Origin of the sequence: Arthrobacter sp. 2762 (assembly GCF_040548745.1) — a bacterium.
Lineage (GTDB): Bacteria > Actinomycetota > Actinomycetes > Actinomycetales > Micrococcaceae > Arthrobacter.
This window is the reverse complement of record NZ_JBEPSI010000001.1, coordinates 620,716-734,575: the sequence shown is the minus strand read 5'-3', so window position 1 is coordinate 734,575 and position 113,860 is coordinate 620,716. Positions and strand designations below refer to the sequence as shown.

General features: G+C 61.9%; 107 protein-coding genes and 1 pseudogene (2 of these 108 running past the window's edge). 60 read left to right on the top strand and 48 right to left on the bottom strand.

Translation table 11 applies throughout. From position 1 onward, the window contains the following. The 6 genes from ABIE18_RS03605 to ABIE18_RS03580 form a co-directional block, all read left to right on the top strand. Positions 1–1,281: the 3' portion of an MFS transporter gene (locus ABIE18_RS03605; protein ID WP_499721233.1), read on the top strand. Its footprint begins 135 nt before the window's first position; only the last 1,281 of its 1,416 coding nucleotides appear in the window; the start codon falls outside the window, past its left edge; its stop codon occupies positions 1,279–1,281. Next, a complete protein-coding gene (locus ABIE18_RS03600; protein ID WP_499721232.1) occupies positions 1,278–2,489 on the top strand; it encodes an amidohydrolase in 1,212 nt (403 codons plus the stop codon). The genes ABIE18_RS03605 and ABIE18_RS03600 overlap by 4 nt, the downstream gene beginning before the upstream one ends. Positions 2,490–2,579: 90 nt before the next feature. Beyond that, on the top strand, positions 2,580–3,959 hold the full coding sequence (locus ABIE18_RS03595; protein ID WP_499721231.1) for an acyltransferase family protein: 1,380 nt from the start codon (positions 2,580–2,582) through the stop codon (positions 3,957–3,959). After that, a complete protein-coding gene (locus ABIE18_RS03590) occupies positions 3,956–4,312 on the top strand; it encodes a GNAT family N-acetyltransferase (protein WP_431117533.1) in 357 nt (118 codons plus the stop codon). Before ABIE18_RS03595 ends, ABIE18_RS03590 begins: the two co-directional genes overlap by 4 nt. Before the next feature lie 171 nt (positions 4,313–4,483). Further along, positions 4,484–6,052 carry an RNA polymerase sigma factor gene (locus tag ABIE18_RS03585; RefSeq protein WP_499721230.1) on the top strand — a complete coding sequence of 523 codons (1,569 nt, stop codon included), beginning with the start codon at positions 4,484–4,486 and terminating at the stop codon, positions 6,050–6,052. A 224-nt stretch (positions 6,053–6,276) separates the two neighbouring features. Then, positions 6,277–9,003: a CLIPPER-2 domain-containing protein gene (locus ABIE18_RS03580; protein WP_499721228.1), complete on the top strand. Its 2,727-nt coding sequence runs from the start codon at positions 6,277–6,279 to the stop codon at positions 9,001–9,003. 8 nt (positions 9,004–9,011) lie between these two features. Here ABIE18_RS03580 and ABIE18_RS03575 read toward each other — a convergent pair whose 3' ends face one another. Further along, positions 9,012–9,368, bottom strand: a complete 357-nt coding sequence (locus ABIE18_RS03575) for a hypothetical protein (protein ID WP_499721227.1) — start codon at positions 9,366–9,368, stop codon at positions 9,012–9,014. Between the two features lie 231 nt (positions 9,369–9,599). Between ABIE18_RS03575 and ABIE18_RS03570 the strand changes: the two genes are divergently transcribed. Genes ABIE18_RS03570 through ABIE18_RS03555 form a run of 4 tightly spaced genes read left to right on the top strand, consistent with a single transcriptional unit; the run spans position 9,600 to position 14,924 of the window. After that, on the top strand, positions 9,600–11,162 hold the full coding sequence (locus ABIE18_RS03570; RefSeq protein ID WP_499721226.1) for a pyridoxal phosphate-dependent decarboxylase family protein: 1,563 nt from the start codon (positions 9,600–9,602) through the stop codon (positions 11,160–11,162). After that, positions 11,159–12,502, top strand: a complete 1,344-nt coding sequence (locus tag ABIE18_RS03565; RefSeq protein WP_499721225.1) for a lysine N(6)-hydroxylase/L-ornithine N(5)-oxygenase family protein — start codon at positions 11,159–11,161, stop codon at positions 12,500–12,502. Before ABIE18_RS03570 ends, ABIE18_RS03565 begins: the two co-directional genes overlap by 4 nt. Further along, the gene (locus tag ABIE18_RS03560; RefSeq protein WP_499721224.1) at positions 12,499–13,089 is read left to right on the top strand and encodes a GNAT family N-acetyltransferase; all 591 of its coding nucleotides are present in this window, start codon (positions 12,499–12,501) and stop codon (positions 13,087–13,089) included. Before ABIE18_RS03565 ends, ABIE18_RS03560 begins: the two co-directional genes overlap by 4 nt. Further along, entirely contained in the window at positions 13,086–14,924 is a 1,839-nt protein-coding gene (locus tag ABIE18_RS03555; protein WP_499721223.1) for an IucA/IucC family protein, read from the top strand. The genes ABIE18_RS03560 and ABIE18_RS03555 overlap by 4 nt, the downstream gene beginning before the upstream one ends. Before the next feature lie 181 nt (positions 14,925–15,105). Here ABIE18_RS03555 and ABIE18_RS03550 read toward each other — a convergent pair whose 3' ends face one another. Then, the gene (locus ABIE18_RS03550; RefSeq protein WP_499721222.1) at positions 15,106–15,858 is read right to left on the bottom strand and encodes a hypothetical protein; all 753 of its coding nucleotides are present in this window, start codon (positions 15,856–15,858) and stop codon (positions 15,106–15,108) included. Between the two features lie 253 nt (positions 15,859–16,111). Here ABIE18_RS03550 and ABIE18_RS03545 point away from each other — a divergent pair, with 253 nt between their 5' ends. The 4 genes from ABIE18_RS03545 to ABIE18_RS03530 all read left to right on the top strand — a co-directional run bounded on the left by ABIE18_RS03545 (position 16,112) and on the right by ABIE18_RS03530 (position 22,296). Continuing rightward, positions 16,112–18,730, top strand: coding sequence for a CLIPPER-2 domain-containing protein (locus ABIE18_RS03545; RefSeq protein WP_499721221.1), 2,619 nt, complete (start codon positions 16,112–16,114; stop codon positions 18,728–18,730). Positions 18,731–18,877: 147 nt separating this feature from the next. Then, positions 18,878–20,359: a SpaH/EbpB family LPXTG-anchored major pilin gene (locus ABIE18_RS03540; RefSeq protein ID WP_499721220.1), complete on the top strand. Its 1,482-nt coding sequence runs from the start codon at positions 18,878–18,880 to the stop codon at positions 20,357–20,359. 200 nt (positions 20,360–20,559) lie between these two features. After that, positions 20,560–21,471 carry a class C sortase gene (locus ABIE18_RS03535; protein ID WP_499721218.1) on the top strand — a complete coding sequence of 304 codons (912 nt, stop codon included), beginning with the start codon at positions 20,560–20,562 and terminating at the stop codon, positions 21,469–21,471. Between the two features lie 45 nt (positions 21,472–21,516). After that, positions 21,517–22,296 carry an SDR family NAD(P)-dependent oxidoreductase gene (locus ABIE18_RS03530; protein WP_499721217.1) on the top strand — a complete coding sequence of 260 codons (780 nt, stop codon included), beginning with the start codon at positions 21,517–21,519 and terminating at the stop codon, positions 22,294–22,296. On the opposite strand, the gene ABIE18_RS03525 is transcribed toward ABIE18_RS03530, so the two are convergent. After that, the gene (locus ABIE18_RS03525; protein WP_499721216.1) at positions 22,259–23,356 is read right to left on the bottom strand and encodes an FUSC family protein; all 1,098 of its coding nucleotides are present in this window, start codon (positions 23,354–23,356) and stop codon (positions 22,259–22,261) included. The two genes, ABIE18_RS03530 and ABIE18_RS03525, sit on opposite strands and share 38 nt — an antisense overlap. Before the next feature lie 153 nt (positions 23,357–23,509). Between ABIE18_RS03525 and ABIE18_RS03520 the strand changes: the two are divergent. From ABIE18_RS03520 to ABIE18_RS03510, 3 genes and pseudogenes are all read left to right on the top strand, one after another. Beyond that, positions 23,510–23,673: pseudogene (locus ABIE18_RS03520) on the top strand (aldo/keto reductase); the annotation flags it as partial. Positions 23,674–23,719: 46 nt separating this feature from the next. Next, positions 23,720–24,187, top strand: a complete 468-nt coding sequence (locus ABIE18_RS03515) for an SRPBCC family protein (protein ID WP_477515773.1) — start codon at positions 23,720–23,722, stop codon at positions 24,185–24,187. Then, positions 24,184–24,699 (top strand): GNAT family N-acetyltransferase, encoded by a 516-nt coding sequence (locus ABIE18_RS03510; protein WP_499721214.1) that lies wholly within the window; start codon positions 24,184–24,186, stop codon positions 24,697–24,699. Before ABIE18_RS03515 ends, ABIE18_RS03510 begins: the two co-directional genes overlap by 4 nt. Before the next feature lie 3 nt (positions 24,700–24,702). On the opposite strand, the gene ABIE18_RS03505 is transcribed toward ABIE18_RS03510, so the two are convergent. Further along, the gene (locus tag ABIE18_RS03505) at positions 24,703–25,104 is read right to left on the bottom strand and encodes a VOC family protein (protein WP_431117549.1); all 402 of its coding nucleotides are present in this window, start codon (positions 25,102–25,104) and stop codon (positions 24,703–24,705) included. 17 nt (positions 25,105–25,121) lie between these two features. Further along, on the bottom strand, positions 25,122–26,075 hold the full coding sequence (locus ABIE18_RS03500) for a DMT family transporter (RefSeq protein WP_499721212.1): 954 nt from the start codon (positions 26,073–26,075) through the stop codon (positions 25,122–25,124). Between ABIE18_RS03500 and ABIE18_RS03495 the strand changes: the two genes are divergently transcribed. Beyond that, positions 26,074–27,489: an aminotransferase-like domain-containing protein gene (locus ABIE18_RS03495; protein WP_499721211.1), complete on the top strand. Its 1,416-nt coding sequence runs from the start codon at positions 26,074–26,076 to the stop codon at positions 27,487–27,489. The two genes, ABIE18_RS03500 and ABIE18_RS03495, sit on opposite strands and share 2 nt — an antisense overlap. A 137-nt stretch (positions 27,490–27,626) precedes the next feature. On the opposite strand, the gene ABIE18_RS03490 is transcribed toward ABIE18_RS03495, so the two are convergent. Further along, entirely contained in the window at positions 27,627–29,246 is a 1,620-nt protein-coding gene (locus ABIE18_RS03490; protein ID WP_499721210.1) for an MFS transporter, read from the bottom strand. A 271-nt stretch (positions 29,247–29,517) separates the two neighbouring features. Then, the gene (locus ABIE18_RS03485) at positions 29,518–30,315 is read right to left on the bottom strand and encodes a putative protein N(5)-glutamine methyltransferase (protein WP_499721371.1); all 798 of its coding nucleotides are present in this window, start codon (positions 30,313–30,315) and stop codon (positions 29,518–29,520) included. 241 nt (positions 30,316–30,556) lie between these two features. On the opposite strand from ABIE18_RS03485, the gene ABIE18_RS03480 reads away from it, so the two are divergent. Beyond that, positions 30,557–30,805: a hypothetical protein gene (locus ABIE18_RS03480; RefSeq protein WP_499721208.1), complete on the top strand. Its 249-nt coding sequence runs from the start codon at positions 30,557–30,559 to the stop codon at positions 30,803–30,805. Between the two features lie 87 nt (positions 30,806–30,892). Further along, a complete protein-coding gene (locus tag ABIE18_RS03475; RefSeq protein WP_499721207.1) occupies positions 30,893–31,153 on the top strand; it encodes a hypothetical protein in 261 nt (86 codons plus the stop codon). An 80-nt stretch (positions 31,154–31,233) separates the two neighbouring features. Here ABIE18_RS03475 and ABIE18_RS03470 read toward each other — a convergent pair whose 3' ends face one another. Beyond that, positions 31,234–33,804: an ATP-dependent DNA ligase gene (locus tag ABIE18_RS03470; protein ID WP_499721205.1), complete on the bottom strand. Its 2,571-nt coding sequence runs from the start codon at positions 33,802–33,804 to the stop codon at positions 31,234–31,236. 38 nt (positions 33,805–33,842) lie between these two features. On the opposite strand from ABIE18_RS03470, the gene ku reads away from it, so the two are divergent. Next, positions 33,843–34,709: a non-homologous end joining protein Ku gene (ku, locus tag ABIE18_RS03465; RefSeq protein ID WP_499721203.1), complete on the top strand. Its 867-nt coding sequence runs from the start codon at positions 33,843–33,845 to the stop codon at positions 34,707–34,709. Between the two features lie 49 nt (positions 34,710–34,758). Here ku and ABIE18_RS03460 read toward each other — a convergent pair whose 3' ends face one another. From ABIE18_RS03460 to ABIE18_RS03445, 4 genes are all read right to left on the bottom strand, one after another. After that, positions 34,759–35,595: a carbohydrate ABC transporter permease gene (locus ABIE18_RS03460; RefSeq protein ID WP_499721201.1), complete on the bottom strand. Its 837-nt coding sequence runs from the start codon at positions 35,593–35,595 to the stop codon at positions 34,759–34,761. Next, on the bottom strand, positions 35,592–36,551 hold the full coding sequence (locus ABIE18_RS03455) for a carbohydrate ABC transporter permease (RefSeq protein WP_499721200.1): 960 nt from the start codon (positions 36,549–36,551) through the stop codon (positions 35,592–35,594). The genes ABIE18_RS03460 and ABIE18_RS03455 overlap by 4 nt, the downstream gene beginning before the upstream one ends. 6 nt (positions 36,552–36,557) lie before the next feature. Then, positions 36,558–37,853: an ABC transporter substrate-binding protein gene (locus ABIE18_RS03450; protein WP_499721199.1), complete on the bottom strand. Its 1,296-nt coding sequence runs from the start codon at positions 37,851–37,853 to the stop codon at positions 36,558–36,560. A 92-nt stretch (positions 37,854–37,945) separates the two neighbouring features. Beyond that, positions 37,946–39,100 carry an aminotransferase class V-fold PLP-dependent enzyme gene (locus tag ABIE18_RS03445; RefSeq protein WP_499721198.1) on the bottom strand — a complete coding sequence of 385 codons (1,155 nt, stop codon included), beginning with the start codon at positions 39,098–39,100 and terminating at the stop codon, positions 37,946–37,948. Between the two features lie 307 nt (positions 39,101–39,407). On the opposite strand from ABIE18_RS03445, the gene ABIE18_RS03440 reads away from it, so the two are divergent. Continuing rightward, positions 39,408–40,100: a FadR/GntR family transcriptional regulator gene (locus ABIE18_RS03440; protein ID WP_499721197.1), complete on the top strand. Its 693-nt coding sequence runs from the start codon at positions 39,408–39,410 to the stop codon at positions 40,098–40,100. Between the two features lie 11 nt (positions 40,101–40,111). On the opposite strand, the gene ABIE18_RS03435 is transcribed toward ABIE18_RS03440, so the two are convergent. Further along, the gene (locus ABIE18_RS03435) at positions 40,112–40,378 is read right to left on the bottom strand and encodes a DUF7218 family protein (protein ID WP_224094779.1); all 267 of its coding nucleotides are present in this window, start codon (positions 40,376–40,378) and stop codon (positions 40,112–40,114) included. A 40-nt stretch (positions 40,379–40,418) separates the two neighbouring features. After that, positions 40,419–40,937: a DUF6328 family protein gene (locus ABIE18_RS03430; RefSeq protein ID WP_499721196.1), complete on the bottom strand. Its 519-nt coding sequence runs from the start codon at positions 40,935–40,937 to the stop codon at positions 40,419–40,421. Between the two features lie 115 nt (positions 40,938–41,052). On the opposite strand from ABIE18_RS03430, the gene ABIE18_RS03425 reads away from it, so the two are divergent. After that, positions 41,053–41,319: a hypothetical protein gene (locus tag ABIE18_RS03425; protein WP_431117559.1), complete on the top strand. Its 267-nt coding sequence runs from the start codon at positions 41,053–41,055 to the stop codon at positions 41,317–41,319. A 187-nt stretch (positions 41,320–41,506) separates the two neighbouring features. Here ABIE18_RS03425 and ABIE18_RS03420 read toward each other — a convergent pair whose 3' ends face one another. Further along, positions 41,507–41,677, bottom strand: coding sequence for a hypothetical protein (locus ABIE18_RS03420; RefSeq protein ID WP_223935420.1), 171 nt, complete (start codon positions 41,675–41,677; stop codon positions 41,507–41,509). Positions 41,678–41,990: 313 nt separating this feature from the next. Between ABIE18_RS03420 and ABIE18_RS03415 the strand changes: the two genes are divergently transcribed. Next, on the top strand, positions 41,991–42,470 hold the full coding sequence (locus ABIE18_RS03415; protein WP_499721194.1) for a Dps family protein: 480 nt from the start codon (positions 41,991–41,993) through the stop codon (positions 42,468–42,470). 34 nt (positions 42,471–42,504) lie between these two features. Further along, a complete protein-coding gene (locus tag ABIE18_RS03410) occupies positions 42,505–43,461 on the top strand; it encodes a DNA topoisomerase IB (RefSeq protein ID WP_499721193.1) in 957 nt (318 codons plus the stop codon). Here the strand turns inward: ABIE18_RS03410 and ABIE18_RS03405 are convergent. After that, complete coding sequence (locus ABIE18_RS03405; RefSeq protein ID WP_477515785.1) at positions 43,458–44,228, bottom strand: FadR/GntR family transcriptional regulator; 771 nt, start codon at positions 44,226–44,228, stop codon at positions 43,458–43,460. The genes ABIE18_RS03410 and ABIE18_RS03405 overlap by 4 nt on opposite strands. Positions 44,229–44,410: 182 nt before the next feature. On the opposite strand from ABIE18_RS03405, the gene ABIE18_RS03400 reads away from it, so the two are divergent. From ABIE18_RS03400 to ABIE18_RS03365, 8 genes are all read left to right on the top strand, one after another. Further along, the gene (locus tag ABIE18_RS03400; RefSeq protein ID WP_499721191.1) at positions 44,411–45,373 is read left to right on the top strand and encodes a polysaccharide deacetylase family protein; all 963 of its coding nucleotides are present in this window, start codon (positions 44,411–44,413) and stop codon (positions 45,371–45,373) included. Further along, the gene (locus tag ABIE18_RS03395) at positions 45,370–46,824 is read left to right on the top strand and encodes an aldehyde dehydrogenase family protein (RefSeq protein ID WP_499721190.1); all 1,455 of its coding nucleotides are present in this window, start codon (positions 45,370–45,372) and stop codon (positions 46,822–46,824) included. Before ABIE18_RS03400 ends, ABIE18_RS03395 begins: the two co-directional genes overlap by 4 nt. Continuing rightward, complete coding sequence (locus ABIE18_RS03390) at positions 46,824–48,248, top strand: dihydroorotase (protein ID WP_499721189.1); 1,425 nt, start codon at positions 46,824–46,826, stop codon at positions 48,246–48,248. Before ABIE18_RS03395 ends, ABIE18_RS03390 begins: the two co-directional genes overlap by 1 nt. Beyond that, positions 48,245–49,330, top strand: coding sequence for an NAD/NADP octopine/nopaline dehydrogenase family protein (locus ABIE18_RS03385; RefSeq protein ID WP_499721188.1), 1,086 nt, complete (start codon positions 48,245–48,247; stop codon positions 49,328–49,330). The genes ABIE18_RS03390 and ABIE18_RS03385 overlap by 4 nt, the downstream gene beginning before the upstream one ends. Beyond that, positions 49,327–50,067 (top strand): SDR family NAD(P)-dependent oxidoreductase, encoded by a 741-nt coding sequence (locus tag ABIE18_RS03380; RefSeq protein WP_499721187.1) that lies wholly within the window; start codon positions 49,327–49,329, stop codon positions 50,065–50,067. The genes ABIE18_RS03385 and ABIE18_RS03380 overlap by 4 nt, the downstream gene beginning before the upstream one ends. Before the next feature lie 189 nt (positions 50,068–50,256). After that, a complete protein-coding gene (locus tag ABIE18_RS03375) occupies positions 50,257–51,699 on the top strand; it encodes an MFS transporter (protein WP_477515791.1) in 1,443 nt (480 codons plus the stop codon). Then, complete coding sequence (locus tag ABIE18_RS03370) at positions 51,692–52,654, top strand: ABC transporter substrate-binding protein (RefSeq protein WP_499721186.1); 963 nt, start codon at positions 51,692–51,694, stop codon at positions 52,652–52,654. The genes ABIE18_RS03375 and ABIE18_RS03370 overlap by 8 nt, the downstream gene beginning before the upstream one ends. Further along, positions 52,635–53,738, top strand: coding sequence for a membrane dipeptidase (locus tag ABIE18_RS03365; protein ID WP_499721185.1), 1,104 nt, complete (start codon positions 52,635–52,637; stop codon positions 53,736–53,738). The genes ABIE18_RS03370 and ABIE18_RS03365 overlap by 20 nt, the downstream gene beginning before the upstream one ends. A gap of 110 nt (positions 53,739–53,848) precedes the next feature. Here the strand turns inward: ABIE18_RS03365 and ABIE18_RS03360 are convergent, their stop codons facing one another. From ABIE18_RS03360 to ABIE18_RS03335, 6 genes are all read right to left on the bottom strand, one after another. Further along, positions 53,849–54,127: an HPr family phosphocarrier protein gene (locus ABIE18_RS03360; protein ID WP_223935423.1), complete on the bottom strand. Its 279-nt coding sequence runs from the start codon at positions 54,125–54,127 to the stop codon at positions 53,849–53,851. A gap of 35 nt (positions 54,128–54,162) precedes the next feature. Next, the gene (gene ptsP, locus ABIE18_RS03355; protein ID WP_499721184.1) at positions 54,163–55,875 is read right to left on the bottom strand and encodes a phosphoenolpyruvate--protein phosphotransferase; all 1,713 of its coding nucleotides are present in this window, start codon (positions 55,873–55,875) and stop codon (positions 54,163–54,165) included. A gap of 57 nt (positions 55,876–55,932) precedes the next feature. Beyond that, positions 55,933–57,987 carry a PTS fructose transporter subunit IIABC gene (locus ABIE18_RS03350; RefSeq protein ID WP_499721182.1) on the bottom strand — a complete coding sequence of 685 codons (2,055 nt, stop codon included), beginning with the start codon at positions 57,985–57,987 and terminating at the stop codon, positions 55,933–55,935. A 2-nt stretch (positions 57,988–57,989) separates the two neighbouring features. Further along, positions 57,990–58,976, bottom strand: a complete 987-nt coding sequence (locus ABIE18_RS03345) for a 1-phosphofructokinase family hexose kinase (protein ID WP_499721180.1) — start codon at positions 58,974–58,976, stop codon at positions 57,990–57,992. Further along, positions 58,973–59,764 carry a DeoR/GlpR family DNA-binding transcription regulator gene (locus ABIE18_RS03340; RefSeq protein ID WP_499721178.1) on the bottom strand — a complete coding sequence of 264 codons (792 nt, stop codon included), beginning with the start codon at positions 59,762–59,764 and terminating at the stop codon, positions 58,973–58,975. The genes ABIE18_RS03345 and ABIE18_RS03340 overlap by 4 nt, the downstream gene beginning before the upstream one ends. 744 nt (positions 59,765–60,508) lie before the next feature. Then, a complete protein-coding gene (locus tag ABIE18_RS03335) occupies positions 60,509–60,841 on the bottom strand; it encodes a hypothetical protein (protein ID WP_499721176.1) in 333 nt (110 codons plus the stop codon). A gap of 270 nt (positions 60,842–61,111) precedes the next feature. Here ABIE18_RS03335 and ABIE18_RS03330 point away from each other — a divergent pair, with 270 nt between their 5' ends. From ABIE18_RS03330 to ABIE18_RS03320, 3 genes are all read left to right on the top strand, one after another. After that, positions 61,112–61,906: a GAF and ANTAR domain-containing protein gene (locus ABIE18_RS03330; RefSeq protein ID WP_499721175.1), complete on the top strand. Its 795-nt coding sequence runs from the start codon at positions 61,112–61,114 to the stop codon at positions 61,904–61,906. A 281-nt stretch (positions 61,907–62,187) separates the two neighbouring features. Continuing rightward, positions 62,188–62,646, top strand: a complete 459-nt coding sequence (locus ABIE18_RS03325) for a hypothetical protein (RefSeq protein ID WP_499721173.1) — start codon at positions 62,188–62,190, stop codon at positions 62,644–62,646. A 39-nt stretch (positions 62,647–62,685) separates the two neighbouring features. After that, positions 62,686–63,831, top strand: a complete 1,146-nt coding sequence (locus ABIE18_RS03320) for a glutamate--cysteine ligase 2 (RefSeq protein ID WP_499721172.1) — start codon at positions 62,686–62,688, stop codon at positions 63,829–63,831. 92 nt (positions 63,832–63,923) lie between these two features. On the opposite strand, the gene ABIE18_RS03315 is transcribed toward ABIE18_RS03320, so the two are convergent. Then, positions 63,924–64,325: a VOC family protein gene (locus tag ABIE18_RS03315; RefSeq protein ID WP_499721171.1), complete on the bottom strand. Its 402-nt coding sequence runs from the start codon at positions 64,323–64,325 to the stop codon at positions 63,924–63,926. 10 nt (positions 64,326–64,335) lie between these two features. Further along, complete coding sequence (locus ABIE18_RS03310) at positions 64,336–64,785, bottom strand: helix-turn-helix transcriptional regulator (protein WP_499721169.1); 450 nt, start codon at positions 64,783–64,785, stop codon at positions 64,336–64,338. 25 nt (positions 64,786–64,810) lie between these two features. On the opposite strand from ABIE18_RS03310, the gene ABIE18_RS03305 reads away from it, so the two are divergent. From ABIE18_RS03305 to ABIE18_RS03290, 4 genes are all read left to right on the top strand, one after another. Further along, complete coding sequence (locus ABIE18_RS03305; RefSeq protein WP_499721168.1) at positions 64,811–65,434, top strand: alpha/beta hydrolase; 624 nt, start codon at positions 64,811–64,813, stop codon at positions 65,432–65,434. Positions 65,435–65,676: 242 nt separating this feature from the next. Beyond that, entirely contained in the window at positions 65,677–66,678 is a 1,002-nt protein-coding gene (locus tag ABIE18_RS03300; protein ID WP_499721167.1) for a LacI family DNA-binding transcriptional regulator, read from the top strand. Between the two features lie 9 nt (positions 66,679–66,687). Next, positions 66,688–67,419 carry an HAD family hydrolase gene (locus ABIE18_RS03295; RefSeq protein WP_442016348.1) on the top strand — a complete coding sequence of 244 codons (732 nt, stop codon included), beginning with the start codon at positions 66,688–66,690 and terminating at the stop codon, positions 67,417–67,419. Positions 67,420–67,448: 29 nt separating this feature from the next. Beyond that, positions 67,449–69,809 (top strand): glycoside hydrolase family 65 protein, encoded by a 2,361-nt coding sequence (locus tag ABIE18_RS03290; RefSeq protein WP_499721165.1) that lies wholly within the window; start codon positions 67,449–67,451, stop codon positions 69,807–69,809. A 73-nt stretch (positions 69,810–69,882) separates the two neighbouring features. On the opposite strand, the gene ABIE18_RS03285 is transcribed toward ABIE18_RS03290, so the two are convergent. Both ABIE18_RS03285 and ABIE18_RS03280 read right to left on the bottom strand, forming a co-directional pair. Beyond that, positions 69,883–70,083, bottom strand: a complete 201-nt coding sequence (locus tag ABIE18_RS03285) for a YegP family protein (RefSeq protein ID WP_442016350.1) — start codon at positions 70,081–70,083, stop codon at positions 69,883–69,885. Beyond that, positions 70,083–70,469 (bottom strand): hypothetical protein, encoded by a 387-nt coding sequence (locus tag ABIE18_RS03280; RefSeq protein ID WP_499721163.1) that lies wholly within the window; start codon positions 70,467–70,469, stop codon positions 70,083–70,085. The genes ABIE18_RS03285 and ABIE18_RS03280 overlap by 1 nt, the downstream gene beginning before the upstream one ends. 110 nt (positions 70,470–70,579) lie before the next feature. Here ABIE18_RS03280 and ABIE18_RS03275 point away from each other — a divergent pair, with 110 nt between their 5' ends. The 4 genes from ABIE18_RS03275 to ABIE18_RS03260 all read left to right on the top strand — a co-directional run bounded on the left by ABIE18_RS03275 (position 70,580) and on the right by ABIE18_RS03260 (position 73,890). Next, positions 70,580–71,335 carry a class I SAM-dependent DNA methyltransferase gene (locus ABIE18_RS03275; protein ID WP_499721162.1) on the top strand — a complete coding sequence of 252 codons (756 nt, stop codon included), beginning with the start codon at positions 70,580–70,582 and terminating at the stop codon, positions 71,333–71,335. A 55-nt stretch (positions 71,336–71,390) separates the two neighbouring features. Further along, positions 71,391–72,440, top strand: a complete 1,050-nt coding sequence (locus ABIE18_RS03270; protein WP_499721161.1) for a LysM peptidoglycan-binding domain-containing protein — start codon at positions 71,391–71,393, stop codon at positions 72,438–72,440. A 37-nt stretch (positions 72,441–72,477) separates the two neighbouring features. Then, the gene (locus ABIE18_RS03265; RefSeq protein WP_477515802.1) at positions 72,478–72,813 is read left to right on the top strand and encodes a hypothetical protein; all 336 of its coding nucleotides are present in this window, start codon (positions 72,478–72,480) and stop codon (positions 72,811–72,813) included. Positions 72,814–73,353: 540 nt separating this feature from the next. Further along, positions 73,354–73,890 (top strand): MarR family winged helix-turn-helix transcriptional regulator, encoded by a 537-nt coding sequence (locus tag ABIE18_RS03260; protein ID WP_499721159.1) that lies wholly within the window; start codon positions 73,354–73,356, stop codon positions 73,888–73,890. Positions 73,891–73,959: 69 nt separating this feature from the next. On the opposite strand, the gene idi is transcribed toward ABIE18_RS03260, so the two are convergent. The 3 genes from idi to ABIE18_RS03245 all read right to left on the bottom strand — a co-directional run bounded on the left by idi (position 73,960) and on the right by ABIE18_RS03245 (position 76,878). Beyond that, a complete protein-coding gene (idi, locus tag ABIE18_RS03255; RefSeq protein ID WP_499721158.1) occupies positions 73,960–74,508 on the bottom strand; it encodes an isopentenyl-diphosphate Delta-isomerase in 549 nt (182 codons plus the stop codon). A gap of 170 nt (positions 74,509–74,678) precedes the next feature. Then, positions 74,679–75,929 (bottom strand): Nramp family divalent metal transporter, encoded by a 1,251-nt coding sequence (locus ABIE18_RS03250; protein ID WP_442016356.1) that lies wholly within the window; start codon positions 75,927–75,929, stop codon positions 74,679–74,681. A 133-nt stretch (positions 75,930–76,062) separates the two neighbouring features. After that, entirely contained in the window at positions 76,063–76,878 is an 816-nt protein-coding gene (locus ABIE18_RS03245) for a CPBP family intramembrane glutamic endopeptidase (protein WP_499721156.1), read from the bottom strand. A gap of 170 nt (positions 76,879–77,048) precedes the next feature. Between ABIE18_RS03245 and ABIE18_RS03240 the strand changes: the two genes are divergently transcribed. Further along, positions 77,049–78,155 carry an EAL domain-containing protein gene (locus ABIE18_RS03240; protein WP_499721155.1) on the top strand — a complete coding sequence of 369 codons (1,107 nt, stop codon included), beginning with the start codon at positions 77,049–77,051 and terminating at the stop codon, positions 78,153–78,155. Here the strand turns inward: ABIE18_RS03240 and ABIE18_RS03235 are convergent. From ABIE18_RS03235 to ABIE18_RS03225, 3 genes are all read right to left on the bottom strand, one after another. Then, the gene (locus ABIE18_RS03235) at positions 78,152–79,045 is read right to left on the bottom strand and encodes an SGNH/GDSL hydrolase family protein (protein ID WP_499721153.1); all 894 of its coding nucleotides are present in this window, start codon (positions 79,043–79,045) and stop codon (positions 78,152–78,154) included. The two genes, ABIE18_RS03240 and ABIE18_RS03235, sit on opposite strands and share 4 nt — an antisense overlap. A 142-nt stretch (positions 79,046–79,187) precedes the next feature. After that, the gene (locus tag ABIE18_RS03230; RefSeq protein WP_499721152.1) at positions 79,188–79,649 is read right to left on the bottom strand and encodes a hypothetical protein; all 462 of its coding nucleotides are present in this window, start codon (positions 79,647–79,649) and stop codon (positions 79,188–79,190) included. A 136-nt stretch (positions 79,650–79,785) separates the two neighbouring features. Continuing rightward, a complete protein-coding gene (locus ABIE18_RS03225) occupies positions 79,786–80,496 on the bottom strand; it encodes a FadR/GntR family transcriptional regulator (RefSeq protein WP_499721151.1) in 711 nt (236 codons plus the stop codon). A 113-nt stretch (positions 80,497–80,609) separates the two neighbouring features. On the opposite strand from ABIE18_RS03225, the gene ABIE18_RS03220 reads away from it, so the two are divergent. Next, positions 80,610–81,563 carry a cation diffusion facilitator family transporter gene (locus tag ABIE18_RS03220; protein WP_499721150.1) on the top strand — a complete coding sequence of 318 codons (954 nt, stop codon included), beginning with the start codon at positions 80,610–80,612 and terminating at the stop codon, positions 81,561–81,563. 18 nt (positions 81,564–81,581) lie between these two features. On the opposite strand, the gene ABIE18_RS03215 is transcribed toward ABIE18_RS03220, so the two are convergent. Beyond that, complete coding sequence (locus ABIE18_RS03215) at positions 81,582–82,415, bottom strand: helix-turn-helix transcriptional regulator (protein WP_499721148.1); 834 nt, start codon at positions 82,413–82,415, stop codon at positions 81,582–81,584. A gap of 86 nt (positions 82,416–82,501) precedes the next feature. On the opposite strand from ABIE18_RS03215, the gene ilvD reads away from it, so the two are divergent. Then, a complete protein-coding gene (gene ilvD / locus ABIE18_RS03210; protein ID WP_499721146.1) occupies positions 82,502–84,364 on the top strand; it encodes a dihydroxy-acid dehydratase in 1,863 nt (620 codons plus the stop codon). Positions 84,365–84,371: 7 nt separating this feature from the next. Here ilvD and ABIE18_RS03205 read toward each other — a convergent pair whose 3' ends face one another. Together ABIE18_RS03205 and ABIE18_RS03200 are read right to left on the bottom strand one after the other, a co-directional pair. Next, positions 84,372–84,608 (bottom strand): hypothetical protein, encoded by a 237-nt coding sequence (locus tag ABIE18_RS03205; protein WP_499721144.1) that lies wholly within the window; start codon positions 84,606–84,608, stop codon positions 84,372–84,374. A 16-nt stretch (positions 84,609–84,624) separates the two neighbouring features. Next, on the bottom strand, positions 84,625–86,424 hold the full coding sequence (locus ABIE18_RS03200) for a thiamine pyrophosphate-requiring protein (RefSeq protein ID WP_499721143.1): 1,800 nt from the start codon (positions 86,422–86,424) through the stop codon (positions 84,625–84,627). 116 nt (positions 86,425–86,540) lie between these two features. Between ABIE18_RS03200 and ABIE18_RS03195 the strand changes: the two genes are divergently transcribed. Further along, complete coding sequence (locus ABIE18_RS03195; protein ID WP_499721142.1) at positions 86,541–86,786, top strand: hypothetical protein; 246 nt, start codon at positions 86,541–86,543, stop codon at positions 86,784–86,786. Between the two features lie 4 nt (positions 86,787–86,790). Here ABIE18_RS03195 and ABIE18_RS03190 read toward each other — a convergent pair whose 3' ends face one another. Both ABIE18_RS03190 and ABIE18_RS03185 read right to left on the bottom strand, forming a co-directional pair. Then, positions 86,791–88,947 (bottom strand): amylo-alpha-1,6-glucosidase, encoded by a 2,157-nt coding sequence (locus ABIE18_RS03190; RefSeq protein ID WP_499721141.1) that lies wholly within the window; start codon positions 88,945–88,947, stop codon positions 86,791–86,793. 150 nt (positions 88,948–89,097) lie between these two features. Next, positions 89,098–89,355, bottom strand: coding sequence for a hypothetical protein (locus ABIE18_RS03185; RefSeq protein ID WP_499721140.1), 258 nt, complete (start codon positions 89,353–89,355; stop codon positions 89,098–89,100). Positions 89,356–89,522: 167 nt separating this feature from the next. Between ABIE18_RS03185 and ABIE18_RS03180 the strand changes: the two genes are divergently transcribed. Then, positions 89,523–89,879: a cupin domain-containing protein gene (locus ABIE18_RS03180; RefSeq protein ID WP_499721139.1), complete on the top strand. Its 357-nt coding sequence runs from the start codon at positions 89,523–89,525 to the stop codon at positions 89,877–89,879. Positions 89,880–89,938: 59 nt separating this feature from the next. On the opposite strand, the gene ABIE18_RS03175 is transcribed toward ABIE18_RS03180, so the two are convergent. From ABIE18_RS03175 to ABIE18_RS03145, 7 genes are all read right to left on the bottom strand, one after another. After that, positions 89,939–90,631 carry a GntR family transcriptional regulator gene (locus tag ABIE18_RS03175; protein WP_499721137.1) on the bottom strand — a complete coding sequence of 231 codons (693 nt, stop codon included), beginning with the start codon at positions 90,629–90,631 and terminating at the stop codon, positions 89,939–89,941. 39 nt (positions 90,632–90,670) lie between these two features. Beyond that, positions 90,671–92,125, bottom strand: coding sequence for an NAD-dependent succinate-semialdehyde dehydrogenase (locus ABIE18_RS03170; protein ID WP_499721136.1), 1,455 nt, complete (start codon positions 92,123–92,125; stop codon positions 90,671–90,673). Between the two features lie 42 nt (positions 92,126–92,167). Further along, positions 92,168–93,421 carry an aspartate aminotransferase family protein gene (locus ABIE18_RS03165; RefSeq protein WP_223947640.1) on the bottom strand — a complete coding sequence of 418 codons (1,254 nt, stop codon included), beginning with the start codon at positions 93,419–93,421 and terminating at the stop codon, positions 92,168–92,170. Positions 93,422–93,503: 82 nt separating this feature from the next. Next, complete coding sequence (locus ABIE18_RS03160) at positions 93,504–94,634, bottom strand: FAD-dependent oxidoreductase (RefSeq protein ID WP_499721135.1); 1,131 nt, start codon at positions 94,632–94,634, stop codon at positions 93,504–93,506. Between the two features lie 3 nt (positions 94,635–94,637). Continuing rightward, on the bottom strand, positions 94,638–95,405 hold the full coding sequence (locus ABIE18_RS03155; protein WP_224094850.1) for an amino acid ABC transporter ATP-binding protein: 768 nt from the start codon (positions 95,403–95,405) through the stop codon (positions 94,638–94,640). Continuing rightward, on the bottom strand, positions 95,402–96,298 hold the full coding sequence (locus ABIE18_RS03150) for an amino acid ABC transporter permease (protein ID WP_499721134.1): 897 nt from the start codon (positions 96,296–96,298) through the stop codon (positions 95,402–95,404). Before ABIE18_RS03150 ends, ABIE18_RS03155 begins: the two co-directional genes overlap by 4 nt. A 49-nt stretch (positions 96,299–96,347) precedes the next feature. Next, positions 96,348–97,274, bottom strand: a complete 927-nt coding sequence (locus ABIE18_RS03145; RefSeq protein ID WP_499721132.1) for an ABC transporter substrate-binding protein — start codon at positions 97,272–97,274, stop codon at positions 96,348–96,350. A gap of 337 nt (positions 97,275–97,611) precedes the next feature. Between ABIE18_RS03145 and ABIE18_RS03140 the strand changes: the two genes are divergently transcribed. The 11 genes from ABIE18_RS03140 (at position 97,612) to ABIE18_RS03090 (ending at position 111,041) form a co-directional block, all read left to right on the top strand. Further along, positions 97,612–98,286, top strand: a complete 675-nt coding sequence (locus ABIE18_RS03140; protein ID WP_499721130.1) for a haloacid dehalogenase type II — start codon at positions 97,612–97,614, stop codon at positions 98,284–98,286. Between the two features lie 27 nt (positions 98,287–98,313). Continuing rightward, entirely contained in the window at positions 98,314–99,591 is a 1,278-nt protein-coding gene (locus ABIE18_RS03135) for an NAD(P)/FAD-dependent oxidoreductase (protein ID WP_224094854.1), read from the top strand. A 33-nt stretch (positions 99,592–99,624) separates the two neighbouring features. After that, positions 99,625–101,175, top strand: a complete 1,551-nt coding sequence (locus ABIE18_RS03130; RefSeq protein ID WP_499721129.1) for an aldehyde dehydrogenase family protein — start codon at positions 99,625–99,627, stop codon at positions 101,173–101,175. Continuing rightward, positions 101,172–102,290 (top strand): tartrate dehydrogenase, encoded by a 1,119-nt coding sequence (locus ABIE18_RS03125; protein ID WP_499721128.1) that lies wholly within the window; start codon positions 101,172–101,174, stop codon positions 102,288–102,290. The genes ABIE18_RS03130 and ABIE18_RS03125 overlap by 4 nt, the downstream gene beginning before the upstream one ends. Then, on the top strand, positions 102,287–103,270 hold the full coding sequence (locus ABIE18_RS03120; RefSeq protein WP_499721127.1) for a D-2-hydroxyacid dehydrogenase: 984 nt from the start codon (positions 102,287–102,289) through the stop codon (positions 103,268–103,270). The genes ABIE18_RS03125 and ABIE18_RS03120 overlap by 4 nt, the downstream gene beginning before the upstream one ends. A 45-nt stretch (positions 103,271–103,315) precedes the next feature. After that, positions 103,316–104,830 carry a CoA-acylating methylmalonate-semialdehyde dehydrogenase gene (locus ABIE18_RS03115; protein ID WP_499721125.1) on the top strand — a complete coding sequence of 505 codons (1,515 nt, stop codon included), beginning with the start codon at positions 103,316–103,318 and terminating at the stop codon, positions 104,828–104,830. A 76-nt stretch (positions 104,831–104,906) separates the two neighbouring features. Further along, a complete protein-coding gene (locus ABIE18_RS03110) occupies positions 104,907–105,947 on the top strand; it encodes an NAD(P)-dependent alcohol dehydrogenase (protein WP_499721124.1) in 1,041 nt (346 codons plus the stop codon). 132 nt (positions 105,948–106,079) lie between these two features. Next, complete coding sequence (locus ABIE18_RS03105; RefSeq protein ID WP_499721123.1) at positions 106,080–107,627, top strand: ABC transporter substrate-binding protein; 1,548 nt, start codon at positions 106,080–106,082, stop codon at positions 107,625–107,627. Between the two features lie 31 nt (positions 107,628–107,658). Beyond that, positions 107,659–108,600 (top strand): ABC transporter permease, encoded by a 942-nt coding sequence (locus tag ABIE18_RS03100; protein WP_499721121.1) that lies wholly within the window; start codon positions 107,659–107,661, stop codon positions 108,598–108,600. Beyond that, positions 108,584–109,429 (top strand): ABC transporter permease, encoded by an 846-nt coding sequence (locus tag ABIE18_RS03095; RefSeq protein WP_499721119.1) that lies wholly within the window; start codon positions 108,584–108,586, stop codon positions 109,427–109,429. Before ABIE18_RS03100 ends, ABIE18_RS03095 begins: the two co-directional genes overlap by 17 nt. Continuing rightward, the gene (locus ABIE18_RS03090; protein ID WP_499721118.1) at positions 109,422–111,041 is read left to right on the top strand and encodes an ATP-binding cassette domain-containing protein; all 1,620 of its coding nucleotides are present in this window, start codon (positions 109,422–109,424) and stop codon (positions 111,039–111,041) included. The genes ABIE18_RS03095 and ABIE18_RS03090 overlap by 8 nt, the downstream gene beginning before the upstream one ends. Before the next feature lie 11 nt (positions 111,042–111,052). Here ABIE18_RS03090 and ABIE18_RS03085 read toward each other — a convergent pair whose 3' ends face one another. The 4 genes from ABIE18_RS03085 to ABIE18_RS03070 all read right to left on the bottom strand — a co-directional run. Beyond that, positions 111,053–112,033 (bottom strand): cyclase family protein, encoded by a 981-nt coding sequence (locus ABIE18_RS03085; protein WP_499721370.1) that lies wholly within the window; start codon positions 112,031–112,033, stop codon positions 111,053–111,055. A 2-nt stretch (positions 112,034–112,035) separates the two neighbouring features. Further along, on the bottom strand, positions 112,036–112,281 hold the full coding sequence (locus ABIE18_RS03080) for a hypothetical protein (RefSeq protein ID WP_499721116.1): 246 nt from the start codon (positions 112,279–112,281) through the stop codon (positions 112,036–112,038). Positions 112,282–112,293: 12 nt separating this feature from the next. Beyond that, positions 112,294–113,631, bottom strand: a complete 1,338-nt coding sequence (locus tag ABIE18_RS03075; RefSeq protein WP_499721115.1) for a TRAP transporter large permease subunit — start codon at positions 113,629–113,631, stop codon at positions 112,294–112,296. Positions 113,632–113,706: 75 nt separating this feature from the next. Beyond that, on the bottom strand, positions 113,707–113,860 hold the 3' portion of the coding sequence (locus ABIE18_RS03070; RefSeq protein ID WP_499721114.1) for an NAD(P)-dependent oxidoreductase. Its footprint extends 638 nt past the window's final position; the window shows 154 of its 792 coding nt (coding positions 639–792); its start codon lies off the right edge, out of view; its stop codon occupies positions 113,707–113,709.

The window sequence follows — 113,860 nt, the reverse complement described above, 5'->3', positions numbered from 1 at the left end:
GGACCCGTCTTCGACATCGACGATCCAACCATCAACGGCATCTTCCTGATCTCCAACGTGAGCTTTGCGGTTCTCACTCCGATCATTTCAAGGCTCGGCGACAGCTACGGATACAGGCTGGTGCTGCGCTGGTCCACAGGGGTAGTGACGCTCGGAGTGCTTCAGATGGCGTTGTGGCCCTCGCTGTGGACAGTAACGATCGGCGTGGTCATGCTTACCTGCGTGGTGGGCTTCATCCCCCTCATGATGGGCATCCTGCGTGTTAGCAGCCCTGGGCATACGCGCACTGGCGTGAGCGTCATGATCGGGATGCTCATGATCATGGTGGGAGCCGGCGGACTCTTTGCCGGAATCGTTGGGGTCACCAGTCCGACACTCGGTTTCTGGGTGGCGGTTCCTTTCGCGGTGGTCGCCTTCATCTCATCCTTCTTACTGCCCGACGCCGGTGTGCCGACTCGTGAGGGCATCGCGCTTGGGCCGTTGCTGGCTTGCTCGCTCGGTCTCATTGGTTTTGTTGTGGCGCTCTCGATGGCGCCCGAATGGGGTTGGCTGGATGCCCGCACTTTGGTCGCTGGCCTGCTGGGCGTATCCCTTCTGGCCTACTGGGCCAAGAGTGATTTCAGTGCAACCCAGGGTAAACGTTTCATGGACCTGCGGATGCTGGCCATTCCGCGGATCCGCTCCATTTCACTCGCCACGTTCTTCTTTGGCTTCGCGTCCATCAGCTACTTCGGCACCAACGGGATATTCCTGCACTCCAATCCCGACAAGACGGGTTACGGATTTGCCCTGAGCCCCTTGATGATCGCCATTGTCCTGGCCTTGGCCTCCGTTCTCTCGCTTGTGTCCTCGCTGCTCACGGCCCGGGTTTTGCGAAAATTCGGTGAGCGGGCCACACTCGTCTTTGCCGGCCTCCTCCTGGCATGCGGTTTCCTGGTCATGATCCTGGCGCACGGGACTTTGTCCGGTTACTGCTTGGGCTTCGCCATGTTCAACCTAAGCCTGGGGATGTACCAGGCCGGGACCCGCTCATTGTCTGTGGAAGGCGTCCCATTGGCGGAAACTTCAACTGCGGCCGGACTCAATGAGCTCGCGTTGTCTGTAGGGATCGCCGTGGGTGCGGCCGTGGTGAAGCTGATCTCATCTGCATCCGTCGAATCCGGCCGCATCACTGAGGCCGGGCTTCTGTCCATCTGGGGAGCCTTGGCAGTGGCCGCACTGATCGCGGCGGCGGCAAGCGCCCGCTACCCGAAGCGCGAGAACGCCGAGGTGTCCGCATGATCGCCGCTGGTCTTAACAGCAAGAGCCGCGAGGCCGCCGTCGTACGCGTATCCCAAGGCGAGATCGAGGCCGCGCTGAAGGCCGCCATCGAGCGGTGGAAACCGGACCTGCTGGACCTCAGCCACGCCATCCACGCCGATCCGGAGCTCGGCGGTCAGGAGTTCCGTGCCGTCAAGCGCATCAGGCGGCTTCTCCGTACTGCTGGCTTCCGCCTCGATGATTGCCAGCCACTGCAGGCCACCGCGTTGAGCGCGAGCTACGGAAGCGGTGAACTGGTGGTGGCCCTCTGCGCTGAGTATGACGCCCTGCCGGACATTGGCCACGCCTGCGGGCACAACGTCAATGCTGCCAGTGCTGTGGGGGCGGCGCTGGCCCTGGCGGCGGTGGCCGACGAGCTCGGCATCACTGTCAAAGTGCTCGGAACGCCGGCGGAGGAGACCACCGGCGGCAAAGTGGACCTGATCGCGGAAGGCTTCTTCGAGGACGTCTCGCTGGCGATGATGGTTCACGCCGGTGCGGCTGACGTAGTAGGAGGTTCGTCGTTGGCGATGTCCATGTGGGACGTGTTGTTCGAGGGCAGGCCGGCCCACGCCGCTGCTGCCCCGATGGAAGGGGTCAACGCCCTGGACGCACTTGTCGTCGCGCAGACGGCCATTGCGCTGGCGAGGCAACAGCTCCCGATCGGGTCGATCATTTCGCTGATCGTCACTGAAGGTGGAAGCGCCGTCAACGTCATCCCCGAGCGTGCACGGGCGAGCGTTGAGATGCGGGCTCCGAGCATCGAGAAGCTGCGAATCATCCAGGACAAGGTCCGGCGCTGCCTCGAAGCAGGCGCCCACGCCAGCGGTTGCACCCTGGAAGTCACGCCAACCGGCAATGACTACGCCGAACTCCGACAAGACCCGTTCCTATCGCATGCCTACCGCGCAGCCATGACGGCCATCGGACGGGACGTTGTCTTCAATGCCGATCCCGTGGCCTCAACGGACATGGGGAATGTCTCCCAACTGGTGCCAACCATCCACCCGATGGTTGGCTACGACGTTCGTGGCGCAGCCCATCACACAGCCGAATTCGCCGCCTTTGGCGCTTCGGTTGGCGCCGACAAGGCAGTACTTGACGGATCGTTCGGTCTGGCCGCGGCCGCATGCGCTGGCGCCTTGGACCCGGAGGAACGGAGGCGGTTACTGACCAGGCCGGGCCACTAGCACCTGCCAACGCCAGCACCGCTGGTCCGCACGGCACCCGGGGCGGACAATGGAGTCAACACGCAGGGGCGTGGAGTCGTAGGGAGGGCCATGCAGCGGGCAAAACCGGTTCATCCTCCCGCCAGCCGGAGCACGGCTGTGCCGGGAGCTTCGGCTGCGCGGCGTGATCCAGCAATCGACCTTGTCCGCCTCATCTGCCTGCTCCTGGTGGTCGCGGCCCACTGCATGATGGTCAGCCCCGTTCTGCACAGGGACGGGAAAGTCACCACGGAAAACACTCTCATGGACCAAAGCTGGTTCACGCCCGTGGTTTGGGTGCTCATGATCGTCCCGCTGTTCTTCGTCCTGGGCGGCGTCACCGGGTTGCAGTCGTGGCGACGCCTGAAAGCACGCGGCGGCACGGGCTTCGACTTCGCGCAGCTGCGACTCCTTCGCTTGGTCCGCCCCGCCATGGCCCTGCTCGCCGTGATGTGGGCGGGGCTTTGGGCGGCACTGCTCCTCGGTGTTGATCCACAGGTGATCCAGTTGATGACCACCGGTGCCGCGATGCCCCTCTGGTTCCTGGCCGCCTACCTCACAGCACAGGTCAGCATCCCGCTCATGGCCCGGCTTCATCAACGTGCTCCGCTGCCGACGTTGGGCGTCCTCGTGGCGCTGATCATTACCGTCGATTCCCTCCGCGGCGCTGTCCCGGTTCTTGCCTTCGTCAACATGGTGTTTGTCTGGTGCGCAGTCCAGCAGCTCGGCTTCTTCGTGGCCGACGGCTTTCTTGAGCATCGCAGCAGAACCTGGCTGGTTGGGGCGATCATAGTCAGCAACGTGTTGCTCGGGCTGGTGACCGGCGTGGGCGTATATCCGGGCAACATGGTGGTGAACATCAACCCACCCAACCTTTGCCTGCTTCTGCTGGCTATTTCACAGACTGCCACCCTCCAACTTCTGGGAAAAGGCATACGCTGGATCGCCTCTGTCCGCTGGGTCCAGACGACTATTGCGGTGGCGGGCCGCCGGTCCATGACCGTTTACCTCTGGCATCTTCCTCTCCTGGTGGGCATGTCCGGGCTCCTCTTACTCACAGACTTTCCCAAACCGGCCGACGGCACAGCGGAATGGTGGTGGGGACGCATTCCCGTCTTCTTCGCCGTCGTAGCCCTGCTGCTGCCGGTCGTGCTGCTCCTTGGTCGCCTGGAGAACCGTCCGACGGCGGCCAGCCACGCGCGGGGTCCCTCGCGCACCGCTGTGGTGACCGCCGCCGTCGTGGTTCTGGTCCCGGTTGCAGATGCCGCATTCAATGGCCTGACGCTGGCGCTCCTGGGCGGGGGAGCCGCGTGCTTCGCGCTCGCAGTCCTGCTGCTTGGCAGGGTCCCGACGCCGGTGCTGCCGCCGTCGGGACCGGACGAGACGCCAACGCCCGGGGGAAAGCAGTCCACATTGCCAGCGCAGGGTTTACGTGCCAATCTCGAATCATGACCGAGCACACTGAATCATTGGCAGACTCGTTCCGCGCTGGCGTCACCACAGTTCGAAACGACAAATTCCATCGCTATGAACTCCGCGTAGACGGGGAGTTGGCGGTGATATCCCAATTCATCGATAGGCCCGGTCACATCGATTTCACCCATACCGAGACAAAGTCACAGTTCAAAGGCCAGGGGCTGGCCAAGGTGTTGGCACATTTTGCCTTGGATGATGTGGTGGCATCCGGCAAGCGCATCATTCCGCATTGCCCGTACATCGCGGCATACCTGCAGAAGCATGAGGGCTACGAGCAGGACGTCGACTGGCCCGCCGAGAAACCTGTAGGCGAACCGGACAACGAGTAGGGCTCCCGGGTCCAAACTGACGCCTGATGGGCGGCCGATACACGACTCCTCCCAACTGATTAGTGCACCTTCCTGCCGGATCGTGTCGCAGAAATTCCAAGTAATTTGACCCTTTAGTCCTCAGTACCCTGCGATTCAAGTCATCCCGGAATTTGCTGTCACACTGGGCCTATGGGGAGCGATTTTGATACTGGTTCCAGCGGCGGAACCGTCACCGCTGGACCAGTCAGCGATCAGGAAATCATTGCGGCGGTCCGAGGAGGCGACACCGATGCCTTTGACTCGTTGTACCGCCGGCATCTGGCTGCTGCGCAATACGTTGCGCGGGCGAACTCTGATAACCCGAGTGACGCCGACGACATCGTCGCCGAGGCATTCGCATCGGTGTTTCAGGCTCTTAGCAGCGGCAAAGGACCACGGGAGTTCTTTCGCGCCTACCTGCTGACAGTCGTGCAGCGGACAGCGCATGCGCGGAACCGGAAAGCCAGGCTCACCCAGTCTGCCCCTGACGACGCCATGCTGGATACCGCCGTCGTCGACGCCGACCCCATCTTGAGGGAATTCGAATCCTCGGCCGTGGCGACGGCGTTCAAGTCCCTTCCTGAACGCTGGCAAGCGGTGCTCTGGCATGTGGATATTGAGGGCATGAAGCCGGCCGCAGCTGCGCCGTTCATAGGTGTCAGCCCCAATGGAGTGTCATCTTTGCTCATCCGGGCAAGAGAGGGACTCCGTCAGGCGTATTTGCAAAGCCACGTGGTGCTTGCTCCTGACGATGAGTGCGCGGAGTATTCCGGCCAGTTGGGCAAATATGCACGGAACGCGCTGAAACGGACCTCAAGCGAAAAGGTCAGCGCGCATCTGGAGACCTGCTCAAAGTGCACAGCACTGCTGTTTGAACTCAACCACATCCAAGGTGCCATGCGGGCAGCTCTCTTCCCCCTGGTGACGGGCATCGCACTGACTCCTGGCGCGGTTGCGGGGTTGCTCTCGGTATCGAGCCCTTCGGGCCTCACAGGGGAAGGACACGCAACCGTTCGATCCCTCGGCCACGTGTGGAAGGTTGCTGTTGCTGCGGCTGTTGCTGCAGGCGTGGCGATTTTTGGTCTGGTCGCGTGGTTCGGGCAGTCCGGTGCCGAGGTCAATAACGCCGGCGATGCTCCAAGCACCTCTGCCTCACCCTCGGCGTCCAGCCCCACAAAGGACGTGCCCAACGTGCCGTCCCCAGCTCAGTCAACGGTGCAGTTGCCGCAACCTTTTGCACCAGTAGAGATTGGCCCCCGTCCTGTATCCGAGGAAATTGCCAGGCCGCGGGCAGCAGTTGTCACGAACTCCGGGACGGTATCCTCAACCACAGAGGCCGTACCTCCAACGGCTGCCCCGTCACAGACGGTCGACGCTGTTTTTGGCGTGGAAGCCGGCGGCGGGCTACTCGAGCGCGATATCAGTGTGGGCTTTTCACTGCTTGGAGACTCGGTACAAAGCTCCGGTGAAACAACCTTCAGCCTGCCGGAGAATGCCACGTTCATCCCGGGGAAATTCTCGGCACCGTCCGGATGGTCGTGCTCGGATCCCGCTGTGGACAATCGGTTGATCCGGTGCACCACGGCGTCCATTGATCCTGCCAGCCTGGCATTCGAACTGGGCGTTTCAATCCCGAACCCCGATCAAGGCGGCACACTGAACTACCAACTCGGCGGAGAGCACATCGTTACCAAGTCCTTCGCCAACGGTTTTCATTAGGCGCTGGCCGCTGATTTCCGAGCGCTGAACTCCAGGGCCGAACCTGGCCGAAAGAATGCCCAAAAAATTCTTCACTTTTCTCCGTCACGATTCGGAGTCAGCCAACACTAAGAGGCTGACAATATCTGTGCGCATCGGCTTCCTTGGAAGCGGAAGTGCCAAGCGCCATTGCCTGGGACTTGAAACCGGGGCGCTTGGGGACGACGGAAAGACAAGCAACAGCCGTGAAGAATTCCCTCCTGGCCAGAACTTTGGTGATACTTCTCTCCGCCCTTAGTGCTACTTCGGCGCTGGCCGGCCTTCAACTTGCTCCTGCGCAGGCGATAGCGCCATCAATGCCATCTACGCCTTCGACATCCTCGACGCCCGATGCCACGCAGCCGGGCACTGTGGTGTTCTCGGAGAATTTCGAGCACGGTAGCCCCAACTCCGCCCTCGGCGCGCAGTCTTACTCCGCTCCCGGGTCAAAGCACTACGTTGGCAAGGGCGGCCAGGCGTACACAGGTTCCCCAGCTTGGATCGACGCCGCCAGGTGCAACGGCGTCATCCTGAGCTATCGGAATTCAACCACGCCCACATGGGCGCAGTCCGGAACGGCGGCCGAAGGCAAAAACAACAGGTGTGCCGAGCTCGGGGATGTCCGCAGCTATCAGTACATGCGTATGTTGGCCTTGGCCATGGGTCAACAGTTCACCCCAGCTTCTCCCACCACCAATCACGTCAACAGCTCTTACACTGAATGCCCGTCCACCAGCTCCAGCGGATCAGTGTGCGACGCCATCCCGTCAGGGCCCGCTGATGGGGTGATGTTCAGGACCACCCGCCCTATCCCGGTGACCGCGGGCCACTATTACACTTTCGGCCTCAACACGGCGTACATGAATTGCGGCCTGGCTGAGGGCGATCCGTCCTATCAGTTCGCCACGGTTGACAGTGCTGGGGCAGTCACACCCATCGGGAATCCACTCAACGGGTGCCAAACCTCGGACGATCCCAACGTTGACTCCTTCCAGCAACGAGTCACCAGCGACGTCGGCGGAACCCCCGGAACCGTCACCAGGACCGTCAACATCAACTCGATGACGTCAAACACCGCGGTCCAGGCCACCGGAAACTCCCTGGGGCTTGAAATGTGGAACAACAACGGCACCACCAACGGGAACGATGGCGCCTTTGACGATGTGCGCCTGATGGACGTCACTCCGCAATTGAAGCAATCCTTCACGCCCTCGGTGGTGGGCCCCGGCGGGATTTCCACCCTCACCCTCACCGTCACCAATACCAGCGAGCTCAACGCGAAGCACGACTGGTCCCTCAATCAGGTGCTTCCTTCCGGACTGACGATCGCCGGGCGTCCAAACATGGGGGGAACGTGCGCTCAGGTTCCCGGAACCCATCCATTCCTTCGTTCGGCAGATGCTGGCAGCGGAACTCTTTCGATTTCCGGGGGCGACCTCCATCGGGGTCAGGCCTCGTGCACCGTCGTGGTGGATGTGACCGTTGCAGCCGAGGGCACGTATTCCAGCGCATCCGCGGATATTAAAACCAACTTGAACCCTCCTGCAGTGGCTTCTTCCCTTGTGGTCCGGGCTCCCCGGATCATGCTGGGCAAAGCGCTGACCACCGCCCGCGCTGCCGTCTCCGACCAATTCACCATGGAGATCCGTGCGGGGTCTCCTATCGGTCCCGTGGTGAATGCCATTGATCACTCCACCACCGTAGGATCTGCGGCGTTCATCGCCGCTGGTACTGGTGTCACGGGGCACACGGCGGCCGAGGCGGGCACTACCTACTACCTCACGGAAGCGGGCGGAATCCCGTCCAATTACCACCGGAACATCACCTGTACCGACGCCGCTGGCCTGCAGCCGAATTTACCTGCAGGAGCGGCGGTTGACCGGCCGTTTGCACTAACGCCCGTCCCCGGGGCAGACATTACGTGCATTCTGGCTGGCACCGCTGCGCCACTTCCAGGCCTCGGGTTTACTCACGGCGCTGATGCCTCCGCTGTCCACTCGCCAGCGCAGGTGGGGGATGTGATTCGCTACAGCTTTGGGGCAACGAACCGTGGAAACGTGCCACTGACGGATGTGGTCATCAACAACACCCTTGCAGGGCTTCCGGAGTTGGCATACTCGTGGCCCGGAATTCCAGGCCAGCTGCTGCCTGGTCAAACACTGACCGCCGTTGCTGACTTCAGGATCACCCAGACAGACCTCGACGCCGGTAAGGTCGCCAACTCGGCTACGCTCGCCGGCGTTCCAGGCGTCGGCGGCCTCACGGCCTCGTTGCCGGTGACTACAGATACGCCGTTGTCACCGGATGCAAGCCTTGAATTCTCGACCACTGCAGATGCCTCTGCGGTGGGTGATCCCGCTCAGGTGGGCCAGGTCATCACGTATAACTTCACCGCGAAGAACGCCGGAAACGCCGCCCTCAAGGACGTCTCCATTGAGGATCACGTGCGGGGACTCGGGCCACTGGTCTACGTGTGGCCCAGAGTCGCGGGCGAATTGCTGCCCGGTGAAACTGTGACTGCTTCGGCAAGCTACAAACTCACGTGGTGGGACGTCAAAGCAGGCAACATCACTAACGCGGCAACAGCTATGGGGACGTCTTGGGCAGGTGGGCGGGTAACAACGCATCCTGCCACAACCGCAGTGGCCTTCCCGCGGACGGGGCAGAAGGAGGCCGAAGAGGCTTTCCTGCGGATAGCGGCGCAATCAGGACAGGACGCCGCCTCCCGGCCCGTTCCGAATGGGGCCGTTCCGAAACAGCTCAGCGAGCCAGTTAATCCCAGCGAGTCTGTGACCGCTGCCAATTCGTCAGCTGGAGCATCTGGAGCATTGGCCAACACGGGAGTCGCGTTCTCCATCCTGCCGGTTGCTGTCCTTATCCTTTCCGGTTTCGTACTGTTCCTGATGGGGTGCCGCAAAGCTGTCCGGCGTTAGGCGAAGGTCTAGGTAATGGAGTGCTTCTTCTGCCATTGCCAGGCGTGCCAGAACAGGAGTGCGGCTGTGACCAGGATGGTCCCTGGAATGACGTAGGGAACGGACTGGAGGACCATAAAATTTACCTGGGCTGAGGGATTTGGCGCCGTCGGACCGGTCATTGCCGCAACGGCTTCGAAAGCCCAGAAGCAAAACCACACCAACCCAGCGTCCAGCACCCAAAGGGCCACGACGAAGGGGTTCACGAGCACTCGCCTCCGTCCCCGTTCAGGGGCTTCCGGGTCGTGTGGACTCACTGCCCGCACCGCATTCCCGTGTTCATCAATCTCGCGGAATCCGATCCGCTCGTGTATCTCGTCAGCCACTGGTCCCCCAACCGTAGAGTTTCTGTGCCGTTGACTCTACAGCTCTTGGGTAAGAGCCGGGGTATTCTCCACGGCGGCAGCTTCCAATAAAAGTCAATGACGCTTCCTCTTCCCCAAAAACGGCGAGAGCACGGGCGTCAGGCGAAATAGGTCACAAAAGTTTGACGAAAAGGCAAGCCTAAGTAAGGCTTGCCTTTGCTAACTAGCGCCCAATGATGGAAGGAAGCTGACGTGACGTCACCAAGTGTCGAAGAGCGGATCGCTCAGGAGCAGGACTTTGGCTCCAAGGTGGAACTGGCCCTCGCTGCCACAAACCAGCTGTTCAACGCACGAAATTCGCCCAGCTATGTGGCGCAGGTTCTTCAGGGAGTCAACGCTGTCTCCACCAAAGTCCAGCGCACGGCCCGGCCGTTCACCGGCGTCGTACATGCAGAACTGAAGGCCCGCGTTGGTGCCGTGGACCTCGAACGTCCGTTGCCGGATACGGCTGCTGCCCTTGAGGAGCTTGACGGGCTCTACCTCAAGGACGCGATCTACTTCCATGATGCCCGATACGCGGCTCACCTGAACTGCCCGGTGGTCATCCCCGCACTGGTTGGTGAAGCTGTACTTTCGGCCGTGAATTCCTCCATGGATACGTGGGACCAGAGTGCCGGCGCCACCATGATCGAGCGCCGGCTCATCGATTGGACTGCCGAGCGTATTGGTTTTGACGCCGGCGCCGATGGTGTCTTCACCTCGGGCGGGAGTCAGTCCAACTTCCAGGCGCTGCTGATCGCCCGCAACCACGCCGTGGCCAGGCTGCGTGCCGCGAATGGCGACGCGCGCCTCCCGCACCTCCTTGACCGACTCCGGATTTTCACGTCTGCAGACAGCCACTTCAGCATCCAGAAGTCCGCGTCCATGCTCGGGCTCGGCTTCGATGCCGTCATCTCCGTGCCCACCGCTGACGATCACCGCATGGACCCCACCGCGCTTGCGGCTGCTTTGGCGGAAGCGCACGACGCCGGCCTGGTGCCTATGGCGGTAGTGGCCACCGCCGGAACTACCGACTTCGGTTCCGTCGATCCTCTCTCCGAACTGGCGGCCTTGGTCCGCGCCTACGACTCCTGGCTGCACGTGGACGGCGCCTATGGTGGAGGCCTCATCGTCTCCGGCCGTTACCGCCACCTCCTGAATGGCATCCACCTGGCCGACTCCGTCACTATTGACTTCCACAAGACCTTCTTCCAGCCCGTCAGCTCCAGCGCGGTCCTGGTCCGCAACGGCTCCATGATGCGCCACGTTACCTACTACGCGGACTACCTGAATCCGGAGAGCGCCGCGAAGGCTGAAATTCCCAATCAGGTGGACAAGAGCATCCAGACCACCCGCCGCTTCGATGCCTTGAAGCTTTGGCTCACCTTACGCATCATGGGCGCCGATGCCATTGGTGCGCTGTTCGACGAAGCGATCGACCTCGCTGGCCGGGTGGGCGCCCTACTCGCCGATGACGCCGAGTTCGAACTCGCCGCCGCACCCCAGTTGAGCACTTTGGTATTCCGCTACCGCCCGGCCGTTGGCGGCGTGATCTTGGACGAGGACGCCGCAGACGTCCTCAACCCGGCCATTCGCGCATCGATCTTTGCTTCGGGCGAAGCTGTGATTGCCGGAACCAAGGTTGCCGGCCACCACTACCTCAAATTCACCCTCCTCAACGCCGAGGCCTCCCTGAAGGATATTCAGGAAATCATTGAACTTATCCGCCGGACGGGCGCCAGACTGCTCGCGACCACCACGGAGGCTGCAGCATGAGCACCCCAGGCAACAGCAGGATTTACGACGTCGCCGGCATCGGCGTCGGGCCCTTCAACCTGGGCCTCGCCGCGCTAAGCGAGCCGGTGGAAGGCCTGGACTGCATCTTCCTTGAACGTCGCGAGTCCTTCGACTGGCACCCCGGCATGATGCTGGAGCCCGCGCACCTGCAGGTCCCGTTCATGGCTGACCTCGTCACTTTGGCCGATCCGACGTCGCCGTACTCGTTTTTGAACTTCCTCAAGCAGACCGGACGGTTGTACCGCTTCTACATCCGGGAAAACTTCTACCCGCTGCGGGCGGAATACAACCAGTACTGCCAGTGGGTGGCCGGCCAGCTTGAGTCGGTCCGTTTTAGCACAGATGTGCTGAATGTGGCGTACGACGACGGCGTGTACCGACTTTCGGTGCAGGGTCCGGAAGGCGCTGAGGTGCTTTGTGCCCGCAAGTTGGTCTTGGGAACCGGCACATCGCCGTACGTTCCGGACTCCTGTGCAGGGATTGTGGACGGCGGCGGACTTGTCCTCCACAATGCCGAGTACCTTTCGAGGAAGAGTGAGCTGCAGTCCAAGCGAAGCATCACCATCGTCGGTAGCGGCCAGAGTGCCGCGGAGCTTTACTACGAACTCCTTCAGGAAATCGACGTGTACGGCTACCAGCTCAACTGGGTGACCCGCTCCGGCCGCTTCTTCCCGTTGGAGTACACCAAGCTGACGCTGGAGATGACCTCGCCCGAGTACGTGGACTACTTCCACTCGCTGCCGGGGGAGCAGCGCGATTCCCTGATCAAGAGCCAAAAGAACCTGTACAAGGGCATCAACTCGGACTTGATCGACGACGTTTACGACCTCCTTTACACCAAGAGCCTTTCCGGCATGGTGGACACGGAGCTGCACACGCACTCGTCGCTAACATCCGCTGAATGGGACCCGGCCACGGGCACCCACACACTGCAGTTGCACCACGAAGAACACGGCCGCGATTACAGCCTGGAGTCCGAAGCCGTGGTTCTCGCTACCGGCTACAACTACAAGGAGCCCGCCTTCCTGGCCGGCATCCAGGACCGGATCCGCCGCGACGCCAAGGGCCGCTTCGACGTCGAGCGTAACTATGGAACCGGCGTCGAACCCGGCGAAATCTTCGTCCAGAACGCTGAGCTTCACACCCACGGTTTCGTCACGCCGGACCTTGGCATGGCCGCTTACCGCAACTCCTGCATCCTGCGGGAAATCACCGGCCGCGAGGTCTATCCGATCGAGCGGAGCATCGCGTTCCAGCAGTTCGGTGCGCCAGCCCCAGTTGCTTCAACAGTTCCGAACACCGTGGGGGCCGCTGTATGAGCTTCACATTCCGGCCAGTCGACCCCATAGCGGACGCACCGGTCCTCCACAGCTGGGTAAGCCAGGAGTACGCCCGGTTCTGGGGGATGGTTTCGGCCACCGAGGAGGACGTTGTGGAGGAGTACTCGCGGATCGCCGAATCGGGTCACCATCAGGCGTTCCTGGGGCTCGACGACGGCGTGCCCGCGTTCCTGATGGAGCGGTATCGTCCCGAGTCATCGCCGTTGGCAGACGTTTACGAGGTCCAGAGCGGCGACGTGGGAATGCACCTCCTGGTGTCTCCGCCCACTGGCGACCCGCAGCCCGGTTACACCACAGCCGTCATGCAGTCGGTGATGACGGAACTGTTCGCTGATCCCGCAGCCCAGCGCGTCGTCGTCGAGCCCGACGCCCGTAACCACAAGATCCATGTGCTGAACGAGAAGGTGGGCTTCCGCCAGCACGGCGTGGTGACCCTTCCCGCCGTCGATCCTGCCGAAGACCACAAGCAGGGGCTCCTGAGCTTCTGCACGCGCGAGGATTTCCTCGCGACCCTGACCCCGATTCTGGCCGCGCCTGCCGCGGCGACCAGAGGAGACTCCCTGTGACCACTACCGCTGAATCTTCCCTCTACGAGGTAACCGAACCTGTGTCCCACCTGACCCCGGAGCGTTGGGCCGTGGCCAACAGGCACTTGATCCGAAAAGCCATTGCCGAGTTCTCGCACGAGCGGATCCTGGTACCGGAGCTGATCCGTGAGGAGGACGGCGTCGGACTGTACAAGGTTGTCAGCGACGACGCCACCGTTGAGTACCGCTTCCGTGCGCGGTTCTTGGCGCTTGAACACTGGTCCGTGGCTGTTGAGTCGATCGTCCGGCTGCGCGATGGTGCGGACCTGCCGCTGGACGCCTTGGACTTCATCACCGAGTTCCACGAGGCACTGGCCATTCGCCAGGAGATGCTGCCCGTCTACCTCGAGGAAATCAGCAGCACACTGGCCAGCCACGCCTACAAACAGGGCAAGCCTTTTAGCTCCGCCGAGTTGGCCGTGGGCATCACCCGCGGCGCGGACCGGGCGGTCGATTTTCAGGCGATCGAGCACAGCATGGCTGAGGGGCATCCGTGCTTCGTTGCCAACAACGGCCGGCTGGGTTTCGGCATTGCCGATTACCATGCGTTCGCGCCGGAAACCGGTGCTGTGGTGAAGCTTCAGTGGATCGCTGTGCATCGCAGCAGGGCCGTCTTTACGTCCAGCGAAGGCTTGGATTACCGGACGCACTTTGAGGCCGAACTTGGACCTGCAACTCTGTCATGGTTCAACGCGGAACTTGCCGCTTCCGGCCTTGATCCTGAGGACTACCTGCTCATGCCGGTGCACCCCTGGCAATGGGACAACAAGCTCACCGTGACGTTCGCGGCAGAAATCGCCCAGCGCTACATCGTCAACCTGGGCAGCGGCGAGGACTCCTACCAGGCGCAGCAGTCCATCCGTACGTTCTTCAACACCACCTCACCGGAGAAGGCGTACGTCAAAACGGCCATGTCCGTGCTGAACATGGGCTTCATGCGTGGTCTTTCTCCCCAGTACATGAAGGCAACGCCGGCGATCAACGATTGGCTGCATCAACTGATCGGCAATGACCAGGAGCTCCAGAACCGGGGCCTGGCCATGATCCGTGAAAAGGCGGCCATTGGGTACCACAACCACTATTACGAGGCTGCTTCGGCCAAGGGCTCGCCCTACCGGAAGATGCTCTCGGCTCTGTGGAGGGAAAGTCCCCTCCCCCTGCTTGAAGACGGCCAGCAGTTGGCCACCATGGCGTCCTTGTTGCACGTGGATCCCTCCGGTGCCTCGGTGGTCTCAGCCTTGATTCAGCGCTCCGGGTTGGCTCCGACGGATTGGCTGCGTCGCTACTTCGAGGCCTACCTCGTTCCGTTGATCCACTGTCTCTACGAGTATGAGCTCGCGTTCATGCCTCACGGCGAGAATGTCATCCTGATCCTGGAAGGCGGTGTACCCGTCCGCGCGATCATGAAGGATATCGCCGAGGAAATCGTGGTGATGGGAGACCGGCTCGAGTTGCCCGAGGAAGTCTCCCGCGTCAAGGCCGAGATTCCTGCCGAAGAAATGGTGCTCGCGATCTTCACCGACGTGTTCGACTGCATCTTCCGTTTCCTGGGGGCCATCCTGGTGGAGGATGGGACGCTGCGGGAAGACGAGTTCTGGGGGACTGCCGCTGCCGTGGTTCGTGAATATCAGGAACGCCATCCGGAACTAGCGGAGCAGTTCGCCATGCATGATCTGTTCGCTGCGGACTTCGAGTTATCCTGCCTTAATCGGCTGCAGTTGCGGAACAACCAACAGATGCTCGATATCTCGGATCCCTCCGGGGGATTGCAGATGGCTGGCCGCCTGGCCAACCCCCTGGCAAAGTTCGCTTAGGCGGAAAATTGGCGGAGGCGCCGCCGGGAAAGATTGCTTCATCCGGTGGCGCCTCCTCGTGACTGGTGCCTGATCCGACCCCAGGCAGCAGCCACGCCTATGTAGTACTAGTTGCCGCTGAATCGTGTTGCAAAAGGACGCGAACTCACGGCGTTTCCCTGTTCCGTGGCGTTTTCTTTTATCAGGCTGACCGTCTGTATCGGAGGCCAGCGATTGCCCGGTCGCATTCCGCTCGCGACGTGGGAAAATCCAAGAATTCCACGAGCGTTCGCCGCCCAACGCCCATGTGCAGCCCGTCGATGCGTTGCCGACAGCGGAACAATGCCTCGTAACTCTCCCGCTTGCGGGTCATCATGGTGTGAATGCTTCCGCGATGATAGGCGGCAGTGGCTTCCACTGCAGCAAGTTCTCCCCGGCATATCTGTCCCATTTCGGCCAACATTTCCCAGCTAAGCAGCTTGCCGCCTTCAGACCATCCCAGGTGAAGGGTTGCTATCGTGTGGCTTCTCCGCCGGGCACTGCGGCCGAGCGATATTTCATGGATCAGCCGTTCGAAGTGCGCCATGGTGGCAAGCCCGGTATAGACGTCGGTGCAGGAGAAGGGCTCGAGGCGTTCATTTTCCGTTGCCCATCCCTCGACGAGATCCCGCATGGAGTCGTCATCAGCAGGCACGCCTGCCGCTTCAAAAAAAGCACTGAGGTCCTGCATGGTTTCGCGGACTCCAACGCCGTGATACGCGCGGGACGCCCCAAGATTCTTGGCAGACATTTGCAGCTCACCACCCTCTGCTTCGGCCTTCAGCATGTCCTCGACTTCAGGAACCAGCCAGTCACCGGGAAATAGCCATCCGGATTGCTGACTGCGTTCCTGCCAGCGCCCACGGAGCTGTAAGGATCTGCTTTCGATTCTCAAGTGAGCGAGTTGATCTTCCATGTCCAATGAGTGCCAGGGACGTGGAAGTCGTGACGCAATTTGGTCCAAATACTGGACGTCATTCTCGCTCGGACATGGTTCCATCCGCAGGCCGGAAAAAGTTTTCGCTTTTTGCGACATGAACTTTTCCCACTCCGCACTCAGTGACTGGAGACCAACCCTGCCGGACGCAAATGGACGGTCTCCGTTGACGTAAATGTTTTGCTCGTCGGTTGAGGGGTCGGCCGGGTCACTGTTCTTTGGAAGGAACCCCTTGAAGTATCCGGTTGGGAAGATTACGGCGTTCGTTGCCGCGTTGATGGTGGTCCTGGGAGGGCTTTCATTCGGGACTGTGGGCTTTGGCACGCCTGCTCAGGCCTATGAGATCGCAACCTCCCCGGCGAACCTCAATGGTCCCGGCACCGTCGCCACACTTTCGATGCCTGGATCTGGTCTGACCACCACCTTTGGCCGGTCGGGATATACCAACATGGTGGGCCAGTCAACGATGGGCAGCCGTGGATATGTGTCATCGGATTTCTCACAAAACATAGGGACCGGGGCTCCTGCCGTCGAATTTGCCACCCACGCGGTCAATAATTGCGCGGCAACCGGTCCTTGTAGCGGCTTGGGGACCATCATTATCACTTTCAGTCAGCCGGTGAGGAGTCCTGTGCTCAACATCGCTGGCCTCGGCGGAGAGGTCGACTTGGATGAAACTGACAACGGGACTGTTGACCGACAATCCCAGTTGAGCGCCGTCCTTAACCTCGCAACCCCAGGCCTGACGATGACCAAGCTGTCAGGCGCCAACCTTTCTGTGGCAAACAACGCCATCTCTACTAGTAACAACAATGCCGGAACGGCGTGTAATACGAGTGTGCAGACCGGCACGCCCGACCCTGCCGACGCCCAGGCGACCGCGGCCTGCGGTTCGGTCCGGATCAATGGCATTGTGACCTCGTTGACGTTCGACATCAGCGCGGTCTTCGTCCAGACCACCAGTACGCTCCCGCCGTACACCGAAAACAGCATGTCGGCCAAGAAGCACAACCAGGACAACTTTCTGATGGCGATGACGGTTCCGCAGGATTTCGGTGATGCGCCTGTTTCGTACGATCAGGGCAATGCGGCCCGGGCTGTTCTCTCGGATGTGACGCTTGGGGCGGACGTGACTGAGGACAACGCGACGGTTGCCAACGGGACTGCCTCGCCGAATGCGGGTGTGACGGCGGCCCAGGATCTGATGGACGACGGCGTGGTGCTGGCTCCGATGACACAGGGCGCTACCAGCTACTCGACGACGGTGGCGATCAGTGGGGCCAGCAAAGCAGGAACGACCTGTGGGTGGATTGACTTTAACAAGAACGGGACCTTCGACAATACTGCCGAGCGGGCGTGTGCCACCTTCTTGGCGGGTGCCACGACCGCCACTCTGGCCTGGGTTGTCCCTGCGGGGGTGAGTGCGGGGACGACGTATGCGCGGTTCCGGATCGGTTACACCGCCGCCCAGGTCCAGGTCCCGATCGGTGCCTCCGATTCCGGTGAGGTGGAGGATTACATCTTCACTGTTGCGCCTGCGGCTGCTCCGGCGATCACGCTGGTGAAGACGGTGAACAAGACCACCCTGGTGGCCGGTGAGACCGCCACGTACACGTTCGTGGCGAAGAACACGGGCAACGTGACGCTGACCTCGGTGGTCATCACCGAGACCCAGTTCTCCGGAACGGGCACGATGTCCGCCCTGTCCTATGCCTGGCCCGGTCTTCCGGGCATCCTTTTGCCGGGGCAGTCGGTGACCGCGACGGCGACGTATGTGGTCACGGCGTCGGATGTCACGACGGGGTTGCTGACGAACACGGCGAAGGTCACCGGGAACCCGCCGCTGGGTTTGCCCGTCTCGGCGGTCGATGACGCGCAGGTCACCGCACCCCCGGCGTGGAAGATCAAGAAGAGCGCCACGGTCAACGGGTCGGTTCCCGCGAGCGGGTCCGTCACCCCGGGCCAGACCATCGTGTATACGGTGACGGCGAGCAGCATCAGCGGCACCATCACCGGAGTCGTGCTGAAGGACAACCTGGCGGAGGTCCTGGATGACGCGACGTTCGTGCCTGGGTCCGCGTCCCTGGTGATCGGCACGGGTTCACCGGTGGCTGTGGCCGATCCCGTGCCGCCGTCCACGGTGTTGAGCACTGCAGCGTTCACGCTGCCCGCCGGGCAGACGGCCACGTTGAAGTACAGCGTGCTGGTCAAGGCAGGTGCCTGGAATGAACAGCTCGTGAACGTCGTGACGGGCACGGCGACCACCACGCCACCGCAGACGTGTGCACCAGGCTCGGGCGCGCCGGGTCCTGACTGCACCACCACCCATCACACCCCGGGCAAGGTCCTGATCGAGAAGATCGGCGAGTCCTCGAGCGGTACGTGGGTGCCGATGGCGGGCTCCACCTGGGTGGTGCACGTCGATAACGCCGGCACCCCCGGTGCCGTGCTGGCCAGCCCGGCCGTGACTGCCGTGGCCGGGCAAACGGGCCGGTTCCAACTCGAAGGAATCCAACCCGGAACGTACTGGCTTGAAGAAACCACGGCCCCGGACGGGTTCAGCTTGCTGGCCGAACCGGTGCAGTTCACCATCGCCGCGAACGGTGCCGTGTCCCTGGGACAGGGTTCCCAGGGTCAGGGCGCCGGCGCCGGGGTAGTGACCAGCACCGACGCGGACGGGGACGGGATTTTCCTTCTCACGGTCCGGGACGTGCCGGCACTGGAGTTGCCCGAGTCCGGCGGCATCGGCTGGTGGCCCTTCACCACGGCCGGGTCCGTCCTGCTCGCCGGCGCCCTCGCCCTGACCATGGCCGCCAACCGCCGCCGCCAGCAGGAGTCCACTACTACCTGACACCGGCCCATCACTACCCGGCACGAGCCGGTCAGCACCTAAGAAGAGTTCCCCCCAGGCCCCGCGTGTGTGTTGCGGGGCGGGGCGGTGCATGTCCATGTCCGAGTACCACCACGAGAAATCATCACGATGAAAGAGGAAAACACAGTGAGTAATCACCACACCGGGCGGCTTTGGAAGACCGCCGCCGCCACGATCGCCGGGGCGGTGTTGGCGATGTCCTTCTCCGTGGCCCCGGCTTCGGCCGCACCGTTGGTTGATGCGGACCAGACCGGTTCCATCACGGTCCACAAGTTCGAACGTCCCGCCACTGCGACGGGCCTGCCGAACAACGGCACGTCGGTGGATACCACCGGCCTGACACCGTTGGCCGGTATCGAGTTCACCATCCAGCAGGTCAACACCATTGACCTGTCCACCAATGCCGGCTGGGACGCGGCGCACAACCTTTCCAGCGTGTTCGCCCCGGCCAACCCGGCGGGTTCGATCACCGGTGCCGGTTACACCCTGGGCGCTGCGCAGGCGAAGACCACCGACGCTGCCGGGACCGCGGGTTTCACCGGTTTGCCGGTGGGCCTGTACCTGGTGACGGAAACGAACTACCCGGCCGGTGTGACGCCCTCGGCCCCGTTCCTGGTTTCCGTGCCGTTGACGGACCCGGATAACAAGGACAACTGGATCTACGACGTTCACGTCTACCCGAAGAACTCCGTTGCCGGGGCTGAAAAGACCGTCACGGATGCCCCCGACGTGAAGCTCGGGGACCAGATCGACTTCACCATCACCGGTGATATCCCGAACGAAGCCGTCATCGATGGCTACAAGATCGTGGACGTCCTGGACCCGAAACTGACCTACGTCGGCGCGTCCGCGACCCTCGTTGATGGCACCCCGCTGACGGCCGGCACGGATTACACCGTGACCTTCGACGCCGCGAGCAACACCGTCTCGGTCATCTTCACCGCCGCCGGCCGGGCCAAACTGGCTGCACACACCGATACCCGGGTGCAGGTCATGGTCAACACCAAGGTCAACACCATCGGTGAGATCGAAAACGAAGCCCTCGTGTACCCGAACGCTTCCAGCTTCACCGTTGCACCGGGCCAGCCCGGCGGTCCGGTCGTTACGCCCCCGGTCGTGACCAAGTGGGGCGAAATGACGCTGCAGAAGGTCAACGAGAACGGTGCAGCCCTTGCCGGTGCCGCATTCTCCGTCTACACCAACGAAGCCGACGCCAAGGCCGGAACGAACCCGGTTGACCTCAACGGCCAGACGGTCTTCACCGTCGCCGCTGACGGCACCCTGACGATCTCGGGCCTGCGCTACTCCGACTGGGCCAACGGCGCAGCCGTCGCACCCGGAACCCCGGACTACCGCACGTACTACCTGGTAGAGACCACCGCCCCGGCAGGCTATGAACTGCTCGCCGAGCCGGTATCCTTCCTGATCAACGGCACCACCACCACGGTCGGCATCGACCTGCAAGTGAAGAACATCCCCTCCAACAGCGGCTTCCAGCTGCCCCTGACCGGTGGCGTCGGAACCGGCATTCTCTACGCAGCCGGTGCCCTCCTCGTCGTCGGCGCAGCCCTGATGTTCGTCCGCAACCGCCGCACCAGCAACAACTAACACCAACACCAGCAACAGCACCACAGCTGGTAAACAACACAACGGGGGCCGCTACCCGCGGCCCCCGCAGTGACCCCAAGTGGGGAAGAACGCCAACCACGCGCTCTTCCCCACTTGCATTCCCACTTTGCAGTCCTAATAACTGCTGCACTCTTCATAACTGCCGTCTTCCAACCGACTCACCCAGCTACAGGATTTTGATGACACAGGCACCAACCCGCACCCGTCGACTCCGGCATCTGACCGGACCCTGGAACCGGCAACGGCTCCTGATCGTGTTGGTGGCGGTCATTGGCGTCGGAATCCTGCTTTATCCCACGGCCGCAGCCTGGTTCTCGGACCGGATCCATGCCACCGAGATCAGCGGCTACGTGGATTCTGTCCAGACCATGAACCCCTCCGCAAAAAAGTCCCTCCTGGACCAGGCACGGGAATTCAATGAAGAACTGCCCTCAGGACCCCTCCGGGACCCTTACTCCTTGAATGAAGCGGGCGAACAAACGACTATCGGTGCCGGCTCCGAGGCGTACAAGAAGATGCTGGCTGTCGGGCCTGGAGGAATGATGGGCCGCATCAGCATTCCCTCCATCCACGCAGATTTGCCCATCTTCCATGGCACTGACGAGGACACCCTCTCCAAAGGCGCCGGCCACCTCTTCGGGTCCGCGCTGCCGGTGGGCGGCAAAGGCACTCATAGTGTCTTGAGTGCCCATTCAGGATTCGTCAACGCCACTCTTTTCGACGACCTGGACAAAGTCCATGAAGGCGACGTCTTCAGCATCAACGTGCTTGATGAAACCATCTACTACAAGGTCGACCAAATCCTCACGGTACTGCCCGACCAAACCGAGGCCTTGCGCAAAGTCGAGGGCAAGGATTACCTGACGCTCATTACCTGCACACCCAAAGGCATCAACAGCCACCGACTCCTGGTTCGCGGCGAACGAACCACCGCACCCACCAGCGCTGATGGACCCCGTACTCTGCCGTCCACCACAACAGACCCCGGGTTCCCTTGGTGGATCCTTGGCATCACCGGCTCGATAGCGCTGGCCATCATTGCCACCAAGCCACGCAGGCGATCCTCTGACGAAGAGCACTCGACCCTCTGACGAAAAGACAGGGCGCCGGGAGCGTTCAGCGCATAGTCTAGGCGCATGACGACTCGAGCCAATGAACTCACCGCCCTGGTCACCGGCGCCACGGCTGGGCTCGGTGCGGAATTCGCGCGCCAGCTCGCCGAAGCCGGACACCACCTCGTCTTGGTAGCCCGCGATGAAGAACGCCTCAAGGAAAAGGCCGAGGAGTTTGAACGCGACTTTAGTATCTCGGCGGAGGTTATGTCCGCCGACCTGACCACCGACGTCGGGGTTTCCTTGGTGGCCGACCGCTTGCGGGACGCGGCGCGACCTGTGGACGTCCTGGTGAACAACGCCGGAATCGGACTGCTGAAGTCGTTCGAGCAGAACGAGTTGGAGGAAGAACGGCGGCATCTCCGCCTCCACGTGCAGACACCCCTGGAGCTGTGCCACGCGGCGCTTGAAGTCATGCTGGCTCGCGGAAAAGGCCGGATCATCAACGTTGCCAGCGTCGCAGCCTTCGCCAACAGGGGCACCTACTCGGCGGCCAAAGCCTGGCAGGTGACGTTCAGCCGCTGGGCAAATATTGCGTATGCGAAGTCGGGCGTGCAGGTCACAGCGGTGTGCCCTGGCTTTACGCACACCGAATTCCACGACCGCATGGGCATGGATAAGTCCGTGGCGCCGCGATTCCTGTGGCTCGGCGCCGAGCGCGTGGTGCGGGAAGGGCTGGAGGACAACGCCAAGGGCAAGGCTGTTTCCATCCCGACGCGTCGGTACAAAGTGGTGAGCTTCTTTGCGCGTATCCTGCCGGCGAAGCTTACTTCCGGCCCGCCGCGCCGGCCCCTGCAGCCTTAAGAACCGCGACGCCCGGTGTCCTCACCAGCACCGCCACCGCGATTCCAATCACCGCTCCGACGAACGTCTCAACCGCGCGCTCCATCACCAGCACACCCGGATCCATGGGCGCCGCCAGTTGGGCGATCAACAGGACCACGGGCGTGAAGAACACCATGGCCCAACCGTAGTGCCGAGCCATGAACAGCTCAGTGGGGAACTGGCAAAGGACCACCACAATGGCCAGGGCCACGGCAGCGTGGCCCGGGAAATACTGCAGTGGTGACAACGGAGTTGGGAAAAGTACGACGGCGACCACCGCCAACCCCAGGAACGTCCCCACGATGCGGTGGATGCCTCGGTGGACGCGGCTCGGGAGGTCCGCACCGGCCAACGGCACGGCGGCTGCGGCCATGGCCCAATGCGGATGGCCGCTCCCGCTCAGAACTCCACACACGCCGGCAGCACCGACAGCGAGCGTGTAGCGGGCCGCATGAACAAGGGCAGATTGCCGTAAGGGTCCGCGGAGGACTGGGACATCGCGGGCTGCACCCGGCTCCCACCTTCGCTGCCGAAGCCACCCAGCGAAGCCGACCAGAATCGAAAACGCCGCCGAAGCAGTACCGATCAGCACCGCCGTTGGGAACGGGACGCTGGTGGGGACCGAAGCGCACGCCCCCAAGGCGAGGATGCCGAAGAACGGCCCGATCGGCTTAAGCCGCACGGAGTCGGCATATAAGGAACCCGCACCGGCAAAGAGCGTTGCCACCAACACCAGCCACCAAGAGTGGATGTGGTTGACGGAAAGAAACGTGCCGATGGAGAGTCCGCCAACCAGAACCAGCGCGGCCTGGGCTTGATGTTTGAGCCGGAGTTGGTGGGTTTCATTTCGTCCGTACATTCCAGTGAGCGCGCCGAACACCGCATACATCATCAGGTCCGGACGGCCTACGAGAATCAGGATCAGCCCCGGAACTGCGACACTGAGGGCCACCCGAACTGCCGAGAGACGGTCGTTGTTCGCCGGCCCAAGTTTGTGGAGCTCGCGGGCATGCGCCATGAATGCGGGCACGGAAAACACCACCAATCATTCAGGGCTTGTGGGCGAGCTATCTGTATCGAAAATTATCAGGAGCGGCGGGTGGGCCGCCATAAGCCGGGTCACAACCCGTAGTAAGGCACTGGCAGTACCCCTTACGTCGGTACCTCCCATATGTGTTGGGAAGGTTGTTGACTCCCGGGCACACGACGTCGGGAGCGGGACTAGAAGAGAATGCTGCCGCAACCAACGTGGCGCTCTCCGCTGATGAAGTTGCCGATCTGGATGCCGTGGCGAGCCGGATCGGGGTGCAGGGCAACCGCTACAACGATCAACACATGGGCCTCGTGGGAAGGTAACAGCAACACTGGAGCGCTGCCCGGCAGAGTCTGGGAAGATCAAGGTATGCCCGTTGCTTTCGTCTGCCGAACCCGCTCCGCCATGTCACCGCAGGAGCTGTTCGACCTGTCCCGAAACATCGACGCGCACGTGGGGTCGATGACCAAAAGCAGGGAAAAGGCGATAGACGGGGTCACCACAGGTCTGATTTCGGAAGGCGAGCAAGTCACCTGGCAGGCATGGCACCTCGGAGTCCGTTTCCGCATGACCAGCCGCATCACGCGCATGGAGGCGCCGGCGTCGTTCACTGACGAGCAGGTGCGCGGCCCTTTCAAGTACCTCCGCCATACGCACGAGTTCCGGCAGGACGGCAGCGGGACGCTGATGGTGGACACCGTGGAATTCGCTGCCCCGTTCGGCGCGCTGGGCCGCCTGCTGGAGAAGCTGGTTCTGGCCAGATACCTGCAGGACTTGATCGAAACCCGCAATGGATTCCTCGTCGGACAGGCACCTCCCGCACTGGATAAACGGTGATCCGGCTAGCTCGAACAGACGATCTGCCGCGTTTGCAGGACATTGAGCGGGCAGCGGGGGAAGCCTTCCGGGGCCTTGGCATGGATCAGATCGCGGATGACGAACCCTTCTCCTTGGACGAGATGAACGCCTACGTGACTGCCGGGCGTGCCTGGGTGTGGGTCGATGGGTTGGACTACCCCTTGGCGTATCTATTGACGGACATTGTTGATGGCAACGCGCACGTGGAACAGGTAACCGTGCACCCGGATCAAGCGCACCAAGGACTCGGCCGCGAACTGCTGCATGCTGCACGGGTGTGGGCCAGGGGGCATGGCATGCAGCGCCAGACGCTGAGCACGTTCCGCGACGTGCCGTGGAACGCGCCGTACTACCGGCGCCTGGGGTTTCAAACGCTCGACGTCGGCAGCTGGGGCCCGGAGCTGGCCAAGCTCATGGAGCACGAAGCTGAGTTGGGGCTGACGCGCTGGCCTCGGGTCGCCATGTGGCGTCCGGTGGTTCCGCCGACGTAGCTACTACTCAGCCACCAACTCAACTTCGTAGCTGTCAGTGTTGATCAAATACGCGGCGTAGTGATCCGGACCTCCCGCGTGCGGGTACTTCGACTCGAACATCTCGTACCAACCGGCGTCGGCACCGAGCGCGCGAATCCGGTCCACATTTTCCCGGGTGCCAGCATGGAAGGCCACATGATTTAGCCCGGGATCCGTGCGCCGGTGGGCGGTTCCGGTGATGGCATCGGTGCCTTCCACCACCACGTACGTGCCATTGAGCTTCCAACTGCACCCGGTGGGCCAGTCCTGGAAAGGCTTGTAACCAAGCTCGCCCAGGAGCCATCCCCACTCCTCCCGGGCTCGTTCAAGGTGCGGCACCCAGATCTCAAGGTGATGGATCGAACCCACAGTTGTGTCAGGCATGGGCCGAGTCTACGAGATCAGGGCCGTGGCGTGGCAGCGGCAGGACTCGACGGCGGGTTGAGCCTTACGCGGACAGCGGCACCTGCGCAGAGGATCACGGCGAGTCCGCCAACCGCGGTGGTCCACGTCATCGTTTCACCCAAGAGCAAGCTTGCCCACGCGATGGTCATGACCGGTTGGACCAGTTGGATCTGGCTGACTTGCGCCATGGGGCCGATCGCCAGGCCGTGGTACCAGGCGAAGAATCCGAGGAACATGCTCACAACCCCCAGATAAGCGAAGGATAACCACTGAACCGGTGTAGCAGAGGGCGCTCCCGATCCCAGTGAAAGCAATGTCAACAACAGCATGACTGGAGAGGCAACCACCAGCGCCCACGAGATCGTCTGCCAGGGGCCGAGTTCCCGCGCCAGCAGACCTCCTTCCGCATAGCCTATGGCTGCCGCAATCACGGCGCCGAGGAGCAGAAGGTCAGCCCAATGAAGCTGACCGAAACCGCCGGACTGAACCAATGCGAAAACCAGCGCGGCAATAACGCCTATGGCAGTCAGGACCCAGAACAGGAGCCGCGGACGTTCACGGCCGCGGATCACCGCTACCGTTGCCGTGGCCGCAGGCAGTAGCGCGATGACGATGGCTCCATGGCTGGCGGTGGTGGACGTCAGCGCGAACGTTGTCAGCAAGGGGAAGCCGGCAACGATGCCACCGGCCACCACAGTCAGTCGAAGCCATTGGAAGCCCTGCGGAAAGCGTTGGCGGGTCAGGCCTAAGGCCAGTGCTGCAAGAATGGCCGCAACAACGGCCCTGCCTGCCCCGATGAACAGAGGAGATAAGCCTTCAACGGCCACGCGGGTGAAGGGGACCGTGAACGAGAATGCGACAACGCCAAGAAGGCCCCACCAGACGCCTGTCGACGTCCGTCTGGATACCACTGGCCGCGAAAGTGTAGTAGCGCTACTATTGTGACTCATGAATAACGATAGCAGTTCCCGAATTGTCTCGCGACTAAAAGAATGGATCGCAGGGGCCGCGCCGGGAGCCAAACTGCCATCCACCCGCCAACTCGTGGCCGAATACCAGGCAAGCCCTGTAACGGTGCAGAAGGCCTTGAGAACCCTCACTGCCCAAGGCCTGATAGAAAGCCGCCCCGGCGTCGGCACCTTCGTCCGGGCATACCGCACCGCCAGGCCGTCCGATTACGGCTGGCAAACAGCTGCACTCCGAGCCGCCCAAACACCGCGCCTCCTTAACTCTGGAGCTATGCGCAGCGCTTCCAACGACGTCATCGCCTTCCACTCCGGCTACCCGGACCGGGAACTCCTCCCTGAGCGGCTCGTTCGGGCCGCGCTTACCAGGGCTGCCCGCGGAGACGCTGCGCTGTCGCGGCCACCGGCCCAGGGCCTTCCCGAACTGCAATCCTGGTTCGCGCACGAGCTCAGCACCTCGACGCCGGTTGGCGTCACGCCGCCCCAGCCGAGCGACGTCGTCGTACTTCCCGGGAGCCAGAGCGGACTTAGCTCGATTTTTCGCGGCCTGGTGGGGCACGGGCGGCCACTGCTGGTGGAGTCGCCCAGCTACTGGGGTGCGCTGCTGGCCGCCGGCCAGGCCGGTGTTCGCGTCATTCCGGTGCCGTCCGGCCCTGACGGGCCGGATCCTGACGAGCTGGCGAGGGCCTTTGAGGAATCCGGGGCCCGGATGTTCTACGCCCAGCCCAACTTTGCCAACCCCACGGGTGCCCAATGGTCTCCCGAACGGGGCGAGGAAGTCCTCCGGATTGTCCGTCAGCACGGAGCGTTCCTTGTGGAGGACGACTGGGCCCATGATTTTGGCATCACCGCGCAGTCCGTTCCGCTCGCCGCCAAGGACGATTCCGGCCACGTGGTGTACATCCGCTCCCTGACCAAGAGCGTCTCACCGTCCATCCGCGTGGCGGCGATTATCGCCCGCGGTCCCGCACGGGAACGGATCATGGGTGCGCAGGCTGCGGAGTCGATGTACGTCAGCGGCCTGCTCCAGGCTGCAGCGCTCGACGTCGTCACTCAGCCCGGCTGGCAAACGCACCTTCGCGGCCTCGGCCATCAGCTGCAGTCGCGCCGCGACTTGTTGGTCACCAGCCTGCGCGAACACGTTCCAGAGGCGCACCTCAGCCACCTGCCCAAAGGCGGCTTGAACCTGTGGCTGCGGATGCCGGACGGGTTCGACGTCGATCAGCTCACCAAGGATTGCGAAGCGGCCGGGGTTCTCATTGCCGCTGGAACGGAGTGGTTCCCTGCGGAACCTGAAGGCCCCTACATAAGGCTCAACTATGCCGGGCCCAATCCCGGCGGATTCCCCGAGGGCGCGCGGATTATTGGCGAGGCGGTCAAGGGTTTGCTGTCGGCTTAGCAGAGTGCCGCCGTCGAGCATTTAACGGCCGTAGCCACCAACCCCAAGGAGAGCGCCTTGGTATTGGTGGCTACGGTGGGCGGCGGGTTGCCGCGAACTATCTGAATCGCTGCGCAGAAGTTGCAGGCACGTGATCCCTAGGCTGGGGTCAGGTCCTTGTCACGCCGGCCGAACACTTCATCATCAATGGGCTGGCCGTCGAAAGGCATTTCGTCCAGGTTGATGAGTGGGTTGGTGTCCTGGCTGGCAACGAGTTCGCGGGCCTCGGCGGCAGTGTCCACACTGGGCATGGAACCGGGCAGGGGACGCTGGGCGGATTCACGCAGGAAGTAGATTGCGATCGCACCCACGATGGACGTTCCCATCAGGTAGTAGGCCGGCATCATGTCATCGCCGGTGCCTTCAATGAGGCCCTGCACGATGAACGGAGTGGTTCCTCCGAAGATGGCCACCGAGAAGTTGTAGGCGATGCCCATTCCGCCGTAGCGGCTGGACGTCGGGAACAGTGCCGGGAGGGCCGAGGCCAGGTTGGCAATGTAGAACGTCACCGGGAAGGCGATCAGGGCAAGGCCGGCCAGCGTCGACCAGATATCGCCGATGCCGATCAGCATGAACGCAGGAACGGAGAACGCGATGGTGCTGCCGGCGCCGATCCACAGCACGGGACGGCGGCCGATACGGTCGGACAACTTGCCCGTGAGCGGAATACACAGAGCCATGATCACCAGGACCGGGATGGTCAGCAGGGTGCCATGAACGGGGTCGTAACCCTTGGAATCCGTAAGGTACGTGGGCATGTAGGAGGTCAACGCGTAGCCCACAGTATTGGCTGCGGCGGCGAGGATCATGGCCAACACGATCTGGCGCCAGTAGGCCTTGATGATTCCAACCGGGCCCTTGGCGACGTTGGCATCCTGTGCCGCGGCATCCTTTGCGATGGCTTCCTGGGCGTCCAGCGTGGCCTGGAACTGCGGGGATTCCTCGATCTTGCTACGGAAGTACACAGCGATGAGGCCAAGAGGGCCGGCGATCAGGAACGGAAGCCTCCAGCCCCATTCCTCCATGGCTGCCTGTCCGAGCGTGAGCTGCAGGACGGAAACCAGTGCGGCGCCGAGGGCGAAGCCGATGTAGCTGCCCATGTCCAGGAAGCTGGCGAAGAAGCCGCGGCGCTTGTCCGGGGCATATTCGCTGACGAAGGTTGTAGCACCGGCGTACTCACCACCGGTGGAGAAGCCCTGGACGAGCTTGAGGATCACCAGCAGCGCGGCGGCCCAGATGCCGATCTGCGCGTAACCGGGCAAAAGCCCGACGGCGAACGTGCTTGCCGCCATCAGCATGAGTGTTGCTGCGAGCACCTTCTGGCGGCCCACCTTGTCGCCGAGCCAACCGAAGACGACGCCGCCAAGCGGACGGGCAATGAAGGTTGCGGCGAAGGTGCCGAGAAGGAAGAGTGTCTGGACGGACTTGTCCGCTTCGGGGAGGAAGACGGGGCCCATGGTGGTGATGAGGTAGCCGAACACGCCGACGTCGTACCATTCCATGGTGTTGCCGACGATCGTGCCGCCGAGTGCTTTCTTCAGCATCGGCTGGTCCACAACATTAACGTCGGATTCTTTCAACCGGCGCTTGGTGCGGAGCTTCGTTTTCTTGGTGGTTTTGACTGCGTTGGCTGCGGCCGTGGTGTTGGCTGTTTCCTGGTTTTGGATGGTGTTCCTTTCGCCATCCGGGGAGACGGTCTTGCTTTGGTCTATGGGCATTTGGGCTTCTCCTAGGGAGGTCATTTGCTTGCGACTTCTGCTGCCCCGCTCTGGGCAGGTGTTCAATTTTACGGGGTTTGCCGCCCAAACCCCAGTTAAGATCCGATTTTTGGGCCCTTTCGGGACGCAAATTGCCTAGCTGTGTTGCATCTCATTACCTGCTTTTGCCCTGCAATGGCGCGGAAGCCGGGTGGTTTTTGCCCTCCCGGGCACGTTGTTACCAAATTGTTTAGCCAAGCCCACCAGACGAGGCGTAATGGGACGAAAAATCTTACGGATTGCCTCTGGGGGCAGGGGCGGTTCCAAGCACCAGCGTTGCGTCCAATTCCTTGTCAACGAGCACCCGCGCCCCCAGCCCCCACTCATGCATGATCCTGGCGGTTTCTGGCGCTTGGTCTTCCGAGGTTTCAATCAGGAGGCAGCCGCCCGGCGACAACCACTCAGCCGCGTGCTCTGCAACGCGACGTTGGACATCCAAACCGTCAGTACCGCCGTCGAGCGCCACCATCGGTTCATGCAAGCGCGCCTCAGGCGGCATCATGCCGATGGAGCCCGTAGGTACGTACGGCGCATTGGCGAGCACCACGTCCACGCGTCCCCGAAGTTCAAGGGGGAGGGCGTCGTATAGATCGCCCTCGAAAACTCGCCCGCCACGGGGCTCTACGTTCTTGCGCGCGCAGCTCACCGCGGCCGGATCAATGTCAGCGGCGTATAGCTCGCAGCTCCCCAGAAGATCGCTGAGTGCCGCACCGATCGCCCCCGAGCCACAGCAGAGATCGACGACGACGGCACCCGGCCGTGCGATTTTCGCTGCCTCGCGCACCAGGAACTCCGTGCGACGCCGTGGAACGAATACGCCGGGTTCAACAGCCATGTGGCTCCCGCAGAAGTCCACCCAGCCGAGGATGTGTTCCAAGGGCATTCCTTTGACGCGCTGATCCACCATGTAGTCCAAATGGTCTGGACTCGTGGCGGCATCAATGAGGAGTTGCGCTTCGTCCTCTGCGAAAACGCATCCAGCATCGCGGAGGGTAGTGGCGACGGACATTCTCCAGGTCACGGGTGCCATGCTAGCCGAGGGGTTCACAAAAGCGCCGATTCTTGGTTAGGGTATGACGCATGGGAACACTGATTTTTGAGTAGACCGGCCTTCGCCCTTAGCGGCACAGCCGAGTTTCACCTGACAAAAATCCACGCCTGTTGAGGCCCTGCCTCCATGCCGTTCCCGTTGTCGACGCTATTTTTTTCGAACCGCAACGCCATGGTTTTGGTGCTTCTTCAGGACTCACACCACTGAGGAGTCCACTTTTATGACTGCCAATCCTTCCGAAAACAACACCCCGGAGCCCGCTGCCTCGGGAAATGACGCCGCTGCGTCGGGAAGCCCAAAGTCCGCCTCCGGCGGCATCAAGTCCAAACTGACCGATGCCCAGAAAGCGATGCTCGCCAGCAAGTCCGGCGGCGGCGCTCCCGCTGGCTGGCAAAGCACGGGCAAGGGCCACAAACCCACGTCCGCCAGCGGCAAGCAGGCCAAGACGGAGAAGAAGGTCCGTTGGTGATTCCTGGACGCAGGTAAGTCCTGCAGACAACCATCTTCGGCGCGCCTAGTATTGAAATTCCTTCGTTTCATAGGGAAAGGAAGAACCATGACTGCAAAGAATCCAGCCGAAAACATCGATCCCGAGGTTGCCAGCCACTTGGTGGAGGCCATGGACATGGCTCCCATGCCTGAACCGGCAACCATTGACGTATCTCTGGGTTTGGACCAGGAACAGCACTGGCCCGACGGTAGCGGCAAACGCCGGCACCCGAAGGACCGCGATCAAGCCCAGGGACGGATGGGCCAGGGCGCTGCAGTGACGGCGATCCACCGGACCAGCCGTCCGCAGATGCCGCACTCCTCCTAGCCCCGAGTCACCAGCACAGCCAGCCCAACTAGGTAGCAGCACAGCGCGTTTTGAGGGGTCTAAACGCGCTTAAGTGCGACCTAGTTGGGCTGGCTTACGTCTTCCGGGGACTTGTCCGGACGCCACCCACGCCACACGGGATGCCGTAGCCTGCCTGGGCCCGTCCATTCTCCGAAGGTCACTTCTGCTACCAGTTCCGGATCCACCCAGCGGGCACCTGCTGCGTCCTCGCGCGGGATATCGGCGAACGGGGAATCAGCTACCAGACGGGGCTCCAGTTTCTCCATGACATCCCTCAGCTGCCACTCCTTGAACCCGGTGCCCACCCGGCCCACGTAGTGCAGCTTTCCGCCCTCCGGAATGCCCAACAGCAACGAGCCAAAGGTCCCGCCCCGGGCACCCGCGCCGGGTCGCCAGCCACCAACGACGACTTCCTGGCTCTGCTCCAGCTTGAGCTTGATCCACGAGCGGCTACGCCGGCCAATCACGTAACGGCTATCTGCTTTCTTCGCCATCACTCCTTCCAAGCCGAGCTCACCTGCGCTTGCCATGAGGTCTTCAACGTCGTGATCCAACACGGCCGAAAGGTGAAGCGGGCAGCCAGAGCGCAAGCGCCCGGCAAACGCCGAAAGCCGCTCCCGACGTTCACGGAACGGCAGACCGCTCAGGTCCGTGCCGCCGTCGTACAGAAGGTCGAACAGCATCAGCTGCACCGGGACCGAAGCCCGGGCTCGTTCGATGTCTGCGGTTTTAACCAGGTTCATCCGGAGCTGGAGGCGGCCAAAATCAGGCCGTGAGCCCTTGCCAAGCGCAACGATTTCACCGTCGGCCACGAAATCGCCGTCGGGCCAGCAGGACCGGTCTGTTAGTTCGGGGTAGGTGGCGGTGAGATCGTTTCCGTTGCGGCTCATCAAACGGATCTTGCCTTCAGTGCCGGTGATGATGGCCCGGATTCCGTCCCACTTCAGTTCGTACAGCCAGTCGTCGCCGCGAAGGTCGTCCACCGTGCCGGACGTGGCAAGCATCGGGGTGTAATTGGGCATTGGCTGGGGAGCGGCTGGCTTCGGTGCCGCAGCGGGCGGCACCTTCTCGGAAGGGTTGGCAGTGGCCTTGCGAAGCCGACCGCCCGGCTGCTCCTTCATCAAGTGGATCAGCCAACGGTCACCGGTATTGATCAGCGCTAAACGCTTGGTCCCGTGCAGCCCACCTCCTGGCTGGCCAGTCAGCGTTGCGATTACTTCCTTGCCGTCCCGCCATTTCTCGCACGTGTACTCGCCACGGTCCCAAATGGTCATGGTTCCCGCGCCGTATTCACCTTTGGGAATGACGCCAGCGAAGTCCGCGTACTCCATCGGATGGTCTTCCGTATGTACGGCAAGGTTGTTCCGGTCGGGTGTCTCCGGGACACCACGCGGCAAAGCCCAGGACGCAAGGACGCCGTTGTGCTCCAACCGCAGATCCAGGTGGTAGCGCCGGGCATGGTGCTCCTGGATGACGAAGATCCCGCCGGGCGGTGCAGGGTCGCCCGGCTTGGGCTGGTCTGAGGAGGAGCCACTGGGCGTCGCCGAGGCAACAGCAGCCGACGACGCCGGGAACGGCTCCGGGGTCTTCTCCGGATCGCGCATCCCCACATATTTGGCGAGACGGTTCTCTGCTGTCACCACACGCTCGCGGGAACCGGCCGGCGCGCTGCGGGCTGCCGAACCGCCGCCGGTTCCTGCGTCGTCGTCATCCGTATATTCTCCGTGCGGCGGTAGGTGTCGTGATGAGATAGGGGCGAAGTGGTCCTTGCCGGTCTTGACCCGCTTCATCACCGCTGTGTAATCAAGGTGGTCCAGGGTGCTTGAGGAGAGTTCGCGCCACGTGCGCGGTGCCGCGACCGTAGGGTGGGTTTTCCCCCGGAGCGAATAAGGGACGATCGTGGTCTTGTTGCCGCTGTTCTGGCTCCAGTCCACCAGCACTTTGCCGTGGCGGAGGGACTTCTTCATGTCGCTGACCACCAGATCGGGATGGTCGGACTCAAGGGCACGTGCCAGCTCATGGGCGAAGGCCGAGACCTGCTCGGACTTCAGCGTCCCCTCCAGCCCGGTGTAGAGGTGGATTCCTTTGCTGCCGCTGGTCACCGGCACCGGTTCCATGCCCATGTCCTGCAGGATGGAGCGGGCAAGTTTGGCCACTTCAACGCACTCAGGCAGGCCTGCGCCGGGACCGGGGTCAAGATCCAGGACGAAGCGGTCAGGCCGGAGCGGATTGCCCTCTGCGTCAACCTGCCATTGGGGGACGTGGATCTCCAGGGATGCTATCTGGGCCATCCATGTGAGCGTGGCGAGGTTGTTGACCATGGGGTAGACGTTGGTGTGGTCCGAGTGCTGGATGGCGGTGCGTGGGATCCACTTGGGCGCGGAGTCTTCAAGGTTCTTCTGGAAGAACACCTGTCCCGGGTGCTCGGCGGTGCCCACGCCGTTGACCCAGCGCTTGCGGGTGACGGGCCTGTTGGCGGCGGCAGGAATGAGGAAAGGCGCCACTGCGGCGTAGTACGTCAGGACCTCGGCCTTGGTGGTTCCGGTCTCGGGGTAGATGATCTTGCCCAGGTTGGTGAGGGTCAGCTCGTGGCCTTCCACGTTCACCCGCTCCTGTTGCTTGCCTGCCACCTCTTCTCCTCTGCTGTCTTGTGCTGTTGACTGGGTGCATGAGGGCCATATGGAAGGGATCTATCGCGTTCGGTCTGGTCAACGTACCAGTGAAGCTTTACAGCGCCACGGAGGACCACGATATTGGCCTTCACCAAGTCCACAATAAGGACGGCGGACGCATCCGGTACCAGCGGAAATGTGAAATTTGCGGCGAAGTTGTTGCTTACGAAGATATCGACAAGGCCTACGAAGAGGAAGGCCGCACAGTGGTTCTCACCGCGGCCGAATTGAAGTCCCTGCCGGAAGAGAACAGCCGCGAAATTGAGGTAGTGGAATTCATTCCTGCCGAGCAACTGGACCCGATCATGTACGAGCGCAGCTATTTCCTGGAGCCGGATTCCAAATCCCCCAAGGCCTATATGTTGCTGCGGCAGACACTTGAGGACACGGACAGGATTGCTATTGTCCAGTACGCGCTGAGGCAGAAGACGCGGCTCGGGGCCCTGCGGGTACGCGGGGACGTACTCCTTCTGCAGGCCCTTCTCTGGGGCGACGAAGTCCGCGAGGCCAAGTTCCCCTCCCTCGAAGCGGACATCAAGATCTCTGATAAGGAACTCGAAATGTCCTCCGCGCTGGTGGATTCCATGGCCCACGATTTCGACCCCGAAGAATACACCGACGACTACCAGGTGCAGCTCCGGACGTTGATCGAGGCCAAGCTGGAAAAGGGCGAGGCGCTGGACACGGAAGCAACGTTTGGTGTCACGGAAGGCGAAGGGGAAGGCGGCGATGTCATCGACCTCATGGAGGCGCTGAAGCGGAGCCTGGACAAGAAACGCGGCAAGGAAAAAGCGGCCGACGACGACGCTGCCGCCGGCAAAACTACCAGCAAGCCAAAGGCGCGGGCCAAGAAAAAGGCGTGACCCGGCGTCGGGCGCCTTGCGACACCCGACGGTTCAGGACAAGCAGGAACTAGCCTTTGACCGAGCCGGCCGTCAATCCCTGGACAATGAACTTGCTCGCAAAGGCGAAGATGGCCAGCGTGGGCACCACGGTGAGGACTGCGGCAGCGGACATCGAGCCCCAGTCGATGTTGAAGCTCGAGATGAACCCGGCCAACGCCGTCGGGATGGTCTTGTTGCTGTCGCTGTTCATCAAGGTCACCGACAAGAAGAGTTCATTCCAGCAATTGACAAAGTTGAAGACGAAACTCGCGGCGACGCCCGGCAGCATGACCGGAACCAGGACCCTGAACAACGCTCCCAGCCGCGAACAACCGTCGATCATCGCAGCTTCTTCCAAGGCGTCAGGAACGTTCTCGAAGAAGCCCCGGAGCATGATGGTGCAAAACGGGATGCAGATCGCAATGTAAATAAGGATCAGCCCGGTCTTTGAATCCACAAGGCCCAGATTGGTCATCATCAGATACAGCGGCCCCAAGGCAATGAAGCCCGGAATCATCTGAGTGATCAAGAAGGCCCCCAGGACCGCGCCGCGACCTGAGAAGTGGAACCGGGCCAGGACATACGCCGAGAGCAATGAGATCAGCGTTGCCACCGTGGAAGCCACCAGTGCCACAACCAAGCTGTTGAGCATGTATTGGCCGAAATCCGACTTGGTGAAAAGCCCGATGTAGTTTTCGAAGGAGAGTTGCCGGGGCCAGTAGTCCAACGGCAATGAGTAAATAGCGCCGGGTTCCTTCAACGACGTCAGGATGATCCAGTACAGCGGGAAAACCGTGGCGACGAGGCATGCTCCCAGGAAAACGAACTTACCCACGCGCCCTATGAAGCTCTGCTGATTGATCATCGCGCTTCCTTTCGAGGACGGACAGCCATGAGGTAGAAGACGGCGAAGAGGGCAAGCGTGAGTACGACAATCAGCCCCAGGGCAGAAGCCTTGCCGTAGTCACCCTCTTGGGTAATTTTGATCATGTAGGTGGTGATGATGTGCGTCTGGTCAGCCGGCCCGCCACCTGTGATGGCGAAGATGATGTCCGGGAAATTGAAGATCCAGATCACCCTCAGCAGTATGGTCAACGCCAAGGTGGTGGCGATGCCAGGCAACGTGATGTTGAAGAACGTCCGTACCTTCCCGGCTCCGTCCAGTGCCGCAGCCTCATACATTTCGTCGGAGACGGACTGCAGTGCCGCGAGGATCATGATGGCGAAGAACGTGACGCCGTACCAGATGTTGGCAATGATGATGGCGGTCATCGCGAATCCGGGATCCGAGAGCCACGGGATGGGCGAGTTGATGATCCCCGCCTTCATCAGCAGGTCGTTGACGACGCCAAATTCCGCGTTGAACATCCACCGGAAGAGCATGCCGATCAGGAATCCGGACACTGCCCAGGGGAAGAAAATCATGGCCTGGTAAGCACCGCGCATCCTGAACTTTCGCTTCAGGAACAGCGCCACAGCAAAGCCTATGATCACCTGTGGCACCAGGGACCCAACCACCCAGACCACCGTGTTCCGGACAATGCCCCAGAATTCAGGTGTTTCCAGCAGGCTTACGAAGTTGCCGAACCCAACCCACGAGGTGTCGGAAAGATCGTTCAGGTTCCAATTGCGGAACGCCATCTGGCTGCCGGCGATCATCGGGTAGTAGGTGAAGATGCCGACGAACACCGCCGCCGGGGCAAGGAAGATCAGCAGTGTGAAGGCTGTCCGGGGATTGAAGCGCTTCTTGGACCGAAGGCCTATGCCGGCCACGGACCCGGCATTGGCCTTCTTCGCGGGGAGTTTGGTGTCGAGGCTCACTGGAAGCTAGCCCGCCCACTTTTGGGACCAGTAAGTGTCCCAGCTGGACAACAACTCACTCGTGGACATCTTCCCGGTCAGCACGCGCTGGAGTTCGCCGTCGGACTTCTTGATCCACTCGCTCCACCAGGACACGCTTCGCGGCTGGACAGCGGAGACATAGGTCTCGGGATTTTCCGTCATCTTGACGTAGGCGGCCCAAGGTCCGGTGCTGTAGAAACTGTCCTGGGCGGCGGACTTCAAGGTGGGAACCAGGCTGTTGTCCTTGCTGAAAGTGGTTGCCGCGTCGCCTTGAGCGAGGTACTTGATGAGCTTCACGGCCTCAGGCTTGGCGGTGGAAGCGGCAGCAATTCCCCAGCCGGCGGATGCCACGGGTTGAATGGCTTTCCCGCTCGGTCCTACCAACAGCGGAGCCACGTTCCACTGGTCTTCCTTGATGGACTTGGACTCCCGCACGGTAGCGATGACCTCAGGGTCCTGGAGCAGGAACGAGGTAGACCCATTGCTGAAGCCCTGCACCATTTCCGGGTAACCCCAGGCCACCGACGACGGCGGCGAACCCTTCTTGAAGAGATCAATGTAGAGATCCATGGCCTCCTGCGCTTTGGGGGAGGAGAAGATCGTCTTGCCGCTGGTGAGCTTGAAGGCGTTTTCCTTGTCAATCTCGTGAGCCACGTAGGCCTCGATGATGGCGACGGCGTTGGAGTTGGCGTTGGTGCCCCCGCGGAACGCGTAGCCGAACTTGTTCTCTGCGGGCTTGTTGATGGCCGACGCCTGCTCCAGCATCTCGGACCAGCTGGCAGGCGGACCGGAGAAGCCGGCTTCCTTGACGACGTCGGAACGGTAGAACAGTGAAAGGCCGTAGAAGCCGTAAGGAATGTAGTAGGTTTTGCCGTTCTGCTTCGAGTACGTGACTGCGTTGTCCGTCAGGTTGTCCCAGCCGTCCCACCCTTTGAGGTCGGCCGACATGTCGTACAGCCACTCGTTGGCACCGAACGATCCTACGGTGATGTCACGGGCCTCGACGACGTCGATTCCCTTGCCGGACTGGAGCATCTGCTGGATCTTCTGGTCCGCCTGATCGGTTGGCGGGGAGATGAGGTCCACCTTGATGTTCGGGTTCTCTTGCTCGAAGCCGGAAATGATCTTCTTCAAGGTGTCCGTACGTGTCGGATTGGTGAGGCTCTCCACCATCTTCAGCGTGACTTTTCCATCTTTGGCGGGCTCGGTGCCGCCACATCCGGTAAGTGCAAGAACGGCCGCGAGACCGGCTGCGGCAGACATGATGAATCTTGATTTCACGTGGATCCTCCAATGACTTGGTGAGCGTGGGTAATCGCTGCCCCGGTGGGCGGCAAAGTCGGTGGTGGCTAAGGTGGTGACTGCGGTGGCGGCTAGCGGGAGCGGGCGAGCCGGACGAGCTCCGGGACCGCCCTTTCCGCAAAGGTTTCGTAGTCGTTGGGCGAATTGTAAAGGTGTGCCGAGAGCCGCAGGAAGCCCTCGCCGTCGAAGGTGGTGATGGCCGTTTCGATGTCCAGCCGATCCGAAATGTAGGCGCGGACGGCGTGCGAATCCTCATGCGTGGTGGCGAGGCCCTTCGGCAGCCGGACCAGGCGCAGGGGGCCCACCGGCATGCCGACCTTGATCGCTGGATCCTCGCCTGTGGCGTCGGCGAAGGCGCCGGCAATTAGAGCCTGTCCGTAGTCACACAGTTCACGGGCGTAGCTGCGGAAGGTTGCCCAGCCGTAACGCTCCTCGATGGCGTCGAACGCGGTGCGGGCGGCCATCCAAGCGGTCACGTCCTGCGTCCCGACATGGTCGAAATTCTCCGGGAAGTCGTAGGGGAAGCCCCACGAATCGATCATTGGTTCCAGCGTCGCCGCGCCTGGGCCGCGTGCCACGAGCGCCGCTGTTCCCCGCGGCGCGCAGGCGAACTTGTGGAGGTTTCCTACCCAGAAACCCTCGAAGTCTGGTACGGGGAACTCGACCACACCCGGTGCATGGGCTGCGTCCACCAGGACCGGCACCCCCAGGCGCGAGGCTGCCTGGGCGATCGCCTCGACGGGGAAGGCACGGGCAGTGGCGGACGTGATCTGGTCGACCACGATGACGGCCGTCTTGCTGGTGACCTCGCCCATGATGAGAGCGCAGGCGGTCCCGGCATCCGCGTCGAGAGGGATATCGGCGATCCTCACCCGGCCACCGTTCCTGCGGGCAACGCGCTCTGCGCCCTGCAACACCGCCCCATAGGCATGGTTTGTTGTCACAATTTCGGCGCCGGGCTCGAAGCTCAGCGAGTTGTATACGGTGCTGACGCCCGCGCTGGCATTGTGCACGAGGGCCGTGTCCTCAGCCTTCACGTTGAGGAATTCTGCGATCTCTGTCCTCGCCGTGGCCACCAGTTCGAACTGAGTCATAAACCACGGGCACGGATTCTGCTCCATGTGTCCCTTGAGGCTGAGCTGTTTGGCTTGGGCTGCACGGGGGACGGAGCCGTAGGACCCGTGATTGAGGTGGACTTTGGACGGCGTGAGGCTCCAGTCGGCCATTGAGGGTTCGCCCTCGGGGGTCAACATGGGATGCGGGGCAGTGAGCGCTGCTGGGAACACGGTGTCCTTCGTGGTCGCGGAAGAGTGAACGCTCTGTAAGTTACATCACAGATTCGACCAAGACAACGGACAATCGCAAATAGTCATAAGATGACTTTGGGAATGTTCATGCGAATTACCCAGATTCCGCACCATTCTCCACAGATAGGTATGATGTCTCATTCTTTGAGGTATGACAAGGAGATCTATCGACTCCGGCGACACGAGCGTGCGGTAGCGTGTTACGAGTATCTGAAGGAGGCACGAATTGGGTGCTGTCGAAACGGCCATGCAGGGCCTAAGAAACAAGATTGCCTCTGGCGAACTCGCGGCTGGGCAGAAATGCCCGCCAGAAGCTGAGTTGGCCGCCCAGCTTGGTGTTTCGCGGAGCTCCCTTCGGGAGGCTGTGCGGGCGATGTCTGCCCTGGGGGTGATGGAGTCACGGCATGGCTCGGGAACTTATGTTTCTTCCTTGGAGCCGACGGTCATCCTCCAGAATTTTGCCCTCTTGGTGGATCTGCTTCCGCTGGACGGCCTGCTCGAACTCTTCGAGATCCGCAGGCTGATGGAGTCACACGCTGCAGCTGCCGCCGCGGCGAATGCCACGCCAGAGGTCTTGGCCAAGCTGACGGCGCTCGTGGAAACCATGGAGGCTACGGACAGCCCTACTGAATATTCCGAACTTGATTCACGCTTTCATGAAGAAATCTGCCGTGCGAGCGGCAATTCGACTCTCGCGGCACTCGTCAGCCTGTTCCGTTCCCGCGGTGGACACTTCCATATCTTCGACGGCAAAGTGGGGGCCCAGGTCCGGGAAGGCAGCACGGCGGGGCACAGCGCAATCGTGGACGCGATAGCCCGTAGGGATCCTACGTTGGCCGCCACCGCGACGGCTGCGCATATTGCCCAGACTGAGTCCTGGCTGAAGAAGTTGCGGCCTGCCCCGAGGCTGGAGGATTAGGCCCGCGTGCCTTAGTGGTTGCGCAGCATTGAAATGATTTCGGACTTCTTCTTGCCGGAGTAGCCCTTGATTCCGAGTTCCTTGGCGCGGGACTTCAGTTTGTCCACAGTCCAATCGTCGTAGTCGCCGGACTTGCCTCCCTTGCGGCCCACTTCCTTGCGCCCCTGCTTGGCCGCAGCATTTGAAACACGGGCCGCTTTTTCCTTGGAAGCGCCTTCGTCGCGGAGTTCTTCATATAGCTTCGGGTCCTTCAGACTCGAATTCTTCTTTCCAGGCATGATGCGTTTCCTTTCGCGTATTGATGAAGTGCCTTTTTGCTCAGGGTGCATTTCCGCTCTTGCCGTTCCCGTTTTGCAGGGCCCGCCGGTGCAGCCAGATAGGCATGCCCACGACGAGTAGCAGCAGGACCATGATGATGAAGCTACCGGCAATCAGAGCTGCTGTTCGGCCGGCGGTGACATCGAAGACCAGGGTGGCCGAACCCACAATCAGGATTGCTACGCCGGCCAATGCCCATTTGGTGATGGCATCGGCGCTGGAGACGAGAGTGGCTTTGAGCCCCCGGCGGAAAAGGCGGCGATGCACGCTGACCGGAAGAAGGATCAAAGCAGTTGTCAGGGCCGCTGCCATGACATTGAAGAGGTAGAGGCCGCGTTGCCAGTCGTCCAGGTGCTCAAAGCGCGCCTGAAAAGGCAGGGTCAGCAGGAAGCCGCCCAGGATCTGGACACCAGTCTGGAGCACCCGCAGTTCCTGGATCAGCTCCATCCAGTTGCGGTCCATCCGTTCTTCAACGGATTCGTTCCTGCCGGTCCTGGGAACCTGCTCCGGCTCTACCATTCGCACACCTCCAGATAGCTATTGGTGGACGCTGACACTACACCGGACTACGGTCGAACTGTCAGCATTCCTCGAACAATTTTCGGGGCCTCAAAGGATTTCCAAGGAGGAAGAAATGAGTCAGGACGAACACCGCGTTGACCCGGAAGACGCTGCCGGCGGCTACGGCACGCCAACGCCGGAGCAGGAAATGCCAGGACAGGGATCGGAGCGTGAAACACCCGAACGGCCATCGCCGGGAACGCCTCCCGGACCGGGCGAACCGCCTGAGGGCAGCCCCACTCCGGAAGACCCCGACACTTCTCCCGTTCCGGAATCACCGGACGAATTCCCCACTCCGCGGGATCCTGACGCGGCGCCCCCTCCCAGTACGGGCGGCTGAAGCACGGCGGCTAAAGTGCTTGTTCGGGTGCGGGTATCCGGGGGCCGGTATCCGGGTCCTGGATGCGCAGGAGGACTGCCCCTGGCTGCAGTTCCACTGCAGTGGGGCAGTCCTCACGTTCCGCGGTATTCATCGGCAGGCCGATCAAAGTGCTCGGCCGGTGCGGGTCATTGTCGCGGTGCGTGCCCTATACCGTATGTCCCCTGCGGCCCGACATGAAGCTGAGCAACCAGCCGATAGCTGCGATGACGAGGAGGACGACGCCTACCCACAACAGCCAGTTCAGGGCCGACGAGAAGCCGCCCACCAAGAGAAGGACAATCGCAACTACACCAGCAATGATCAGAAGCGTGTTCATGGTCAGCACATTCCTTTCTGGGGGAATCCGCAAAGAATCTTTTGGATTCCTGACTATGCATTCCTATTTACTTCGATTTACTTCCACGGGTACTTGGGAGCGTTCCACCGCCTCCGAGTGCCTTTTATCGCTATCACTTCCGGTCCGCCCTGAGGGGCGAAGTTCGCCAGATGTGAACAGCAACACTTCTCATTGTACTACTAAGCAACCTTATGAAAGAGTTATTGAAGTCGCCACTTGATGATTGACCCACATCGAAGGAATTCGACACCAGGGTTTTTCGCTTGCACCGACAGTCCAAGGAGAGGAAAACATGAAAGCGTCACAGCAGCTTGCAGACAACCTTCAAATCGTCCTGACAGACCTGATCGAGCTACAGCTCCAGGGTAAGCAGGCGCACTGGAACATCGTCGGTCCGAACTTCCGGGACCTCCACCTCCAGCTGGACGAACTCGTGGCCGCCACCCGCAAATTTGCGGATGACACCGCCGAGCGGATGAGGGCCCTTCACGCCCTGCCCGATGGCCGGAGCGGGACCATCTCGGCGGGTACGCGCCTTGAAGAATTCCCGGGCGGGCTGGTCAACACTAAGAACGCCGTCAAGCTGATTACGGACCGCGTGGAGCGCACCGTCCAGACCATGCGTGACGTCCATGACGAGGTGGACGAAGAAGACCCCACCACGGCGGACCTCCTGCACGAATTCATCGCCCGGCTGGAGCAGCTCGTGTGGATGATCAACGCCGAAATCATGAGCGCGGGAGCCGCTGTCACCGATCCCGACGAAGCTTAACCGGGCCACAGCAGACGCGATCCTCGGATTGAAAATGCCAAGGCTTCGGCGAAGTGACCTTTCCAAGCCCGGCATTGAACGCCGCAGGGCCGGTAACGGGTTCAGTTACAGGTATCCCGACGGGAGCCTGGTAAGCCAAGAGGATCGCCAGCGCATTAATGCGCTGGCGATCCCGCCTGCGTGGACCGAGGTGTGGATCAGTCCCGATACCAATGGGCACATCCAGGCCACGGGGGTGGACGCGGCGGGTCGAAGCCAATACATCTACCACCCCCGATGGCGCGAACGTAAAGACACCGAGAAGTTCCAGCGGGCCGCGGAATTGGGCTCGGTGCTCCCTGCCGTGCGCAGGACTGTCACGTTGCACTTGAAAGACACCTCGTCTCCCCGGCAGCAGACCCTGGCCGCAGCCGTGCGTCTCATGGATCTCGGCGCTCTCCGCGTGGGCTCTGAAAGCTACATGCGTCAGAACGGCTCCTATGGACTGACCACGCTCAGGTGCCGACACGCCCGAATCAAGGAAAACGCCGTCGGCCTGAAGTTCCCTGGCAAGAGCGGGCAATGGTGGGACATCTCGATCCAGGATCCCGCGCTGGCAGCTTTCCTGGAGCCGCTGGCGCGCCGGCCCGGCAAAGAGCGGTTGCTGGCCTACCGATCCGATGGTTCATGGGTTTCGGTGGATGCTGCCATGATCAACGAGTACCTGCGCGGAATTGCCGGAGCGGCCTACACCTCCAAGGATTTCCGTACCTGGAAGGGGACCTCGGCGGCAGCCCTGTCCCTATTGAAGTCCGAAGGCACCATGACGCGGCCCCAGGCTTTGGTGAAGGCCATGAAGGACGCTGCCCACCTGCTGGGCAACACCCCCACCGTGGCGCGTACCTCCTACGTGGATCCCAGGATCGTAGAGGCCTATCTGTCCGGGGAATTGCAGGACGTGAATCCGACTGAGGCCTCGATTGCCGCTTTCCTCATTGGGAAGCAGAGCTAGCTGGGCCGCGTGCCCCCGCCGGTTTGTTTAGCACTATCTCCTAGGTAGACCCTTACGGCATCGATCAAGTGGCCGACGTGCTGGTGCATCAGTTGCCCCGCAGTCTCAGCATCCCGCCGGGCCAAAGCAGCGGCCAGCTGCGCGTGGTCATGGGCCTGTTCGGAGACAACCTGGGAGTTTAGGGACACTTCTTCCAGAACGCTGGTCAGATTCGGATTGGCCGGTTCGATAAGGAGATGTGCCATGGACTCGAGGATTCTGTTGTGTGTTGCGGCGGCAACTGTGCGATGAAACAGGGTGGAGGAATCCCTGTTGGGGGTTGCCCCGGCCGCTACTGCGTCGCTATGGCTGGTGGCCTGGCGGGTGATCTCTTCGAGCTCCTCATCTGAGGCGTTTTCCGCGGCCAGTCGCGCGCCTTCGGATTCGACCGCGCGGCGGACCACCAGAATGTCCAGGAGTTCATTTAGGTCGGTAGTGCTGGCGGCCCGGACCAGATTTGCTCCGTTTTCCTGGGCGCGCAGGGCTGCCCTGAGTTCTTCAAGTCGCTGCTGGCCTAGTTCCGTGACCACCCGCCCTTGCTTCGGGCGCGGGATGAGGGTGAGGCCCTGTTGATCAAGTGAGCGCAGGAAGCGGCCGGCCGTTGCCTCTGCCACATGGATGCCGGACTCATTGAAAGCCTCTGCCAAACGAGACGAGCCTACGGGGCGTTCTGACTCCCGGATCAGGGTGAGTGCCAGGATTTCCATCTCAAGGTTCGGTGATGTCACCAGCGGCCTCCTTTCCCGTGGCGTAAGGGTTCGCGCGTCTGCATGGAAGCCATCTTCCCACAGCTCCCGGAGCAGGCACTGCTCAGGAAGCAACTGTTGACTGCTGCGCATTAGTACTTCATCATTGGTGATGAAGTACTAATGCTGTCGAGGAACCTCGGTTCGAAGTGTGGGTGGATTCAATGAAAAGTTCTCAGAGTGATCTGGGGCCTGTGCGGGACTTCATCGGCTATGGCAGACATAAGCCCCAAGTATCCTGGCCGCAAAACGCAGCCGCCGTGGTGAATTTCTGCATCGCCTACGAGGAAGGCGCTGAGCGGAACATCCTCGAGGGTGATGCCCGGGGCGAGAGCCTCGGGCCGGGGCGTGAACCCAGGCCAGGACACCGGGACCTCGCCGTCGAGTCCATTTACGAATATGGCAGTCGGGCCGGGATCTGGCGGATTGCCGATCTGCTTGATGAGTACAGCCTTCCGGCTACGCTCTTCGCCCCAGCCGTTGCCCTGGAAAAGAACCCGGAGGTCTGCCAATGGGTGGCCGAACGGGGACACGACATCTGTGCACATGGCTGGCGCTGGACTGACCCCGCGGAACTGACGCAGGACCAGGAGAGGGAGCGGATCAAGCTGGCAGTTGAATCAATAGAGCAGACCTGCGGACGCCGGCCGGTTGGTTGGCGTTCGCGGACGGGGCCAAGCCTGTACACGCGTCGCCTGCTTGTCGAAGAAGGTGGGTTCATCTATGACTCGGATGCCTATAACGATGACCTTCCGTATTTTACAGAGGTCGGAGCCCGCGAGCACTTGGTGGTCCCGTACACCTTGACCTATACGGAAGGCCGGCTCGTCCAGCCCATGGGGTTCACAAGTCCATTCGATTTCTGGGAAACATGCCGCCGCGGCCTGGACGAGCTTAGGCGCGAAGGACACCGGGGTTTCCCAAAGATGATGTCGATCGGCATCCACCCCCGCCACACCGGACAGGCCGGCCGCATGGCGGGAATGCGCGACTTTGTCGAATATGCGCTGGGCACCGGGGATGTGCTGTTCAGCACCCGTGAGGCGATCGCCAGGCATTGGATCCGGGAACGGCCGGCAGCGGGGGAACGACTTCAAGCATCAGCAAACGCAGGAGGAGAACAATGACGCATCAGATACTCGGAACTCAGCGCCGTACTGCGCACATCAATGGAAAACCTGTTGACGCCAAGGATTCCTTCGCTGTTCTGGATCCGGCGACAGGTCTGGAACTGGCCCACGTGGCGGCCTGTGGCCCCGATGAAGTGGACCAGGCGGTAAGCGCAGCACGCAGGGCTTTCGACGGCGGGTGGAAGCGGACAACGGCGGCTGAACGCGCCCGGATCCTGCGCAGTATTTCGTCGGCCATCGTGGCGAATGGGGACGAACTGGCCCGAATAGAGAGCGAGGATACGGGCAAACCATTGCGGCAGGCCGTGGTGGACGTCAACTTTGCCGCGCGCTTCTTCGAGTACTACTCCAATATGGTGGAGGCTGTCTTCGGTAGCATCATTCCCGCCGCGACGGACCGCATGACCTTCTCGGTCCGGGAACCTTACGGTGTCACCGGGCACATCATTCCCTGGAACTACCCATTGGGCCTGGCAACCCGAACGCTTGCGCCTTCCCTGGCGGCGGGAAACTGCTGCGTGCTTAAACCGGCAGAGGAAGCGCCGCTGTCCACGCTGCGCCTAGCCGAAATCATGTCTCAAGCTGGCCTGCCGGACGGCGTCCTCAATGTTGTCCCCGGTATCGGGGCAGAAGCGGGAGCCGCGTTGGCAGCGCATCCCGGCTTGGGCAAGCTCTCCTTTACCGGCTCCGTGCCGGTGGGCGTGAAGATCGGGCAGGCCACAGCAGCCAACCTCGTCCCGGCAGACCTGGAGCTGGGCGGAAAATCGCCCAACATCGTCTTCGCGGACGCAGACATGGACGCTGCTGCTTCGACCGTGGCCGCTTCAATCCTGCAGAACGCCGGCCAGACGTGCTCGGCCGGTTCCCGCCTCCTGGTCCATGACAGCGTCCATGATGAATTCGTCGACCGGCTCGTGCGTATCTTCCAGAGAACCACCCTCGGCCGGGGACTGGAGAATCCCGGCTTAGGCCCGGTGATTTCGCGCAAACAGCAAGCGAGGGTACTCGATTACATTGCCTTGGGCCGAGGAGAAGGCGAACTCCTGGTCGGCGGCGGCGTGCCGGATGATGAGGCCTTGGCCGGAGGGAACTTCATCCTTCCCACAATCTTTGACGGCGTGAGCCCGACCGCCTCGATTGCCCAACAGGAAATCTTCGGACCGGTACTTACGGTGACCAGCTTCGATAGCACTGACGAAGCAGTGGAACTTGCCAATGGAACCGACTATGGACTGGTGGCAGGTGTATGGACCGCTGACGTTGGCCGCGCCCACAGGATGATCCGGGACCTGCATTGCGGCCAAGTGATGGTCAACACCTTCTCCAACGGGGTGGAACTGCCGTTCAGTGGGCGGAAACAGTCCGGATACGGGACGTCGAAGAGCTACGAGGCCCTACTTGGCTACACACAGTCCAAGGGTGCCGTGATCATGATGGCCGAACACTAATGGGCGCGTCACGAAACGGGCTGGTCGTTGCTGGTGGGCGGGTGGTCCTTCCCGAGCGAATTATCGACGCCGACCTTCTGGTTCGGGACGGAAAGATCGTGGCCCTCCGTGAACGATTGGGCCGCGACACGGCCGCCGAAGCTGCGGCCGAACTCTCCGGAGCTGAGACTGTGGACGCGAGCGGCCTGGTGGTCATGGCTGGGATGATTGATACTCATGTCCACCTCCGGGACCCAGGTCACCCCCACCGCGAAACATTCAGCACCGGGACTGCAGCCGCCGCAGTGGGTGGGGTTACCACCGTGCTTGAGATGCCATCGGGGATTCCTGCGGTTGCGGATGCTGCGAGCTGGCACTACAAGAACGACGTCGTTGCGCCCAAGGCCATCGTCGATTATGGACTATATGGTGGCGCCGGTTACAGCAACACCGGGCGGATCGTTGAACAGGCCGCGGCCGGCGCGGTGGCATTCAAGTCGTTCATGAACGCTCCGGCGCCGGGAGCGGATCCCGGTTTCGATTCGCGGGCACTTCCGGACGACGCATCGTTTCTTGCCGCCATGAAAGCCATCGCGTCAACAGGGCGTGTCGCCGTCGTTCACGCTGAAAGCGACTCCATCTGCGGATGCCTTGCGGCGCAAATGAAAACAAACGGACGCAAAGACCTGCGCGCACATGCAGAGTCAAGGCCGCCCCTGGCCGAGGAGGAAGCAGTGGCCCGGGCCATCCTGTTAGCGGGCGCCGCCGGCGCCCGGCTTTCAATTGCCCACATCAGCACCGGAGCCGCAGTGGAGCGCGTCCGCCGGGCAAAGGCCAAAGGGCAGATGGTAACGGCCGAGGCGTGCCCCCATCACCTGTTCCACACATTGTCTGCCAGCGAACATCTGGGCCCCTATGCCAAGATCAATCCGCCCCTACGTGAGGAGGCTGATGTTGTGGCGTTGTGGGCAGGCATCGCCGACGGCACGATCGACTACATCGGTACGGACCATGCCCCTTACACCACCGTGGACAAGGACAAAGGCTGGGATGACATCTGGAGCGCACCATCCGGAGTCCATGGGCTGGAGTCCGTCGTGCCCGCACTGTTGACCGCGGTCAACCAAGGGAAACTGACGTTGCCCCAGCTCACGCGGGCAATCTCCCTGCGCGCATCGCAGGTCTTCGGTCTCGTGTCCAAAGGCGAAGTACGTGAGGGCGCTGATGCGGACTTCATTCTGGTGGACATGGACCGAAGCGGCGTGATCGACCCGGGCAGACAGCACTCAGTGAGTCGTGAAGCGGCGAAACTGTGGGCGGGACGCCTGATGCGCGGAGCTGTGGTTGCCACGTATGTCCGCGGACGGATCGTCGCCAAGGACGGCAAGGTGCTCGGCCAGCCCGGGTTCGGTCAGCTGGTCCGACCCGGCGGCGGTCGCCCATGACATCGGTAGGGATCATCGGCTGTGGAAGCACGGGGCTTGCCCTTGCCGCGCATGTGACGCAGCAGGGCGGGGCGGTACGGACTATGGTCGACCAGAATCATCATTTGTTGGACAGGCTTCGCCGCTCAGGAACGCTCACGATGAGCGGTCATCTGGGAGACGCCGTATTTGCTCTTCCAGAGTTGTCTGAAGGCTACGACAGCCTCGCGGAATGCGGACTGATCTTCATTGCGACCACCGCAGACCGACATCTGGCTGTGGCTCAACGTCTTGCCAGCGTGCTGCACGAAGGCCAACTTTGTGTACTCGTCACGGGTTACGCCAACGGGGCATCCGCATTTGCGAAGGCGCTTACCGAAGCAGGGTTCTCAGGTGGCAAAGACTGCGTCGTTGCGATGAACACGACGCCCCACCTGTCGTACGCCCCTGGTGACGGTTCGGTACATATTTCCGCAGTGAAGAGCTGGTTCGAAGTCTCTGGGGCGACTGAGCTTGCCGCCATCAAAGGCATGTCCTTGCTGACGCCATGGCTTCCTGCGGCAACGCTGGCCAGGCACCACGTGGCCTCGTCCCTGAACAACCCGAACCCCGTCGCCCATGTACCCGCAGCTGTTCTGAACGCGGTCATAGCCTCTCAAGAGGCGCACGGATTGATCCCACCCCAGGGGGCGTTCCACTTGGGCGACTTCGGTGCACCGGCGCTGGAAGCATTGCGTAACGTGCTCGACGCTGAACGACTCGCTGTCATGAGAGCCCTTGGCATGGGCCGGCACGGCGTAAGCAGGAACGACTTCTCGTCGCGGGCCTACGGACCCAACGCACGGGAAATGTTACCGCCCCGGGTTGGTCCAACCTTCCAACGGCGCTTCGTCACAGAGGACGTTCCGTGCGGCCTCGTTCCCCTGGAAGTACTCGGCCAACGGTCAGGTGCTCCTACGCCAGCGATGACTGCCGTGATCTCCTTGATCTGCACGCTGGAAGGTCAGGACTTCAGAGAACACCCCGCTGTGCCCGGTCGAGTGGCTGATCTGGGACCAAGCGGCATGGCAGGACTGCGGTACCGGGTAGGAGCCCTGAAATGAGCGGAGAATCGCCGCACACTGGCAAGCGGATTGCCATCACGGGAGCAGCCCGGGGGATCGGGCGCGGGATTGCCGAGCGCTTCGCGGGCGCAGGTGCCCATGTCACCCTGCTCGACAAGGACGGACCGGAAGCTGAGCGGACGGCAATGGGCATCCCCAATGCCACGGCCGTTGAACTCGACGTGACCGACACCAGGGCTACGGAGGACTTCTTTGCTGACGCAGAGCACGCGTTCGACGTCGTCATAGCCAACGCCGGCGTGTCTCTGCCCAAACAGTCCGCCCTGGACACCTCGGATAAAACCTGGGATTGGCTGATGGACAACAACCTCAAAGGGGCCTTCAATACGATGCGTTGCGGGGCGGCCCGCATGCTCAGGGATGGGGTTCCGGGAAGAATCATCGCCACATCCTCAGTGGCAGGCCTGACGGCCGAGCCCGGCTATGCCGTCTATGCAGCCGCGAAATGGGGACTTATGGGGCTGGTGAAGTCAATGGCCATGGAGCTCGCACCCTCGGGAATCCTTGTCAACGGTGTGTGCCCGGGGGATGTTCAGACAAGGTTCCTCAGCGAGACAGCGGACGCCGGCATCTACAGCGGAGCGCTGGGTCGGCCTGCGCGCATAGAAGAAATAACTGGCGTCTACCTTTGGCTTGCCGGCCCTGAGGCAAGTTATGCCGTCGGTGAGATGGTCGTCCTGGACGGCGGTTTGTCCCTTTCCGCGATGTCCCGGTAGCCGTCCGGGAGCGGTAGGCCCAAGAGGAAAAAGTTGTTGCATCATCATTGATGATGAAGTAGATTTGGTGGTACGGATCACACTGAAGCCCGGAGGGGCTCAGGCTCCGGCTTCACAAAAAACAAAGTGGCAGGCAATGGTGCAGCCGCTGTTTCCGGAAGCACTCAGCCCATTCTCAGGAGGCAAAAAATGAGTTCACTAGACATTAAGGGCGGCAGCCCCAGACTTAATTCCATGCTGTTGAAGCTCTCCGAATCGGTCGACAAGATTCCGCTGACACGGACCCACTGGACAACAATCCTGCTGGTTGTCGCCGGTATGTTCTTCGACATCCTCGAGTCCAACTCACTTGGCCTGGCTGGCCCGCAGATTATTGCGACCTTCGGCATCTCCAAAGCCGAATTTGCCTTGATCAGCTCCATGACCTTCATTGGACTTACGATCGGGGCGTACCTGGGCGGGATGCTCTCGGATATCAAGGGCCGGAAGTTCGCCCTCGTAGCGAATCTCGTCGTTTACTCAGTGGGCGGCGTACTCTGCGCGCTGGCCCCAAACTACGAAGTTCTCATGGGGTCGCGATTGATAGTGGGTATCGGCCTTGGCGGCGAGCTGGCAGTGGGAATTGCGCTGATCTGCGAAATCATGCCCACCAAATACCGCGCCCAAGCGGTAGCCGCCCTCAATGTTGGTTCCGGTGGGCTTGGCAACGTCGTTGCCCCCGCTTACGCCGCCCTGGTCCTTGTAGCCCTGGGAAACTTCTTTGGTGGACCGCAGGTTGCATGGCGTTGGCTGTTCGGCCTTCTGATCCTGCCGGTCCTTCTTGTTTTGGTGATTCGGCGCAACATGCCGGAATCACCGCGCTTTCTCCTCACGCGCGGCGACATTGCCGGCGCAAATCGAAGCCTGACCGCGTTGGCAGCGGGCAAGGTCCCTGACGATGAAATCCATATCCGTGAAGAAGACCTCCAAGCCACAGACGGTAACCGCATTGTCCGCCCCGAGAAGATTCGTTTGGGCGAGATCTTCACCAGCGGCCTGCGCCGCCGGACTGCAACGGCCAGTGGCGCGTACTTCATGGTTGTGGCCGCCCAGATGTCACTTCTGACCCTGATGCCAACCTTCCTTGTCGCCCGCGGTTCGACTCTTGGCCAAAGCCTGCTGTACACGCTGATCATGCAAATTGGCAGCCTCCTCGGTGCCCTATGTGCGGCAACCATCACGTATCGATTCAAGCGTCGCACGGTAATGGTCACTGGTGCCGTGCTTGGCTGCCTGGTTGGCCTGGGATTCGGTCTGCTGGCGAACACGGACCCGCTGATTCTGGTGTTCGGCTCCCTGTTCCAATTCTTCACACTCCTGCTAACCACTACGTTGTGGTCCTGGGCCCCGGAACTGTTCCCCACCAGGGTGCGCGGGTTCGGAGTCTCCTTCGTCAAGGGCACCGGTGGCCTGGGCATCATCGTCATGCCGCCGTTGATTGCTCTTATCTTCGATAAAGGCGGCCTTCCGGGGGTCTTCACCACCATGGCAATCATGTTCGCCATAACGGCCGTCCTGGCGTGGGCTGGTGTTGAAACCAAGGACCAGACGCTCGAAGAGGCCAACGAGGCGAGGCCCGTCTTCCATGGCTGAAACGCTGACGCCCGTTCCGGGCGGCACCATACGCATCGCTGCCGCCCGGAACCTTGCCTACCTACCCCACTACGTGGGAATCTCCCGCGGCTACTTTGCCGGCCAGGGGATCAACGTTGAGGTGATCGAGAAGCAGCCCGGACATGGCACTATCACCGATTCAGTGATCCGCGGCGAAGCCGAGCTTGTCCTGGGAAGCGTCGTTTTTGCAGACCGGCTCAACAGGACGACACCCAGCGTGATTGTTGCAGTGAGCAACACCCAGACCCGGCATTTCCTCTTTCAACGGGCCGCTGACGCCGTGATTGGTGGAAGCCCGGATTCTTTCGACTGGCAGGAACTGCGTGGCAGGGTTGTGCTCGTGGCCCCAAGCTTTGTCCCTACATCATGGGTCGCCTTCCTGGAGGTCCTGCACCAGCGCGGCATCCCCTTGGGAGACGTCAGGCTCCTGGTTGGCTACCAACCTGAAGCTGTGGTGGAGGAGTTCCTCAGCGGACCGGGAGACTTCCTCCTGGCCGGCGGGCAGGAAGCCCAGGACCCCCGTTTACGTGAAGCGGTCCCCCTGGCCAATGGGCTAGGTGCCGTCCCATGGTCTGCCTACTGCTGCACCCGGGTGTGGGCGCAAGATCACGGCGCTGAACTCGATGCCTTCCGCGCCGGTTTGGAGAAGGCCCAAGCCTGGCTGGCAGAGCAAAGCCCGGCCGATGTGGCCTCCGCAGCGACGGAGTGGTTTCCGGCCATCGTGCAACGGGAGTTGCACGACACTGTCGCCCAGTTCCAGCGGATCGGGTTCTGGGCAAAGAAGCCGCAAGCAGTTCCGGGGGAGTTCAGGGCTTGGCAAGCCGCGCTCGTGCGGGCAGGGCTGCTCGCAAACGACACGGAACTCCTGGAAATGATCGAAGAACCCTCCGGCACAGAATTCCAAGGATACGAGAATGACACAGACGCAGCTTGATCACCCCTACCTCTCCCGGGAGGTGAGCAGGGACGAAGATCAGCACGCCCTGGAACTCCACTCCCAGGCAACGGTGGTGGATACCTGCGGCGCGATTCCTCCGGGTGGAGATGGATCCTTGGATGATTCCATCGCCCTCCTGCGCCGTGGGGGAGTGGACTGCGTGGGCATGACCCTCTCAGCGGAGGAACACGATCAGCGGGCGGCCATGGACCAGATCACTTTCTGGAACCGCAATATCCGCAAGCACTCGAGGGACCTCGTGAAGGTCACGTGCGCCGACGATATCCGGCAAGCCAAGGAGGATGGCCGAATCGGCGTTTACTACCTTTTCCAGAACGCCAAGCCATTTGGGGATGATCCCGGCAATGTAGAACTCTTCAAAGACATGGGGGTAGTCTCATCGGCGATCACATACAACAAGCGCAACTTCCTGGGCGACGGCTGCGCTGAGCCGGAAAACTCCGGGATCAGCAGCATCGGTCGCGACATGATTTCTGAGATGAACCGGGTGGGCATGTTGGTCGATCTCTCCCACGGCGGAAAGCGGACCCAACTGACTGCTGCACAGGCTTCAACCGCACCGCCATACTTCTCCCACAACAACTGCTACTCCGTGTTCGGAAACCGCAGAAATGCCACGGACGAGACTATGCAAGTGGTTGCCAGCAAGGGCGGCATGATGAGCACGATGCCCCTGGAAATCAACGATGAATACCAGCCCACGGTGGCCAACATGGTTGACCATCTCATGCATACTCTGGAAATCTTCGGCGCTGGAGGCGTAGGCGTCTGCACGGATTTTCCCAAGGGCAGACGGAGTGTCTATGACTCCGCATACATCGATGAACACGGATATCTCAATATCCAGTACGACGGCACGCTATACGTCAAGCGGATGAAATGGGAAGGCCCGGGCTGTCTGCACAGACCGCCGTGGTACCCCTACGCCGAGGGCATCAAAACCTACGAGGGCCTTCCCAACGTCACCCGGGAACTGGTCATCCGCGGGGTTGATGACAACACCGTGCTGGCCGCGCTCGGCGGCAACTTCATTGACCTGATGAGCCGGGTCGTCGGCTAGACGAGCATTCCGGTCCAAGACACAGAGGTCTAAGACACAGACAAGGCCTGAGGCCACCCAAATCCGGGTGACGTCAGGCCTTTTCCGTGTCGCTGAGCGGTTTCGCGGTCTTACTCGGCGTCGTGGTCCGTTTCGAGGATCTTCACCAGGCTGTCCAGGGCTGCTTCTGCGCCTTCGCCTTCGGCGCGCAGCACTACGACGTCGCCGTGGGAAGCGCCCAGGCTCATGAGGGACAGGATGCTTGCTGCGTCCATGGCGTCATCGGCGGGCTCGCCTTCACGGGCGATCGTGACCTCGAGGTCAAGGTCTCCTGCGGCTTCAGCGAAGATGGCTGCCGGGCGGGCGTGGAGGCCGACGCGGCTTGCGATGGTGGCGGTACGTTCAGGCATTGGTGCTCCTTTGATGTGGATGGTTGTGGGGAAGTCTAGAGGCCGAGCTCGTTCAGGATGGGAAGCTGGGCCCGGACGGCGCTGCGTGCCGCGGCTGCGTTGGGGGCTGCCAGGGCGGTCGCCGCGAGCTGTTGCGCCTGGGCAACAGTCACCGTGGCAAGTACGGTGGCGACGGCGGCAAGCGCCCGGGCACTCATTGACAGCGTCGCAACGCCAAGTCCAACGAGTACGACGGCGAGGGCCGGGTCCGCTGCTGCCTCACCGCAGACGCCAACCGCCTTGGCCGTGCCGCTTTCGCCGCTGACCTGCGCGGCGCCGTCGGCCGTTAGCTTGACCAACTGCAGGACTGCAGGCTGCCACGGATCGTTCAGGGTGGCGAGCGGCCCAAGCTGACGGTCCGCTGCCATGGCGTACTGGGTGAGATCGTTGGTGCCCAGAGACGCGAAACTGACTTCGCGCAAAACTGTGGCTGCAGTCAGTGCTGCCGACGGGACTTCCACCATGACACCAGGGGTCTTGAGCCCGGCGGCTGCGCAAAGTGTGGCGAACCGCGCGGCCTCGTCCGCCGTCGAGATCATGGGTGCCATGACCCAGACCTCGGCGTTGTTGGCTGCTTCGGCGGCGGCGATGGCCTCGAGCTGCCGTTCGAGGACGCCAGGGGACGTGAGGTCCGTGCGGTATCCGCGGACACCGAGCGCAGGGTTCGGTTCGTCGGCATTGGTGAGGAACGGCAGCGGCTTGTCCGCGCCCGCGTCCAGGGTCCGGACCACAACTTTCTTACCCGGGAAGGCTGCGAAGACCGCTCCGTAGGCGGCGATCTGTTCCTCCACAGTGGGTTCGTCGTCGCGGTCCAGAAAGCAGAATTCCGTCCGCAGAAGGCCAACGCCCTCGGCCCCGGCGTCGGCCGCTTTGACCGCGTCCGCACCCGTGCCGACGTTTGCCAACAACGGCACCCGGAAACCGTCCGCCATGGTGTTGTTCCCGCTGAAAGCGGCCAGCGTGGAAGCCTGGGTGGCCCACGCCTTGGCAGCCAACCGCAGGTCTTCGCCGGGCTCAGCAGTGATGCTGCCTGCGGCACCGTCCACATAGACCTCTGTGCCGTCCGCGATCTCGTCCACGCCCAAGGCAGCGACGACGGCGGGCAAGCCGAGCGCACGGGCAAGGATGGCTGTGTGGGACTGCGGTCCGCCGCTGGAGGTAATCAGTGCGATCACCTTGGATGGGTCCAGCGTGGCGGTGTCAGCAGGCGCCAGGTCCTCGGCCGCCAGGATGAAAGGGACATCGGAGGCCGGGATTCCCGGCGCCGGAAGGCCTCGAAGCTCCGACACGATGCGTGCCCGGACATCGAGGACGTCCGCCACGCGCTCGGCCATGTAGCCGCCCAGGCCCTTGAGCGTCTCAGCCACCGTTCCGCCAGCTTCCCAGATTGCACGTTCAGCAGTCCGTGCACCGCCTGGAGCCTCGGGAGACAACAGCTTGATGGCCGATTTCACCAACATGGGGTCGGCGGCCATCAAAGCTGTGGCTTCCAGGACTTCCTTGCCTTCTCCGCTGGCCGTAGCCGCGCGGGCCCTCAGTTCCGCCTGAACCGCCTTGGCAGCGTCCTTGATGCGCTGCCCCTGCGATTCAACCGTGACGTCGGCAGGAATGTTGACGTTCGCGTGCGGTTCCTGGACCGGTTTCGGCATTTGCTTTACCGGTGCCAGGACGCGCCCGGGAGCTACGCCTACGCCTGAGAAGGTCTGCATGTATCTGGTCCTCTGATTGCTTGGGTGCTGTTGGGCTGACGGGGTATCGGGCGGCGCTTACACGCCTGCCGGGACGGGAACTGCCTCGGCCTCAACCGGCTTGCGGACAGCCCAGCGCTTGAGGGCAATCACAAGGAGCGCGGTGATGACCACGCCGACAGCGATCGACAGGAAGAACAACAGGAAGTTGTCAATTGCGAAGAACACGAAGATGCCACCATGCGGAGCCTTGGACGTAACCGCAAAGGCCATGGACAGCGCACCGGTTACGGCACCGCCCACCATGCTGGCAGGGATGACGCGGAGCGGGTCAGCAGCTGCGAACGGGATGGCGCCCTCGGAGATGAACGATGCACCCAGAAGCCAGGCGGCCTTTCCGTTTTCACGTTCAGCCAAGGAGAACAGCTTCTTGTCCAGCACAGTAGCCAGGGCCATGGCGAGCGGCGGCACCATGCCCGCTGCCATCACTGCAGCCATGATCTGCCACGGTGCCTGGTTTGCCACAGTTGCCGTGCCGAGGCCGGCAACAGCGAACGAATAGGCAACTTTGTTGACAGGGCCACCGAGGTCGAAGCACATCATGAGGCCGAGGATGATGCCGAGGAGGATGGCGCCAGCGCCGGTCAGGCCCGAAAGGCCGGTGTTGAGTGCCTTGGTCAGTGCCACGATCGGAGCACCAAGGATCAGGAACATGAGGCCGGAAGCCACCAGGGAGGCGAGCAGCGGGATGATGACAACAGGCATCAGGCCACGCAGCCAGCGGGGAACATCGAGCTTGCCGATCTGGAAGGCGATGTAGCCGGCCAGCAAACCACCAACAATGGCACCGAGGAAGCCAGCGCCCATGAACCCGGATACAGCGCCGGCAACAAAACCGGGGGCAATGCCCGGACGGTCAGCGATGGCGTAAGCGATGTAGCCGGCCAGCGCGGGAACCAGGAAGCCGAGGGACAGTGCGCCGATCTTGAAGAGCACAGCACCGATGTAGGCGCCCAGCGGACCCCATGCGTTGTTCGGGAATTCGGTGGGCAGGTTGAAGATGCTGTTTTCAACAAGCATCTTGTCAGCGAAGCCCGTGATGTCGTAGCCGCCAAGCAGGAAGCCGATGGCAATCAATAGGCCGCCACCCGCTACGAACGGGATCATGTACGAAACACCCGTGAGGAGTGCGCGCTTCAGCTTCTGGCCGATGTGCTCGCCCTTTTCCTCAGCAGCACGCTCAGCCTGCTCTTCGGCACCAAAGTGCGGGACGCGGCGGGCGTGCGGGTCGTCCGCAGCAGCCAAAGCTTCCTGGACCATCTTGGTGGGCTCATCGATGCCGCGCTTGACCGGAGCGTTGATGACCGGCTTCCCGGCAAAGCGCTCCTTGCCACGGACATCGACGTCGACAGCGAAAATCACGGCGTCAGCAGCGGCGATGATGGCCGGATCCAGCGGCTTGGCGCCGGAGGAACCCTGCGTCTCAACCTGAAGGTCCACGCCCATTTCCTGGGCCGCGGCAACCAGCGAGTCGGCCGCCATGTACGTGTGGGCGATGCCGGTTGGGCAGGCGGTCACGGCGACGATGCGCTTGGGTGCGGCAGCCGCCGTCGTGGTTGATCCGGCAGTGGCCGCAGCAGCAGCGGGTGCCGCGGCAGGTTCGGTGGCCGGAGCAGCCGGCTTGTCCGCCAAGGCCCCATCCACGAGGTCCACGATGTCCTGCTCAGTGGCTGCGGCGCGCAGCGCTGCCGTGAAGTCCTTCTTGATGAGGGAGCGGGCCAGCTTGGAGAGCAGCTTCAGGTGCTCCTGGTCAGCGCCGTCCGGGGCGGCAATGAAGAAGATGAGGTCAGCCGGGCCGTCCTTCGCGCCGAAGTCCACCTTGTGGGACAGGCGGGCCATGGCCAGGGCGGGCTCGATGACTGCGGCCGAGCGGCAGTGCGGAATCGCTATGCCGCCGGGGACGCCGGTAGCGGTCTTCTGCTCGCGGGCGAAGGCATCCGTGAAGAGCCCTTCAACCTCGGAAGCACGGCCAGCGGCGGCGACTTTGCCGGCCAGGACGCGGATGACGTCGGCAGGGGAGTCGCCCAGGTTCTGGTCGAGGATGACCAATTGGGGTGTGATCAGCTGGGTCACTGTTAGTCCTTCTGGAGGGCCGTGATGGTTACGGCGTTGGGGGTTGTCTGGTGGACTGCAGGGACAGTGGAGCCCGGCAGCGAAGCAGCAGCGGCACCATGTGCCACGGCCTGACGAAGGCAGTCCTGGGCGGAACCACCTTGGGTAGCAGCCAGCAAGTAGCCGGCCAGTGCAGAATCCCCGGCGCCCACCGTGCTGACGGCTTGGATGGGAGGATGCGTGGCAAGCCACGCCCCATCAGCCGTCACCAGGATTGCGCCCTTGGATCCGAGTGTTGCCAGAACGGCGCCCACACCGCTTTCGACGACGGCGGAAGCAGCTTGTGCGGCTTTTGCCGGGTCTGCTTCCAGTTCGTCAGCGGTTGAGACGATGGTGAAACCGGCAGCGGCCGCGAGCTCTGCGAGCTCTTCCGCGTTGGGCTTGAGGAGATCGGGTTTTCCTGCGGCATCGCCTTTCAAAGCTGCCGCAAGCGGAGCCCCGGAAGAGTCGATGGCGATGCCGGGGATGGCCGTTCCATCAGTGTTCGACCGGAGCCGACGAGCGATTGTGGCGTAGAAATCCGCGGGCACTCCTGGTGGGAGCGAGCCTGCGAGAACCACCCAGCTGGCGCCACGGGAGCGCTCCAGCAGCAGCCCGATCAGGGCTTCCTGCTGTTCGTCGCTCAGCTCCGGGCCGGGTTCGTTGATCTTGGTGGTGACGCCATCCGGTTCGGTGAGGGTGACGTTGCTGCGTAGCGCCTGACCGATGGGTAGGGCAGCGAACGGCACACCGGCGTCGTGCAGTCCGGAAAGTACCGGATCCGAGTCAGCGCCCGGAAGGACGGCGAGTGTTTCGAGGCCGGAAGCCACCAGGGCGCGGGAAACGTTGACGCCTTTTCCGCCCGACTCCTGGTGGACGGCGACAGCACGCTGTACTTCGCCGCGGGCCAGCGGTGCCGGAAGTTCGACCGTGCGGTCCAGGCTTGGATTGGCGGTCAGTGTGACGATCATGCGATCACCACATCAACGCCGGCTTCGGCCAGGGCTGCGCTGAGTTCAGCGGAGGGTTCACTGTCTGTAATCAAAGTGTCAACATCCTTCAGGGTGGCGAACTGGACCAATGTCTCGGCGTCCAGCTTGGAAGAATCGGCCAATGCCACAACGCGGCGGGCTGACTTGACGAAGGCGGCTTTTACCGCGGCTTCTTCAGGATCGGGCGTGCTCAGCCCGAAGACGGAGTGGATGCCGTTTGCACCGACGAAGGCGATGTCCGGACGAAGCTTGTAGGCGGCCTCCACCGTGGACTGTCCGACGGCGGCTTGGGTCAGCCCGCGGACCCGGCCACCCAGGATTTGGAGGGCAATGCCGGCTGTGGAGGAGAGCTTGCCCGCGATGGGAATGGCGTGGGTGATGACCACGAGCTCTTCGTTGCCGTTGGCTGTGGGTGTCCGCTGGGCGAGCAGGTCTGCGAGGGTCTCGGTTGTGGAGCCGGCGTCCAGCAGGATGCTCCCCGTGGTGAGTTCCGGAATCAGGGCGAGTGCGGCAGCTGCGATGCGGTGTTTCTCGGACTGGCGCTGGATGGCGCGCTCCAGGATGCTTTCCTCGCGGGTGCTCAAACGGTCCGAAGGGACGGCCCCACCATGAACGCGGCGCAGGCTCCCCGAAACTTCGAGAGCTGCGAGATCACGGCGGATGGTCTCCGTGGTGATGCTGAAACGGTCGGCGAGGTCAGTGACGCTCACCCGTCCGCGCTCGGCGACGAGTGCGGAGATCAGTTGTTGGCGCTCTTCAGCGAACACTTACCCTCCATTGCGGTAAAGCCATTTGTCAGTGCAGCCGCATCAGGTGACTGCTGTCACAACGATGTGGAATTGCTTGACTCTATCTTTGTTTATGTTGGTAAGTCAATAGAAACCAACATAAACAAAGATTGCGTTGGTGGGCTGTTCGGCTGGTGTCTGGCTTTCAGGGCACGCCAAAGGGCATGCCGCACTCCCTGTAGTGCGACATGCCCTTCCTTCGGATCCTGACTGGGGGATTTGCCGGGATCCGGTCTATGGGGTTGGAAACCTTCTAAAGAGGCGGTTGTCCAGGTGGCTGTCCGGGCGGTTGTCCAGTATCTGGCCGCGCCGGTGGAGACGGCACTGTTGGCCCCGGCGTCGGGTCCGGTACCGGGGGAGGCCCTGGCTCCGGCAGGGGAACCGGTTCGGGTGTGGGCCCCGGCTCCCTGGTGGGATCGGGATGCGAACGGTCCGGCGGGAAGTCACTCAAGGTCAAGCGCCCCGTAGGTGGATGGCGCGCCGATGAAGTTCGCGCCTGACGCTTGGGGAGTACCTGCTGGTGTCCCACCCGGAGGCCGTGTAGTCGATCGGAAGATTGTCCGGGTCCGGTGGATCCGGAAGCTTGTGCTTTCCAACCGGCCTACGATCAGTCCCGGTAACTGGAGACTCGTCCTTCTTTGAATCGGTCTGCATGTTTTCCCTTCCTGTTCCTCTACCTCTGGCAAAACTGGTTTCGTTGCTCATGGCGCGTGACCACTTCATCTAGTCCGGGATTTCCATGCGGAAGCCACAGGGGCAGCCGAGGATGCGGGTATTGATGATGACCTCGTACATGCGTAGTTGGCCCCCAGGTTTCAGGACAAGCGGGGCCTGGATCCGCCGTAGCTCGCAACTACTGGTCCTCATGGGTTCCCCACAATGCAAGTACTGGCCCCCGAACTGCAGTACTCCCTGGGAAACCCCGGGGCGGTTCAGGACGACGGCCACCCTTTGTACCGTGGCGGTCTGGTCGTAGGAGTAATTGCAGGCGTGGCATTCGTAGGCCACATCTACCGTGTTGGGGGAGGGAGGATTGTGCGATTGGATCGAATCCACCACCAAATGTTGGTCAGTATTGCAGCGTGTACACCACAGGGGTTCGTCTGGTTGGTGGGCTTCGTCGGGAACTCTGGACTCGGGCTGGGCCGACATGGGATTTACCTCTGCATTGTTAATGCGGGGTGCCCGTCTGCATGAGCTGTAAAGCCTGTCCGGCAATGCGGACTCTAGCTAGATTGTGCACATAGGTGCACGGCAGATGCAAGGATTCTGGAGCTTGTTCTTCCGGGAGTGACGAGTTGGCTCCGGACGATCGTAAACTGAATCATGGACGAAATGCACGTTGATTTTGCGGTGCCGGACGATGTCCCAGCGCCGCCGGATACTGTCCCATCGCTTGACGATGTTTCGGTGCCTGAACAACTTCAGGACTTGGTGATCGACAGCGATGATGTAGCGGGATTCCTGCATGATCTTGCCGTCTTCTCCGCGGCCTCCGTTTCCGAAGCCGTAGGCCTGGACGTCCTGTGCGGCATCACTTTGAGCAGGCGACGCCGCACTGCAACCGTGGCCGGAAGTACCCATGAAGCGAGGCTGATCGATGAAGTTCAGCAAGCTTACGGTGACGGCCCGTGCCTGGAGGCCATGCGTAGTCACACCACAGTGCATGTGCCCGATACTTCCACCGAGGAAAGGTGGTCCGAGTACTGCACTGTTATCGGCGAGCGTGGGCACCTTTCGGCACTCTGTGTCCCGCTGGAGTTGGATGAGGGGGCAACGGCAGCCCTGAACTTCTTTTCCCCGAATGCCAATGTCTACGACGAAGAGACAATCCGGAATTGTGAGTTGTACGCCAGCCAGGCCGAGCGTTCCCTGAGGCTGGCCGTGAGGATTGGCATCAAGCAGCAGCATGCTGATGACCTTCAGGCAGCAATGCAGTCCCGGACAGTGATTGACTTGGCCTGCGGCGTCATCATGGGCCAAAACCGCTGCAGCCAGGATGAGGCGTTCAGGATCCTCACCAAGGCTTCCAACGGTCGCAACCAAAAGCTCAGGGACGTGGCTGAACAGCTCATCAAGGCTGTGGCGGACGAAGCTCCCGTGGCCCACTTTGAGCCCTAGGAGGTGTGGGCCCGGGCCCACACCGGACCTTGCACACTTGTGACGCCCGCCACTAATGAACTACATTCATAGGTGGGTTAAGCAGATAGCCCTTGGAGACTCATGAGCTGAAGCCATCCAAGATGGTACAAGAACTGCACCTTAAGCTGTGGCCACAATCGGCCGGCTCGCCGCGTGCATCCATGCAGGCCTCCTCGAGGAGCAATCAGCTTCTCCCGACGCGATTCAATATGTTGTCGGAACCCACCTCGCGGTGGATACGTGCATAAAGGAGAATGGCAATGACGCTTGGATCCCCTATTCCCGCCCCTAAACCCATGGTTGGGGCGAAATCCGCAACTTTTGACACCGCCACACGGCCTTGGTGCACAGTTTGCGATACTGATTCGTACATTTTTGTTGAGACCGTTGTAGAAGCAGAACCGAACCAGTCCGAAATCGTTGAAGTCAGCTACACCTGCAGTGAGTGCGATACGTTTTACGCCCACCCCGTGCCCCTGGCCGAACTAGTACCGGAGATCCAAACCGAATTCCTGTCTACGTCCGCAGCCGGCCTATGGTTCAGCTGCACGCATTGCGGCGAGCCCATGACGTTGGGACGCCCCTCCGAGAGCATCATCGAGCCACCCAGGAGCACTGACGACCTGGGCGGCCCGAGCCTGTTCGAGGTCTACCTGCAAACGCAGGTGCTCCATTGCCGCTGCGGTTTCCAGATGGAGGTTCCGCGCCACGTCGGCTAACCGCAGTCTCTAATTTCATTACTGCGGGGAGGGGTGGCTATGCGCACGTTTGGCGTCGAGGAAGAGTTGCTGATCGCAGATCCCGTTGACGGGATGCCGCTTCCGTTTGCCGCGGGCATTCTTGACATAGCTGCCCAACCCCACATGAACACGGCAAGCTATCCGGACGCCGGTGAATCCCTCAAATCCGAGTTCAAACAGGAACAGATCGAGGTCAATTCCCGGCCGTGCCGGACGGCGGGGGAGCTTCGCGACGAGATCCGCCTTGGGCGGGCGTTGGCCGACTCGGCCGCACGGACCTTGGGGGCCCGGGTGGCCGCTTTGGCTACGCCCCCAGAGTTCCACGCGACCCCCACTTTGGGCAACCAGCGCTACGCAACCATGGGAACCGAGTTCGGCCTCATTTCGCGCGAGCAGCTCACGTGCGGATTCCATGTCCACGTGGCGATCGAATCGCCGGATGAAGGTGTGGGCGTCCTGGACAGGATGCGCCAGTGGCTGCCGGTTCTTCTTGCATTGAGCGCGAATTCCCCGTTTTGGATGGGCTCCGATACAGGCTTCGCCAGTTACCGGACCCAGATTTGGAACAGATGGCCCACGGCCGGGCCTATGGATGTCTTCGGTTCGGCAGAAGGGTACCGTGAAGTGCTCGCGAACCTCCTGGGCACGGGCGTCCCCTTGGATGAGGGCATGATCTACTTCGATGCCCGTCTTTCCAGAGGACATCCCACGGTTGAGCTCCGCATCGCGGACGTCTGCCTGTACGCCGAAGACGCCCTCACCATCGCGGTGATTGCCCGGGCTTTGGTGGAGACTGCGGCGACACAATGGCGGAAGGGGGAGCCGCCGTCGGACGCTTTGACCAGCCTGTTGCGCATGGCCAACTGGCGGTCCAGCCGCTTTGGCATCAACGATCAACTGATTCACCCGTTGGACCACCGGCCCTATCCTGCTGCGGATGTGGCGGGGGCATTGTTGCGGCACGTGCGCGGGGCGTTGACTAAATCCGGGGACCTGGCACTCGCACGATCCGGTGTGGCGAAGATCCTGCGTCGCGGCACGGGTGAACGTCTTCAACGTCAGGCTTACAACCGGCGGCTTAGGCTCTCTGATGTAGTTTCTGCTGCCATCGCATCGACGCATGAGTACGGTGAACGCTCAAGCGCTGGGCTGTTGAGCCACTAACTCTGGACTGCGTATTGCGGAAAGCACGACGGCGGCAGGCGCCCCTTGTAAGTGCGCGGGTGACCTGCCGTCGTCGTACTGATACTTGGGCGTTAGCCCTGGTTGATGCGGATCATGTTCCCGGACGGATCGCGGAAGGCGCAGTCGCGCGGACCCCACGGCTGAACAATCGGCTCCTGGAGGACTTCGGCGCCCGAGGCGCGCAGCTTTTCAAACGTGGCGTCGAGATCGTCCGTGGTGAAAACGAGCATGGGCATGACGCCCTTGGTGAGCAGCTCCTGGATGGCGTCGCCATCAGCCTGCGAGCGGCCGGCGTGCGGAGGGGACAGAACGAGTTCGAGGTCCGGCTGGGCATCGCTGCCGAGGGTAACCCAGCGCTGGCCGTCCGAGCCGACGTCGTTCCGGACTTCCAGGCCGAGCGCGTCGCGGTAGAAGGCGAGCGACTCATCGACATCGTTGACGGTGACGTGTGCGTACTTCAATGAAATGTTCATGTCTCTCACGCTATTGCAGCTGTGAGGCGGGCGCTTCTTCAATCCTGCTCAGGTTCGTATTGCCGTTTCTTTCAGGGCGCGTTTGCTGCTTCGCGATGCAGGTGGGCATCGCCTTCACCGCATGGTGCTCGCGGGAGCGGTATTCGCTGGGCGTCACGCCGACGATCTCCGTGAAACGTGAACTGAAGGAGCCCAGGGATGTACAGCCCACCTCCATGCAAGCATCGGTAACGCTGGTTCCGGCCCGCAGCAGGGCCATGGCCCGCTCGATGCGCCGGGTCATGAGGTAGTTGTAGGGGGATTCACCGTACGCGGCCTTGAACTGGCGGGAGAAATGCGCGGGGGACATGAGGGCGCCGGCTGCCATGGTGGGCACGTCCAAAGGCCGCGCGTACTCACGATCGATGAAATCGCGGGCGCGCCGCAGATGGGCCAGGTTGGCCAGTTCCTGCGGTGTCATGGGGCCAGTCTACTAGGCTCGTCCCATGGATTCAGTGGTCTGGTCGAAGCCCGAAAACCAGCGCGGGGGCACCCCGTTGCTGGTGATGATGCATGGCTACGGCACCAGCGAGCAGCGCATGGTGGACCTGTTTCCGTCTCTTCCCGCGGAATTCACCTGTGCGGCCCTTCGCGGCCCGAAGGAAATCGGCGACCACTACGGTTGGTTCCTCCTGGACTACTTCCTGACGAACGACTTCGCCGATGTCATCACTTCCACCAACTCCGTTTTCAACTGGATCAACACCGTGAAAGAGAACCACAGCAGCGTCAGCCTGCTCGGCTACTCGCAGGGAATGGCCATGGCCAGCACGCTCCTGCGGCTGCGGCCCCACGCTTTCAAGGCAACCGTTGGGTTGTCCGGCTTTGTCCTGGACAACGACCTCCTGGCGCTCAGCGAATCCTTTGATTCGCCTCCGCCCTTCTTTTGGGGCCGTGACAAGGCAGACCCGGTCATCAACGAAGACGCGATCGCGCACACCGAAGAGTGGCTGCACGCGAACGTAGCCCTGACGGCGCGCACCTACCCGGGGATGGGGCACAGGATCGAGCCGCCGGAGCTTGTGGATGTCAGCGCGTTCCTTCGGTACTACGTCTTGAAAGGGAACTGAGGCGCTGGAGCAGGCTCCGGATTAGACGGCATCAGCCCCTGAGAATCAACCTTTCCGTGAGATTCGCGTCACAAATTCGCATTCGGCCGCACACTATTGAATGACAAAATTGTAAGCGCTTACACTTTTGGCTTGCGGCCGCCCCCAATGTGGGAGTTCCCCCGGGGCGCAGTGCCGTTCTCCCAACGTGTCATCGAGTATGGAAAGGGTTGAGGCCGTGTTGCATGGTTAGGACTCACAGGGTGACGATCCAGGACGTTGCAGTCCTCTCCGGATTGTCCATTTGTACGGTGTCCAGGGCTCTGAGGAATCTCCCCAACGTTTCCGAAAAGGCCCAACGGCAAGTGGCGGAAGCCGCAAACAAGCTGGGCTACAAAGCCTCGGCAGCAGCATCAAGACTGGCCGGTGGCAGCACGGGTTCCGTGGCCATCATCGCCCCCACCGCGACAGCCTGGTTCTTCGCGCAGGCCGTGGAAGCGGCAGAAGAGGTCTTCGGCGACAGCGGCTATGACACCGTCCTGGTCAGCCTTCGCAACAAGACCAGCGTCCGGAAGCAAGTCTTCGGCGATCTTGAACGGTTGGCGCAAAGGGTGGACGGGCTGCTGCTGCTCAATGTTGACCTCGACCCGGAGGAAGTGGAAGCCTTGGAAGCTTCCGGGCTGCCAGTCGCCAGCGTGGGCATGCGGAATGTTCCGTGGGACAATGTTGGTATCGATGACGAGCACGCAGCTTGGCAGGCCACCCAACACCTGCTGGGGCTGGGCCATTGGGACTTGGCCGTTCTCTCGAGCAATGAACACTCCGTTGCGACCGAGACCCCACGGTTCCACGGCTTCAGGCGTGCACTGGATGAACACCACCTCACCGTCCACCCGGACCTTGTGGTGGCTGCTGGGCCAAGCATCGACGACGGCCGCCGGGCAATGACCGAACTCATCACCCGCGGCGCACGGCCCACTGCAGTGTTCGCCCATTGTGATGAAGCAGCGTTCGGCGCGCTGATGGCCTTGCGGGAGCATGGCCTGTCCGTGCCCAAAAACGTTTCCGTGATCGGAATCGATGACCACCCCATGAGCTGGTTCCTTGGACTGAGCACTGTGGCGCAACCCGTTGCCGACCAAGGTGCCTTCGCGGCGAACCTGCTGTGCGAACGACTTTTGAATACCGATCCCCCCAACCCACCCTCCAATCACCTGCTCGATACCAAGCTCATCGAACGCAAAACCACGCGCCACAAGCGCTGAACGGGAACTATGCACATGACTGATCTTCGTAATGCCTGGACTGGCGCTTCGGCGCTCTTGTTCGACCTCGACGGCGTGCTGACGCCCACTGCCGTGGTGCACGAGCAGGCCTGGCAGGAGCTGTTCGACTCCTACCTCGCCGATGCCGGGCACCCGCAGGGATACCAGGAAAGCGACTACTTCGATCACATCGATGGCAAGCCACGCTTCGACGGCGTCCGGGACTTCCTGACCTCGCGCGGCATCACGCTGCCGGAAGGCCCCCTGGATGACGCCCCCACGAATGAAACCGTGCAGGGCCTGGGAAACCGCAAGAACGCAATCTTCAACGAGATCGTGGATACCCGCGGCGTCGATCCCTTCCCCGGCTCGGTCAAGTTCATCAACGCCGCGCTCGAGCTGGGACTCAAGGTCGCCGTCGTGTCCTCCTCACGGAACGCCCCCGCCGTACTGAAGGCAGCCGGACTCGATCACCACTTCACGGTGGTCGTCGATGGTCAGGTAGCCGCCGCCGTCGGACTTCCCGGCAAACCGGATCCGGCCACGTTCACTTACGCGGCGTCCCTGCTGGACGTCCCCACCCAGGAATGCATCGTGGTGGAAGACGCCGTTTCCGGCGTGCAGGCCGGCAGTGCCGGCAACTTCCAGGCCGTCATAGGCGTGGACCGCGGCGCTGGCCGCCAAACACTGCTCGACGCCGGCGCCACGCTGGTGGTCGACGACCTCAACGATCTTCTCTGACCCTACTTTTCGAAGGACCTCTTTAGCCCATGGCACTCATCAGCTCTGATCGGCTGCGCTTTCCCTGCGAGCCTTGGAAGCTCGTGGAAAGTATCCACGTCCCCGGTGACGAGGGAACCCTGGAAACGCTGTTCGCCCTTGGCAACGGCCACCTTGGCGTGCGAGGCGCCCATTCCACGCGTGGCGACGGCGAACTTCCCGGCACGTTCATCAACGGCTTCCACGAGATCTGGGACATCAAGCACGCCGAGAATGCGTACGGCTTTGCGCGTACCGGCCAGCGGATTGTGTACGTCCCGGACGCCAATAACTTCACGGTATCAATCGATGGCGAGGCCCTGAGCCTGGCCGAATCCACGGTGCTGGACTACCACCGGAGTGTGGACTTCTCCACAGGCGTCTATGAGGAAACCACCACGTGGGCTTGCCGCTCCGGCGCTACGGTCACCACGGTGGAGCGCCGCGCCGTCGGGTTCGATTCGCGCGGATGTCTTGGCCTGGAATTGTCCGTGAGCGCTGACCGCGACGTGTCCGCGGACATCGTTTCCGGCGTCGTAAACCGCCAGGACCAGCCTGTGGAGGACCACTCCGTCCACGATCCCAGACGATCCGGTCGTCACGCCGGCCGTGTCCTGCTGCCGTTGCACCTCCAGGGCGCCGATGGCTCCTTGCGCCTGGCGTGGGAGACCTCGGAATCCCGCCAGCGCATCGCCATGGCCGTGGATCACTGGATTTCCGCCGAAGGCCAGCCCTTCGAGACTGTCGTGGCAGAGGACGAATCATCCGTCCGCTACGTCCTGGCCATCAACAGCGGCGAAGCGTTCCGTCTGGAGAAAACGGTCAGCTACGTCGTGGCCGGGCGCACCCTGACGGACGATGACGGCGGCGAGAGCCTGGCTGCGGACGCCGAGGCAAACCTGGTACCGTTCTCCGAAATCCTCGCGCAGAGCCAGGCCCACTACAGCCAGTACTGGACCACCGCGGATGTGGCCATCGGCGGCCAGCCCGAACTCCAGCAAGCCGTGCGGTGGGCCCTCTTCCAGCTCGCACAGGCAACAGCCCGCGCCGGTGTCGCCGGCATTCCGGCGAAGGGCGTCAGTGGTTCCGGGTATGAAGGCCACTACTTCTGGGACCAAGAGGTCTACCTCCTCCCGTATCTGACGTACACCAACCCCGACGGTGCCCGGAAAGTGCTCGAATCACGGCACGCCATGCTTCCCGACGCGCGTGTCCGCGCCAAGGAGCTCAGCGTGGACGGAGCCCTGTTCCCATGGCGCACCATCAATGGGTTGGAAGCCAGTGCCTACTACGCGGCCGGAACAGCCCAGTTCCACATCGCAGCGGCCATCGCGTTTGCCGCCAACCGCTACGAGTGGGCCAGCGGCGATGCCAGCTTCCGTTCCGACATTGGTGCCGACCTGCTGATTGAGACGGCACGCATGTGGGTCTCCCTGGGCTTCTTCGGCAAGGACGGCCTTTTCCACATTCACGGCGTCACCGGGCCGGATGAATACACCGCCGTGGTTAACGACAACCTCTACACCAACGTCATGGCCCGGTTTAACCTCCGTGCCGCGGCTGCCTTGGAACACGAAGGCATCGCTGACACCGAACGTTTGGTGTGGCGCCAAGCTGCTGAGCGCATGTCCCTGCCCTACGATCCCCACCTGGAGGTCTTCAGCCAGGACAACGACTTCATGACCTTGGAGCCGTGGGATTGGAATACGCCCAAGTCCAAGTACCCTCTCCTGCTGAACTTCCACCCGTTGGTGATCTACCGGCACCAGGTCCTTAAACAGGCCGATACTGTGCTGGCCATGTTCCTCCAGTGGCAGGACTTCTCAGCCGAGGAAAAGCAGCGTGCCTTCGACTTCTACGATCCCATCACCACCGGCGACTCCACCCTGTCCGCTTGCGTGCAGGGCATCATGGCTGCCGAGGTTGGGTATGGCGACGTCGCGCTGAAGCACTTCACCGAAGCGTTGTTCATTGACCTGGACAACTCACACGGCAACACGATCGATGGCGTCCACATCGCCTCCACCGGCGGAATTTGGAGCTCGTTGGTCTGCGGTTTCGCCGGAATGCGTGATCAGGGCGAGGTACTGCGCTTCGATCCGCGGCTGCCCGTGGAGTGGGAAGGCCTCTCCTTCCGGCTCAAGGTCCGTGGTCGTTTGCTGTCTGTGGAACTCATTCAGGGATCCATCGCGCTGGCGCTCGTTACAGGTTCGGGTTACAGCGATGAACCACTGCTGATTCGGGTTCGGGAGCACGACGTCACCGTCACCGCGGAGACCATCACGGTGCCGCTGGATACGGTACCCGTCCCGCCGCCGTCGATCTTTCCCAGCGTCTTCCCGACGGCAGGACTGCCGATCGTTCGGGCATAGACCGGCACGGCTCTTTGGACTGGTTGCAGCATTAGCGGTTGTTCCCCGCCGTGGGAACAACCGCTAATGCGTCTCAGTGTGGCGAGGGAAACGTAGACGTGTGGTCCTCAATGAGACCACTCGCTGCGATTTCCCTCAGCGTGTAAATGGCCTTGGCTGCTGCGCCTTTGTCCCTATAGGTGACGGTGAGTGCGAGTTCGATCCCGTCATCATCGACGAGCCGTACCCTGCAGTCGCCGCCAGTGGCGTCAACGACTTCGAAATGCCCCGCCACTAAGCGGCGCCCCGCTGCATTGCCTCTGCCGGATCTGTATCGGCCGCCTGTGTGTCGGTCGCATGCTGATCACTAAGTGAACGACGCCGATCCAACTCGTTGTTGATGAGCTCCAGGAGCGCTTGTGCCGGCTCGGACAAGTGATGTGTATCAGCCGAGCCCAGCTGATCGCAATGGATGAGGACGTGGCGGATGCGTTCAAGCTCGCGGGACGGAACCAAGGGCCACCGATGAAACAGCTGCCGTACGGCTATCGCCCCGAGGAGGGCGTCGGGTTTATTGGGTGCGACATGGTGTCCTGCCGCTCTTCTTCGAGCGACAGCAGCCGCGGAAGACGCGACTCCATGTGCGAGGAGGATCTCGGATTTGAGGGGATTGGGGGCCATGCGGACCTCCCGAAATAGATCGAGGGAAGCCGGCTGCGTGACTTTCAATCAAGCTTACAGAATGTGAGTTATGTCATGTCAATCATTACGTGATCTGCAATAGTGGCAGGATGATCAACCAGCAACAGCTCTGGGACCAGGAAGCCGCCACTCATTACGACACCCCCGGGGAAGGAATGTTCTCCCCTGAGGTGCTTGGCCCCACGGTAGAGGTCCTCTCGGAACTAGCGGGAGACGGTCCCGCCGTCGAGTTCGCCATTGGTACGGGCAGGGTGGCCATCCCCCTCTCGGAGGCGGGCGTCCGGGTCAGCGGCATCGAACTGTCCCACGCGATGATCGCCCGATTACGGGAGAAAGTGGGCGAGGACCGGATTCCAGTGCTTCAGGGCGATATGACCTTGGCCCGGCTGGACACCAACTTCTCGCTTGCCTACCTGGTGTTCAACACCATTGCCAACTTGCTGACCCAGGACGAGCAGATCCGCTGCTTCCAGAACGCTGCCAGCCATCTTGTGCCTGGCGGCAGGTTCGTCATTGAGCTCTGGGTGCCACAGCTTCGCTCGCTCCCACCAGGACAGGGGGGAACAGTGGAACTAAGCGAGCCCGGGTACCTACTGGTGGACAGCTATGACGTGCTCCAGCAGCATGTCATTTCGCACCATGTGCGATTCGGCCCGGAACTATCCGACGGACGGGCCGCACGCATCGATCGGACACCACACCGATACATTTGGCCGAGCGAGCTGGACCTCATGGCGCGGATAGCCGGGTTTGATCTCGAGTCCCGATGGGCCGATTGGGACCGCAGCGAATTCACCGCCGAGTCACGCAGCCACGTATCTGTGTACCGGCTGACGGAGCGATAGGCCGTCACTGAAGGCACCTCTCACGGTTCTTTGCAGGTTCATCCTCTAAGCTCTGATGGTTTGTTGGGATGGCGGCCGCGTCGGTGCTTTGGGGGAAATGATGAAATACAACGTGAAGGCCGCCTTGCTCGCGGTTGTCCTCACTGCCGGGTTGGTCTCCTGCACCTACGATCCGCCCACGCCGGAGGCTTCCACTGCGGCGTCGAGTGCCATTGCTGAATCGGCAACCGACCCCGAAAAGTCCGCCCTCAGGGGGTCCACCCTCGCCGACTCCTTCGGAAACTCTGACTACTACACAACGGTCGACGGCGACACCCTCGCCAACGTGGCGGCCAACTTCAAGCTCTCAACCGCTAAGCTCGCGCAGTTCAACGGGCTCGATGCAGGAAGTGCGCTCGCAGCCGGCACAAGGCTCCGCCTGATCCCTGCGGCCGGACCGATTATTGGGGCAATGGGTGTCGCCACGGAGAACGCCAACGGGATTCCCGTGAGATACACAATTGAGGCTGACGACACGCTTGATGGGATCACCTACAGGTTTGGAATTAGTGACAAACAGCTCGCAGAAGCTAACAAAGTCCCTTACGTATACGAACAAGGAAACACGTACTTCATCCGCGCTGGGCAGGTCATTGAGTTGCAAAAGAACCCGGTGGACAGCCGGTCCGGGACTGGGGCAACAGTCAATAACTCCTTTGGCCAGACTATTTTTTACACCACGGTGGATGGTGATTCCTTCGACAGCCTGGGTTACAAATTCCGGTCCACCACCGCCCAGCTGCTGAACTACAACCCCGCCCTGGCTGCAGATAAGCCGATTCCCTCCGGCACCAGGGTGCAGCTGATGCCCGGTGAACGGAAGGTCGACGGCGCCCAAGGCACCTTCACTGCCGATGCCGAAGGCATCCCGCTCACCTACACGACAGCGGCCGGGGACACGGAACGCCAGATCTCTTTCCGGTTCAGCATCACTGACCTAAGGTCGGCCAACCGGCCGCTCAAAGGCGACGCCGGTACCTGGTATGAGTTCCAGGACACGCCGTCCGGCGAACTCGTGCCCGGGCAAACAATAAGCCTTGCCATCAGCAAGCCCATTAACAGGTGAAAACGAGCCTCCGGTGGGGATTGTTAGGCTGGAACGCATGAATCGCCGCCTTGCAACGTTGTCAGCCGTCCCCCTGTTTCTCCTCCTCGCCGGCTGCGGCTCCGTGGAGGAAGCCGCGGGGAATGCGGCCAGCGAAGCAGCCTCAAAGGTGGCCACTGCTGCTGCCGAGGAAGTCAACAAACAAATTTGTGCTGTGGTCCAGGACGGATTGGTGAGTGTTGAGGACAAGCAGGTACTCGGTGGGCTGGTCACTGCTGCCCGCACCGCTGGTGTTCCCGCCGAAATCACGACCCCGCTGAACCAGATTGCTGAGGCCGGCGACGACGTCCCGGCTGAGTCGGTCCAGGCATTAAAGGAAGCTTGTTCGGCGTAGTCCTCGTGCCGCATCCGCCCTGGTATCAGTTCGAACTGGTGCGGTGCGGCACGCCCCAACACCCTGGCCCTGCTCCGAGGCAGGCACACCAGCAGAGGCTTGTTCACGCCGCTGGGCAAGGTCAAAGGCCACCGACGCTCGCGCCTGCACAGCCGCGATCGCTGACTTCACATCTTCCAGCCCACGAATCTGATCGACCAACTCGCCGCTGCCTCCGCCGACCCGGGATTGAGCCCAGCGCCGCAAGTAAATCCCCAACGTCGGAGACCGGGGATACCGAGCCCGTAGAGCCGGCGGCCACATGCTCAGAGCCAGGCACTGCGGAAGCGACCCTAGCTGCTTGGCTCTCTCGGTTCCGCTCCATACCCCAACTCTTCCAGCAGCCGCAGACATTATCGGCGGGCCAATGCGCCTATGTGGAAAACGCCTGAAATGGCTCGTGGGCGGCGTGCAAACGATGCCTCCCTGTGTTCATCCAGCACCGTGAATTAGGATCAGATGCTAGGGAAACAAGCTTCACGCTTATCGAAGGATCATCGGATGGACGCAAACGGCCACGCTAAGGGCTATTGGTACGGCAAGGACCCTGGACAGAAAGCCCTTGCCGTTGACGTCCTCAATGCCCTTCGGGATTATCGTGTCTCGGAACAGGCCATGCGTCGAAGGACCCGCTCGGCCATGGGTATGGGTGAAAAGGACCTCTTGGCCTTGCGGTACCTTTTCGAAGCGGAAGCCGCGGGCAACGTGATGAAGCCCAAGGACCTGGGCGATCGCTTGGGCATAACGTCGGCGTCAATGACTACGCTGATCGATCGTTTAGTGGATTCCGGCCACATTCGGCGGGAACCGCACCCCACGGATCGTCGGGCCTTGATTCTGCGGCCTACTGCCGGTTCGGATCAGGAAGTCCGGCACACGCTGGGCGGAATGCATCGCCGGATTTTGGACGTTGCCAGCGCCCTGGGCCCAGAAGAAGCGCGCGTGGTGATGAACTTCCTGCAAAACATGCGCGAGGCTTTGGACACGATCGACGAAGACCCGGTTGACGAAAAGGACGCGGGACTTACCCCCTCATGACCTCAGGCTGCCGCGAGGAGATCATCCGGCGCGCTTGGCACTGGACGTGCCTGGCGCAGGATGTGACAGTCAAGCTTGTGCTCCGAGCCCCAGGGCTTGAACCTCGGTGAGCTGTGGAAATTGCAGTGCCAGCCATGGGCTGAAGACAGCAGGAGTTCTCTCCAGGGCTTCTGCAACGAGTCCCGGCGTCATCCATGCGTAGTCGGCGACTTCGAATGGATTTGGCCTGAGCGGTCCAAGGATCCGGGCCACATAGACCGGACAAATCTCATTCTCGACGATGCCTGAAGAGTCCACAGCGCGGTAACGGAAGCCGGGGAGGACTAGTTCGATCCGCCCGACGTCCGCTCCCAATTCGAAGCGGGCGCGCCGGAGAACCGCATCCTCAGGGTCCTCGCCGGGAGCTGGATGCCCGCAAAAGCTGTTGGTCCAGACACCTGGCCATGTCTTCTTCTCGGGCGAGCGACGTGTTAGGAGGAGCTCCCCGAGGCCGTTGAGCATGTAGCAGGAAAATGCCAGATGCAGCGGGGTTTCTTGGGTGTGAACCCCTGCCTTGAGGGCTTCGCCGATGGGCCTGCCGGCGTCGTCGAGAAGGACGACCATTTCTGTCGCGTTCACTACACGCCTTCCCTTGGCGCCTTAACTTCGACATTGCTAGATAAGCTAGCTAGAAGCTTAGCATGTGAAGTTAGGCTATCCCAGGCCTATATCCACCAGGTCAGAGAGTTGCTGGTCGCCCTATAAGCGCGGCGGCGCGGCAGTGCGGGCATATGGGTCTGGGCAGTGACTTAGGACTGCCCGCTGATCGTCAGCGTAATGAGCACTATGTTCAGGCCAACGATCAAGGTGGCACTGGTCCAGCCGGCTATCTTCAATGGCTTGGAGTCCACATGGATACCCATGACCTCGCGCTTGCCGGTGAGTCTGATGAGTGGGATCAGTGCGAACGGAATTCCGAAGCTGAGCAGCACTTGGCTCAACACCAGTGCCAGCGTGGGCTCAACACCTGCTCCCAGGATGATCAATGCTGGAATCAGGGTGATTACACGACGGGTCAGCAAGGGGATGCGTACCTTTAGCAGGCCGCCCATGATGGTCGCACCCGCATAGCAGCCCACCGACGTCGACGCTAGGCCGGAGGCCAGCAGGCCAATCGCGAAGATGACGCCGATAGCCGGACCAAGTGCCGACGTCACGGCCGCGTGGGCACCGGCAATCGTATCCGTTCCCTCAATGCCCCTCAGGCTGGATGCAGCCAGCAAGAGCATCGAAATGTTCACCACGCCGGCAAGCAAAAGGGCGCCCGCAACGTCAAAGCGGGTAGCGCGGATCAGCCGTGTCCGCACAGCCGGGTTCTCGGAGAAGCCGTGCCGGTCCCTCGCCAAGGCCGAGTGTAGATAGATCGCGTGTGGCATCACGGTGGCGCCGAGCATACTTGCTGCCAACAGAACCGTATCCGTGCCCTCAAAGCGGGGCAGCAAACCGCCCAGTGCACTTCCGGCATCCGGTGGGTTGACGAACAAGCCGGACACAAACCCGACTGCGATGATTCCCAGTAATACCAGGATCGCGTACTCAAAGGAGCGCTGTCCGCGGCGGGATTGCAGCGCCAACAGCATCATTGAAGCGAGACCGACGATGAGGCCGCCAGCCAGTAGTGGAAGCCCGAACAAGAGATTGAGGGCAACCGCACCGCCAATCACCTCTGCCATGTCCGTGGCGCCGGCAACGATCTCGGCCTGAGCCCAGTAGAGGCGCCGGCGCTTGGTTCCAAGCCGCTTGCCGAGAATCTCCGGAAGGCTCAGGCCGGTTGCCAGGCCGAGCTTCGCTGATTGGTACTGCACAAGGACTGCCATGGCGTTGGCTGCAACCAGCACCCACACCAGCAAGTATCCGTAGTTTGCTCCGGCTGTCAGATTTGCGGCCACATTGCCGGGGTCGACATAGGCGATCGCCGCCACGAATGCAGGGCCGAGCAGGAGCAGGCGCGACCATACCTTTGCTGGTGCTGGTCGTCTTTGCAGGGTGGGGGCGGCCATTGTCGTATCCTCGTCATCGCGGAAGTCTGTTTCGAGGATAACCGAAAGTTAGGCATACCGAAAAGTAGTTCTTAGGCGCTCCTTTTCGGAGCTGCTCCAGTCATGGTTCACGAGCGGCTTCAGGGCACCTCGTTCAGTACAGGAAGATGGGCAACCAGTCACGGTTGTGGGCATGGACCAACGCCAGGAACAGGACGAAATCGAAGAGCAGATGAACTGATACAACGTATGTGAAGGACTTCGTCAGCTTGAACGTGTAGCCCTGGAGCAGCGCGAACGGGAAGGTCAGCAGGGGACCCCAGACCTGGTATCCGATCTCCCACAGGAAGGACGAGAAGACCACGGCTTGCAGGAGGTTGGCCAGCCAATCGGGGAAGTGCTGGCGCAACAGCGTGAACGTGGTGCAGATGAAGAACAGCTCGTCCCAAATACCCACTGAGTTCACTCCGAGGAAGAGGCGCCAGAAGATGCTCGGATCGGAGGCGTCCGGCCAATTGTGGTAGACGCCGGTCCGGATCAGGTAAGCCGGCAGGATGAAGTACCCAAGCGCTACAACGCCCACCAGGTATAGTTTCGCGGCGAGCGGCCATGGACGGCCCGTGTTGACCGGAAATTTGATGATCTTTTCGTCGTACAGGTACCGGGATATAAGCCAAGGAACCAGCACGGCCAAAGCCAAGGCGCCACCCATGAGTGCCATGTGTTCGATGCTGAGATCCGCGTTCAGGGGCACCAGGCTGATGGTGACCATTCCGGCTGCTACCAACACGAGGTGCCGCATCAAGCCGCGGTCGATAAACGCAGCGGTAACAATGCTCGCCGCGAGGAATGCGTAACCGAGAAAATCATTGCCCAGGGCGAAAAGCGGCACCCCGGACAGGGAGAGCAGCCCCGCTGGCAAAAGCTTCCAGGTGAGCGCGGTCCGGGATTCCGTGGAAATCGACATCACACCTCTAGCATCCCAGTGCTGGCTGCCACACGACACGGTTTTCCTATACTGCCTCAGGCCCCTAACTGGAACGGGGAAATTCTCTGTAAGATTCGTGGCAGGGCCCATGCTTTTCCGGGTCAGGTCATGTCTGGCTTAGCCAGCGGGGGATACTCATAAAGGAATATTCAATGGCTCAAGAAGAGGGCTCTTTTCCACCGGGCGGCGGTGCTGACCACCCATCAGCGGAGGACGTCGAGACGTCCACCTTTGCCCAGGACATGACCATGCGAGAACAGGTGATGGACATCATCGATGCCATCCTCGCTGATTCTGATCCCAAGGGTGAAGGGGCCAGGACTAAACTTCACCAGCTCATCGAGGCTCGTCCGGATGATCCCGAGGGCGCTTTGCTGGAGCATCTGCTGGAAACCCGGAAGGCTTCGGCCGCAGAGCCGGCGGTTCCGGTTCGGCGGGAAGTCTCCAGTGTCCACCTTGAGTCCTCCGATGCAGCACGCACGGTGACAGTTCCCGTCAGCCAGGAGGTTCGGGAAGACATCCAGGCAATACTCGCGGACAAGCTTTTGTTGACGGCCTTCCAGCCGGTCCACGCGCTGCCTGACGGCAACGTAGTGGGCGTCGAAGCGTTGACCCGGTTTGTCGGTGAGGACGGCGCGGGCGCGGATGTGTGGTTCCGCGAGGCCGCGGAAGCAGGCCTGGGCACTGAATTGGAGATCGCAGCCCTTCACTGCGCGCTGACTGCGGCCAAAGACGTCCCCCACGACATGTATGTTGCCTTGAACCTCACTCCAGCGACGTCCCGTGACCCGAGGGTGCGGAACCTGCTTGCTGCTGCGTCGCTGGCCCCGGACCGGATCATCGTTGAACTAACCGGCAGCCTGGAAGCCTTGGAAGGCCAAACGCGCGACGACGGACTCGGCCAGCTGCGCTCGCTCGGCTTGCGTGTTGCTGTCAGCGCTTCCGGGGCAGGTTTCGTTTCAATGGACCTTTTGAGCGAGCTGAGCCCGGACATCATCAAACTCGATCGCCATCTCATTGAAGGCATCGAAGGCAGCGAGGGACAACGGATCCGGGCCAAGGCCGTGGTCGAGCTCGCCCGGGAAGTTGGAGCTGCGGTGGTTGCGGAGGGCATCGAAACTCCCGCAGAACTCAAGGAAGTCACGGCGTTAAAAGTGACCGCCGCCCAGGGATATTTGCTTGGACGCCCCTCGGTTCACCCCTTGGACTGGTCAGCCTGGAGCATTCGCGCGCAAGCCGAGGCCCAGCCGACGGGCTAGTTTCCCAGGGGTTCTGTCTCAGTGTGCGGAACCGTTCCCACGTACGTGCCCGGCGGCATTCCGGCGCCAAAAACAGGCCCGGGGTCCGGCCGCTTGGGGTGCCGGTTGTCGTCGGCCAGCCTTTGCGTGAGACGTTGAAGAACCCAGGGAACCAGGTGTTCCCGTGCCCAGACGATGTCGTCCGCCCTCGCCTCCCGCCAGCTGCGTTGAGGCAGGGCCTTGGGGATCATCGGCTCCAAGGTATGCGGGACATTGAGGGTATCCAGCACCATCATGGCGATGGTGTGCTGGCCTAGTGGGGAGAAATGCAACCGGTCCCGATCCCACATCTGAGGGTTGGTGAGCTGGCGCAGCGCCCAGAGGTCGGCGATCACGGCGTCATGGCGGGCAGCGATGATACGCATGTTTTCGTTGAAGATGGCTACCTTGCCACGGGTATGTCCGAGCACCGGCGTCGCACCCCAGTCCGGGCCCGCGAACAGCAGGATTGTTGCGCCGGTGGCGGCTAAAACTTTCACGCCGGCATCGAGTTCCAGTGCGAGTTTGTCAGGATCGCTCCTGTGGAACAGCAGGTCATTTCCCCCGGCGTTGAGCGTGATGAGATCCGGCCGCAGGTCAAGGGCCGGGCCTACTTGCTCCGTCAGGATCTGGTGGAGTAACAGTCCGCGCACTGCCAGGTTGGCATAGGCGAAGTCCTCGTGGCCGGCGCTCAGTTCTTCCGCAACCCTGTCAGCCCAGCCCCGCAGTCCGCCGGGGCTGCCGGGCTCCGGATCGCCCACCCCTTCGGTGAAAGAATCGCCCATCGCCACGTAGCGGCTCCACGGGTGCAGGCGGGTCCCGAATGCGGCGGGACCACCCTGCGCCGGGCCATCGGCGCTGGAGGCGTTCATTCCCCCATATTGCGCTCTCCCACGGCGCAATGCCATGGCTTTGATGTGTCAACTGGGGCGGAACGGCGCCGGAGATGATGCACGACGGCGGTGCACACCCATGGCGCGTACCGCCCGCCAGGTGCGTACCGCCGTCGTTGTTTCAGAAGCGGATGTGGACTGCGAAGCTGTCTTCGGGGTGGCCGGTGTAACGTGACGCGGCGTTGCGGGCAGCGGCCGGTATATCGATGAAGCTCCGGGCTGTAGCGGTGAGCCCCGGGTAGTCGTCGAATGCCAGCGTCAACCGGCCGTCAGCAGCGTGCTTGATGTGCACCGTGATGACTGTTTTTGGTGTCTCCGGCGGAAGGCCGGCTGTGGTGAGCGAGTAGTAGGGCGTGGTTCTTCCGCGGATATCGGCAGGAACGTTGGCCCGGATGGATCCTTCTTCCTCCAGTTCGGAGAGGCGGGCCTTGACGGTATCTTTGCAGGCTGTGACGCCGTGGGTGATATCTGATACTTTGCTTGCGCCATTGCGAGCGAGGTAGTTGAGGATTTGGCTTCTGGTGAGTTGGGATCGGGTCTTGCTGGTGGTTCGGGTTGGGGCTTTGATGGAAGTCGTTGTCATGGCCGTGTCCAAGCGGTCGACTTTTTTGTCATCATTTCCTATGGTCGGGCACCCAGTGGGGCGCAATGAGACGGGGCGGATTCGTCGTTGAATCCATCCGAATGGTGTGGTGGGCTGTGTTGTCCGATCGCGGGCTTCAGGGCGCCGAAACCGGTAGGACAGCCCCAAGCGATCCTTCTACGCCATGAAGGTGCCGCATCATGGCGATCCCGGCATCCTCAGCCGAGCCGTTTTCGATGGCTTCGAAAATGGCCGCGTGCTCAAGTCCGGATTCCTTCCTCCGGTCCACTACCTGGTTCAAGGTGCTGGACTGGTTGGCCATGGCCTCCTCAATATCGGAAAGCATCGATGCGAAGACGCCATTGCCACTGCTGCGGGCGATGATCGCGTGGAACTCGGAATTGAGGATGACCCACTGTTCCAGATCGTCTTCTTCATCCATGGCCCGCAGGATTTCCCGGAGTGATTCGACATCCTGCTGGCTGCGGTGTTCCGCGGCCAAGCTGGCGGCCGGCACTTCAATGTGAGGCCGTGCCTGCAGGAGTTCGCGCGCCGAGTATTTGCCCAGTTTCAGGTCCTGGCCAACTTTGTCGGCGATGACGAAAGTGCCCTTGCCCGTCCGGGTTACGGTCAGGCCCAAGGCATTTGAAGATTTCAGGGCCTCGCGCACCATAGTCCTGCTGACCCCGAACTGCTGCGCCAACGTGGCTTCCGAATCCAGGCGGGAACCTACTGGAAGGCTGCCGTCTTCAATGGCAGCCCTCAGGGTGGCAAGCACTGCCTCGGCGGCACCGACCCTTACGACTTTGGTTTGTCCAGCAGTCCAGCTGTCCAACAGGCTGAACATGGAATGAATATGGCATGGCTCACAGAGTGGGGCAACTTGTTACGCGGGGAGTTGCGCTGCTTCACGGGCCTGAAGTGCTGCTTGACGGGCCTCCAGTTGGGTACGGTATCTCCATGGCGGCATCCGAGAAGCGCGATAAGCCCGGCTCCACACTGCTGACCGTTGCCATTGCGTTTGCGGCGAACGCCCTCGTTGCGGCGGCCAAATCGGTGGCTGCCGTCATCACCGGATCTGCTTCCATGACCGCCGAAGCCGCACATTCCTGGGCGGACACCGGCAACCAGGTATTCCTCTTCGTGGCGGAACGGCGCTCCCGGCGTCCTCGGGACGACAGTCATCCGATGGGTTATGGCCGGGAAGCATATGTCTGGTCCATGTTTGCCGCTTTCGGGCTATTCACCGCTGGCGCAGTGGTGTCCATAATGCACGGCATCCAGCAGATCATCACGCCGGAGCCGGCTTCGGACTTCCTGGTTGCATACGTGGTCCTGGCCGTGGCCTTTGTCCTGGAAGGAGTCTCCTTTGTCCAGGCCTTCCGCCAGACGAGGAAGACGGCCAAACAGCTGGAACGGAACACCCTGAAGCAGGTCCTTATCAGTTCTGATCCCACCTTGCGGGCCGTGTTCGCAGAGGATGCTGCTGCACTGATCGGCCTGGTGGTGGCGTTTGCCGGCGTGTTCCTGCACCAGATCACGGGTTCGGCCGTGCTGGACGCCGTGGGCTCGGTCGTTGTCGGTGTTCTGCTGGCGGTCGTTGCCGTTGTGCTGATCGACCGCAACCGACGCTTCCTGGTGGGCCAAGGTGTACCGCCGGACATTGAACGTTCCATCGCCCGCCGTGTGCTCGAACACAGGGACATTGCCCGGCTCACCTACCTCCACGTGGAGTTCGTCGGCCCGCGCAAACTGTACGTCGTGGCCGCCGTCGACCTGCAGGGTGACCACCCGGAACACCACGTAGCAGTTGCCTTGCGCCGGATCGAGCGTGAGCTGGAAGACCATGAAACCGTGGAGGAGGCCGTGCTGACGCTGGCTACTCCGGATGAAACAGCCTGGTCTGGGGCGTAGCTTCTGGCGACTGCCTTGCTACTGGCCACTGCCCATCAGCCGCTGCATCTGCTCGCCTGCGTTGCTCCCAAGCGCCGGTGTGTAGACCACGATATGGAGATCGGGCCTATCCGACGGCGAGACCTGGTGGTGCTCCATCTGCAGCACACCCACGGCCGGATGATGGAAGAGACGTTCACGGGACTCGAAGCCCAGGATGTCGTAGCGGTCCCAGCTTTCCTGGAACTCCGGGCTGGCTTGCTTGAGCCGTTCAACTTGGAACTCAACATCGGGATCGCCAAGGCGCTGACCCGTTTCGGCCCTGAACTCGGCAAGGAACCGCTTGCTGGTCACGTCCCAATCCGGGAGCAGATCGCGGACGTAGGGATCGGTGAAGACGAGCCACAACAGGTTCCTGTCCGAGGCGTCGAACGTCCCTATGTTCGGGTACAGGGCCTCGTAGGCCTTGTTCCAGCCAGCAACTCCCCAGTCCGGCGAAAGTGCATAGGCCGGGTTGGGATCCAAGGCCTCCAGTAGCCGTTGTACGTGTGGGGGAGCATCAGCTGCAACGGGCCCCTTTGGCATGGCGGACGAATAGCCGCCTAACGACAGAACGTAGCTGAGCCCGGTGTCGGATAGATGCAGCGTGCGGGCTACGGCCTCGAGCACCTGCCGGGAAGGGCTGATATCCCGGCCTTGCTCAAGCCAGGTGTACCACGTGACGCTGACGCCCGACAGGAACGCGATCTCTTCCCGGCGGAGACCCCGTTCCCGGCTCCGCCCTACTGGAGGAAGTCCATAGTCAGAACGCAGGGCTTGGTTTCGGCGGGTCCTGAGGAAGAGTCCCAGTTCCTTGCGTCTCTCATCTTTCACGGACTCAACACTATTACTCTGGTACTTTCACTACTAGTAGCAGCACCGTCTTCCACCCGCCGTAGAACAACAGCAGGATGGTACACATGCCTGCACTTCGCTCCAGAACAGTTACCCACGGCCGCAACATGGCCGGAGCCCGCGCACTGCTGCGCGCTTCCGGCGTCGCCAACACGGACATCGGTAAGCCGATCATCGCCGTCGCCAACAGTTTCACCGAGTTCGTTCCCGGCCACACCCACCTTGCTCCTGTGGGCCGGATCGTCTCTGACGCGATCCTCGCCGCCGGAGCAGTGCCGCGCGAATTCAACACCATCGCCGTGGATGACGGCATCGCCATGGGTCACTCCGGCATGCTCTACTCCCTGCCGTCCCGCGACCTGATCGCGGACTCCGTTGAGTACATGGTCAACGCCCACTGCGCCGACGCACTGGTCTGCATCTCCAACTGCGACAAGATCACCCCGGGCATGCTCATGGCGGCCCTGCGCCTGAACATCCCCGTGGTGTTCGTTTCCGGCGGTCCCATGGAGGCCGGCCGCGTGACCCTGACAGACGGGTCCGTGCGCTCCCTGGACTTGGTGAACGCGATTGCCGACGCCGTGGACGAATCCATCTCCGATGAAGACATCAACCTCATCGAAGAGAACGCCTGTCCCACCTGCGGTTCCTGCTCGGGCATGTTTACCGCCAACTCGATGAACTGCCTTGCCGAGGCCATCGGCCTGGCCTTGCCCGGCAACGGCTCCGTCCTGGCGACCCACACCGCCCGTAAGGCGCTGTACGAGAAGGCCGGCACCACAATCGTCGACCTCGTGAAACGCTATTACGACGGCGACGACGACTCCGTACTGCCGCGCTCCATCGCCACTGCCGAGGCTTTTGACAACGCCATGGCCCTGGACATCTCCATGGGCGGCTCCACCAACACCATCCTGCACCTGCTGGCCGCGGCCCAGGAGGCGGGGGTGGACTATGGCTTGGAAGAGATGGACGCCAAGTCCCGCCAAGTGCCCTGCCTGGCCAAGGTGGCCCCGAACGTCGCCGGAGACAAGACCTATTACATGGAGGACGTACACCGCGCCGGTGGCATCCCCGCACTCCTGGGTGAGCTGAATCGCGGCGGCCTCCTGCACAAAAACGTCCATTCCGTGCACTCTGATGACCTGGACGGCTGGCTGGACGACTGGGACATCCGCGGCGGCAAGGCTACCGAGGAGGCGCAGGCACTATGGCACGCCGCTCCCGGCGGTGTCCGCTCCTCCACAGCTTTCTCGCAGTCGAACCAGTGGACCTCCCTGGACACCGATGCGGAGGGCGGCTGCATCCGTTCGGTGGAGCATGCCTACTCCAAGGACGGCGGCCTGGCTGTGCTGCGCGGCAACGTAGCAGTGGACGGTGCCGTGGTGAAGACCGCAGGCGTGGACGAGTCCATCTGGACCTTCGAAGGCCCGGCAGTTGTGTGCGAGTCACAGGACGAAGCCGTGGAAATGATCCTGAACAAGACCATCAAGGAAGGCGACGTGGTGGTCATCCGCTACGAAGGCCCCAGGGGCGGCCCGGGCATGCAGGAAATGCTCTACCCGACGTCGTTCCTCAAGGGCCGTGGCCTGGGCAAGAAATGCGCCCTCATCACGGACGGCCGCTTCTCCGGCGGCACCTCCGGCCTGTCGATCGGGCACATCTCCCCGGAGGCTGCCTCCGGCGGCGCCATCGCTTTGGTGGAGAATGGCGACATCATCAGCATCGACATTACGCAGCGCTCCCTCCAGCTGCAGGTCTCGGACGAGATCCTCGCCGAACGCCGCGAAAAACTTGAAGTCAACGGCGGTTACAAGCCGAAGAACCGCGACCGCCATGTGTCTCCCGCGCTGCGTGCCTACGCCGCCATGGCACTGTCGGCGGACAAGGGCGCCGTCCGCGACGTCTCTTTGGTGGAGAACCTCTAAGCGCAGGTCAGGACTGTTCGGGCGTTTCTCCGTTGGCGATTGCCTCGATCCAATCGATGGCTTCGTCAGGCATCTGCTGTCCCGGACCGTCCTCCTCGGCGTCCCACCATGAATCAGCCGGTTGTGGTCCGCCGGCCCCCGCGATCTCGGCAACGATTTCCGGGGGCACGGCGGCGCCGTTGTTATTTATCAACCATTCACGGGTCATGGGACTCAACTGCGTCCACCACTGCTGGATGTTCATTGAAACTGCTCGGTGTTCATTGAGCCTCCGCCTCCGCATAGCTGTCCAGTAGCTTCCGGGCCCGCTCGCCGTCGGCGCCTTCTTCTGCCAACGCGGACCGCATGTCTTCGAGTTTCTTTTCCATGGCAGGGAAGGGCGGAAGCAGCGGGATGTCCGGGTCTGTCAGGACCTCCAGGACTGCAGGGCGGTCCAGCGATAACGCGTAATCCCACGCGTCGCCGAGCTTGGCCGGGTCCTCCACGCGTATTCCGGCCAGGCCCAGCAGCTCCGCATAGGCGGCGTAAGGAAAGTCCGGGATCTCCTGGCTGGCATTGAACCGCGGTTCAGCCTCATTTTCGCGCTGCTCCCAGGAGACCTCAGCAAGGTCGCGGTTGTTGAAAACGCACACCACGAACCGGGGATCGGCCCAGTTGCGCCACCGATGAGCCACGGTGATCAGCTCCGCGATGCCCAGCATCTGCATCCCGCCATCGCCGGCAAGTGCCACCAGCGGCCGGTCCGGGTAGGCAAGCTTGGCAGCGAGACCGTAAGGAATTGCGCAGCCCATGCTGGCGAGCGTGCCGCTCAGGTGGGCCGGGACTCCCGCCGGAAGGGTCAGCTGGCGGGCGTACCAGTAAACGCAACTGCCGACGTCGATACTCAACTGTGCGTTGTCCGGAAGCCTGCCATTGAGTTCGCGGATCACGAGTTCCGGGTTAACGGGATCGGCGGGTATGTTGGCGCGTTCCTCTGAGAGATGACGCCAGGCGCGGACCTGGGTTTCGACGTCGGAACGCCACTGGGCGCGTGCGCTTTCCGGCTGGTTGGGCCGCTGATCGAGCCGCTGGGTGAGTTCCGCCAGGCACGCGGCCGCATCGCCCACAACCCCAACCTCCACGGGGTACCGGTTGGCGACCTTCCGGCCATCAATGTCGATCTGGACAGCTTTGGCAGTTCCAGGTTTCGGGTAGAACTCCGTCCAGGGGTCGTTGGAGCCGATGATCAGCAGTGTGTCGCAGTTGTTCAGGACGTAGGCACTGGCGGAAGTGCCGAGGTGGCCCATGGTGCCGGCAGCGAAGGGCAGCGTCTCGTCGACGTGCGGCTTTCCCAGCAGGCTGGTGGTGATGCCGGCCTGCAGCTTTTCGGCCAGCGCCTGGACCTCCGTGCGGGCACTTTGGGCTCCTTGGCCCACCAGGAACGCTACCCGCTCACCCTTGGAAAGGATCTCGACGGCGGCATCCAGGTCTTCCTCCCGCGGCATCACCCGTGCGGGGTGCCATAAAGGGGCGGTGACAACGATTCCGTGCTCATGTTCGAGTTCGGGTGCCTCGGCGGACTGGATGTCGTGGGGGATGATCACGACGCACGGGGACTTGGTCTCCAGCGCTGTACGGAAGGCGCGATCCAGGAGCATGGGAATTTGTTCCGGGGAGCTGGCGAGCTGTGCAAATTGTGCCGCAACGTCCTTAAAAACGGTCAACAGGTCGATTTCCTGCATGTAGGCCGAGCCCAGGACGGTGGTGCTTTGCTGGCCAATGATCGCCACCACTGGAACGCCGTCCATCTTGGCGTCGTAGAGTCCGTTGAGCAGGTGGATGGCGCCAGGACCTTGCGTCGAAGTCACCACCCCGACGCCGCCGGTGTATTTTCCGTGCCCCACGGCCATGAAGGCGGCTGCTTCTTCGTGCCTTGCCTGCACGAATTCCACGGCATCCTGAGCTCTGCGGAGCGCGCCCATGAAACCGTTGATGCCGTCCCCGCTGTATCCGAAGACCCTGTCCACGCCCCACGCTTGAAGGCGTTCGACGATGAGATCCGAAACTGTTCGCTGGGCCACGCCGGAAATTCCCTTCGCTAGGTACTATCGTCAATTGTTGACAATTGCTACGCTTGATTCATTACCTGAAACCGGGCTTCGCATCCGCCGAAAGCCCCTTGCGTAAAGGACCTCCCATGAAGAAGCGACGCCCCGCCGCCCTGGCTCCAGAGCTCGTTGAAACATCGCGCACCGGGCACCATTGCCCCAAGACCGGATGGTGGTCGGTCGCGGGAGATCCGCGGGCCACGCGTCTCATTACCAAGGGCGAGGTGATGCCCGCCCTGCACGGCACTCCAGCTCTCTGGATCATGCGCGAAACAGCCGGCATCATTGGCGAAACAGCCACCCGCCCCGCAGCCGATTTGATGGCAACTTCGTAGGTAGTCAGCCCTCCTTCCGGAGGCCGGCTTGCTGCACAAGTTCGGTCAACCAGGGCCGGTGTCCTCTATGGAAGACCATCCCTTCCGGAAGCCCCTGCACGGTGGGAACAGAATCCGCGATATCGATGGTTACCCGGCCGCCACCCATGGGCGCATTGGTGATATGCAGGTCCCCGTAGGACGCCGGCAGTTGGGGATCCATCCAGAACCCGCCACGTGAAACATGGGCGTCGTACCTCATCAGGCTGGTGACCAGTTGGATGGGCGAAGTGGCTGCCCACGCCTGCGGCGAGCACGCGGTGGGGTACGGAACGGGCTCGCTGTATTGCTCCCTGCTGAAGCCACAGAACAGCTCCGGGAGACGACCCTCGGAGTAGTCGGCCGCTTCGAGCAGGGCTGTCGAAATTCGTTGGGCCTCTTCCACGAATCCGTAGCGCATCAGGCCGGCGGCAATAACGGCGTTATCGTGCGGCCACACAGAACCGTTGTGGTAGCTGGCGGGGTTGTAGGCGCCCATGTCGGTTCCCAGGGTGCGCACTCCCCAGCCACTGAACATCTCGGGAGACATCAGCCGTTCGGCCACGAGTGGAGCCTTGTCCTCGTCCACCAACCCCACCCATAGGCAGTGGCCCATGTTCGAGGCGCACGCGTCGACCTGCCGTTTCTTGCCGTCCAGCGCGATGGCGTAATAGCCGCGGTCCGGCATCCAGAATTGCTCGTTGAACCGGACCTTTAATTCCGCCGCCCGATCGGCGAGTTCCTGGGCCAAAGGTGCGTCACCGGCGTCGTACGCTATCCACGCCCGTGCCATGTACGCGTCATAGACGTACGCCTGAACCTCGCAGAGGGCGATAGGCGGCTCCGCGAGGCGCCCGTCCGCAAAATTGATGCCGTCCCACGAGTCCTTCCAACCCTGGTTGATCAGCCCGCGATCATTGAGCCGCTGATACTCGACGAATCCGTCGCCGTCCCTGTCGCCGTAGTCCCGGATCCAGTCCAGGGCCCTGTCTGCGTGGGGCAGCAAAGCCGCGATAGTGTCCTTGGCGAACCCCCACCGGCTGACCGAACCCAGCAACACCACGAACAGCGGCGTGGCATCGATGCTTCCGTAGTAAACGGATTTGCCGCCGAGCGCCAGGCCGCTGGAGACGTCCAGCCTGACTTCATGCAGGATCTTCCCGGGCTCTTCTTCGCTGATGGGATCCACTACCTTGCCTTGCCGGTCAGCCAGCGTTTGAAGCGTGCCCAGGGCAAGCGACGGATCAACGGGCATGGCCATCTCCGAGGCCCACAGGGAATCGCGGCCAAACAGCGTCATGAACCACGGCGCTCCGGCCGCCACAACCACCCTGTCCGGGTGTGTGGGGTCTTCAATGCGGAGGGCGCCGAGATCGTCGTAACTGCGCCGCAGTGTCCTCTCGATGGAGTGGTTGCCCATGTGCAGTACAGGAATTTTGGCCACCCATTCCTGGCGGCGCTGATCGCTGCGGGACAACTCGCCGACGGCGGGACGCACCACAGGCGCAGCAGGCGCCCCTCCTTCGGCTCCGGGAGCAATCGTGACCACAGTGCTCCAGTGGCCGCGCGGAGGGATGGTGGTCCGGCACTTGAGGCCCTCGCGGGTTGCCTCGGCAACATCGGAACTTACGACGACGGACTTCCGGACATCCTGCCATGTGGAGCGGATGGTCAGCGTGTTGTGGTGGTACTCGCGGGATTCCTCCCACTGCCTCTGGACGCGTGCTTCCTTGACTTCGAAAACATCCGCGAAGTCCGAGCCGACTGCGAATTCGACCAAACATTCCACGGGTTCCATCGAATGGTTGCGGACGGTGATGTGCTCCACCATTCCCACGCCTACTTCCCGTAAGCGCTCCACGATCAACGGCGTATCCGCATATCCGTCGGACCGTGTAATGCGGCCGGCGAAGGCGGCCCGGTATGGCTCTTTTGTCTGGGCGGTCAGGGGCTCCAGTGACTGGCCGTTGATGGTGAGGGCCCAATCGGACAGGACCCGGGTGTCCCGGAAGAACATGCCATGGGGATGGTCCGGGTGAATGTCCCCGTTGGGCAAGGAAATGCAGAAGGACGTGCCTTCCACCAAGGTGACAGTCCCGGCGCCGAGGGGACCGGCTGCTGTATCTGCATTCCATCCAGCCACTGTATGGGCTCCTCCAAGAACCAAGGACGGCCAGTCCCTGTCCCGGGCTCCCGGCTGTCCTGCTGCATCGTCACCTCGACGGTACTCTCGCTGGCCTGCCGGGGGCTAGAGCCTTGAGCTGTTGGTTTGGGCATCCTGTCCGGGGGGCTGTCAGCCTTGGGAGGCGACCAGCAGATCGTAGTCATCATCGATGTGGAAAAGCCGCCGTTCGCCGATGCGGTCTATTACCCAGATCGTTTGTCCGTCCGCAGTCCGATCGTCCACGGTGCCCCTGTGGTACTCATAGCCGCGCAGGCTGAGGGAGACCACATCGCCGGTTTCCAGGGAATTCCAGAGCGATACCCGCCGGCTCTGCGCACTGCATGCGGCGGGAGTACTTTCCAGGCTGCTTTTCCAGATGAGTTTCATGGGGAATGTTCTCCTTGGTGACGGTGGCTGGCATCAATGGCAGGGCGTCCGGTGAATATTTTCTTATTCAAGTCTATCGTCGATTGTTGACAATTGCTAGGATGGAAACTGTGCTTTCCAAAGACGGCGGGCACGTTCAAAAGGGCGCAGCCCCAGAAGGAGAATCCATGATCAAGGCCACTGTCATGAGCGACGCAACAACCCAGGACCCGGGTGAGCACATCCCCAAAGCAACCACCAGCACACCGGGCCAGACCGAAGTCTCATTCCGCCTGTGGGCCCGCGACGGCCACAAGACGGGCATCTGGGAGGTTACGCCGGGTGTGTTCAACAGCACCCGCCCGGGTTACGACGAGATCTGCCAGATCCTCAGCGGCAAGGGGACCATCACTGAAGAAGACGGAACCAGCTTCGACATTGGTCCCGGAACGTTGTTCGTTACTCCGGCAGGATGGACGGGAACCTGGACCATCCACGAGACGCTGCGGAAGATGTGGGTTGTCACGGACGTTCCCGCAAACTAATTCCATAAAGGAAGGGCCCGGTTCATTGTGAACCGGGCCCTTCCTTTATGGGGACTTTCCTATGCAGTAATTCCCGTTGCTTCCGGGCTGGCAGTGAGGTCCTCCACGGCCTTCTGCATGTGGCGTTTGATGGCCTGCTGAAGACCGCCACGGTCACGCGCCTCAAGAAGGTCCAGGATCATCTGGTGTTCCTGCACCAGCGCGTCAATGCGGGGGTACGCCACCTCCAGGCTCAAAATGCACATCCTGGATTCCGCGGCAAGAGTCTCATAAATACGTATGAGGCGCGTGTTTCCAGTGCCTGAAACGAAGGCGGTGTGAAACTGCATGTCGAGGCGCGCAATGGCCTGCCAGTCGGAGGCTGCAACCTGCTTGGCCATATTCCGGATGATGCCTTTGAGCTCCCGGCACGTGTCCGCCACATGCTCCGGGTCCGAGTCCAAAAGCGTGTTGGCAGCGGCCAACTCCACGGCTTCGCGAACGGCGTAGATCTCCTTGACGTCCTGCGTGGAAAGCTCAAGCACGAAGACGCCGCGGTTGCGCTTGCTCACGAGGATGCCCTCCTGGCACAGCCGCTGGAGTGCCTCGCGGAGCGGACCCCGCGAAGTGTTCAGCTGGCTGGCCAACGCAGACTCATTGACCTGCTGTCCAGGGCTGAACGCCCCTTGGACAATGAGCTCACGCAGCTGATCAGCGATCAGCTGTGCCGTGGGCCGGCCTTCCAATACGAACATTCCCTCCGGTGCCGCCATTGACATCCCCTCATTCCATGCTTCGGCAATTTGAAACTGCTAGACCGCTATTGCGGTGTACTTGTACTCCAGGAATTCTTCGATTCCAATCTTCCCGCCCTCGCGTCCGAGTCCGGATTGCTTGACGCCGCCGAACGGTGCCGCGGGGTTGGAAACCAGGCCGGTGTTCAGCCCGACCATTCCCACTTCCAGTTCCGCGGAGAACCGCAAGGCCTTGTCCATGCTCTCTGTGAATACGTACCCCACCAGGCCCCACTCGGTATCGTTGGCCAGGCGGAGGACTTCGTCCTCACTGTCGAACGCGGTGATCGCGGCGACGGGGCCGAAGATTTCCGTGCTCATCAGTGCGGCGTCCATGGGCACGTCCACCAGGACGGTGGGGGTGTAGAAGTAGCCGGGGCCTTCCGGACGGCTTCCGCCGGTCAGCACACGTGCTCCCTTGGAGACCGCATCTGCAACGAGGCTTTCGACCTTTTCCAGGCCCTTCTGCTCGATGAGGGGCCCGACGTCGGTGCCTGCCACAGCGCCGTTGCCTACCTGCAATTCTGACATCTTTTTGGAGAACTTCTCGCCAAATTCCTCTACCACCGAACGGTGGACGAAGAAGCGGTTTGCTGCCGTGCAAGCCTCGCCCATGTTCCGCATCTTGGCCTTCATGGCACCGTCCACGGCTTTTTCGATGTCTGCATCGGCCAGGACGATGAACGGGGCGTTACCGCCAAGTTCCATGGAGGAGCGCATTACGTTGTCGGCCGCCTGCTTCAGCAAGACCTTGCCCACTTCGGTTGAACCGGTGAAGCTGATCTTGCGTGCGATGCCACTGTCGGTCCAGGCTCGAACCACCGTGGAGGCGGTGGACGTCGTCACAACATTCAGCACGCCGTCGGGAAGACCGGCCTCCTTGAAGAGGGCGACCAAGGCCAGCGACGTCAGCGGTGTCAGCTCGGCAGGTTTGAACACCATGGTGCACCCGGCAGCGACGGCGGGAGCGATCTTGCGGGCACCCATGGCAAGCGGGAAGTTCCACGGAGTGACCAGGACTGAGGGGCCAACCGGTTCCTTGGTGATGAGGATTCGGGTATTTCCATCAACGGAGGCCGCACTGTCACCACCAATGCGGACCGCTTCTTCCGAGAACCAGCGGAGCATTTCGGCGCCGTATGCCACCTCGCCCCTTGCTTCTGCCAACGGCTTGCCCATCTCCGCGGTCATGATGGCTGCGAGCCGGTCCGTGTTGGCGATGACCAGCTCAAAGGCGCGTCGGAGAATATCACTTCGTTCGCGGGCCGTGGACTTTCCCCAGGCAGCCTGAGCACGTCCAGCTGCCTCGATGGCCAAGGCAGCGTCTTCAGGACCGCCGTCGGCAACGTGGGCAATCACTTCGTTCGTAGCAGGGTTCTCAACGGCGAAGGTGGCACCACTGGCTGCCTTCTGCCACGTTCCGTCAATGAACAGATCCGTTGGGATGGTGGTGGGATCAAAGGAGGTGGTCATGGTCGCTCTTTCAGTGATCAGGGGGCTAGTGATCGGGGGGGGCTAGGAGGTGGCCGTCTTGAGCGCCTGCGTGAACTTGGACAGGCCTTGCTGAATTTCATCGCTGCTGACATTCAGGGCGGGGATGAGGCGAATGACGTTGCCATGCGGACCGCATGTGAGGAGCAGGAGCTCTTCCTTGATGGCGGCCTGTTGGACGGCAAGGGCGGTTGCCGCGTCCGGGGTGTTGTCTGCGGCGGTGAATTCGACGCCCTGCATTAGGCCGCGGCCACGCACATTGCCGATTCCCGCGAATTCCGTTTGCAGATTGTCCAGTCCTGCCCGCAGTTCGTCACCGCGCAGCAGGGCGTTCTCCACGAGGTTCTCCCGACGGATCACACCCAAAGTGGCGACGCCGGCTGCTGCCGCGACTGCGTTTCCGCCATAGGTTCCACCCTGGGAACCAGGCCACGCCTTACCCATCAAATCGGCGGAGGCGGCGATTGCGGAGATGGGGAAGCCACTGGCCAGTCCCTTGGCGGTGATCACGACGTCAGGGCTGATTCCGGCCCAGTCATGTCCCCAGAACTTGCCGGTGCGGCCGACTCCGGCCTGGACCTCGTCCAGGATGAGTACGATGCCGTGCTTGTCGGCGCGCTCACGCAGGCCTTGGAGGAATGCGACAGGCGTTGGGATGTACCCGCCATCACCCAGGACAGGTTCGATGATGAAGCCAGCGGTATCGCTGGGGGCGCTGATGGTCATCAGAAGGTGGTCGAGTTCCTTCAAGGCAAAGTCGACGGCGGTGGCTTCGTCCCAGCCGTATCGGTACCAGTGCGGGAACGGGGCAACGTGCACTCCGCCCATGATGGGGGAGAACCCGGAGCGGAACTTGGTTCCCGCGGTAGTCAAGGAGGCAGCCGCTACGGTGCGCCCGTGGAAACCACCTTGGAAGGAGATGATGTTGGGGCGTCCGGTTGCCATGCGGGCCAAGCGGATGGACGCCTCGACTGCTTCGGAGCCGGAGGTTGCGTAGAAGACGCTGTCCAAGCCCTGGGGCAGGACGCCTCCCAGGAGTTCCGTGAGCTCCAGGAGGGGCTTGTGCATCACGGTGGTGTACTGGGCATGGACAATCTTGCCCACCTGCTCGCGGGCTGCGGCCACTACGTCTGGGTGGCAGTGGCCGGTGCTGGTGACGCCGATTCCGGTGGTGAAATCCAGATATTTCTTGCCGTCTGTGGCGTGGATCCAACTACCGGACGCGTAGTCCACGACCACCGGAGTGGCCTGCTTCAGGATGGGGCTAAGTGTTGCCATGGCTTCATACTTTCTTAGTAACTGTAGATTGTCAACAATACGCGATTCGCGGGCCGTTAGCCCGCGAATCGTGTGGTGGTGCTTACTTCTTGAACCGCTGTGGACGGACGAAGTCCAGGCCGTCAAAGCCACCCTTGCCAAGTGCTTCGCTGGCAGCAATCTGGCCGTAGCCAGACGCCATCTTGAAGCCGGCGCCAGAGAAACCGGTGGCGGAGTAGAGCCTGCCCGGCTCAGTGAAGAAGCCCAGGAGGGGTTGCGAATCCGAAGTGAACAGATCCGGGAAGGCATCCGAGCGGACGATGCTGGGAACCAGGTCGGGGAAGAATTCCGTCACCGTCTCAATGGTTTCCGCAATCTCCGCCTTGGTCAGCTCCCTGGGCACTGAGTCCGCGGAGGGGGTTGGTGCCCCGCGGCCATCGAGGGTGGCTTTCACAGTGACGCCGTCCACCGCGGGCGCCCCATACATGGAGCGGTCGCCGGAAATCCTGATGAAGATCGGGAACTTCTCCGGGGTGAACCGGGTTGCGTCGCGGGCGACGAACCAGCTCAGGAAGATCCTGCGGGTTTCCGTGTGCGCCTTCAGGTAGTCAGGCATGAGCTGCCGGGACCACCCACCGGAGGCGATGATCACCCGTTCGAAGGTCCAGGACTGTTCGCCGGAGGTGACGACAACGCCGTCGTTGGTTTCGGTGATGCTGCTGACAGGAGTGTTGCTGAGGACCGTCGCGCCGTTGGCTTGTGCCGCTGCAACCGCCGCGGTAACTGCCCGATCCGTGCGGAGTGCGCCCCCGAAGGGATCGTAAACGGCGACGTCGTCAGCCCGGAGATTGTGCTGCGGGTAGCGTTCGGCCATCTCCTCCCGGCTGAGGATTTGGTGGCTCGCTCCGTTGATGCGGGTGGTTTCCAGCAGCTTGGGAATGTACGGTCCATCAGCGGTGCCGATGGAGAGTCCGCCACAGCGGGTGAGGATGTCCTGTCCCGTTTCTGCTTCGAGCTCGGCCCACAGATCCCGGGAGCGTTCCAGGATGGGGTAGTAGTCCGGCCTTCCCCTGTAAAGCATCCGGAAAAGCCTGGTGTCGCCACCCACCGCACTTCTGCCATGGCCCGGGGCGTGTGCTTCAAAGCCGACCACGGAATCGGACAGCCGTGAGGCCTGCCAGAGCGCCATGCTTCCGATGCTGCCCAGGCCGATGACGGCGAGTTTTCCATCCATCGCTTACAGCACCTGCTTCAGGAAGGCCTGGGTGCGTGCTTCCTTGGGGTTCTTCAGGATCTCCCGGGCATCTCCACGTTCCACCACGTAGCCCTCATCCATGAAGATCAGGGAATCGGCCACTTCGCGGGCGAAGCCCATCTCGTGGGTGACTACCACCATGGTCATGCCCTTCTTGGCGAGGTCCTGCATGACGCCGAGGACTTCCCCTACCTTTTCGGGGTCAAGGGCGCTGGTGGGTTCGTCGAAGAGGATGATTTCCGGATCCATGGCCAAAGACCGGGCGATGGCGACCCGCTGCTGCTGCCCGCCGGAAAGCTCGGCCGGGTAGCGGTCACCGAAAGCGCCGAGGCCCACGCTGGTGAGCAGTTCCTGGGCGCGCTTGGAGGATTCCTTCTTGTCGGCACCCTTGACCAGGACCGGACCGGACATGACATTCTCGCGGGCAGTCATGTTCGGGAACAGGTTGAACTGCTGGAAGACCATGCCTACCCGTGTACGTTGCTGGGCAAGCTTCTTAGGGGGCAGCGCGTGGTAGGCGTGGTCGGTCTCGTAGTACCCGAAATCGTCGCCGTTGACTTTCAGGATTCCGGAGTCCACAGTCTCCAGGCCGTTGATGCAGCGCAACAGCGTGGACTTTCCGGAGCCGCTGGGTCCGATGATGCAGCAGATTTCACCGCTGGCGATATCGAGGTCGATATCGTGGAGAACGGTCTTGTGCCCAAAGGACTTACGAATTCGGCGGGCGTGGATTGTGCCGTCGGTGCTCATCGTGCGATGCCTTCCGGTGCGGTCAGGGTGACTTTCTTGGACTTGCGAGGTACCCGGGCGGAGGTGTGGGAGTACTTCTGTTCGAGCTTGGACTGCGGGTAGCTCAGCAGCAGCGTCATCACGAGGTACCACAGGCTCGCCACGATCAGCAGCGGGATGGTCTCGTAGGTGCGTGCGTAGATGAGCTGGGCGCTCTGCAGAAGTTCCGCAACACCCAGGACGCTGACCAGGGATGTTTCCTTGAACATTCCGATGACCTGGTTGCCGGTGGCCGGAATGATGGAGGGCATGGCTTGGGGAATGATGATCTTGCGCATCTTCGTAGCGGCGCTCATTCCCAGGGAGTCCGCGGCTTCAATTTGTCCCTTGCCCACCGAGGAGAACCCTCCGCGGATGATTTCTGCCATGTACGCGGCTTCATTCAACGTCAAACCGACCAAGGCTGCGGTGATCGGACCCATGAGTGCATTCGTGTCGATTGCGGTGCCGATGTCGGTAAACGGGATCCCGATGGTCAGGTTCGGGTACAGGGCTGAGATGTTGAACCAGAAGATCAGCTGGACCAGGACCGGGGTACCGCGGAACAGGGTGATGAACGCGCCTGCCGTGGCCGCGATCGGCTTGACGCTCGAGGACCTCATGATCGCAATGACCAGGCCCAGGAGGGTACCCAGGGCCATGCTTGCGAGCGTAAGGAAGATGGTGAGCATCAGCCCGCGGAGGATCGATTCGTGGGTGAAGTACTTGGCCACCACGTCCCACTTGAAGTTGGGGTTGGTGGAGACCGAGAAGAGGATGCCTGCGCCAAACAGGATGGAAACCACCCAGGCGACGTATTCAAAAGTGCTTCTGCGGCGAAGGCGGGGCTTGAGTGCCGGATCAATTCCGTTCATTGTCGGTTTGCTTCCGTTACTGATGGTTTGCACCATGGGAGCACCTCTCCTAGTTGAGTTTCGCATCCGTGATGGCTCCGGCATCGAGGCCCCAGGTGGAGAGGGACTTCTTGTATTCCGGGCTGTTCAGGACCGACTGGATGGCGGCCTGGAGGGCGGGAGTCAGGGCAGATCCCTTTTTGACACCGATAGCGGTGAGGTCGCTGGATCCGACGTTGATCTGGGGGGTCAGGATGGTGAACGATTTGGGCTGCTGCTTCTCGGCCCAGGCGAGGGAGGTTGTGTCGTAGAGGATGCCGTCGATCCGCTTGGATGCCAGCTGCGTCAGGGCCTCCTGGACGTTGGGAAGGGTCACGGCGTTGATCGCTGGCTGTCCCTTGGAAGTGCAGGTCTGCTCCGAGAGGGCCGGGAGTCGCTTGAGCTGGCCCGTCGAGCCCTGGGTAACGGCAATGTTCTTACCGCACAGAGTCTCGTTGCTGAGCTTCAGCGGGTTACCCGCGGCCACGGCCACTGAGTTGCCGGCCTTGAAGTAGTCGATCATGTCCAGGACCTTCAGCCGCTCAGCGGTCTTGGACATGGTGGTGGCGGTGAAGTCGTAGCGCCCACCGTCAAGACCGGGGACGATCGTGTCGAACTTGGTGTCCTGGAACTTCAGCTTCAGGCCGAGCTTCTTTGCCACCAAGCGGGCAATGTCCGGGTTCAGGCCGATCGCGGTCGAGTTGTCTTCGGCGAGGAACGTCGTCGGCGGGTAGTGCAGGTCCATCGCGACAGTCAGTTCGCCCTTGTCCTTATAGGACGCCGGCAACAGGCTTACGGCCTTTTCGTCAGGCTGGACGCCCTCCGAGATGTCTGTAGTGTTCGTGGTCTTGCTCGCGTCCGGGGAATCGCTGCTGTTGGCTGTTCCACCACAGGCGCTCAGGGCGAGTAGTACGGCAAGTCCTGCGGCTGCAGTCTGGGCCTTGTTACGAATCTTCATGGTGCTTCCCTTCGAGGGAGTCGGTCACTGGGGAGGGAGAAGTTCTAGGTTGCAATGTGATCCGGATCTCTCCGTCATCTAATGCAATGCAACCCCCTCAACAGTAGATTGTCAACAATTGACAGAAAGTTTTTTCAAGCTTCCCGTCTATGAGAATGGTTCTAATTACTGCGCTAGAAACTGTTGACAATTTACAATTTGGCGGCCTAGAGTCGAATCGTCGGGCACGAACCTTCCAGCCCGCCAGGCACGATTTCGCGGTTCAGCTCGCCTCTTTCGATACCTCCACACACACGGGGCCAGCCCCCTTCCATCTCCCGAAAAGAACGGAAACCCCATGGCAGAGACCAATTTCCGGCCGAAGTACATCTCCTTCGATGTCTACGGCACGCTGATCAACTTCGACATCGATCCCACCACCCGGCGGCTGCTTGATGGACGCATCTCCGAAGAGCAGTGGCCTACGTTCAAGAAGCAGTTCCGTGGCTACCGCTTCGACGAGGTCCTGGGGGACTTCAAGCCGTATGAGGCGATCCTGAAGGATTCCTTTGACCGGGTGTGCAAGCGCTGGGGCATTGGGCCCACCGAAGGTGCCGGCGCAGCGTTCGCTGACGCTGTCCGCGGTTGGGTTGCCCACGAGGACGTGCCGGCTCCGCTGAAGCTCATGGGCGACAACTACCAGTTGGTGGCGTTGTCCAACGCGGACGACAGTTTCCTGGATATCAGCATCCCGAAGCTGGGTGCAGAGTTCCACGCGGTCCTGACTGCTGAGCAGGCACAGGCCTACAAGCCGCGTTACCAGGCTTTTGAGTACATGCTCGATACCCTGAACGCCAAGCCGGAGGACTTCCTGCACGTCTCCTCGCACACCCGGTACGACATGCACCCGATGCACGACATGGGCTTCCGTAACCTCTGGATGCTTGACCGTGGCTACGACCCCATTGGCGGGGGCTACGACCTCACCACGGTCAAGTCCCTGGACGAGATCAACAAGCACCTCGGTCTCTAAACCGGCTTCGAAGCGAAAGGTCATACCGTGAAACTTGTTCCCTACTGGCTCGATACTGCAGAGCCTTCCGGCGATTACCGCCGCACTCCGGTCCCGGAGAACGTTGATGTTGCGATTATCGGTGCCGGCTTTACCGGGCTGTCAGCAGCCCTTGAATTCGCCAAGCAGGGCGCCAGTGTGGCCGTTTTCGAACGCCACACTGTTGGCTGGGGTGCTTCGGGCCGTAACGGGGGAATGGCTACGACCGGTTTGGCCATTGGCTTCAGCACGGCAGTCAAGCGCTACGGAGCTCCCCGTGCAGTTGAGATGTTCCGCGAATACAACGATGCCATCGAAACCATCGAGAAGCTGGTGCACGACAACGGCATCGACTGCGATTTCAAGCGTTTCGGCAAGCTCTCCCTGGCGTTCCACAAGTCCCACTACGATGGCTTCCTGAAGTCCCAGGAGCTGCTGGCAAACCTGGTCGATCACCATGTAAAGGTCATCCCCAAGTCAGAGATCCACAGCGAAATCGGCACGGACTTCTACCAAGGTGCCATGATGGATCCGCTGGGTGCGGGTCTTCACGTAGGGAAGTTCGTGCACGGCCTGGCAAAGGTGGCAATCGACAACGGCGCAGTCATTTGCGAGAACGCATCGGTCACCGAGCTGAACAAGGTCTCGGGCACAGTGCACGATGTGCACACCACCCGTGGGATTACCCGGGCCAAGCAGGTCCTCGTCGCCACCAGCGGCTACACCGGCAACATCACCCCGTGGCTGCAGCGCCGCGTGATCCCGGTGGGCAGTTTCATCATCTGCACGGAGCCTCTGTCCGAAGAAGTGGTGAACCGAATCCTGCCCAACAGGCGCCAAGCCTCTGACAGCAAGATGCTGACGTACTACTTCCGGATCACGCCGGACAACAGGCTGCTGTTCGGTGGCCGGGCCCGGTTCGCCTTGTCCAGCCCGGATTCGGACGTCAAGAGCGCCGAAATCCTGCACAAGGCCATGACTGAGCTCTTCCCGTACCTCTCCAACGCCAAGGTGGACTACATCTGGGGCGGTCTGGTGGATCTCTCCATGGACCAGATGGTCCATGCCGGCCAGCATGACGGTCTGTTCTACTCCCTCTGCTACAGCGGCCATGGTGTTCAAATGGCGGCCCACATGGGTAAGCGGATGGCCCACTACATGGCTGGCGACAAGTCGGCAAATGTGTGGGAAGACCTGAAGAACCCGCCGGTTCCCGGCCACTTCGGCCCGCCATGGTTCCTGCCGTTCATTGGCGGAGCCGCAAAGATCATCGACCGTATCAAGTAGACATTCCGCTAGCCAGGCAAGGTAAAGGTTCCCATGAGTTCATCAACAACCGTCGCTGGAGCGCGCCTAAAAGCAGCTGAGGAGACGGCCTACAGGCGGGCAAGCGTTGCGGCGCTTCCCGGAGGCGCGTTCCTCGAAGGCCTTTGGGAGACCGCAGACAGGATCCTGGAAGTACGGGACCCTGAAGACGGCGTGCTGTTGGGCACTGTGTGTTCTTCAACCCCGCAGGATGTCCGCCGGGCGGTTGCCCACATTCACCGCCACCTCCTGGACGATGAATGGCCTCTCCGGGAACGCCGCGAGGCCCTGGAACGGGCTGCAGTGCTCCTGGCTGAGCAGTCGGTACGGTTTTCGGAGATCATTGCCGCCGAGAGCAGCAAGACCATCAACGAGGCCGAGCGTGAAGTGCGCCGGTGCATCGAGACGTTGCGGCTTTCGGCGGCAGCGTCGAGCGAACTCGTGGGGGAAACTCTCGGCTTTGAGGACAGCATGGCGGGAGCCAACAAGATCGGCTGGTACAGCCGCAAGCCTGTTGGCATCATCGCCGCCATTACGCCCTTCAACGATCCGCTGAACCTCGTGGCACACAAGCTGGGCCCGGCGCTGATCGGAGGCAACGGCGTCGTACTTAAACCCTCAGGCCGCACGCCGCTGACCGGGCTGGCTTTCGTTCAGCTGTTGCTTGAGGCCGGTGTTCCGACAGGTCGCATCGCCGCGATCGTGTCGGGACCCGGGGTGTCCGAAGCGATCGTGACCGACCCCCAGGTGGACCTCATCTCTTTCACCGGTGGGCCGGCAACGGCCGACCGCATTGCTGCCGCCGCAGGAGCAAAGAAGATCCTTTCGGAACTGGGCGGCAACAACGCTACGATCGTCTGCGCCGACGCTGAACCGGCAGCTGCTGCTGAGGCGATCGTCGCCGGGGCATTCGGTGTGGCCGGCCAGAACTGCCTGTCGGTCCAGCGCGTTTACGTCCACATTTCGCTGTTCGACGAAGTCCTTGAAAAGGTACTCACGGGGACCCGCGCGCTCCGTGTTGGGGCGAAGATGGACCGCAACACCGACATCGGACCCCTCATCACAGAAGCCGAGGCCCGCCGGGTGGAGGCATGGGTGGAGGAGGCCAAAGCGGCCGGCGCCGCCGTTCGTGTGGGCGGGCAGCGCCACGGCGCCTTCTACCAGCCAACCGTGCTGACGGATGTGCCGGCTGACGCCCGAGTCATCGTTGAAGAAGTGTTTGGCCCCGTGGTCAGCATCATGCCCTTCATCCAGATCTCTGACGCCATCCACGCGGCCAATTCCTCCGAATACGGGCTCCAGGCCGGTGTCTTCACAGAATCCATTGACCTGGCCCTGGCAATTGCCGACAAGCTGCAGGTGGGGGCGGTGGTCATCAACGAGACAAGCGACGTCCGGATCGATTCCATGCCCTTTGGCGGGTTCAAGAAGTCCGGCGTGGGCCGTGAAGGCGTCAAGCACGCAGTCCGCGAAATGACCGAGCCCAAGAGCACAATTATCAAACTGGCGGAGCCCGCCACCCGCTGGCAGCAGCTGACGGGCACCTCAGAACGGAATGCATCATGACTACCCACAAAATCGCGGTCATCGCCGGCGACGGCATCGGCAAGGAAGTGGTCCCCGCGGCCATCGAAACCCTTGAGCGAATCGCTGAAATCCACTCCATCAACCTGAAGTTCACGCACTTCGACTGGGGATCTGACTACTACGCGCAGCACGGCCGCATGATGCCGGTGGACGGCCTGGAGCAGCTGGCGCAGCATGACGCCATTTTCCTGGGGGCCGTGGGCTCCCCGGAGGTCTCCGATGCTGAATCGCTGTGGGGGCTGTTGATTCCCATCCGCCGCGAATTCCAGCAGTACATCAACCTGCGTCCGGTAAAAACGCTCGACGGCGTGAAGTCGCCCCTGGCGAACAAGGAACCGATCGATATCCTCATCGTGCGTGAAAACAACGAAGGGGAATACTCGGAGGTGGGCGGACGCATGTACCGCGGGCTGCCCCACGAAACCGCCGTCCAGGAAACCATCTTCACCCGCCTGGGAGTGTCACGGGCCGCGCACTACGCCGCCTCGCTCGCGTCCTCCCGCAAGGGCCACCTGACCTCGGCCACCAAGAGCAACGGCATCATCCACACCATGCCTTTCTGGGACGAGGTAGTGGAAGAAACCACCCGCCTCTACCCCGACGTGACGCTCACCAGCGAACTGGTGGACGCCTTGGCTGCGCACCTGGTCCTCAAACCCTGGACCCTGGACGTCATTGTCGCCTCGAACCTGCTGGGCGACATCCTCTCGGACCTGGGCAGCTCCGTCACCGGCTCCATCGGTGTGGCTCCCAGTGCGAACCTGAACCCCGAAGGCGACTTCCCATCCCTCTTTGAGCCGGTGCACGGATCTGCTCCGGACATCGCAGGCAAGGGACTGGCAAACCCGGTGGGCCAGATGTGGTCCGGCGCGATGATGCTGCAGCACCTGGGCCACCCGGAAGCTGCTGAACACCTGCAGCTGGCCTTCGAGGCAGTGTTGCGCGAGGGCCTCGGGACCCGCGACGTAGGAGGCCCGTCGTCGACGTCGGAGTTCACGGCCGCTGTTTTGGCCGCGATCGATGTCATTGATGTGGTTGGCTCAATCCTGGACGGCACGGCAGCCAAGTCTGCGGGAGCACCGGCGTCGTCATGACGGTTTCCGCTGAGCGCAAGAGACCTGTTGTCGCGGCGCTGTACCGGGAGGCTTTGCCGCCCCGGCTGGAGGAGATCCAAGCCCTGGCCGAGGTCCGACTGACCAAGGCCGAGGGACTGGCTGAAGCGATGGACGGTGCAGATGTCCTGTACCAGTGGCATTCGTTTTCCCCTGCCTTGCGGGAGAACTGGGACGCGGCGTCATCGCTGAAGTGGGTCCACGTAACAGCAGCGGGCGTCAGCCAGCTCCTGTTCGACGAGCTCATCCAGAGCGATGTGGTCTACACGAACTCCCGTGGAGTCCTGAGCCGTGCCATTGCGGAATTCGCGCTGGGCTTCGTCCTGGACATAGCCAAAGACTCGCAGGGCTCGCTCAGGCTTCAGCAGCAGCAGCGCTGGCAGCACAGGGTCACCCGTAAGATCCAAGGCCAGCGTGCCTTGGTGGTGGGCACTGGTTCCATCGGGCGGGAAATCGCGTCGCTGTTCCGTGCTGTAGGCCTGCAGGTCAGCGGTGCCGGGCGAAGCAGCCGTCCGGGAGATAAACTGTTCGACCACATCCATTCTTCCCGGGACCTGGCCGGGATCGTCGGCGACGTCGACTACCTCGTCCTGGCGGCGCCACTGACCACGGACACCAAGGGACTTGTGGACGCTGACGTCCTTTCCGCCATGAAATCCACCGCACACCTCATCAATGTGGGCCGTGGGGAACTGGTTCAGACGGACGCGCTGGTGGAAGCCCTGACCTCCGGATCCATTGCCGGGGCAGCACTCGACGTAGTCCATCCCGAGCCGCTTCCCGCGGGACATCCTTTGTGGAGCATGGATAACGTCATCATCACACCCCACATGAGCGGCGACACCGAGGACTATCTCGACGATCTGGGGCAATTGTTCGTGGACAACCTGCGACGGTTCAGCCAGGGCGAACCCCTGCAGAACATCGTGGATAAAAACCTTGGGTTCGTCCCGGTCTCCTGATCCTGTTTCCCGTTTCCCCGCTTTCTTTTCCTAAGGAACTTTGCCATGAGCACCTCAACGACGACGCTCACCCAGATCAACCACTTCATCAACGGCGCAGAGTCTGAAGGTGAGGGCGAACAGATCAGGCCCGTCTACAACCCGGCCACCGGCCAGGTCAGCGCCGAGTTGCGCTTGGCGAACGAGGCTGACTTGAACGCTGCGGTGGCTGCGGCGAAGAAGGCTGCGCAGTCCTGGGGTGATGTTTCCCTGGCGAAGCGCACGGGCGTGTTGTTCAAGTTCCGTGAGCTCGTCGCAGCGCATGTGGATGAGCTGGCCGGGTTGATCACGGCCGAGCATGGCAAGGTCCTTTCCGATGCGAAGGGTGAGATCGGCCGTGGCCTGGAAGTGGTCGAGTTCGCCTGCGGCATCCCGTCCCTGCTCAAGGGTGATTACTCGGACCAGGTCTCCACCGGCATTGATGTGTTCTCCTTCCGCGAGCCCCTGGGCGTGGTGGCCGGGATCACCCCGTTCAATTTCCCCGTCATGGTGCCGTTGTGGATGGCGCCGATGGCGATCGCCACCGGCAATGCGTTCATCCTCAAGCCCTCCGAGCGTGACCCGTCCGCGCCGATGCTCCTCGCGCGCCTGTGGCAGCAGGCCGGCCTGCCTGATGGGGTGTTCCAGGTCCTGCACGGCGGCAAGGAAACTGTCGACGGGCTCCTGACCCACCCGGACGTGGACGGCATCAGCTTTGTCGGGTCGACCCCGATCGCGCAGTACGTGCATGAGACCGCCACGAAGCACGGCAAGCGGGTTCAGGCCCTGGGCGGGGCGAAGAACCACGCGATCGTGATGCCCGACGCGGACCTGGACAACGCCGCGGACCACCTCGCAGCCGCTGCTTTTGGTTCCGCGGGGGAGCGGTGCATGGCGATCTCCGTCGCCGTCGCCGTCGGGGACGCGGCGGATTTGATCGTGAAGAAAGTCCAGGAACGTGCCCTCGCGGTGAAGGTCGCCAACGGCACCCAACCGGACGCCGACATGGGCCCGGTCATCACCCCCGCCTCCAAGGACCGCATCCTCAGGATCGTCACCGAAGCCGAAACCGCCGGCGCGGCCATGGTGGTGGACGGCCGGGACCTGGTGGTCCCCGGCCACGAAGAAGGCTTCTGGGTAGGGCCCACTGTGATCGATCACGTCAGCACCGAAATGACCGCCTACACCGAGGAAATCTTCGGCCCCGTCCTGGTGGTGGTCCGCGTCGCCGACCTCGACGAAGGCATCGCGCTGATCAACGCCAACCCCTACGGCAATGGCACCGCGATCTTCACCTCCTCCGGTGCCGCGGCACGGAAGTTCCAGCGTTCGGTGACCGTGGGCATGGTCGGCATCAACGTGCCCCTGCCGGTCCCGGTGGCCTACCACTCCTTCGGCGGCTGGAAGAACTCACTCTTCGGTGACAAGCACATCTACGGCCCCGAAGGCGTTTCCTTCTACACCCGCGGCAAAGTCATCACCTCCCGCTGGCCCGAACCCACCCACGCCTCCGGCGCCTCCTACAACTTCCCCTCCAACTAACCCATCCCCACCGCCACCCTCGCCTCGCAAGCTCGGCCAGGGAACCCTGGCGGCGTGGGCCCTAAAGAAGGATGACATGCCTACTACCGTGAAGGCCTATGTAGCCTCTTCTCCCACCGCGGACCTCACCCCTGGCACTGTAGAGCGACGCGATCCCGGTGACTTCGATGTGCAGATTTCCATCAGGTACACCGGAATCTGCCACTCTGACATCCATGCCGCACGCGGAGACTGGGCCAGTAACTACCCCCTGGTGGTTGGCCACGAGATCGTCGGAGTGGTGGAAGCCATCGGTCCAAAAGTCACCCGTCATTCGGTGGGGGACCGGGTGGGGGTGGGCTGCTTCGTTGATTCCTGCAGGGAATGCGTCAATTGCCGGGCAGGCGAGGAGCAGTACTGCCTGCAAGGTGCAACCAGTACGTACAACTCGTTCGGCCGTGACGGGCTGCCCACCGCCGGCGGTTACAGCACAAGCATCGTGGTGGATGAGAACTACGTCCTCAGAATCCCCGACGGCATAGACCTCCAGGAGGCGGCCCCACTGCTGTGCGCGGGAATCACCATGTACGCGCCTCTGCGTAACTGGAAAGCCGGGCCAGGCAAGCGCGTGGCCATCATAGGTATGGGCGGACTGGGCCATATGGGCGTGAAGATCGCAGCGGCCTTGGGAGCCGAAGTCACAGTGCTTAGCCAATCGCTCAAAAAGCAGGAGGACGCCGTCAGGCTCGGCGCCACCAGCTACTACGCAACATCAGAACCCGCCACCTTCGAATATCTGAAGGGCCAGCTGGATCTGGTCATCAACACCGTCTCCGCGGACATCGATGTGGATGCGTACCTGTCCTTGCTTGCCTTGGACGGCACCATGGTCCTCGTGGGCCTGCCCTCCAAACCGTTGAGCCAGCGCGCTTGGTCGCTGGTGGAATTCCGACGCAACCTCAGCGGCTCAAGAATGGGCGGAATCCGCCAAACGCAAGAAATGCTGGACTTCTGCGCCGCGCAGAGCCTGGGAGCAGACGTGGAAGTCATTCACGCAAGCCAGATCAACGAAGCATTCGAACGGGTACTCGCCAGCGATGTCCGCTACCGCTTCGTCATCGACGCCGCAACGTTTTGAGGCACTCCTGCTGAAGGGCAAATTATTACGCACGCCAAGAACGCCATTTCGCGGAAATAAAGAGGTAAGGCTAACCTAAATAGTCTTCAATTTCCCCTGTGCTTCCCCGGGCACACTTAACAGGCGGTTCCTTTGCGCAAACTCAGCCGATTCGCAGCCCCAGGTCTTGCGGCCCTCCTTGCCCTCACGGGTTGTGGCCTGAGTGGGGCCCAGACGGGTACCGCCGGGAAGGTCGCGGATACCAACCAGCGCATTGTGGTGGACAACTTCCGTGCACCCGTGGCCAACTGGGCGCTGGAATCCGACTCCGCGTACATCCTGTCGCTGTCCGGGTGCCTGGAGACGCTGACCAAGTACGACTCCGCCGAGGGCAAGGTGGTTCCGTTCCTCGCAACCGGTTGGAAGCAGGTCTCACCCCTTGAATGGGACTTCACCCTTCGACAGGGCGTCAAGTTCCAGGACGGAACGGACCTCACTGCCGAGTCGGTGGCGGCGGCCCTTAACACCGTCCTCAAGGCCAAGGTGCCTGCCCGGGCGTTCAACCCGGGCATTGTCAGCGGTGTCCAGGCCATGGACGCCAAGACAGTTCGCGTGACAACTCCTGCGGAGAGCCCGCTGGTTCCGTTCCGGCTTGCCAGCGTCAACACTGGCATCCTGTCACCGGCTGCTTACCAAGGCGCCACCGTGGACCCCTTCGGTCACTGCACCGGGCCGTTCGTTCCCGTGTCCGAGAAGGCCAAGCAGTCCCTGACGCTGGATCGCAACAAGAACTACTGGGGCGGCGAGGTGCAACTCGCTGGAGCCGAGGTCCGCTTCATCACCAACGGCGCCACCCGCGCGGCACAGGTCCAAACCGGGGAAGCTGACATCTCCCTTTCAATTCCTGCCTCCGGCCTCTCCACGCTCAAGAACGCCCCTGAGGTTTCGGTTCTCAAGGCCAACTCGCCCCGCACAGCGACGCTCTACATGAACAACGGACGTGCTCCCTTCGATAACGTCGACTTCCGCAAGGCCCTGCGGTCTGCACTGGATCTTGATGCCCTGGCGGCCAGCGTCTACGAGGGCGCAGCCCTCCCCGCAGCAGGACCTTTCGCGCCCTCCGAACCATGGGCTTCAAGCAAAGCAAGCCCAGCCAAGCAGAACGTTGAGGAAGCAAAGAAGCTCCTCGAAGATGCTGGATACACCGCGGACAGGCCCTTGGAGATCATTGCCATCGTCGAACGGTCAGAATTCGCCGACGTCGCCACCGTGATTCAGGACAACCTGAAGACCATTGGTGTCCCGGTCACTATCCAGGCCAAGGAATACGCCTCAGCTGAGCCCGACGTTCTGGCCGGCAACTACGACATGATCCTCAGCCAACGGAACAGGCTGATAGATATCGCAGATCCGATCGGCTTCCTCACAGCGGACTACACATGCAAGGGCAGCTACAACCTCAGCCACTTCTGCAACGAGGAGTACGACTCCACCATTGCCGAAGCGGCCCGGACGTCCAACACTGAGGAACGCTACAAGCTCTATGCCAAGGCCGGCGAGATCCTGGATGACCAGGCCGTGAACCTCTGGCTGGTCAATGAACAAGCAACTGACGCCATCCGCAGTAACGTGCTCTCCTACGTCCAGGATCCGCTGTCCCGCTACGTCCTGACAGCACAGACCGCAAAGTCCGGCTCCTAGCAGCGAGCTGGGACCAACGAACCAAACCCGCATGATCACGTTCCTTGCGAAGCGGACGGCGACCCTCGTGGCCGCCGTCCTGCTGTCGTCTTTCGCCGTTTTCCTTATTCCCTACGTCACCCCGGGCGATCCCGTCCGCAAGATCATCCGTTCCCGGGTGGCCGGGGATGTTGTGGACGATTCCACTGTCCAGGCCCTCGGCCAAAGCCTGGGTCTCCACGATCCACTCCCTGTCCAGTACTTCCGCTGGCTCGGAGATTTCTTCAGCGGCGACATGGGGTTGTCGCATATCAGCCGGACGCCCGTTGTTGACCAGGTGATGCCCGCTCTTGGCATCACCCTCAGCCTGGTGATCGTGGCCTTGGGTATTGCGGTGTCAGTGTCGCTGCCCTTGGGAATCGTCGCAGGACTGAAGCAAGGTGGAAAAGCCGACAAACTGATTACCACCATCACCCAGTCGTTCATCGCAATGCCCGAATACTGGCTGGCGCCGCTCCTGGTCTTGGTTTTCGCCCTCAAGCTGTCCTTGCTGCCGTCAGCTGGCTGGAACACCACATCATCCATAGTCCTGCCGGCGGTAACCCTCGCCCTGCGACCCATCAGCTTCTTCACCTCAGCGGTGCGCTCCGGCATGATCGATGCTTTGGAAGCAGAGCACATTCAAGCCGCCAGGGCCCGCGGCCTCAGTCACGTCCAGACCGTCATGCGGCATGTCATACCGAACGGGCTGGTTCCGTTGTCCACTCTTTTCGCCGTATGGTTCGCGGGTCTCCTGGGAGGTTCGGTCATTGTGGAGGTCATTTTCGCGATTCCGGGCATGGGACGGCTCCTTTACGACGCCGTGGTGAACAGCGACATTCCCCTGGCGCAGGGCGGTGTTGTCGTCGTCGTTGCACTCGCCGTAGCGATCACCACCCTCGCGGACTTCCTCCATCGGATTCTCAGCCCTAAGGTGAGTGGCGCCCTTGCGTAACCTCTCAGCGGTAGACAAGGCCGCCGTCGTCGTTCTCGCCCTGGTGATAGCCGCTGTAGCGGCCGCGCCTTGGCTGACGCCGTTCCCGCCGGACGACCAGAACCTGGCCGCGCGCCTTGCATCGCCCAGCGCCAGCCACTGGCTGGGAACGGACCACCTTGGGCGGGACACGCTCAGCAGATTGCTCGACGGCGGTCGCTTCTCTTTGGTGGTGGCCGCACTGGCCACGGTGCTGACCGGACTCGTCGGCCTGGTGATCGGCGTGCTGAGTGCGCGGCGCAAGGGCTGGCTGGACGAATTCTTCACCCGCACCAATGATGTCCTGCTCGCCTTGCCGGAGATGGTGGTGGCACTGTTTATCGTGGCTGCGATGGGTACCGGATTCTCGTCGTTGCTCGTGGCGCTCACCGTTACGGGGTGGACGCCGTTCGCCCGGCTTGCGCGAACACTGGCCTATGACGTGTCTGCGCGCGGCTTCGTTGAAGCGGCGCGCGTGGTGGGCTGTTCGCCGTCGTTCATTATTTTCCGCCACATCCTTCCGCACCTGGCAGCGCCGATGCTGGGACAGGCGACGCTGCGGTTCGGGCAGCTCCTGATCAGCGTCGGAGCGCTGTCCTACCTTGGGCTGGGTGTCCAACCGCCGCAATCTGACTGGGGCTCCATGGTGGCAGCGGCCCAACCATACGCTGAGCGGGCTCCGTGGGGGATCATCGCCCCTGGACTTGCCATCTTCCTGGTGGCTCTCTGCGTCACCCTGATCGGCCAGCGGGCCTCCCGCCGGGCAGCGGATCCCGTAGATGTCCTTGTGGTGGAGGGCCAGCATGCCTGAGCTCGTCATCGAGGACCTGACCGTCCGCAGCACGGCCGCACAGCCTCATGTCCTGCCAGGGCCACCGATCCTGTCCGGAGTCAGCCTGACGGTCCGGCCGGGAGAGTTCGTGGCCCTCGTGGGTGGCTCGGGCTCGGGAAAGACCATGACTGCCAAGTCCGTCCTGCAGTTACTGCCGGAGTCGCTGCGGATTGAGTCCGGGTCCGTCCGACTTGGCCCGCTGGACGTGACCAACGCGCCGGAAACAGAGTTGAATCGCATTCGAGGCGGCCGGCTGGGGATGTTGTTCCAGCAGCCCAAGAGGATGTTCAACCCGAACAAGACCATCCGCAAGCACCTGAAGGAACCTCTGAAGCTGCACGGTGGCCTCGGCGGCAAGCCGGCAGACCAGAAGGTGCTTGAACTGCTCGCCGAGGTGGGCTTCGAAGATCCGGAATGGGGCGCGCAGGCCTACCCGCACCAGCTTTCCGGTGGAATGGCACAACGGGCAATGACCGCGATGGCGTTGGCAGGCCAACCCGAAATCCTGCTGGCAGACGAGCCCACCTCCGCCCTGGACAAGGTGCTGGAAAGCCAGATCCTGGAATTGCTGGACCGTGAGCGCAGGCAGCGTGGGCTCGGCATTCTCTACATCACGCACAACCTGGCATCTGTGGCGGCCTTTGCGGACCGGGTCCTGGTGATGGACGCCGGGAAGATCGTGGAGTCCGGCACCACGGAAGCAGTTCTGGGAAACCCCAAAACTGCCTACACACGGAAGCTCCTGGACGCATCAAACCTGTTGCCCACCAGCATCACCGACGTCACCCCGGACGGCCGCAGCGTGCTGACCCTGACGAACGTCGTCAAACGCTTCGGGTTCCGAAAGCGATTCAGCCGCGGCAACGTGGACCGCCCAGCTTTGAACTCCGTTTCGTTCGACCTCAAACGGGGCGAGATCCTTGGTGTGCTCGGCCAATCCGGGTCCGGGAAAAGCACCCTCGCCAGGGCAATCGTCGGGCTGGAAGGGATCAGCGGCGGTAGCATCACCCGCACCCTGGCGGCAGGAGAGAGCAGCCCGCCCACCGCTGTGCAGTTGGTTTTCCAGGAACCCCACGATTCCTTCGACCCCCGCATGACGCTCCGCGCCAGCCTTGAGGCTCCCCTCCACCGGTATGGTGGGCTTTCGTCCGCCGAAAGGTCACAGCGGCTTCAGGACGCCATGAAGGAAGTAGAACTGGAACCGTGCCTGCTGGACAGGCGCCCTGGACAATGCTCCGGTGGCCAATTGCAGCGCGTCACGATTGCCCGGGCGCTCCTGTTGGAACCCGAGGTCCTCATCTGCGACGAAGCGACGTCGGCCCTGGACGCCCTGACCCAGCGAACCATTCTTGACCTGCTGCAACGCCTGCACCGGGACAGGGGATTGTCGCTGATGATCATCACCCACGACATGGACGTAGTGCGGCACATGTGCCAACGCGTGGCCGTACTCTTCCAGGGCCGCCTGGTGGAACTCACCGACACCCACAAGTTCTTCGCCGAGCCCCAGCACGAGCACAGCAAGGATCTGGTGTCCGCAGCGATTCCCTGCCGGGGCCTGCACCTTAAGAAGATGCGCGCAGCGAGCTAGCAGGTCCCTTGTTAGACTAGCGCCGTGGCGTTGGCAGGTGACCCCGTGGCGCCGACGATATTGAGCGGTTTGATGCTCACCAACGCCTCCCAGGACCCTACTGTGCGCATGTGCCGGCAGAGTGGCCCCAGCTTCCACAACTCACCCAGGGGCATGCCGAGTTTTGCAAGCAGTTGCTGGTGCATCATGCCGTGATCGTTCGGTGCGGTGTGCTTGAAGGGACTGGCGGGGACGGCCGGCAGGCACTCGAACGCAAAGTTGTCAGCCGCCACAACCGCAAGCTGGTTGTCCCAGGCCCATGCCACAAACTGTTGGGACTGAGCCACGCCTGAGGCGCGGCGGCTTTCGCGCATCCGGTGCTTTTCTTCAACGTCCAAACCCAGGAACCATTCGCACCAGCCAGTGTGGAGCATCAGGATGTCGCCTCGTCGGAGGCTGACCTTCTGCGCGTCCAACGCTGATTCGATCAGTTCCAAGGGCAGGGGTTCCCCGTTCTCATGGTCTATCGGTGAGCCTTGGGTTCTTCGATGTCCGTCGAGGTCAACAAGGACACCTCGGCCAACGATCGGTTCTTCGGCCCATTCCTGTACTCCAAGGGTCGGGAAACCTGCCTTCACATGGTCATCCGGCGTGCCGTTGTAGAAGCCGACGTCGTCTGCCCTTCGGTGCCTCAGACCGTCGATCTGGGTGGAACCTTGGAGGTAGTAGCCATCCAAGTAGTCGTCCCGGTGCGCTGGATGTGATGAGTAGATCGTGTGGTGCGGCGCTTTGCGCTTGACGGACATCCCTGGGTCGAAAGCATCTGCGGGATAGTCAAGGCCGAAGGCAATTCCGGCCTGGATGCAGGCACGCGCTGCCAGGAGGCTTTGAGGAGTGATGAAGGACGGCGTACCGCGGGTTGCGTCGGGAAACAGTCCCCACGAGGTGCCCGCCAGTGTTCCCTCCCGCTGGAGCAGATCGGCGAATGTCGGGTAGGTTCCAGCTTTGGAGATGGTCACCGTGTTCGTGCCTCCTGCGGCTGGTCTTGCTTCTGATGGGGTTTGTAACTGAGGAGGAAGCCTGCGATCGCACAGACGGAAGCCTCGACGCACATCGGGTCCTTCAAGAAATCGTTGACTAACGCCAGCCATTCACCTTGCCCTGCAACAAGGGCAACGCCCTGGGCTGTCACGAACACGACTCCGCTCAGAAGCAACGCTGCCAGTGAGAGGACAAAAATGGCTTGGATGACCTTTTTCATGGGTACGCCTCCTTAGATCGGCAGGATGCCGAGGATGATCAGGACGCCGATGCCTAACAACGGGAGTGCGTAGTGCGTGAGCAATCGGCCGAACGTCTTGATGGGATTGACGTCAGCGATGCCGCAGGCAACGTACAGCGGGGCACCTCCCGGCGGGACTGCAGCTTCACACGACGAGAACACAAGGACGGCAACAGCGGCAGTCGTGGCTGGAACGCCGGCGGCTACCAGCGTGGCAACACCCACAGTCCCGACGGCGGCCATAGTGGCCGTTGCTGACAGCGGCGCGGCAACCGCGATCACGATCAGGCCAATAAGAATTGCGAGCAGCCACACCGGCAGGTTCATCTGGTTCAGCAGGCTGGTCATCTGCTTGGGGAGGCCCGTTGCTGCGAGGGCATTGGCCCCGGCAAAGGCGAATACCACCGTGATTCCGACAACGCCGAACCTTGGTGCGGAGTTCTCCAGGAGCTGCCACCAGCCGCGGCCACCACGCGGTAGGCGCTTCCAGCCGAGGAGGGCTCCGGTGATGATGAGAACTACTGGAATCCAGACGATGACGCTGACCGATTTTGTGATGTCGTCACCACTCCATTGAGACAACGCGGTGGCGATGGCACCGGAGGTAATGATCAACGGTATGGCCACCACAACGAACAGCAGCAAGGTAGCCCATCCTTGGCCGAACGCGGTCCTGACCGTCAGCCTGTGTGCGGAGTCCAGCGGAGCCATCCCGCTCTTGCGGATTAGTAGCCATGTGACAATCAGCCGGTGCAGGAAGCACCATAGGCCTCCGAACAATAAGGGCAGCACAAGATCATTGATGTTCAACAGAGGTCCTGCAGTTGCTGACCCCACCAGGACGAACATCGAGGCGCTGAACGGAAACGTGATGCCCATTCCTGCATTGCCAGCCACCAACGTTGCGGCGGAGGGCTTGTCCAGCTTTGACTTTTCCATCCAGGGGATGGTCACCGAACCAACGGTGGCCGCGATGGCTGCCTGATTGTGGACCACTCCTCCAAGGCCAGCGGAGGCCACCGTGGAGACCCATGCCGGGCCGCCTTTGACTCCGCCGATCAAGGAATTCAGAAGATCGATGAGCCGGTCCAGAACCCCGGTCTTGTCCAGCAGGTAGCCCATGAAAACGAAGGCCATGGTGGCATAGACGATCTCGTCGGTCGCAGCCGAGTAGAGTGACGCCCAGCCGATCTGCAATGCGGCAGCACCCGTGAAGGGAAGCACCACCAGAAAGCCGATGATCATGGCTTCGCCGACGCTGCGCTTGATGAGGGTGGTCCAGAGCAGGATGACGGCCAGGTAGGCGCCGAGTGCCCAGATGCCGATCATTATCCTGCTCCTGTTGGAATTTCTGTTGGTGAGCGGTTCACCATAGTCCTGTCCTGATTCTTCCCGATGACTGCATCAGCGCAAGGCTGGTGCAGTTTCCACCGGCTCGGATGCCATTCGGCGGAGGGCTGCCGCCGACGCAGTGGTCATCTCTGCCGGAACGTGGAGGTCCGACGACAGGTAGTCTGCAGTGTCCTGCATTTCCTTGGAGCGCCGCTGTGCGTGCTTG

What these genes read in the sequence shown, in the direction of transcription:
- ABIE18_RS03365 (WP_499721185.1), top strand. Translation starts at nt 52,635, where the DNA reads ATGACACAGACGCAGCTTGATCACCCCTACCTCTCCCGGGAGGTGAGC.
- ABIE18_RS03315 (WP_499721171.1), bottom strand. Translation starts at nt 64,325, where the DNA reads ATGAACATTTCATTGAAGTACGCACACGTCACCGTCAACGATGTCGAT.
- ABIE18_RS03430 (WP_499721196.1), bottom strand. Translation starts at nt 40,937, where the DNA reads ATGGTAGAGCCGGAGCAGGTTCCCAGGACCGGCAGGAACGAATCCGTT.
- ABIE18_RS03170 (WP_499721136.1), bottom strand. Translation starts at nt 92,125, where the DNA reads ATGACCACCTCCTTTGATCCCACCACCATCCCAACGGATCTGTTCATT.
- ABIE18_RS03205 (WP_499721144.1), bottom strand. Translation starts at nt 84,608, where the DNA reads ATGAACATCCAGCAGTGGTGGACGCAGTTGAGTCCCATGACCCGTGAA.
- ABIE18_RS03385 (WP_499721188.1), top strand. Translation starts at nt 48,245, where the DNA reads ATGACATCGGTAGGGATCATCGGCTGTGGAAGCACGGGGCTTGCCCTT.
- ABIE18_RS03370 (WP_499721186.1), top strand. Translation starts at nt 51,692, where the DNA reads ATGGCTGAAACGCTGACGCCCGTTCCGGGCGGCACCATACGCATCGCT.
- ABIE18_RS03075 (WP_499721115.1), bottom strand. Translation starts at nt 113,631, where the DNA reads ATGATCGGCATCTGGGCACTCGGCGCCTACCTGGCCGTCATCCTGCTC.
- ABIE18_RS03290 (WP_499721165.1), top strand. Translation starts at nt 67,449, where the DNA reads ATGGCACTCATCAGCTCTGATCGGCTGCGCTTTCCCTGCGAGCCTTGG.
- ABIE18_RS03485 (WP_499721371.1), bottom strand. Translation starts at nt 30,315, where the DNA reads ATGGCACCCGTGACCTGGAGAATGTCCGTCGCCACTACCCTCCGCGAT.
- ku (WP_499721203.1), top strand. Translation starts at nt 33,843, where the DNA reads ATGAGGGCCATATGGAAGGGATCTATCGCGTTCGGTCTGGTCAACGTA.
- ABIE18_RS03080 (WP_499721116.1), bottom strand. Translation starts at nt 112,281, where the DNA reads ATGAAAAAGGTCATCCAAGCCATTTTTGTCCTCTCACTGGCAGCGTTG.
- ABIE18_RS03585 (WP_499721230.1), top strand. Translation starts at nt 4,484, where the DNA reads ATGGGGAGCGATTTTGATACTGGTTCCAGCGGCGGAACCGTCACCGCT.
- ABIE18_RS03505 (WP_431117549.1), bottom strand. Translation starts at nt 25,104, where the DNA reads ATGCCTGACACAACTGTGGGTTCGATCCATCACCTTGAGATCTGGGTG.
- ABIE18_RS03420 (WP_223935420.1), bottom strand. Translation starts at nt 41,677, where the DNA reads ATGAACACGCTTCTGATCATTGCTGGTGTAGTTGCGATTGTCCTTCTC.
- ABIE18_RS03590 (WP_431117533.1), top strand. Translation starts at nt 3,956, where the DNA reads ATGACCGAGCACACTGAATCATTGGCAGACTCGTTCCGCGCTGGCGTC.
- ABIE18_RS03295 (WP_442016348.1), top strand. Translation starts at nt 66,688, where the DNA reads ATGCACATGACTGATCTTCGTAATGCCTGGACTGGCGCTTCGGCGCTC.
- ABIE18_RS03565 (WP_499721225.1), top strand. Translation starts at nt 11,159, where the DNA reads ATGAGCACCCCAGGCAACAGCAGGATTTACGACGTCGCCGGCATCGGC.
- ABIE18_RS03100 (WP_499721121.1), top strand. Translation starts at nt 107,659, where the DNA reads ATGATCACGTTCCTTGCGAAGCGGACGGCGACCCTCGTGGCCGCCGTC.
- ABIE18_RS03230 (WP_499721152.1), bottom strand. Translation starts at nt 79,649, where the DNA reads ATGACAACGACTTCCATCAAAGCCCCAACCCGAACCACCAGCAAGACC.
- ABIE18_RS03400 (WP_499721191.1), top strand. Translation starts at nt 44,411, where the DNA reads ATGAAAAGTTCTCAGAGTGATCTGGGGCCTGTGCGGGACTTCATCGGC.
- ABIE18_RS03515 (WP_477515773.1), top strand. Translation starts at nt 23,720, where the DNA reads ATGCCCGTTGCTTTCGTCTGCCGAACCCGCTCCGCCATGTCACCGCAG.
- ABIE18_RS03595 (WP_499721231.1), top strand. Translation starts at nt 2,580, where the DNA reads ATGCAGCGGGCAAAACCGGTTCATCCTCCCGCCAGCCGGAGCACGGCT.
- ABIE18_RS03395 (WP_499721190.1), top strand. Translation starts at nt 45,370, where the DNA reads ATGACGCATCAGATACTCGGAACTCAGCGCCGTACTGCGCACATCAAT.
- ABIE18_RS03550 (WP_499721222.1), bottom strand. Translation starts at nt 15,858, where the DNA reads ATGGAAGATCAACTCGCTCACTTGAGAATCGAAAGCAGATCCTTACAG.
- ptsP (WP_499721184.1), bottom strand. Translation starts at nt 55,875, where the DNA reads ATGCAGACCTTCTCAGGCGTAGGCGTAGCTCCCGGGCGCGTCCTGGCA.
- ABIE18_RS03390 (WP_499721189.1), top strand. Translation starts at nt 46,824, where the DNA reads ATGGGCGCGTCACGAAACGGGCTGGTCGTTGCTGGTGGGCGGGTGGTC.
- ABIE18_RS03600 (WP_499721232.1), top strand. Translation starts at nt 1,278, where the DNA reads ATGATCGCCGCTGGTCTTAACAGCAAGAGCCGCGAGGCCGCCGTCGTA.
- ABIE18_RS03140 (WP_499721130.1), top strand. Translation starts at nt 97,612, where the DNA reads ATGGCAGAGACCAATTTCCGGCCGAAGTACATCTCCTTCGATGTCTAC.
- ABIE18_RS03490 (WP_499721210.1), bottom strand. Translation starts at nt 29,246, where the DNA reads ATGCCCATAGACCAAAGCAAGACCGTCTCCCCGGATGGCGAAAGGAAC.
- ABIE18_RS03305 (WP_499721168.1), top strand. Translation starts at nt 64,811, where the DNA reads ATGGATTCAGTGGTCTGGTCGAAGCCCGAAAACCAGCGCGGGGGCACC.
- ABIE18_RS03495 (WP_499721211.1), top strand. Translation starts at nt 26,074, where the DNA reads ATGAATAACGATAGCAGTTCCCGAATTGTCTCGCGACTAAAAGAATGG.
- ABIE18_RS03480 (WP_499721208.1), top strand. Translation starts at nt 30,557, where the DNA reads ATGACTGCCAATCCTTCCGAAAACAACACCCCGGAGCCCGCTGCCTCG.
- ABIE18_RS03380 (WP_499721187.1), top strand. Translation starts at nt 49,327, where the DNA reads ATGAGCGGAGAATCGCCGCACACTGGCAAGCGGATTGCCATCACGGGA.
- ABIE18_RS03270 (WP_499721161.1), top strand. Translation starts at nt 71,391, where the DNA reads ATGGTTTGTTGGGATGGCGGCCGCGTCGGTGCTTTGGGGGAAATGATG.
- ABIE18_RS03185 (WP_499721140.1), bottom strand. Translation starts at nt 89,355, where the DNA reads ATGAAACTCATCTGGAAAAGCAGCCTGGAAAGTACTCCCGCCGCATGC.
- ABIE18_RS03535 (WP_499721218.1), top strand. Translation starts at nt 20,560, where the DNA reads ATGACACAGGCACCAACCCGCACCCGTCGACTCCGGCATCTGACCGGA.
- ABIE18_RS03330 (WP_499721175.1), top strand. Translation starts at nt 61,112, where the DNA reads ATGGACGAAATGCACGTTGATTTTGCGGTGCCGGACGATGTCCCAGCG.
- ABIE18_RS03445 (WP_499721198.1), bottom strand. Translation starts at nt 39,100, where the DNA reads ATGGCCGACTGGAGCCTCACGCCGTCCAAAGTCCACCTCAATCACGGG.
- ABIE18_RS03145 (WP_499721132.1), bottom strand. Translation starts at nt 97,274, where the DNA reads ATGAAGATTCGTAACAAGGCCCAGACTGCAGCCGCAGGACTTGCCGTA.
- ABIE18_RS03560 (WP_499721224.1), top strand. Translation starts at nt 12,499, where the DNA reads ATGAGCTTCACATTCCGGCCAGTCGACCCCATAGCGGACGCACCGGTC.
- ABIE18_RS03115 (WP_499721125.1), top strand. Translation starts at nt 103,316, where the DNA reads ATGAGCACCTCAACGACGACGCTCACCCAGATCAACCACTTCATCAAC.
- ABIE18_RS03320 (WP_499721172.1), top strand. Translation starts at nt 62,686, where the DNA reads ATGCGCACGTTTGGCGTCGAGGAAGAGTTGCTGATCGCAGATCCCGTT.
- ABIE18_RS03175 (WP_499721137.1), bottom strand. Translation starts at nt 90,631, where the DNA reads ATGGCGGCACCGGAGGGAATGTTCGTATTGGAAGGCCGGCCCACGGCA.
- ABIE18_RS03240 (WP_499721155.1), top strand. Translation starts at nt 77,049, where the DNA reads ATGGCTCAAGAAGAGGGCTCTTTTCCACCGGGCGGCGGTGCTGACCAC.
- ABIE18_RS03180 (WP_499721139.1), top strand. Translation starts at nt 89,523, where the DNA reads ATGATCAAGGCCACTGTCATGAGCGACGCAACAACCCAGGACCCGGGT.
- ABIE18_RS03165 (WP_223947640.1), bottom strand. Translation starts at nt 93,421, where the DNA reads ATGGCAACACTTAGCCCCATCCTGAAGCAGGCCACTCCGGTGGTCGTG.
- ABIE18_RS03410 (WP_499721193.1), top strand. Translation starts at nt 42,505, where the DNA reads ATGCCAAGGCTTCGGCGAAGTGACCTTTCCAAGCCCGGCATTGAACGC.
- ABIE18_RS03265 (WP_477515802.1), top strand. Translation starts at nt 72,478, where the DNA reads ATGAATCGCCGCCTTGCAACGTTGTCAGCCGTCCCCCTGTTTCTCCTC.
- ABIE18_RS03120 (WP_499721127.1), top strand. Translation starts at nt 102,287, where the DNA reads ATGACGGTTTCCGCTGAGCGCAAGAGACCTGTTGTCGCGGCGCTGTAC.
- ABIE18_RS03160 (WP_499721135.1), bottom strand. Translation starts at nt 94,634, where the DNA reads ATGGATGGAAAACTCGCCGTCATCGGCCTGGGCAGCATCGGAAGCATG.
- ABIE18_RS03460 (WP_499721201.1), bottom strand. Translation starts at nt 35,595, where the DNA reads ATGATCAATCAGCAGAGCTTCATAGGGCGCGTGGGTAAGTTCGTTTTC.
- ABIE18_RS03250 (WP_442016356.1), bottom strand. Translation starts at nt 75,929, where the DNA reads ATGGCCGCCCCCACCCTGCAAAGACGACCAGCACCAGCAAAGGTATGG.
- ABIE18_RS03195 (WP_499721142.1), top strand. Translation starts at nt 86,541, where the DNA reads ATGAAGAAGCGACGCCCCGCCGCCCTGGCTCCAGAGCTCGTTGAAACA.
- ABIE18_RS03235 (WP_499721153.1), bottom strand. Translation starts at nt 79,045, where the DNA reads ATGAACGCCTCCAGCGCCGATGGCCCGGCGCAGGGTGGTCCCGCCGCA.
- ABIE18_RS03415 (WP_499721194.1), top strand. Translation starts at nt 41,991, where the DNA reads ATGAAAGCGTCACAGCAGCTTGCAGACAACCTTCAAATCGTCCTGACA.
- ABIE18_RS03280 (WP_499721163.1), bottom strand. Translation starts at nt 70,469, where the DNA reads ATGGCCCCCAATCCCCTCAAATCCGAGATCCTCCTCGCACATGGAGTC.
- ABIE18_RS03325 (WP_499721173.1), top strand. Translation starts at nt 62,188, where the DNA reads ATGACGCTTGGATCCCCTATTCCCGCCCCTAAACCCATGGTTGGGGCG.
- ABIE18_RS03425 (WP_431117559.1), top strand. Translation starts at nt 41,053, where the DNA reads ATGAGTCAGGACGAACACCGCGTTGACCCGGAAGACGCTGCCGGCGGC.
- ABIE18_RS03375 (WP_477515791.1), top strand. Translation starts at nt 50,257, where the DNA reads ATGAGTTCACTAGACATTAAGGGCGGCAGCCCCAGACTTAATTCCATG.
- ABIE18_RS03155 (WP_224094850.1), bottom strand. Translation starts at nt 95,405, where the DNA reads ATGAGCACCGACGGCACAATCCACGCCCGCCGAATTCGTAAGTCCTTT.
- ABIE18_RS03275 (WP_499721162.1), top strand. Translation starts at nt 70,580, where the DNA reads ATGATCAACCAGCAACAGCTCTGGGACCAGGAAGCCGCCACTCATTAC.
- ABIE18_RS03345 (WP_499721180.1), bottom strand. Translation starts at nt 58,976, where the DNA reads ATGATCGTCACACTGACCGCCAATCCAAGCCTGGACCGCACGGTCGAA.
- ABIE18_RS03150 (WP_499721134.1), bottom strand. Translation starts at nt 96,298, where the DNA reads ATGAACGGAATTGATCCGGCACTCAAGCCCCGCCTTCGCCGCAGAAGC.
- ABIE18_RS03500 (WP_499721212.1), bottom strand. Translation starts at nt 26,075, where the DNA reads ATGAGTCACAATAGTAGCGCTACTACACTTTCGCGGCCAGTGGTATCC.
- ABIE18_RS03110 (WP_499721124.1), top strand. Translation starts at nt 104,907, where the DNA reads ATGCCTACTACCGTGAAGGCCTATGTAGCCTCTTCTCCCACCGCGGAC.
- ABIE18_RS03220 (WP_499721150.1), top strand. Translation starts at nt 80,610, where the DNA reads ATGGCGGCATCCGAGAAGCGCGATAAGCCCGGCTCCACACTGCTGACC.
- ilvD (WP_499721146.1), top strand. Translation starts at nt 82,502, where the DNA reads ATGCCTGCACTTCGCTCCAGAACAGTTACCCACGGCCGCAACATGGCC.
- ABIE18_RS03125 (WP_499721128.1), top strand. Translation starts at nt 101,172, where the DNA reads ATGACTACCCACAAAATCGCGGTCATCGCCGGCGACGGCATCGGCAAG.
- ABIE18_RS03130 (WP_499721129.1), top strand. Translation starts at nt 99,625, where the DNA reads ATGAGTTCATCAACAACCGTCGCTGGAGCGCGCCTAAAAGCAGCTGAG.
- ABIE18_RS03360 (WP_223935423.1), bottom strand. Translation starts at nt 54,127, where the DNA reads ATGCCTGAACGTACCGCCACCATCGCAAGCCGCGTCGGCCTCCACGCC.
- ABIE18_RS03530 (WP_499721217.1), top strand. Translation starts at nt 21,517, where the DNA reads ATGACGACTCGAGCCAATGAACTCACCGCCCTGGTCACCGGCGCCACG.
- ABIE18_RS03260 (WP_499721159.1), top strand. Translation starts at nt 73,354, where the DNA reads ATGGACGCAAACGGCCACGCTAAGGGCTATTGGTACGGCAAGGACCCT.
- ABIE18_RS03225 (WP_499721151.1), bottom strand. Translation starts at nt 80,496, where the DNA reads ATGTTCAGCCTGTTGGACAGCTGGACTGCTGGACAAACCAAAGTCGTA.
- ABIE18_RS03475 (WP_499721207.1), top strand. Translation starts at nt 30,893, where the DNA reads ATGACTGCAAAGAATCCAGCCGAAAACATCGATCCCGAGGTTGCCAGC.
- ABIE18_RS03435 (WP_224094779.1), bottom strand. Translation starts at nt 40,378, where the DNA reads ATGCCTGGAAAGAAGAATTCGAGTCTGAAGGACCCGAAGCTATATGAA.
- ABIE18_RS03310 (WP_499721169.1), bottom strand. Translation starts at nt 64,785, where the DNA reads ATGACACCGCAGGAACTGGCCAACCTGGCCCATCTGCGGCGCGCCCGC.
- ABIE18_RS03090 (WP_499721118.1), top strand. Translation starts at nt 109,422, where the DNA reads ATGCCTGAGCTCGTCATCGAGGACCTGACCGTCCGCAGCACGGCCGCA.